This is a genomic window from Microbacterium zouquanmingi, from assembly GCF_052266695.1.
Taxonomy (GTDB): Bacteria; Actinomycetota; Actinomycetes; order Actinomycetales; family Microbacteriaceae; genus Microbacterium.
The window spans coordinates 1-115,343 of record NZ_JBQPQZ010000002.1 but is presented as its reverse complement, the minus strand read 5'-3'; the positions used below and the strand labels follow the sequence as shown (position 1 = coordinate 115,343).

At 64.9% G+C, this 115,343-nt stretch carries 106 protein-coding genes and 1 tRNA gene (1 of these 107 running past the window's edge); 54 read left to right on the top strand and 53 right to left on the bottom strand.

Features of this window, described 5'->3' with window-relative positions:
- On the top strand, positions 1-751 hold the 3' portion of the coding sequence (locus ACTU6U_RS04695; RefSeq protein WP_443468013.1) for an SGNH/GDSL hydrolase family protein. The gene continues 50 nt to the left of window position 1, outside the view; only the last 751 of its 801 coding nucleotides appear in the window; its start codon lies beyond the left edge, outside the window; the stop codon is at positions 749-751.
- Here the strand turns inward: ACTU6U_RS04695 and ACTU6U_RS04690 are convergent.
- The 4 genes from ACTU6U_RS04690 to ACTU6U_RS04675 form a co-directional block, all read right to left on the bottom strand.
- Positions 745-1,443, bottom strand: coding sequence for a Crp/Fnr family transcriptional regulator (locus tag ACTU6U_RS04690; protein ID WP_443468012.1), 699 nt, complete (start codon positions 1,441-1,443; stop codon positions 745-747). The two genes, ACTU6U_RS04695 and ACTU6U_RS04690, sit on opposite strands and share 7 nt — an antisense overlap.
- A gap of 8 nt (positions 1,444-1,451) precedes the next feature.
- Positions 1,452-3,461 carry a heavy metal translocating P-type ATPase gene (locus ACTU6U_RS04685; RefSeq protein ID WP_443468011.1) on the bottom strand — a complete coding sequence of 670 codons (2,010 nt, stop codon included), beginning with the start codon at positions 3,459-3,461 and terminating at the stop codon, positions 1,452-1,454.
- Between the two features lie 56 nt (positions 3,462-3,517).
- A complete protein-coding gene (locus tag ACTU6U_RS04680; RefSeq protein WP_443468010.1) occupies positions 3,518-3,754 on the bottom strand; it encodes a heavy-metal-associated domain-containing protein in 237 nt (78 codons plus the stop codon).
- Between the two features lie 176 nt (positions 3,755-3,930).
- Positions 3,931-4,003: transfer RNA gene (locus ACTU6U_RS04675), tRNA-Arg, on the bottom strand.
- Between the two features lie 172 nt (positions 4,004-4,175).
- On the opposite strand from ACTU6U_RS04675, the gene ACTU6U_RS04670 reads away from it, so the two are divergent.
- The 4 genes from ACTU6U_RS04670 (at position 4,176) to ACTU6U_RS04655 (ending at position 9,069) form a co-directional block, all read left to right on the top strand.
- Positions 4,176-4,649, top strand: coding sequence for a DUF1990 domain-containing protein (locus ACTU6U_RS04670; protein ID WP_443468009.1), 474 nt, complete (start codon positions 4,176-4,178; stop codon positions 4,647-4,649).
- Positions 4,650-4,676: 27 nt separating this feature from the next.
- On the top strand, positions 4,677-6,848 hold the full coding sequence (locus ACTU6U_RS04665; protein ID WP_443468008.1) for a preprotein translocase subunit SecA: 2,172 nt from the start codon (positions 4,677-4,679) through the stop codon (positions 6,846-6,848).
- 167 nt (positions 6,849-7,015) lie between these two features.
- Positions 7,016-8,437, top strand: coding sequence for a threonine synthase (gene thrC, locus ACTU6U_RS04660; RefSeq protein ID WP_443468007.1), 1,422 nt, complete (start codon positions 7,016-7,018; stop codon positions 8,435-8,437).
- Positions 8,438-8,445: 8 nt separating this feature from the next.
- Positions 8,446-9,069 (top strand): GyrI-like domain-containing protein, encoded by a 624-nt coding sequence (locus tag ACTU6U_RS04655; RefSeq protein ID WP_443468006.1) that lies wholly within the window; start codon positions 8,446-8,448, stop codon positions 9,067-9,069.
- A gap of 63 nt (positions 9,070-9,132) precedes the next feature.
- Here ACTU6U_RS04655 and ACTU6U_RS04650 read toward each other — a convergent pair whose 3' ends face one another.
- From ACTU6U_RS04650 to ACTU6U_RS04630, 5 genes are read right to left on the bottom strand one after another with little or no spacing between them, the layout of a single operon-like run.
- Positions 9,133-10,938, bottom strand: a complete 1,806-nt coding sequence (locus ACTU6U_RS04650; RefSeq protein WP_443468005.1) for a glycerophosphodiester phosphodiesterase — start codon at positions 10,936-10,938, stop codon at positions 9,133-9,135.
- A complete protein-coding gene (locus tag ACTU6U_RS04645; RefSeq protein ID WP_443468004.1) occupies positions 10,935-11,807 on the bottom strand; it encodes an oxygenase MpaB family protein in 873 nt (290 codons plus the stop codon). Before ACTU6U_RS04645 ends, ACTU6U_RS04650 begins: the two co-directional genes overlap by 4 nt.
- Before the next feature lie 53 nt (positions 11,808-11,860).
- The gene (locus ACTU6U_RS04640; RefSeq protein ID WP_443468003.1) at positions 11,861-12,688 is read right to left on the bottom strand and encodes a CPBP family glutamic-type intramembrane protease; all 828 of its coding nucleotides are present in this window, start codon (positions 12,686-12,688) and stop codon (positions 11,861-11,863) included.
- The gene (trmB, locus tag ACTU6U_RS04635; RefSeq protein ID WP_443468002.1) at positions 12,685-13,410 is read right to left on the bottom strand and encodes a tRNA (guanosine(46)-N7)-methyltransferase TrmB; all 726 of its coding nucleotides are present in this window, start codon (positions 13,408-13,410) and stop codon (positions 12,685-12,687) included. The genes ACTU6U_RS04640 and trmB overlap by 4 nt, the downstream gene beginning before the upstream one ends.
- Positions 13,411-13,458: 48 nt before the next feature.
- Positions 13,459-14,301: a DUF3097 domain-containing protein gene (locus tag ACTU6U_RS04630; RefSeq protein WP_443468001.1), complete on the bottom strand. Its 843-nt coding sequence runs from the start codon at positions 14,299-14,301 to the stop codon at positions 13,459-13,461.
- A gap of 134 nt (positions 14,302-14,435) precedes the next feature.
- Between ACTU6U_RS04630 and ACTU6U_RS04625 the strand changes: the two genes are divergently transcribed.
- The 4 genes from ACTU6U_RS04625 to ACTU6U_RS04610 all read left to right on the top strand — a co-directional run bounded on the left by ACTU6U_RS04625 (position 14,436) and on the right by ACTU6U_RS04610 (position 18,623).
- Positions 14,436-16,478 carry a TPM domain-containing protein gene (locus ACTU6U_RS04625; RefSeq protein ID WP_443468000.1) on the top strand — a complete coding sequence of 681 codons (2,043 nt, stop codon included), beginning with the start codon at positions 14,436-14,438 and terminating at the stop codon, positions 16,476-16,478.
- A 73-nt stretch (positions 16,479-16,551) separates the two neighbouring features.
- Positions 16,552-17,289 carry a PspA/IM30 family protein gene (locus ACTU6U_RS04620; protein WP_443467999.1) on the top strand — a complete coding sequence of 246 codons (738 nt, stop codon included), beginning with the start codon at positions 16,552-16,554 and terminating at the stop codon, positions 17,287-17,289.
- Positions 17,290-17,349: 60 nt separating this feature from the next.
- Positions 17,350-18,147, top strand: a complete 798-nt coding sequence (locus tag ACTU6U_RS04615) for an arginase family protein (protein WP_443467998.1) — start codon at positions 17,350-17,352, stop codon at positions 18,145-18,147.
- Positions 18,144-18,623, top strand: coding sequence for a Fe-S oxidoreductase (locus ACTU6U_RS04610; RefSeq protein ID WP_443467997.1), 480 nt, complete (start codon positions 18,144-18,146; stop codon positions 18,621-18,623). Before ACTU6U_RS04615 ends, ACTU6U_RS04610 begins: the two co-directional genes overlap by 4 nt.
- On the opposite strand, the gene ACTU6U_RS04605 is transcribed toward ACTU6U_RS04610, so the two are convergent.
- The 3 genes from ACTU6U_RS04605 to ACTU6U_RS04595 are packed head-to-tail and all read right to left on the bottom strand — an operon-like array spanning position 18,580 to position 20,281.
- On the bottom strand, positions 18,580-19,050 hold the full coding sequence (locus ACTU6U_RS04605) for an SIP domain-containing protein (RefSeq protein ID WP_443467996.1): 471 nt from the start codon (positions 19,048-19,050) through the stop codon (positions 18,580-18,582). The two genes, ACTU6U_RS04610 and ACTU6U_RS04605, sit on opposite strands and share 44 nt — an antisense overlap.
- Positions 19,051-19,100: 50 nt before the next feature.
- Complete coding sequence (locus ACTU6U_RS04600) at positions 19,101-19,808, bottom strand: tyrosine-protein phosphatase (protein ID WP_443467995.1); 708 nt, start codon at positions 19,806-19,808, stop codon at positions 19,101-19,103.
- Positions 19,805-20,281 carry a carboxymuconolactone decarboxylase family protein gene (locus ACTU6U_RS04595; RefSeq protein WP_443467994.1) on the bottom strand — a complete coding sequence of 159 codons (477 nt, stop codon included), beginning with the start codon at positions 20,279-20,281 and terminating at the stop codon, positions 19,805-19,807. Before ACTU6U_RS04595 ends, ACTU6U_RS04600 begins: the two co-directional genes overlap by 4 nt.
- 44 nt (positions 20,282-20,325) lie before the next feature.
- On the opposite strand from ACTU6U_RS04595, the gene ACTU6U_RS04590 reads away from it, so the two are divergent.
- Positions 20,326-21,435 carry an acyltransferase family protein gene (locus tag ACTU6U_RS04590; protein ID WP_443467993.1) on the top strand — a complete coding sequence of 370 codons (1,110 nt, stop codon included), beginning with the start codon at positions 20,326-20,328 and terminating at the stop codon, positions 21,433-21,435.
- Here the strand turns inward: ACTU6U_RS04590 and ACTU6U_RS04585 are convergent.
- On the bottom strand, positions 21,421-22,938 hold the full coding sequence (locus ACTU6U_RS04585; protein WP_443467992.1) for a glycosyltransferase: 1,518 nt from the start codon (positions 22,936-22,938) through the stop codon (positions 21,421-21,423). The genes ACTU6U_RS04590 and ACTU6U_RS04585 overlap by 15 nt on opposite strands.
- 162 nt (positions 22,939-23,100) lie before the next feature.
- Between ACTU6U_RS04585 and ACTU6U_RS04580 the strand changes: the two genes are divergently transcribed.
- From ACTU6U_RS04580 to ACTU6U_RS04555, 6 genes are read left to right on the top strand one after another with little or no spacing between them, the layout of a single operon-like run.
- A complete protein-coding gene (locus ACTU6U_RS04580) occupies positions 23,101-24,018 on the top strand; it encodes an alpha/beta fold hydrolase (protein WP_443467991.1) in 918 nt (305 codons plus the stop codon).
- A 52-nt stretch (positions 24,019-24,070) separates the two neighbouring features.
- Complete coding sequence (locus ACTU6U_RS04575) at positions 24,071-25,588, top strand: ABC transporter substrate-binding protein (protein WP_443467990.1); 1,518 nt, start codon at positions 24,071-24,073, stop codon at positions 25,586-25,588.
- Between the two features lie 20 nt (positions 25,589-25,608).
- Positions 25,609-26,559, top strand: coding sequence for an ABC transporter permease (locus tag ACTU6U_RS04570; protein WP_443467989.1), 951 nt, complete (start codon positions 25,609-25,611; stop codon positions 26,557-26,559).
- Positions 26,556-27,425 carry an ABC transporter permease gene (locus tag ACTU6U_RS04565; RefSeq protein ID WP_443467988.1) on the top strand — a complete coding sequence of 290 codons (870 nt, stop codon included), beginning with the start codon at positions 26,556-26,558 and terminating at the stop codon, positions 27,423-27,425. The genes ACTU6U_RS04570 and ACTU6U_RS04565 overlap by 4 nt, the downstream gene beginning before the upstream one ends.
- Complete coding sequence (locus ACTU6U_RS04560; RefSeq protein ID WP_443467987.1) at positions 27,422-28,210, top strand: ABC transporter ATP-binding protein; 789 nt, start codon at positions 27,422-27,424, stop codon at positions 28,208-28,210. Before ACTU6U_RS04565 ends, ACTU6U_RS04560 begins: the two co-directional genes overlap by 4 nt.
- A complete protein-coding gene (locus ACTU6U_RS04555; protein ID WP_443467986.1) occupies positions 28,207-29,031 on the top strand; it encodes an ABC transporter ATP-binding protein in 825 nt (274 codons plus the stop codon). Before ACTU6U_RS04560 ends, ACTU6U_RS04555 begins: the two co-directional genes overlap by 4 nt.
- On the opposite strand, the gene ACTU6U_RS04550 is transcribed toward ACTU6U_RS04555, so the two are convergent.
- Genes ACTU6U_RS04550 through ACTU6U_RS04540 form a run of 3 tightly spaced genes read right to left on the bottom strand, consistent with a single transcriptional unit; the run spans position 28,997 to position 31,106 of the window.
- Positions 28,997-29,602 carry a GNAT family N-acetyltransferase gene (locus ACTU6U_RS04550; RefSeq protein WP_443467985.1) on the bottom strand — a complete coding sequence of 202 codons (606 nt, stop codon included), beginning with the start codon at positions 29,600-29,602 and terminating at the stop codon, positions 28,997-28,999. The genes ACTU6U_RS04555 and ACTU6U_RS04550 overlap by 35 nt on opposite strands.
- Before the next feature lie 9 nt (positions 29,603-29,611).
- The gene (locus ACTU6U_RS04545; protein WP_443467984.1) at positions 29,612-30,313 is read right to left on the bottom strand and encodes a uracil-DNA glycosylase; all 702 of its coding nucleotides are present in this window, start codon (positions 30,311-30,313) and stop codon (positions 29,612-29,614) included.
- Between the two features lie 4 nt (positions 30,314-30,317).
- A complete protein-coding gene (locus tag ACTU6U_RS04540) occupies positions 30,318-31,106 on the bottom strand; it encodes an SDR family oxidoreductase (protein ID WP_443467983.1) in 789 nt (262 codons plus the stop codon).
- A gap of 148 nt (positions 31,107-31,254) precedes the next feature.
- Between ACTU6U_RS04540 and ACTU6U_RS04535 the strand changes: the two genes are divergently transcribed.
- Both ACTU6U_RS04535 and metX read left to right on the top strand, forming a co-directional pair.
- Positions 31,255-32,577, top strand: coding sequence for a bifunctional o-acetylhomoserine/o-acetylserine sulfhydrylase (locus ACTU6U_RS04535; RefSeq protein ID WP_443468426.1), 1,323 nt, complete (start codon positions 31,255-31,257; stop codon positions 32,575-32,577).
- 142 nt (positions 32,578-32,719) lie between these two features.
- Positions 32,720-33,928, top strand: a complete 1,209-nt coding sequence (metX, locus tag ACTU6U_RS04530) for a homoserine O-acetyltransferase MetX (RefSeq protein WP_443467982.1) — start codon at positions 32,720-32,722, stop codon at positions 33,926-33,928.
- Positions 33,929-33,937: 9 nt separating this feature from the next.
- On the opposite strand, the gene ACTU6U_RS04525 is transcribed toward metX, so the two are convergent.
- The 5 genes from ACTU6U_RS04525 to ACTU6U_RS04505 are packed head-to-tail and all read right to left on the bottom strand — an operon-like array spanning position 33,938 to position 38,213.
- Positions 33,938-34,564 (bottom strand): NUDIX hydrolase, encoded by a 627-nt coding sequence (locus tag ACTU6U_RS04525; protein ID WP_443467981.1) that lies wholly within the window; start codon positions 34,562-34,564, stop codon positions 33,938-33,940.
- A gap of 9 nt (positions 34,565-34,573) precedes the next feature.
- Positions 34,574-35,761 carry an MFS transporter gene (locus ACTU6U_RS04520; protein WP_443468425.1) on the bottom strand — a complete coding sequence of 396 codons (1,188 nt, stop codon included), beginning with the start codon at positions 35,759-35,761 and terminating at the stop codon, positions 34,574-34,576.
- A 59-nt stretch (positions 35,762-35,820) separates the two neighbouring features.
- Positions 35,821-36,135 carry a thiamine-binding protein gene (locus tag ACTU6U_RS04515; RefSeq protein WP_443467980.1) on the bottom strand — a complete coding sequence of 105 codons (315 nt, stop codon included), beginning with the start codon at positions 36,133-36,135 and terminating at the stop codon, positions 35,821-35,823.
- A gap of 21 nt (positions 36,136-36,156) precedes the next feature.
- Complete coding sequence (locus ACTU6U_RS04510; RefSeq protein ID WP_443467979.1) at positions 36,157-37,374, bottom strand: glycosyltransferase family protein; 1,218 nt, start codon at positions 37,372-37,374, stop codon at positions 36,157-36,159.
- Positions 37,375-37,376: 2 nt separating this feature from the next.
- Positions 37,377-38,213, bottom strand: a complete 837-nt coding sequence (locus ACTU6U_RS04505; protein ID WP_443467978.1) for an ADP-dependent NAD(P)H-hydrate dehydratase — start codon at positions 38,211-38,213, stop codon at positions 37,377-37,379.
- Positions 38,214-38,265: 52 nt separating this feature from the next.
- Between ACTU6U_RS04505 and ACTU6U_RS04500 the strand changes: the two genes are divergently transcribed.
- A complete protein-coding gene (locus tag ACTU6U_RS04500; protein WP_443467977.1) occupies positions 38,266-39,333 on the top strand; it encodes an NADH:flavin oxidoreductase/NADH oxidase in 1,068 nt (355 codons plus the stop codon).
- A gap of 10 nt (positions 39,334-39,343) precedes the next feature.
- Here the strand turns inward: ACTU6U_RS04500 and ACTU6U_RS04495 are convergent, their stop codons facing one another.
- The 4 genes from ACTU6U_RS04495 to guaB1 form a co-directional block, all read right to left on the bottom strand.
- Positions 39,344-40,405: a hemolysin family protein gene (locus ACTU6U_RS04495; RefSeq protein WP_443467976.1), complete on the bottom strand. Its 1,062-nt coding sequence runs from the start codon at positions 40,403-40,405 to the stop codon at positions 39,344-39,346.
- Positions 40,402-41,721: a hemolysin family protein gene (locus ACTU6U_RS04490; RefSeq protein WP_443467975.1), complete on the bottom strand. Its 1,320-nt coding sequence runs from the start codon at positions 41,719-41,721 to the stop codon at positions 40,402-40,404. Before ACTU6U_RS04490 ends, ACTU6U_RS04495 begins: the two co-directional genes overlap by 4 nt.
- 273 nt (positions 41,722-41,994) lie before the next feature.
- Complete coding sequence (locus ACTU6U_RS04485; RefSeq protein WP_443467974.1) at positions 41,995-42,759, bottom strand: hypothetical protein; 765 nt, start codon at positions 42,757-42,759, stop codon at positions 41,995-41,997.
- Between the two features lie 238 nt (positions 42,760-42,997).
- Positions 42,998-44,452 (bottom strand): GMP reductase, encoded by a 1,455-nt coding sequence (guaB1, locus tag ACTU6U_RS04480; RefSeq protein ID WP_443467973.1) that lies wholly within the window; start codon positions 44,450-44,452, stop codon positions 42,998-43,000.
- Between the two features lie 167 nt (positions 44,453-44,619).
- On the opposite strand from guaB1, the gene ACTU6U_RS04475 reads away from it, so the two are divergent.
- Positions 44,620-48,297, top strand: a complete 3,678-nt coding sequence (locus ACTU6U_RS04475; protein ID WP_443467972.1) for a multifunctional oxoglutarate decarboxylase/oxoglutarate dehydrogenase thiamine pyrophosphate-binding subunit/dihydrolipoyllysine-residue succinyltransferase subunit — start codon at positions 44,620-44,622, stop codon at positions 48,295-48,297.
- 15 nt (positions 48,298-48,312) lie between these two features.
- On the opposite strand, the gene ACTU6U_RS04470 is transcribed toward ACTU6U_RS04475, so the two are convergent.
- The 3 genes from ACTU6U_RS04470 to ACTU6U_RS04460 are packed head-to-tail and all read right to left on the bottom strand — an operon-like array spanning position 48,313 to position 50,547.
- Positions 48,313-49,605: a GNAT family N-acetyltransferase gene (locus tag ACTU6U_RS04470; RefSeq protein ID WP_443467971.1), complete on the bottom strand. Its 1,293-nt coding sequence runs from the start codon at positions 49,603-49,605 to the stop codon at positions 48,313-48,315.
- A 43-nt stretch (positions 49,606-49,648) separates the two neighbouring features.
- Complete coding sequence (locus ACTU6U_RS04465) at positions 49,649-49,888, bottom strand: zf-HC2 domain-containing protein (RefSeq protein WP_417508356.1); 240 nt, start codon at positions 49,886-49,888, stop codon at positions 49,649-49,651.
- Positions 49,885-50,547 carry a sigma-70 family RNA polymerase sigma factor gene (locus ACTU6U_RS04460; protein ID WP_443467970.1) on the bottom strand — a complete coding sequence of 221 codons (663 nt, stop codon included), beginning with the start codon at positions 50,545-50,547 and terminating at the stop codon, positions 49,885-49,887. Before ACTU6U_RS04460 ends, ACTU6U_RS04465 begins: the two co-directional genes overlap by 4 nt.
- 67 nt (positions 50,548-50,614) lie before the next feature.
- On the opposite strand from ACTU6U_RS04460, the gene aroA reads away from it, so the two are divergent.
- Genes aroA through bcp form a run of 3 tightly spaced genes read left to right on the top strand, consistent with a single transcriptional unit; the run spans position 50,615 to position 53,496 of the window.
- The gene (gene aroA, locus ACTU6U_RS04455) at positions 50,615-51,943 is read left to right on the top strand and encodes a 3-phosphoshikimate 1-carboxyvinyltransferase (RefSeq protein WP_443467969.1); all 1,329 of its coding nucleotides are present in this window, start codon (positions 50,615-50,617) and stop codon (positions 51,941-51,943) included.
- Positions 51,940-53,010, top strand: coding sequence for a ribosome small subunit-dependent GTPase A (rsgA, locus tag ACTU6U_RS04450; RefSeq protein WP_443467968.1), 1,071 nt, complete (start codon positions 51,940-51,942; stop codon positions 53,008-53,010). The genes aroA and rsgA overlap by 4 nt, the downstream gene beginning before the upstream one ends.
- A 9-nt stretch (positions 53,011-53,019) precedes the next feature.
- Entirely contained in the window at positions 53,020-53,496 is a 477-nt protein-coding gene (bcp, locus tag ACTU6U_RS04445) for a thioredoxin-dependent thiol peroxidase (RefSeq protein WP_443467967.1), read from the top strand.
- Here the strand turns inward: bcp and ACTU6U_RS04440 are convergent, their stop codons facing one another.
- The gene (locus ACTU6U_RS04440; protein ID WP_443467966.1) at positions 53,497-53,916 is read right to left on the bottom strand and encodes a hypothetical protein; all 420 of its coding nucleotides are present in this window, start codon (positions 53,914-53,916) and stop codon (positions 53,497-53,499) included.
- Positions 53,917-54,123: 207 nt separating this feature from the next.
- On the opposite strand from ACTU6U_RS04440, the gene ACTU6U_RS04435 reads away from it, so the two are divergent.
- The gene (locus ACTU6U_RS04435) at positions 54,124-54,372 is read left to right on the top strand and encodes a WhiB family transcriptional regulator (protein ID WP_033104713.1); all 249 of its coding nucleotides are present in this window, start codon (positions 54,124-54,126) and stop codon (positions 54,370-54,372) included.
- 44 nt (positions 54,373-54,416) lie between these two features.
- Here the strand turns inward: ACTU6U_RS04435 and ACTU6U_RS04430 are convergent, their stop codons facing one another.
- Positions 54,417-55,901 (bottom strand): sensor histidine kinase, encoded by a 1,485-nt coding sequence (locus ACTU6U_RS04430; protein WP_443467965.1) that lies wholly within the window; start codon positions 55,899-55,901, stop codon positions 54,417-54,419.
- 28 nt (positions 55,902-55,929) lie between these two features.
- Positions 55,930-56,316 carry an Rv3235 family protein gene (locus ACTU6U_RS04425; RefSeq protein ID WP_443467964.1) on the bottom strand — a complete coding sequence of 129 codons (387 nt, stop codon included), beginning with the start codon at positions 56,314-56,316 and terminating at the stop codon, positions 55,930-55,932.
- Positions 56,317-56,439: 123 nt separating this feature from the next.
- On the opposite strand from ACTU6U_RS04425, the gene ACTU6U_RS04420 reads away from it, so the two are divergent.
- Positions 56,440-57,030, top strand: a complete 591-nt coding sequence (locus ACTU6U_RS04420; protein ID WP_443467963.1) for a hypothetical protein — start codon at positions 56,440-56,442, stop codon at positions 57,028-57,030.
- On the opposite strand, the gene ACTU6U_RS04415 is transcribed toward ACTU6U_RS04420, so the two are convergent.
- Entirely contained in the window at positions 57,027-57,299 is a 273-nt protein-coding gene (locus ACTU6U_RS04415; protein ID WP_443467962.1) for a helix-turn-helix domain-containing protein, read from the bottom strand. The two genes, ACTU6U_RS04420 and ACTU6U_RS04415, sit on opposite strands and share 4 nt — an antisense overlap.
- Before the next feature lie 98 nt (positions 57,300-57,397).
- Between ACTU6U_RS04415 and ACTU6U_RS04410 the strand changes: the two genes are divergently transcribed.
- Both ACTU6U_RS04410 and ACTU6U_RS04405 read left to right on the top strand, forming a co-directional pair.
- Positions 57,398-58,018, top strand: a complete 621-nt coding sequence (locus tag ACTU6U_RS04410; RefSeq protein WP_443467961.1) for a CpaB family protein — start codon at positions 57,398-57,400, stop codon at positions 58,016-58,018.
- Positions 58,015-59,304: a CpaE/TadZ family protein gene (locus tag ACTU6U_RS04405; protein WP_443467960.1), complete on the top strand. Its 1,290-nt coding sequence runs from the start codon at positions 58,015-58,017 to the stop codon at positions 59,302-59,304. Before ACTU6U_RS04410 ends, ACTU6U_RS04405 begins: the two co-directional genes overlap by 4 nt.
- Here ACTU6U_RS04405 and ACTU6U_RS04400 read toward each other — a convergent pair.
- Positions 59,195-60,421, bottom strand: a complete 1,227-nt coding sequence (locus ACTU6U_RS04400; RefSeq protein ID WP_443467959.1) for a pyridoxal phosphate-dependent aminotransferase — start codon at positions 60,419-60,421, stop codon at positions 59,195-59,197. The two genes, ACTU6U_RS04405 and ACTU6U_RS04400, sit on opposite strands and share 110 nt — an antisense overlap.
- Positions 60,422-60,467: 46 nt before the next feature.
- A complete protein-coding gene (gene secA, locus ACTU6U_RS04395; RefSeq protein ID WP_443467958.1) occupies positions 60,468-63,281 on the bottom strand; it encodes a preprotein translocase subunit SecA in 2,814 nt (937 codons plus the stop codon).
- Between the two features lie 186 nt (positions 63,282-63,467).
- On the opposite strand from secA, the gene ACTU6U_RS04390 reads away from it, so the two are divergent.
- Both ACTU6U_RS04390 and ACTU6U_RS04385 read left to right on the top strand, forming a co-directional pair.
- A complete protein-coding gene (locus tag ACTU6U_RS04390; protein ID WP_443467957.1) occupies positions 63,468-64,070 on the top strand; it encodes a PadR family transcriptional regulator in 603 nt (200 codons plus the stop codon).
- Between the two features lie 71 nt (positions 64,071-64,141).
- Positions 64,142-65,470, top strand: coding sequence for a coiled-coil domain-containing protein (locus tag ACTU6U_RS04385; RefSeq protein WP_443467956.1), 1,329 nt, complete (start codon positions 64,142-64,144; stop codon positions 65,468-65,470).
- A 54-nt stretch (positions 65,471-65,524) separates the two neighbouring features.
- On the opposite strand, the gene hpf is transcribed toward ACTU6U_RS04385, so the two are convergent.
- The 5 genes from hpf to mtrA form a co-directional block, all read right to left on the bottom strand.
- A complete protein-coding gene (gene hpf / locus ACTU6U_RS04380; RefSeq protein WP_443467955.1) occupies positions 65,525-66,187 on the bottom strand; it encodes a ribosome hibernation-promoting factor, HPF/YfiA family in 663 nt (220 codons plus the stop codon).
- Positions 66,188-66,300: 113 nt separating this feature from the next.
- On the bottom strand, positions 66,301-66,942 hold the full coding sequence (locus tag ACTU6U_RS04375) for a ComF family protein (RefSeq protein WP_443467954.1): 642 nt from the start codon (positions 66,940-66,942) through the stop codon (positions 66,301-66,303).
- Positions 66,943-67,026: 84 nt separating this feature from the next.
- Entirely contained in the window at positions 67,027-68,739 is a 1,713-nt protein-coding gene (locus ACTU6U_RS04370; RefSeq protein WP_443467953.1) for an LpqB family beta-propeller domain-containing protein, read from the bottom strand.
- On the bottom strand, positions 68,736-70,436 hold the full coding sequence (gene mtrB / locus ACTU6U_RS04365; protein ID WP_443467952.1) for an MtrAB system histidine kinase MtrB: 1,701 nt from the start codon (positions 70,434-70,436) through the stop codon (positions 68,736-68,738). Before mtrB ends, ACTU6U_RS04370 begins: the two co-directional genes overlap by 4 nt.
- A gap of 9 nt (positions 70,437-70,445) precedes the next feature.
- Positions 70,446-71,126, bottom strand: coding sequence for an MtrAB system response regulator MtrA (gene mtrA, locus ACTU6U_RS04360; RefSeq protein WP_443467951.1), 681 nt, complete (start codon positions 71,124-71,126; stop codon positions 70,446-70,448).
- Between the two features lie 173 nt (positions 71,127-71,299).
- Here mtrA and ACTU6U_RS04355 point away from each other — a divergent pair, with 173 nt between their 5' ends.
- The 8 genes from ACTU6U_RS04355 (at position 71,300) to aqpZ (ending at position 79,612) form a co-directional block, all read left to right on the top strand.
- Entirely contained in the window at positions 71,300-72,592 is a 1,293-nt protein-coding gene (locus ACTU6U_RS04355) for a DUF7847 domain-containing protein (RefSeq protein WP_443467950.1), read from the top strand.
- A complete protein-coding gene (locus ACTU6U_RS04350) occupies positions 72,589-73,227 on the top strand; it encodes a DUF4129 domain-containing protein (protein ID WP_443467949.1) in 639 nt (212 codons plus the stop codon). The genes ACTU6U_RS04355 and ACTU6U_RS04350 overlap by 4 nt, the downstream gene beginning before the upstream one ends.
- Entirely contained in the window at positions 73,224-74,417 is a 1,194-nt protein-coding gene (locus ACTU6U_RS04345; protein ID WP_443467948.1) for a DUF4350 domain-containing protein, read from the top strand. The genes ACTU6U_RS04350 and ACTU6U_RS04345 overlap by 4 nt, the downstream gene beginning before the upstream one ends.
- A 47-nt stretch (positions 74,418-74,464) precedes the next feature.
- On the top strand, positions 74,465-75,388 hold the full coding sequence (locus ACTU6U_RS04340; protein ID WP_443468424.1) for an AAA family ATPase: 924 nt from the start codon (positions 74,465-74,467) through the stop codon (positions 75,386-75,388).
- On the top strand, positions 75,389-76,696 hold the full coding sequence (locus ACTU6U_RS04335) for a DUF58 domain-containing protein (protein ID WP_443467947.1): 1,308 nt from the start codon (positions 75,389-75,391) through the stop codon (positions 76,694-76,696). It abuts the gene before it with no gap.
- A 97-nt stretch (positions 76,697-76,793) separates the two neighbouring features.
- A complete protein-coding gene (locus ACTU6U_RS04330; protein WP_443467946.1) occupies positions 76,794-77,222 on the top strand; it encodes a Fur family transcriptional regulator in 429 nt (142 codons plus the stop codon).
- Positions 77,223-78,722, top strand: coding sequence for a catalase (locus ACTU6U_RS04325; RefSeq protein ID WP_443467945.1), 1,500 nt, complete (start codon positions 77,223-77,225; stop codon positions 78,720-78,722).
- 107 nt (positions 78,723-78,829) lie between these two features.
- Positions 78,830-79,612, top strand: a complete 783-nt coding sequence (aqpZ, locus tag ACTU6U_RS04320; protein WP_443467944.1) for an aquaporin Z — start codon at positions 78,830-78,832, stop codon at positions 79,610-79,612.
- Between the two features lie 11 nt (positions 79,613-79,623).
- Here aqpZ and ACTU6U_RS04315 read toward each other — a convergent pair whose 3' ends face one another.
- The gene (locus ACTU6U_RS04315) at positions 79,624-80,616 is read right to left on the bottom strand and encodes a stage II sporulation protein M (RefSeq protein ID WP_443468423.1); all 993 of its coding nucleotides are present in this window, start codon (positions 80,614-80,616) and stop codon (positions 79,624-79,626) included.
- Between the two features lie 16 nt (positions 80,617-80,632).
- Between ACTU6U_RS04315 and ACTU6U_RS04310 the strand changes: the two genes are divergently transcribed.
- Complete coding sequence (locus ACTU6U_RS04310) at positions 80,633-81,442, top strand: RDD family protein (protein ID WP_443467943.1); 810 nt, start codon at positions 80,633-80,635, stop codon at positions 81,440-81,442.
- 23 nt (positions 81,443-81,465) lie between these two features.
- Here the strand turns inward: ACTU6U_RS04310 and ACTU6U_RS04305 are convergent, their stop codons facing one another.
- Entirely contained in the window at positions 81,466-81,672 is a 207-nt protein-coding gene (locus ACTU6U_RS04305) for a DUF3499 family protein (RefSeq protein WP_443467942.1), read from the bottom strand.
- A 67-nt stretch (positions 81,673-81,739) separates the two neighbouring features.
- On the opposite strand from ACTU6U_RS04305, the gene ACTU6U_RS04300 reads away from it, so the two are divergent.
- A complete protein-coding gene (locus ACTU6U_RS04300; RefSeq protein ID WP_443467941.1) occupies positions 81,740-82,168 on the top strand; it encodes a hypothetical protein in 429 nt (142 codons plus the stop codon).
- 69 nt (positions 82,169-82,237) lie between these two features.
- Here ACTU6U_RS04300 and ACTU6U_RS04295 read toward each other — a convergent pair whose 3' ends face one another.
- The 4 genes from ACTU6U_RS04295 to manA form a co-directional block, all read right to left on the bottom strand.
- Positions 82,238-83,614, bottom strand: a complete 1,377-nt coding sequence (locus ACTU6U_RS04295) for a DUF5719 family protein (protein WP_443467940.1) — start codon at positions 83,612-83,614, stop codon at positions 82,238-82,240.
- Positions 83,611-86,652, bottom strand: a complete 3,042-nt coding sequence (locus ACTU6U_RS04290) for a glycosyltransferase (protein ID WP_443467939.1) — start codon at positions 86,650-86,652, stop codon at positions 83,611-83,613. Before ACTU6U_RS04290 ends, ACTU6U_RS04295 begins: the two co-directional genes overlap by 4 nt.
- A gap of 82 nt (positions 86,653-86,734) precedes the next feature.
- The gene (locus ACTU6U_RS04285; RefSeq protein WP_443467938.1) at positions 86,735-87,052 is read right to left on the bottom strand and encodes a WhiB family transcriptional regulator; all 318 of its coding nucleotides are present in this window, start codon (positions 87,050-87,052) and stop codon (positions 86,735-86,737) included.
- Positions 87,053-87,227: 175 nt separating this feature from the next.
- Complete coding sequence (gene manA / locus ACTU6U_RS04280; RefSeq protein WP_443468422.1) at positions 87,228-88,352, bottom strand: mannose-6-phosphate isomerase, class I; 1,125 nt, start codon at positions 88,350-88,352, stop codon at positions 87,228-87,230.
- A 68-nt stretch (positions 88,353-88,420) separates the two neighbouring features.
- Between manA and ACTU6U_RS04275 the strand changes: the two genes are divergently transcribed.
- From ACTU6U_RS04275 to ACTU6U_RS04260, 4 genes are read left to right on the top strand one after another with little or no spacing between them, the layout of a single operon-like run.
- A complete protein-coding gene (locus ACTU6U_RS04275) occupies positions 88,421-89,842 on the top strand; it encodes an O-antigen ligase family protein (RefSeq protein ID WP_443467937.1) in 1,422 nt (473 codons plus the stop codon).
- Positions 89,839-91,140: an O-antigen ligase family protein gene (locus ACTU6U_RS04270; protein ID WP_443467936.1), complete on the top strand. Its 1,302-nt coding sequence runs from the start codon at positions 89,839-89,841 to the stop codon at positions 91,138-91,140. The genes ACTU6U_RS04275 and ACTU6U_RS04270 overlap by 4 nt, the downstream gene beginning before the upstream one ends.
- 51 nt (positions 91,141-91,191) lie before the next feature.
- Positions 91,192-92,199: a glycosyltransferase gene (locus ACTU6U_RS04265; protein WP_443467935.1), complete on the top strand. Its 1,008-nt coding sequence runs from the start codon at positions 91,192-91,194 to the stop codon at positions 92,197-92,199.
- Positions 92,196-92,798: a flagellar basal body-associated FliL family protein gene (locus ACTU6U_RS04260; protein WP_443467934.1), complete on the top strand. Its 603-nt coding sequence runs from the start codon at positions 92,196-92,198 to the stop codon at positions 92,796-92,798. Before ACTU6U_RS04265 ends, ACTU6U_RS04260 begins: the two co-directional genes overlap by 4 nt.
- A gap of 110 nt (positions 92,799-92,908) precedes the next feature.
- Here ACTU6U_RS04260 and ACTU6U_RS04255 read toward each other — a convergent pair whose 3' ends face one another.
- Positions 92,909-93,385 carry an adenylyltransferase/cytidyltransferase family protein gene (locus tag ACTU6U_RS04255; protein ID WP_443467933.1) on the bottom strand — a complete coding sequence of 159 codons (477 nt, stop codon included), beginning with the start codon at positions 93,383-93,385 and terminating at the stop codon, positions 92,909-92,911.
- Positions 93,386-93,497: 112 nt separating this feature from the next.
- On the opposite strand from ACTU6U_RS04255, the gene ACTU6U_RS04250 reads away from it, so the two are divergent.
- Positions 93,498-93,812, top strand: a complete 315-nt coding sequence (locus ACTU6U_RS04250; RefSeq protein ID WP_443467932.1) for a hypothetical protein — start codon at positions 93,498-93,500, stop codon at positions 93,810-93,812.
- On the opposite strand, the gene ACTU6U_RS04245 is transcribed toward ACTU6U_RS04250, so the two are convergent.
- Entirely contained in the window at positions 93,803-94,288 is a 486-nt protein-coding gene (locus tag ACTU6U_RS04245) for a hypothetical protein (RefSeq protein WP_443467931.1), read from the bottom strand. The genes ACTU6U_RS04250 and ACTU6U_RS04245 overlap by 10 nt on opposite strands.
- A gap of 305 nt (positions 94,289-94,593) precedes the next feature.
- Between ACTU6U_RS04245 and pseI the strand changes: the two genes are divergently transcribed.
- Positions 94,594-95,655 carry a pseudaminic acid synthase gene (gene pseI, locus ACTU6U_RS04240; RefSeq protein WP_443467930.1) on the top strand — a complete coding sequence of 354 codons (1,062 nt, stop codon included), beginning with the start codon at positions 94,594-94,596 and terminating at the stop codon, positions 95,653-95,655.
- 10 nt (positions 95,656-95,665) lie between these two features.
- On the opposite strand, the gene ACTU6U_RS04235 is transcribed toward pseI, so the two are convergent.
- Positions 95,666-97,165, bottom strand: a complete 1,500-nt coding sequence (locus ACTU6U_RS04235) for a GNAT family N-acetyltransferase (RefSeq protein WP_443467929.1) — start codon at positions 97,163-97,165, stop codon at positions 95,666-95,668.
- A gap of 113 nt (positions 97,166-97,278) precedes the next feature.
- Between ACTU6U_RS04235 and pseB the strand changes: the two genes are divergently transcribed.
- Genes pseB through ACTU6U_RS04220 form a run of 3 tightly spaced genes read left to right on the top strand, consistent with a single transcriptional unit; the run spans position 97,279 to position 100,129 of the window.
- The gene (pseB, locus tag ACTU6U_RS04230; RefSeq protein ID WP_443467928.1) at positions 97,279-98,268 is read left to right on the top strand and encodes a UDP-N-acetylglucosamine 4,6-dehydratase (inverting); all 990 of its coding nucleotides are present in this window, start codon (positions 97,279-97,281) and stop codon (positions 98,266-98,268) included.
- Between the two features lie 2 nt (positions 98,269-98,270).
- Positions 98,271-99,401 carry a DegT/DnrJ/EryC1/StrS family aminotransferase gene (locus ACTU6U_RS04225; RefSeq protein WP_443467927.1) on the top strand — a complete coding sequence of 377 codons (1,131 nt, stop codon included), beginning with the start codon at positions 98,271-98,273 and terminating at the stop codon, positions 99,399-99,401.
- A gap of 29 nt (positions 99,402-99,430) precedes the next feature.
- Positions 99,431-100,129, top strand: a complete 699-nt coding sequence (locus ACTU6U_RS04220; RefSeq protein ID WP_443467926.1) for a cytidylyltransferase domain-containing protein — start codon at positions 99,431-99,433, stop codon at positions 100,127-100,129.
- Between the two features lie 15 nt (positions 100,130-100,144).
- Here the strand turns inward: ACTU6U_RS04220 and ACTU6U_RS04215 are convergent, their stop codons facing one another.
- The 3 genes from ACTU6U_RS04215 to glf are packed head-to-tail and all read right to left on the bottom strand — an operon-like array spanning position 100,145 to position 102,832.
- Complete coding sequence (locus tag ACTU6U_RS04215; protein ID WP_443467925.1) at positions 100,145-100,876, bottom strand: ABC transporter ATP-binding protein; 732 nt, start codon at positions 100,874-100,876, stop codon at positions 100,145-100,147.
- Positions 100,876-101,670 carry an ABC transporter permease gene (locus ACTU6U_RS04210; RefSeq protein WP_443467924.1) on the bottom strand — a complete coding sequence of 265 codons (795 nt, stop codon included), beginning with the start codon at positions 101,668-101,670 and terminating at the stop codon, positions 100,876-100,878. The genes ACTU6U_RS04215 and ACTU6U_RS04210 overlap by 1 nt, the downstream gene beginning before the upstream one ends.
- A gap of 10 nt (positions 101,671-101,680) precedes the next feature.
- Complete coding sequence (glf, locus tag ACTU6U_RS04205) at positions 101,681-102,832, bottom strand: UDP-galactopyranose mutase (protein WP_443468421.1); 1,152 nt, start codon at positions 102,830-102,832, stop codon at positions 101,681-101,683.
- 223 nt (positions 102,833-103,055) lie between these two features.
- Between glf and ACTU6U_RS04200 the strand changes: the two genes are divergently transcribed.
- The 5 genes from ACTU6U_RS04200 to ACTU6U_RS04180 all read left to right on the top strand — a co-directional run bounded on the left by ACTU6U_RS04200 (position 103,056) and on the right by ACTU6U_RS04180 (position 108,501).
- Complete coding sequence (locus ACTU6U_RS04200) at positions 103,056-105,170, top strand: acyltransferase family protein (RefSeq protein ID WP_443467923.1); 2,115 nt, start codon at positions 103,056-103,058, stop codon at positions 105,168-105,170.
- Between the two features lie 131 nt (positions 105,171-105,301).
- Positions 105,302-105,754: a GtrA family protein gene (locus ACTU6U_RS04195; RefSeq protein ID WP_443467922.1), complete on the top strand. Its 453-nt coding sequence runs from the start codon at positions 105,302-105,304 to the stop codon at positions 105,752-105,754.
- Complete coding sequence (locus ACTU6U_RS04190) at positions 105,751-106,581, top strand: glycosyltransferase family 2 protein (protein ID WP_443467921.1); 831 nt, start codon at positions 105,751-105,753, stop codon at positions 106,579-106,581. Before ACTU6U_RS04195 ends, ACTU6U_RS04190 begins: the two co-directional genes overlap by 4 nt.
- Positions 106,578-107,591, top strand: coding sequence for a glycosyltransferase (locus ACTU6U_RS04185; RefSeq protein ID WP_443467920.1), 1,014 nt, complete (start codon positions 106,578-106,580; stop codon positions 107,589-107,591). Before ACTU6U_RS04190 ends, ACTU6U_RS04185 begins: the two co-directional genes overlap by 4 nt.
- Entirely contained in the window at positions 107,578-108,501 is a 924-nt protein-coding gene (locus ACTU6U_RS04180; RefSeq protein ID WP_443467919.1) for an NAD-dependent epimerase/dehydratase family protein, read from the top strand. The genes ACTU6U_RS04185 and ACTU6U_RS04180 overlap by 14 nt, the downstream gene beginning before the upstream one ends.
- A 68-nt stretch (positions 108,502-108,569) precedes the next feature.
- On the opposite strand, the gene ACTU6U_RS04175 is transcribed toward ACTU6U_RS04180, so the two are convergent.
- Positions 108,570-110,624, bottom strand: a complete 2,055-nt coding sequence (locus ACTU6U_RS04175) for a hypothetical protein (protein ID WP_443467918.1) — start codon at positions 110,622-110,624, stop codon at positions 108,570-108,572.
- A 302-nt stretch (positions 110,625-110,926) separates the two neighbouring features.
- Here ACTU6U_RS04175 and ACTU6U_RS04170 point away from each other — a divergent pair, with 302 nt between their 5' ends.
- A complete protein-coding gene (locus ACTU6U_RS04170) occupies positions 110,927-112,681 on the top strand; it encodes a DUF2339 domain-containing protein (RefSeq protein ID WP_443467917.1) in 1,755 nt (584 codons plus the stop codon).
- Positions 112,682-112,702: 21 nt separating this feature from the next.
- Here the strand turns inward: ACTU6U_RS04170 and ACTU6U_RS04165 are convergent, their stop codons facing one another.
- A complete protein-coding gene (locus tag ACTU6U_RS04165; RefSeq protein WP_443467916.1) occupies positions 112,703-115,108 on the bottom strand; it encodes a LasA N-terminal domain-containing protein in 2,406 nt (801 codons plus the stop codon).
- Positions 115,109-115,343: the final 235 nt, after the last annotated feature.

Below are 115,343 nucleotides of genomic sequence, written 5' to 3'. Positions count from 1 at the left end.
GGTGCTGGCCGTGGCCGTCTCTGCGGCAGTTCTGGGCGTCTGGCGTCCATGGGTTCCTGCGACCGTCGACGCGCCGATTCTTGCCTCCAGCGAGGTCGTCACCGTGGCTCCGACACCGATCGTGCTGCCGGAGCACCCGCAGGTTCTTGTGTTCGGAGACTCGTGGACCTACGGCGCAGCCGCAAGCGACCCGACACTCGGGTACGCCTATGTGCTCGCCGATCTGTTGAACGGTCAGACCGTCGTCGATGGTGTTCGGGGAAGCGGGTACCTCAAGCCCGGTATCGATGGCCCTGACTTCGGCGAGCGCATCGCTGCTCTCGACCCATCTCTCGCGCCCGATCTCGTGATCATCCAAGGGTCCATCAACGACCGCCGCGAGGGCGCTGCGGGATACCGCGAGGCAGTGAATGCCGCATGGGATGCTCTGACCGCGACATACCCGGATGCATCGATTGTGGTATTCGGCCCCGCGCCCCACGAGCTTCCGGTCGGCGCAGGAACCGCGCGAATCGATGAAGATCTCGCCGCGCTCGCAGGTGCACGCGGCTGGTGGTACGTCTCGCCGATCCAGCAGAGCTGGATCACCGCGCTGAACTACCTCGACGTGATCGACGTCGACCTCGGGAACAGGCATCCGTCGACCGAGGGCCATCGCTACCTGGCGGAGAAGGTCGCCGCCGCGATTGCCGAGATGGAAGCAGCCCCTGTCACCGAAGCCGGCGGCGCGGAGCCTGAAACCGCTCACTGAGCGGAATCTGCCACCAGTACGCTCAGCGCATCTGCATCCAGGATGGTGATGCGACCCTGCTGCCCCTGCGCGATCACCGCCGCATCGCTGAGTGCCCGCAGCTGACGGCTGAGCGACTCCGGCGTGGTGTCGAGCAGCGAGGCGATGTCCTTTTTCGCCAGCGGCAGCACGACTTCGGTCCCGCGCCCCGCACTGTGGTGAGAGGGAAGGGTGAGCAGATAGTTCGCCAACCGGGAGCTCACATCTCCCGAGATCACCGCGGCCAGACGCGCCTCGGCCTCGCCCAGTCGCTTGCTCACGCCCTGCAGCATCCGCAAGCCGATGCTCGCGTGCTTCTCCACGAGTCGTCCGAGATCAGCATGGTCGAACACGCACAGCTGCGCGTCTTCCAGCGCGCTGGCGGAATGATCCGGGCGGATGCCGGTGAGGAAAGCCGCCTCGCCGATGAAGTCGCCTGGCCCGAGCACACGGATGATCTGCTCGTACCCGTCAGCGCTCGTGCGGGAGATCTTCACGCGTCCGGTGTGCACGACCATCAGCTGCGAGACGTCGCCGCCTGCGGAATAGACCTGCTGTGCACGATCGATGCGTGTCGGGCGCGCGACGCCGGCGACCTCCAGCTGCTGCCCGGAGGTCAGCCCCTGGAACAGCGGCACCCGACTCACGCACAGGTCCTCTGCGGCCTCCGACACTGACACTCCTATCGCTGCTCCACCCGATCGTCATCCAGTATGGCAATGGATCGCTCGCTCTTGGGCAGCGCCTGAGCTCCGTAAGCGTTACGGAGCAGCCGCATCGCGTTGACGATGACGACGAGCACGGAACCCTCGTGCACGAGCATCCCGAGTGCGATGGTCACACCACCGGCGAAGACGCCGATGAGCAGAAGCACGACGGTGATCAGAGCGATGGCGATGTTCTGCCGCATCACGTTCACGGTGCGCCTCGCCAGCCGAATCGCCTCGGGGAGCTTCAGCAGGTTGTCGCCCATGAGGGCGATGTCGGCCGTCTCCACCGCCACCGCAGAGCCGGCAGCACCCATGGCGACACCGATATCGGCCGTAGCGAGAGCCGGTGCGTCGTTGACGCCATCGCCGACCATCGCCACCGTGTGTCCGGCTCGCTGCAGCTTCGCGACGGCATCCAGTTTGTCTTCTGGCAGCAGTGAGGCGTGCACTTCGTCGATGCCGGTCACCTGCGCGACGGCATCCGCCACGAGTCGGGTGTCGCCGGTGAGCATGACGACCTTCTTCACCCCGCTGGCGTGCAGGCGCCTGACCATCTCGGATGCATCCGCGCGGATCGCGTCGGCAACTGCGACCACACCGATGACAGCGTCATCGAGGGCGACGATCATCGGCGTCCTGCCTGCTGCTGCCAGCTGATCGGCAGCCGTCTCGGAGCGCGCCGCGATGTCGACGATGCCGTACTCGGCGAGCAGCGCGGCGTTGCCGATCAGCACCTGTCTGCCGTCGACATCGGAGACAATTCCCTTGCCGATGACCGGGGTGACAGACCCGGTGATGCCGGTCGGGGCGACCCCCTCGGCACGCGCCGTATCGAGGATCGGGCGCGCGAGCGGATGCTCTGAGCCCGCCTCTGCGGCCGCCGCCCACCGAAGCACGTCGGCGCGTGTCAGCGCGGGATCGAGCACCACGATGTCGGTCAGCTGCGGACGGCCCTCGGTGAGAGTGCCGGTCTTGTCGAGAGCGACGGCCGAGATCTTCGCAGAGGTCTCCAGGTACTCCCCACCCTTGATGAGGATTCCATTGCGCGCTGAGCGTCCGATGCCCGCGACGATCGCGACGGGGATCGAGATCACCAGCGCACCGGGGCATCCGATGACCAGCAGCGTGAGCGCCAGCACGACGTCGCCCGTGAGGAGTCCAGCGGCGAGCGCGAGCACCATCACGGCGGGCGTGTACCAGGTCGAGAACCGGTCGATGAACGCCTGTGTCTTCGCTTTCGCGTCCTGCGCCTCTTCCACGCGGTGGATGATGCGGGCCAGGGTCGTGTCCGCGCCGATCCCGGTCGCGCGCACCTGCAGGAATCCGCCGCGCGAGACTGTGCCCGCATAGACCTGGTCGCCGGCCATCTTCTCGACGGGCATGGATTCACCGGTGATCGACGCCTCGTCGATCGCACCCGTGCCAGTGATCACCTCTCCGTCGACGGGGACCTTCGCTCCGTTCTTGACGAGCACGGTCTCCCCCATCCGCACTTGGGCTGCGGGGATCTCCACCTGATCTCCGTCGCGCAGCACCACGGCGCGGACAGGGGCGACGGCGACCAGTGCCGCAAGAGCCGCACGGGTCTTGTTCATCGTGCCGGCTTCAAGTGCGTGCCCCACCGCGAAGAGGAAGGTGACGGCCGCGGCTTCCCAGAAGTTGCCGATGATGATCGCGCCGATTGCGGCGATCGACACCAGCAGATCGATGCTGATGAACTTCACGCGCAGCGCGCGCACCGCCTTGATGAGGATTCCGTGACCGGCAGCGATCGCGGCGGCGATCATCAATGCGTTTGCGAGCGTGAACACGTCGCCTGAACCGTGCGCGTGCTCCCCTGCGTGGGCCCACCACCGCGGGGTGAGTGCGAGGTTCGCTCCGCCGCCCGCGAGCTTCTCAACACCGAACGAGAGCAGGATGAGGACTCCGGAGACCACCGGGATGAACCAGTTGCTGTGCCGCCAGGCACGAAACGCGTTCACGACCGCCGCCTTTCTTCTTTTCCGCTGTCTTGCTGTGTGAGTTTGTGAGTCGTGCGTCAGAAGGCCGACGCACTTGACTTGTAACCGGCCTTGTCGACAGCGGTGATCAGGTCTTCCACCGAGGCCTTCGCCGCGTCGTGGTCGATCTCGACGCGTCCGGAGGCAAAGTGCACCTTCACGTTCTCGACGCCGTCCACCCGCCCCACCTGCTTCTCGATCTTCGCCACGCATGAGGGGCAGGAGAAGCCTTCCGCTCGAAGAAGCGTGTGCGTGGCCTGTGGCATGGTGTTCATGACAACCTCTTTCTGATGGCGAGTTCTCTATCTGACCAGGTATTTTCCTGTCGTCCGATATCGACGGTACCGATGCGCTGAGAGGTTGTCCTTGACCCAGGTCAAGAGGGGCGGAAACGACGAATCCCCGCCCAGATCTGGGCGGGGATATGTGCGTCGGAGAGATTTCTCGCGTGTGCCCCCGACAGGAGTTGAACCTGCGACCTACGGTACCGGAAACCGGCGCTCTATCCACTGAGCTACGGAGGCGTACCGATCGACAATATCACTGACCGGATGCTGATCAGACATCCTGCTCGTGCCAGTTGACGCCAGCGGTTGCATGCTCCCTTCTAGGATCGTCGGATGGACGACGTCGACCTCGCTGAGCGCTTCATCGCCTGCAGGCCGGCTTCGTGCGCTGATCCCCGAAGATGAACACATGACCTCGCCCGAGCTGCACGACTGGCCGCCGACCGATCACAGCCATCGCCGCTCTGAAGTTTCGGCAACGCTCGGCCGCGGCGAGGAGATATGGGAGCGCGCCAGTCACGACGTACTTCGTTGGAAGGTCAAAACCGCGAGCGGCTTCACCGTCGATCCTCAAGGCCCCGTGGTTGAAGGAGATCTCGTTCAGGTCACCGCCCGCGTGTTCGGGCTGACCGTCGTGGAGCCTGTGGAGGTCATGGCGGTCGTTCGACAGCCCGATCGCGTCGGCTTTTCATATCGAACGCTCCCCGGCCACCCGGTCAGCGGCGAAGAGGCCTTCATCGTGCACAGGAACGGCGATGAGGTGCGTCTGACCGTGCGCTCGCTCACCCGCCCCGCACCGCAGCAACCGTGGCGCATGATGTATCCGCTCCTGAGGGTCGCGCAGTTGGTCGCCCGTGGCAGATATCTGCGGGCGCTGAAGTAGCGCGAGCCATCACGTACTCTGAACCACGTGGCCTATCGACGCACAGATTCGACAGATTTCGATCTGCGTCGGCGCCTCCCTGGCTGGGCATCGAGGCTGCTCGGGATCGCGGGATCCGCACAGTTCACCGCGATCTATCCCGATCACGAGCGCGTTGCGAAGATCAGGGACGCGGTCACCCACACTCTCGGGCACTCCCCTTACGAAGAACAGATTCTCGCGGCATCCGCATTGCGCGCCAGCCGTGCGGTCGAAATGGACACCGGCGAGGGCAAGACACTCGCCGGTGCGATCGCGGCTGCGATGTTCGCGCTCGAAGGGCGTCACGTGCACGTTCTGACCGTCAACGACTACCTGGCACAGCGGGACGCCGAATGGATGCGTCCAGTATTCGATGTCCTCGGGCTGAAGGTGGCATGGCTCGGGCAGTCTTCGACCACCGATGAACGCCGCCTCTCCTACCTCGCAGATGTCATTTATGCACCGTTCTCGGAGCTCGGCTACGACGTCCTCCGAGACCGGCAGGTTGAAGCTCTCGCCGACCGGGTCGCACCACGGTTCGACGTGGGAATCGTCGATGAGGCAGACGCTGTGATGATCGACGAGGGCATGACGCCGCTGGTCCTCGCAGGCGCTGACGATACCGCGGGTGAGTCCTTCGTCGAAGCCACCGCTCTCATCGCGGCGCTCCAATCCGGCGTCCACTTCGTCGCTGACGCTGATCGCACGACAGTTTCACTCACCGACGCAGGTATCGACGTCGTTGAGGAGCGCGCCGGTGGAGTGAACCTCTTCGAGGGTGAACACGCCGACCTCCTCACTCGAGTGAATCTCGCGTTGCATGCGCGCGAACTCGTCCACCGTGACGTGGACTACCTGGTCGCAGATGACCGCATCCGCCTCATCAACTCCGCCCGCGGACGAGTGGCGCAATTGCAGCGCTGGCCTGATGGTCTGCACGCCGCGGTGGAAGCGAAGGAACACCTTCAGATCACGCCGCCAGGGATCGTCCTCGATCAGATCACTGTGCAGGATCTTGTGCTGCGGTACCGCGATCTCGCGGGGATGAGTGGCACCGTCCTTCCCGTCGCAGATGAACTGCAGGAGTTCTACTCGCTCGAGTCGGGCCGCATCGAGCCGCACAGTCCGTGCATCCGCGAGGACCTTGCCGTGCGAGTTCTCGCCTCCGCTGCCGAGAAGACCACTGCCATAGTCGACGAGATTCTCCGCCGTCATGCCACCGGCCAACCGGTTCTTGTCGGCACCCAGAGCGTGTCCGAGTCAGAAGCACTGGCTGAACGCCTGCCGGAGCTACTCGATGCGCGCGTATTGAATGCACGCAATGACGCCCATGAGGCGACCATCATCGCGCGTGCTGGCGAGTATGGTGCGGTGACGATCTCCACTCAGATGTCCGGCCGAGGAACCGATATCCGACTCGGCGGTATCGACGGGCAGGACCGCGAGCGTGTCGTTCAGTCAGGTGGTCTTTGCGTCATTGCCACGGCGCTCTACCCATCGGCGCGGTTGGACTTGCAGTTGCGCGGACGCGCAGGCCGTCAAGGAGACCCAGGCGCTTCGATGACTTTCGCCGCGCTCGACGACGACCTCGTGCAGGCGAATGCGACGGACACGGCCGCACGCCGAATCGTGCGAGGAGTGTCGGATGCGAGGGCCAGGACACGAATCCTCCGGGAGTCGCAAGCCATCGCCGAGTCCGTGCGGCTGGACCGGCATCGAGGCACGTGGCAATACACGCGAGCGCTTTCACCGCAGCGCGAAAAGGTGCTGCGCGTACGGGAAGAGGCGATCGCCGACCCCGACCGCACGCGCCGACTCGTCACGCTCTACTCGCTCGACGACCACTGGCAGCGCCACCTCGCGCTGCTCAGCGAGATTCGTGACGGCATCCACCTGCGCCGACTCGCCGGACAGAACCCGGTCGACGAGTTCCACCGCATCGCTTTGAGAGAATTCGACGGATTCTTCGACAGGGTCGACAGCACGATCAGCGATCTCCTGCACATGGTCGAAGATGGCGCAGACCCGCTCGGGGAGCTCGGCCTTCGGCGCCCCTCGGCGACATGGACGTACATGCTGCGTGACGATCCGATCGGCGATGCGATCGGACGCGCCGCAAGTGAAATCCGTCGTCGAGTTCGGTCCTCCTTGTCTGGATCGCACTTTGCGTCAGAATGAGCCCGCGAGAACGACAGTTTTTGCGGCCCAGACGAGGTAGGCAGCGCGTGAGAGGTGGGGTATGTGGCCCGCGACGCGTAATGGAGATCCAAACGACGGTGCGCCACGCTCTACGATGGAAGCGAAGACCCCGGCATCCACCCCCGAGCACGAACGAGGTTCGAGACTTGCAGTACATCTCCACACGCGGCGGCACGCTCGGACAGTTCAGTGATGTCCTTCTCGAAGGTCTCGCGCCCAACGGCGGACTCGCCGTTCCCGAGACGCTCCCCCAGCTCTCATCCGATGACCTCGAGCGCATGCGCGTGCTGACGTACCCGCAGCTCGCCGCAGAAATCATCGGACTGTTCGCCACCGACATCCCTCGTGCCGACCTCGCACGCCTCACCGAGGGCGCATACGGCGACGGCAAGTTCGCGGCGGAAGAGATCGTTCCGCTGACGGATGTCGACGGCATGACCCTCGTTGGTCTCTCTGAAGGACCAACGCTCGCCTTCAAGGACATGGCGATGCAGTTCCTCGGCGGGGCACTCGAATACGTGCTCGAGAAGAGCGACCGCGTCCTCAACGTGCTCGGCGCCACCTCCGGCGACACCGGATCCGCCGCCGAGCACGCGCTCCGCGGCCTTGACCGAGTCTCAGTCTTCATGCTCTCCCCGCAGGGCCGCATGAGCGCATTCCAGCGCGCGCAGATGTACTCGCTGCAGGACGAGAACGTGCACAACATCGCGGTCGAGGGCGTCTTCGACGACTGCCAGAACCTCGTCAAGCGACTGAACACCGACCTGGACTTCAAGCGCGCCCACAGCCTCGGCGCCGTCAACTCCATCAACTTCGGCCGCATCTCCGCGCAGATCGTCTATTACGTCTGGGCCTGGTTGCGCACGACGGATGCCGTCGCCGAGAGCGACCGCGCAGCCTATGCGGTGTCGTTCGCAGTGCCCTCTGGCAACTTCGGCAACATCCTCTCCGGGCACTACGCACGCACCATGGGCGTCCCGATCCGCGAGCTCGTCCTCGCCACCAACGAGAACAACGTCCTCGACGAGTTCTTCCGCACCGGCCACTACCGTCCGCGCAGTTCGGCCGACACACTGGCGACGTCGAGCCCGTCAATGGATGTCTCCCGCGCCTCCAACCTCGAGCGCTTCGTCTTCGACCTGCTGGGGCGCGACCCCGAGCGCACTGCTTCAGCGTGGCACGAACTCGAGGAGCGCGATGAGATCGACCTCTCCGCCGAGCTCGAGCGCTTCTCTGCAGAGTTCGGAATCGTCAGCGGCAACAGCACGCATACGGACCGACTCGCCACGATCCGCGACGTCCACGCCACAACTGGTGTCACGATCGACCCGCACACTGCGGACGGCGTCAAGGTCGCGCGCGAGCACCTGAGCGACGGCATCCCGATGCTCGTGCTCGAGACCGCCAAGCCCGCCAAATTCGCAGAGCTCATCGAGGAAGCACTCGGCGAGACGGTCGAGCCCGACGCCGACACCCGAAGGCTGCTCGACGCGCCGCAGCGCGTGACGAACATGCCGGATGATGAGCCGCAGCTGCGCGCCTTCATCTCCGAGCACGCTCTGAGCTGAGTCCGTCCATGGCCGCGAAGATCGACTTTAAGAAGACGATCTTCGCCTACCGAGCGCGAAAAGGGCGCTTCGACGTCATCGACGTTCCCGCATTGAACTATCTGATGATCGACGGACACGGTGATCCGAACACGTCACCGGAGTTCACGAGTGCTATCGAGGCCCTGTACCCCCTCGCATACTCGCTGAAGTTCATGAGCAAGCGCGTCATCGACCGCGACTACGTCGTGATGCCCCTTGAGGGCCTGTGGTGGGCCGACGAGCACTCCGCTTTCACCTCGGCACGCGACAAGTCACTATGGCACTGGAGCCTGATGATCATGCAGCCGGACTGGATCGACCCCGAGATGTTCGCGGATGCTGTCATCACCGCGTCAGCGAAGAATCAGGGCTCTCGGTTCCACGATGTGCGCTTCGAATCGTTCGCGGAGGGCCGGTGTGTGCAGACGCTGCACGTCGGAGCATTCGATGACGAGGCCCCGGTGCTCGCGCGTATGCACGACGAGTTCATCCCACAGCACGCACTGGCGATGACCGGCAAGCACCACGAGATCTACTTCAGCGACCCGCGCAAAGGCGTCCCTGCGAAGCGCCGGACGATCCTGCGGCAGCCAGTCGAGCAGGTCAGCTGAGAGACACCGACAGCGCGAGCGCGATGATCGCGAGCCCCGACAGCATGGAGAGAGTCTGGCACGTCAGAAGATCACGACGTAGCGCTGAAGCGCATCGAAGAGCACGCTCGAGAGCCCCGTGGAATCCTGAATGCTCTCGCGTTCGCGCACGGCAGCCGCGGTGATGTCAGTGATGATCCCGTCGGCGTCATCGCGCATCAGCTCGCGGACGCGTTGCTCCTCATTGACCGTCCACACCATCGCGCCGAGGCCGGCCTGGTGCGCGGCATCGTTCATCTCAGGCGTGAATGACCACTCCTCGATGACGAGGAAGTCGGCCGCTGTGTCGGGAACGCCGATTCCAGCGAGAGCCATCGTGAGCCCCACCGTCAGGTCCGGGCGCAGTCGCTTGAGCTCTTCCACGCTGTCTTTGTCGAGCGAGTGGTAGATGTTGTTCTCGAGCACGCCCAGATCTTCGAGTTCGTCGACCAGGCGTGGCACGAGATCCGGGCTCTCCCCGCCGTGCAGTTTGATCTCGATGAGCAGCGGTTGTTCGATGTCGTGCGCGACCGTCACATATTCCTCGAGTGAGGGGATCCGATCGCTGTTCCCCTGCGAATCGTGCACGGTCATCGCGACCAATTCGTCGAGGGTGAGATCACCCACCTTGCCGGCCTCTCCGGTGAGACGGGTGAGCTCGGCGTCGTGCATCACGACGAACCTGCGGTCCGCCGTCTCCATGACATCCATCTCGACGAAGTCGGCGTCGGCATCACGCGCGGCCTTCAGCGACGCGATCGTGTTCTCCACCGCGTCTGCAGTATCTCCGCGGTGCGCGAGCACGAGGGTGCTGGGCTCACGGGAGAGCGCATTCATCACGGGAATGTTCACGGCGCTCAGACCGATCACAAGCACGGCGATGCAGAGCGCAGGCACCCAGGAGAGGCGATGACGCCGCTCTGCCGTGGGAGCGACCATCGTGCTGCCTGGCTGCGTCGCGAGGACGACGAGAACCGTGACGATCATGACCGCGCCGATTCCCACCGTGATCATCGCACCCACCTGCGCCACAGCGAGCATCACTGCCGCCACGATCGGCGCAGCATCCGGCAGGAACGCATCGGCGAGCGCGACGGGCCCCAACCCGATCCCGATCAGCGCGCCACCCACGATCGCACCGGCGACGAACACGGTGAAGATCACCAGCACGAGCACGATACGGTGGCCGCGGACGAGGCGCCAGCTGCTTCGCAGCGCGCCCCCTCCGCTCGCTCCGGTCGTGGCGAACAGCGGTACCGCGAGCGCGAGCTGGATGTTGAGAAATGCGAGCACGAGGAGGAACGCAAGGTAGGCGAGCAGCCCACCGGTGGTCTTCATGAGCTCGCCGGTGATGAACGAGGGGATGGTGATCGCCTGCGACAGCACGGACATGAATCCGATGCCGCCGAGGGGAAGCAGCAGGAAGAGGTACGGCAGCAGAGGCAGAGCACTCGGGCGCAGCAGCTTCTTGCCCAGGATCCCGAGCTCGCCGAGGGTCTCGCGAGCGAACAGTCGCTCCCCCGCCTGCACTCGCCTGATGGTGACGACCAGCATCAGGTACTGGAACGACAGCACGATGAACGCGATCACGACGACCGCGATCAGCAACCCGATCGACAGCGGCGTGGTGATCAGTCGCGGGAGCGTGGATGTATCAACGCCGGCGAGCCCCGCCGCACGCAGCGCCTCGGCGAAGAGCCAGCGCAAGAGCGGGGTCGCGATCAGTGCGATCATGCCCTGACCGATCAGATACACCGCTGCAAGGCGCCATCCGCCCTGCCTGATCACCCGCCAGGCTGCGCCGATCAGCGCCGCGTACTCCTGGCGGAATCCCCCGCGACCCCTGCTCATCCCGCTGCTGATCCCGCGCGCACCTTGCGGTACGGGTGGTCCTGCACCCGGGCGGATGCCTCGTCTACGAGCTGCTTGTAGGTCTTCGACTTGCGTGCGCCGGAGATGAGGTGCTTGGTCGTGCGCGCGGCCTTCCGGAGATTCATCGGGCGTCCCTCGATGCCGTAGAGCAGCCTTGCCCAGTCCGGCAGCAGGTGCAGCACGCCGTCCTGCACGATCACGACGGTCCACACCTTGAACGGGTTGCCGCGCAGAACAGGCTTGCGCAGCCCCCGCGTCACCTCGGCGGCCTCTACCCCGAGCGACAGCCAGTGGGTCTGCGCGTCGATGTACTCCTGCAGCTCGGCCGCGTTCGAGGGCAGCAGCGATTCGTCCTCGATGCCGATGAGCCTTGCGGCGACGTGCTGCTCGACGATGAATTGGTCGGCTTCTTCTGCGCTGATCTCGACGCCGAACTCCTGTGACGCGCGCAGCAGCGCGAACACGAACGTGTTGTGCGTCCACGCGAGCCACTCCGGCTTGTCGGCGCGGAGCTCCTCGCCGGTGGCAGGGTCGGTCCAGGTGGCGTGCACGTGCATCCGTCGCACCGATGCGGATGCGGCATCCGCGTGCGCACGATCGCCGAAGATTACGGTTTCGAAGTACCGACCGGTGCGCTCATCTCTGCCCGCCGCATCGCCGTGCGACTGCGTCGCGTTGTAGAACACGCGCATCATGTACGGGTTGAGCGCCTGCAGCAGAAGTGCGGCCATCCCTCCGAGCTTCGACGCCGGGTCCGCGAACACGCGCCGAGAGATGCTGTCTGGCGCGAAGTAACCGTCGTGTTCTGCCTGCGGCGCTGCCGCCGTAACGTCTTCGTGAATGCTCATGCGATGTTCCTGTCTCTATATTGAGTGCAAAGTTGGACTCAGTTTAGCCAATCTCACACAAGGAAGACCGGCAGCAGTCCGGGATTATGCGCGTGCACGAGCACGGCGAAGACAACGGCGTCGAACAGCAGGTGCACCGTGACGACGTACGCGAGCGAATGCGTCTTGAGGAATATGTAGCCCTGCAGGAGCGCGAACGGAATCGTCAGCAGGGGTCCCCACTCGCGATAGCCGAGCTCCCACAGGAACGACACGAACACGACCATCTGCAGCACGTTCGCAACCGCGTCAGGAAAATGACGACGCAGCAGTGCGAAGACCGTGCAGATGAAGAAGAGCTCATCCCAGATACCGACTGCACCGACACCGACGAACAGTCGTGCGATGAGTTCGGGGGTGTCGACGACAGGCCAGTTCAGGTAGACGCCACTGGTGATGAAGTAGAACGGCAGGATCAGCCAGCCGAGCACGAGAACGGCGATCAACCAGGTCCACTGCAGGCGCCCCCAGCGTTTCCCCGTGCGCCACGGAAAACTGATCGCCCTGTCTCGGAAGACGAAGCGCGAGATCACATAGGGCACGACGACGGCTCCGCCGAGGGCCAGCGTGAAGCGCAGCATCGCGAGGTTGTCGAGTTCGGCGGCGAGCGGGATCACACTGACGATCAGCATCCCGATCGCGATCAGCGACAGGTCGCGTGTAAGTGATGGCGCGGATGCTGTGACCGCTCGACGCTCGATGACCCAGGCGCCGCCGACGCCGAGTGCGAGAAGAATCCAGCCGAGCCAGGCCTGCTCCGCCACGAAGAACGCGGGAGCGGCGAGACACACGAGTGCCGCGGGCAGGATCCTCGGCGCCCAGGCCGCTGCGCTGTGCGTCACTCGCGAGTCTTTCGCCGGTACACGAGGTCACGGATCTCGCGCCCCTTTCCGATGCCCTTGCGTTCGAACGCTGTCATCACACGTCCACCGAAGCGCTCAGCCCACTCCCCCTCGAAGGCGCGCTCGAACAGCGGCTCCTCATCGAGGACCTCGCGCATCTGGAGGGCGTAGTCCTCCCAGTCCGTTGCGAGTCGCAGCAGTCCGCCGTCGGTCAGTACGCGGGCTGCGGCGTCTCCGAACCCGGGCCGGATCAGGCGCCGCTTCGTATGACGCTTCTTGTGCCACGGGTCGGAGAAGAAGATCCAGACCTCGGAGGCCGACCCCTCGGGCAGGTAGGTGGACAGCACCTCTGGCGCATTCGCCTCGATCAGACGCAGATTGCGCACACCCGCCTTGTCGGCGTCGAGCATGGTGCGTGCGAGACCCGCACGGAACACCTCGACGGCGAGGAAGTCAACATCAAGGCGGGCGGATGCCGCCGAAACGATGGCGTGCCCCTGCCCTGATCCGATCTCCACGATCAGCGGCGCGTCACGCCCGTATTCGGATGCCGGATCCATCCGAGCATCCGGGTGCACACTGGTCGACGCGACATCCCTCGGGATGTCCAGCAGGTAGTGCGGGGCGAGGTCGGCGAATGCGCGCTCCTGCGCCTCTGACATCCGTCCGCTCCGGCGTACGAAGGAGACCGGTTCATCGCGGAAAGTGCGGGGTTCAGGCATGCCTCCCAGCGTATCCTTGCCGGCGCGGATCCGACGGCCGCTGCGGTGCTACACGGCGGAAGGCTCGGTCACGAAGTCGATGAGTTCCTCGACGCGGCCGAGCAGCGCCGGCTCCAGGTCGCGGTAGGTGTGCACCTTGCTGAGGATGTGCTGCCAGGCGCGGCCGGTGTCGCCCTGTTCTGCGTGCGGCCAGCCGAACGCCCGGCAGATGCCCGTCTTCCAATCGATGCCGCGCGGGATCTCCGGCCAACGCTGAATCCCCAGACTCTGCGGCTTCACGCACTGCCAGACATCGATGAACGGGTGTCCGACGATCTTCAAGTGCCTGCCGTGCGGGCCGCGCAGAATCGCGTCGGCGATGCGGGTCTCCTTCGACCCGGGGACGAGGTGATCGACGAGCACGCCATAGCGGCGCTTCGCGTTGGGAGGCTCAGCCGCCAGAAGCTCGTCGAGCTTGTCGACGCCCTCGAGGAACTCGACGACGACGCCCTCCGCGCGCAGGTCGGCACCCCAGACCTTCTCCACGAGCTCGGCGTCATGCTTGCCCTCGACGAGAATCCGGCTGGGCAGCGCGACACGCGCGCGCTGATCCGCGACGACGAAGGATCCGGATGCTGTGCGCCGCGTGCCCTGCTTCGCCGCGGCCGGCGGGATCAGCCGCACCGGCTCGCCATCGATCATGAAGCCACCGCCGAGGGGGAAGACGCGCTTGCGCCCCTTGTAATCCTCGAGTTCGACATTGCTGCCCTGTACCCGGGTCACCGCGCCGCAGAAGCCATCGACTGCGACTTCGACGACGAGATCCTGAACGGCGGCGACGTCGTGCACCTTCTTCGCACCACGATCCCGCCATCCCGATGCCAGCACGTCGGAGCCATACCTGTCGTCCATGCCTTCCAGGGTATGCGTGAACACATTTCTTCCCTCACCCGACACAGACTCTTTCCCGCCAGTCGCTATCGTCTGTCAGCGGGAGTGAATAGACTCGATTCTCCAGGGGCTCACGCCCTCGCGGAAGGAGCACAATGCGGACTCGGTTCACAGTCATGCTCGGATTGATCGCGGCGGCGTTCGCGTCGACGTTGACGGCGTCCGGTGCCATGGCGACCGCCCCAGTGGCACTGGACTCGGGGTTCGTGACCGATGACGCGGGAGTGCTGTCGTCGTCTGAGAAAGATGCGGTGAATTCGCGCCTCTCCGACCTTGCCTCAGCTGAGGGCGGTGACCTCTACGTCGTGTTCGTCGATGAGTTCACCGGTCCATCCGACAGCGTCGCCTGGACCGATCAGACGGCGATCGACAACGGACTCGGCGTCGATCAGTACCTCATCGCCGTGGCCATCGACGCCGGACAGTACGCGATATCTGCCGACCAGAACGGTCCGCTCGATGACAGCGAGATCGACCGCGTCACACAGGCGATGGAGAACGGACTTCGCGCCGGAGACTGGAGCGGAGCTGCGATTGCCGCAGCCGATGCGTTCCCGGGACAGAGCGGAGGCGGCGATACCGCCAGCGGATTGACGTGGGTGCTCGTCGCCGCGGCCGTCATCGCCGTGATTGTTCTGATCGTCGTGCTCGTCTCGCGGTCGCGCAGAAAGAAGCAGACCGCGCCGGTCACCGTCCCCGATCCCAACGACCCCTATGCGTCGGTCAGCGACGAAGATCTCGAGCAGCAGGCAGGGAGCGCGCTCGTCCATGCAGATGACGCGATCACCTCGAGCCGACAGGAGGTCGGCTTCGCGGTGGCTCAGTACGGCGACGACTCGACCGATGTTTTCACGAAAGTCGTCGAGGCGGCCCAGGTCAAGGTCGCCGAAGCATTCTCGATCAAGCAGAAGATCGACGATGAGATCCCCGACACCGCACAGCAGCGGCGCGCATGGCACATCGAGATCATCCAGCTGTGCGATGAGGCCGACGATCTCCTCAACGAGAACATCGAGGCGTTCGAAGAACTGCGCAAGCTCGAAACCGAGGCTCCGCAGGCGCTGGAGCGCCTCAAAGCACGACGCGCCACGGCAGAGCAGGCATTGAATGCCGCCGCCCCAACGCTCACCACGCTCGGTCAGATCTATGACCCCGCTGCCCTGGCAACTGTCAGCGACAATCCTGCCCAGGCGCAGCACAGCCTGTCGCTCGCAGATGCCGCGCTCGAAGAGGCCGTCACAGCCATCGCCGAAGGCAAGAACGGCGAAGCCGCATTCGACATCCGCACCGCCGAAGATGCTGTCGAACGCACCGAGGAGCTCATCGACGGCGTCGAGAACCTCGGCGCGGGCCTTCTTGCCGTCGAAGAGCAGATCCGCACGACGATCACCGATCTCGAGGCCGATATCGCCGCGGCAGGAGCCATGGCAGACGCCCAGGGGCAGCTCGCTCCGATCATCGCGAGGACGCGATCGAACATCGACGCGGCGCAGGCAGATCTGCAGGGCACCGCGCGCAACCCGCAGCAGGCTCTCGACATGCTCACCACCGCCAACGTCGAGATCGACGCAGCGCTCGGACGCGTGCGAGAAGCGAGCGAGCAGGCGCAGCACGTCCGTCGCGTACTCGCACAGCGCCTCACACAGGCACAAGCGCAGATCAACACGGCGAACGACTTCATCACCACTCGGCGAGGTGCGATCGGGGCGACAGCTCGCACTCGCCTCGCCGAAGCGAACGCAGCCTATTCCGAAGCACTCGCCGCACAGGCGGGCGACCCCATCCTGGCCACAGAACGCGCGACCCGTGCATACAGCCTCGCCTCCGAGGCGACCTCGCTGGCCCGCAATGAGGTCGATGCGTTCAACACCGGCGGATGGTCGGGGGGCTGGTCAAGCAGCTATAGCAGCGGTGGCAGCAGCGACCTGGGCGGAGCCATTCTCGGCGGCATCCTCGGCGGCCTCTTCAGCGGTGGCGGAGGCGGTGGCGGAGGCGGCAGCTGGAGTTCTGGTGGCGGCTGGCGTTCCGGCGGCTCGAGCCGCAGCAGCAGCCGCAGCAGCAGGCCTTCCAGCTTCGGAGGCGGCTCCTCCCGTAGCAGCTCCCGCAGCGGTGGTCGATCCCGAGGGGGTCGGTTCTAGCATCCGCTCGTTCTTCTCACGCTCACGAAAAACACGAACTCACACGACTCCGTTCCAATCGAAAGGAAACACCATGGCCAAGCAGTCCATCTTCGGTCGAATCTCGACGCTGATGAAGGCGAACATCAACTCCCTCATCGACCAGGCGGAAGATCCGCAGAAGATGATCGATCAGCTCGTCCGCGACTACACCAACAACGTCGCTGACGCAGAGGCTGCCATCGCGGAGACCATCGGCAACCTGCGCCTGCTCGAGCGCGACCACGAGGAAGACATCCAGGCGGCCAAGGACTGGGGCAACAAGGCGATCGCCGCGAGCCGCAAGGCTGATGAGCTTCGCGCCGCCGGCAGCACCCCCGACGCGGACAAGTTCGACAACCTCGCCAAGATCGCGCTGCAGCGTCAGATCAGCGAGGAGCGCGAGGCGGGCGCCGCCGAGCCCACGATCGCCGCGCAGACGGAGGTCGTCGACAAGCTCAAGGCCGGCCTGAACGGCATGAAAGAGAAGCTGGGCGAGCTCAAGGCGAAGCGCAGCGAGCTCCTCGCCCGCGCGAAGGTCGCCGAGGCCCAGACCAAGGTCCAGGACGCCGTGTCCTCGATCAACGTCCTGGACCCGACGAGCGAGCTCGGCCGCTTCGAGGACAAGGTCCGCCGCCAGGAAGCCCTGGCGCAGGGCAAGATCGAACTCGCCGCGTCCAGCCTCGATGCACAGTTCGAGAGCCTCGATGATCTCGGTGAGCTGACTGAGGTCGAGGCGCGTCTGGCAGAACTGAAGGCCGGCGGCTCCTCGCGGGCACAGCTCGAGTCCTGAAACACCGGATGCCCCGGGCCGCTGGCCCGGGGCATCCGCCCTCACGCTTTGGAGATCCTCGTGGCTCGCTTCCTGGTTGTTCCGCAATGGCAGGGTTCGCCGTCGGCGCGTGCGATGCTGCTCGTCGACGGTGCATCAGCAATCTCAGGGGATCTCCCACGCAGTGCCACCACGATGCTCGATATCCCGCTGGAAGCCGGCGAATCGCTCGGTACCGGTGTGCATCGATTGAGCTCTCTGCAGCGCATCCGGTCGATGATCGCCGAGAGTTTCCAGGACGGCACCATCGTGATCGGTGGCGACTGCAGCGTGACAGTCGCAGCCCTCGACACCCTGGAGCGCGACGATCTCGCACTGGTGTGGTGCGATGCCCACCCCGATCTGCATACGGATCAGACTTCGACTTCTGGCGCGTTCTCCGGAATGGCATTGCGTGCTGTGCTGGGCGAAGGAGAAACTCAGCTCGCGCTCTCCCCCGGGCTCCCCGCCGATCGCGTCGTACTCGTCGGCGCGCGTGTGATCGATGACGCGGAGCAGGAGCCTCTCGGCCGAATGAATCAGCTGAGTGTCACCGACCTCGAGAATCCGGATGCTCTCGCCGCCGCCGTCGCGGCAACCGGCGCCGCACGGGTCTGGGTACACATCGATGTCGATGTGCTCGACCCCACGGAGATCGCCGGAGTCTCCTCCGCAGCACCCTTCGGTGCGAGTGCCGCGGCTCTGGCATCATCCATTCGGGCGCTGCGTGAACGCGTGCCGCTCGCGGGTGCGACGATCGCAGGTTTTGCCCCGCGCACTCCCCTCGACGCGATCGAAGATCTTGGCGCGATTCTGCGCCTGGTGGGGGCCGTGGCATGACTGCGCGTACGCAGACGCCTGACTGGCGACCGGCTGCGGAGGCCGCACTCGCGCGCGGTCGCCGACTGGATCGACGCATTCCGTCGTTCCTGCTGCGCTCCCCGATCAGCCGAATCGGTTACGCCTGGGGCACGGCTGTCGGCTGGGTCTGGGGATCCCTGTGGAGCACGGGGCCGATCGAGCGCCGTAACGGACTGTGGATCTTCCGCGGGATGCCGAAATGGACGTTCAAGCGCGGCGGCGTCTGCGTCGGCGGATGCTACCTGACGGGAAAGTCATCGCCTACAGACGCGGTGCTCCGGCATGAAGCCGTGCACAAGGCGCAGTGGCTGCGCTACGGCTTCCTGATGCCGGTGCTCTACCTGTTCGCAGGTCACGACCCGCTGCGAAATCGTTTCGAGATCGAGGCAGGGCTCGAAGACGGCAACTACGTCAATGCGCGGTCGGGAGTAAGCCGAAGCGCTCGGGTGCGCTGATCGTCGACACCGGGACCTCGAGCGTCGAGGTGAGGTGCTCGACGATGTCAGCTGTGCCGAGGTAACCACCCAGCAGAGTGATGTGCGTGGGGTGCTCTTCATCGCACAGCATCTCGTCTGCCCAGGCGCACGTCGCGCGAGTCAGCGCCGCGCCGGGTGCGCACGCGCGACCCGTACCCGGTGCTCCCGTGCGCGAAGAGCGTGCGAGCCAGGTGACAGTCATACGAGCGGGTGCCTCGATCACACCGATGTCGCATGCATCAGGGACCTCGATGAACACACGACCGGAAGCGCACAGCGGAAGCGTCGCCAAGAACGTCTCGAGTTCAAGCAGTGAGTTCTCATCTGCCGTGACCAGGTGGTGCGCACGCAGACGCGCTGCCCGACGCTGGGCTCGGCCGCTGCGGATCTCGGTGGACGTCGTCATGATGCCACTATCGTAACACCGATGAAGGGTTGCCTTACCTTGCTCGACTCTCAGTGTTCGAGCAGGGCCGACCGGAGTCCGGCGAGTTCATCATCGGCGAGCCCGTTCGCCAGCAGATAGTCAGAGGCCGATCCCCATCGCGCATCGACCTCGTCGAGGACGCCCTGCATGACCTCTGCGGGCGACAGCGTGGCGAGGGCGATGGCGTTCTCGGAATGCGGGTGGTGCTGCTGCAGATACGAGATGATGCGGCGGTTTCGCTGCTCGGGAAGTTGCGACGCAGTGAGCGCGTAGTCGGCGATCACTTCGTCTCGATGCGCCTCGACCGCCGAGAGCGCCAGGGCGACAGTCACACCGGTCCGGTCCTTTCCGACTGTGCAGTGCACCAGGGTCCGCTCACCGCGAGCGATCACACGGACGGCCTCTGCGAGGCGTTCCCCGCTTTCCTCGAGAAGGTGGCGGTACATCTCTTCGAGGCCCATGTCGTCGTCGAAGAAAGACGCGACAGACCCCAGAAAGAGAGGGAGATGAGTCGTAGCAATCGACGTCACTGCAGACGGGGCGTCGGCGAGTTCCTGGCCATCGCGCAGGTCGACGATGCGATCCACTCGTCGCTCGAGTTCGGTGACACCGGCCTCAGTCGCACCGACAAGACTTCCCGACCTCAGCAGCATCCCTTCGCGCACCCGACCGCGTGCGCCGGGCATTCCACCCACATCACGCGCGTTGAAGACCCCATCGACCGCGAATACTGTCACTTCGTCGCCTGCTCGCCGCGCGGCACGACGGGGTAGCGTCCGGCGATCACGATTCGGTTGAACGCGTTGATCGAGACGCACGCCCAACTCAACGCGGCATACTCCTTCTCGGTGAACACGCTGCCGACCCGGTTGTACACGTCATCGGACACGCCCTCGTCAGAGATGAAAGTGAAGGCCTCAGCGAGCTCCAGCGCCGCACGCTCACGCTCCGAGAACACACCACTCTCGCGCCAGGTCGCGATCTGCGTGATCGTATCGATGTCGATGCCCGCGCTGACTGCACGATCAAGGTGCACGCGAGTGCAGTACGCGCAGCCGTTCAGCTGCGAGCAGTGGATCATCACAAGCTCTTTGAGGCGGTCATCGATGCCGTTCGTCCTGCAGATCTCGCCGACGGTTCGGGAGAACTCATCCAGCGCCTTGTAGGCGGCAGGTTCCGTCTTCGACAAGTGCACTCGCGTCTCGCTCATGCACCTCAGCTTAGGCTCAGCCCCAGATATTAGCGTTGCCTGCAATGTCTGGATCTCCGCGGATAGTGAGTATCGACGGCGTGCGCGGGGTGGCCTCACTGGTCGTCGTCGTCTATCACTGCAGCCTCATCGCGATGCCGCACCTGGACGGCACACTCGCGGCATGGCTCACGCAGAGCCCCGGCAAACTCGCGTTCGCCGGCACGGAGGCCGTTCTGGTGTTCTTCGTCCTCTCGGGCTTCGTGGTCACTCTTCCGGTGCTGCGCGTCGGCTTCTCCTGGTCGCGCTACTACCCCACACGCGTACTTCGGCTCTACCTTCCCGTCTGGGCGTCACTCGTCCTTGCGACGGTGCTGATCGCTCTGGTTCCCCGCGATCAGTCGACAATGCCCGAGGGCTCATGGATGCGCGATGCGCAGGCGGCGACCGTGACGTGGAGCTCTTTCCTTGATGAAGCCTCACTGGTCCCGGCGTCTTACGACATCAACAATGTGCTGTGGTCACTGCGCTGGGAGCTGATCTTCTCACTCGCGCTTCCGCTCTTCGTCGCTCTTGCCGTCGCGGTGCGCCGGCACGCGATAGCCGCGGGCGTTGTCGCCTGTGCATTGACCGTCGCCGGTCGCATCGTCGAGATGGACGCGCTCGTCTACCTGCCGGTTTTCATGATCGGAGCACTCATGGCAGTCCGTCTGGATGATCTGCGGGTCTGGATGCGACGACCTCGCGGCGCGCTCTTCTGGCCCGGAGCGACGATCATCGCGCTGATGCTTCTCATCGCCAGCTGGCTCGCGCGGCCAATCGCTGACGCGGGAAGCATCGCGAGCCGAGCGCTCTGGGGATTCGCCGGCGTTGGAGCCGTGATCATCATCATCGCAGCCATCGGATGGCCACGATTGAGTGGTCTGCTCGAGCGTCGCACAGCGCAGTGGCTCGGTCGGGTCTCCTACAGCCTCTACCTCGTGCATGTTCCGCTGCTTTCAACCCTTGCGTACTTTTGGGGCGCAGACAGCTGGCCGTGGGCGATCGCGGTGGGCTTTCCGGCGAGCCTTGTCCTGGCGGGTCTGTTCTATCGCTTCATCGAGTCACCCGCGCACCGCATGTCGCGATTCATCGGCGCCGCGATATCGCAACGCGTGCGATCACGCCTCGCCTAAGGATGCATAGCCACCGGTCACACGCCGGACCCGCCGCTTCATGCGTCCGGCGAAATGACGTGACCGTGCGAGCACCGACTCGGCGTCGGATACCGCGTGCTTCCGCTCCCACGCCTTCTCCATCTCCCGCGCCCAGGCCCGCGTCACGGCCTTGTCGTCGAATCGCTCAGATGTGGCGATCGCCCGCTTACGCATGGCTTCGACGGCGGGTGCCGGCATCTGCTGCAAGTCGACGATTCGGCGCGTCAAAGCGTCGATATCTCCTGCAGCCACCAGAAAGCCATTCCTGCCGTCGACGATGAGATCCGATGGACCGTAGGGGATGTCGTAGGCGATCGGGATGCACCCTGCGGCCATTCCTTCGACGAGCGCGAGCGGCAGCCCTTCGGCGGTCGATGTCAGCAGCATGAAATCGGCTGCTGCGAAACGCGACCGTGCTGCGGCATCGTGTCCATGTAAGTGCACGCGTTCTGCGACGCCCAGAGATCGGATCGTCTTCTCCAGAAGCGGCCTGCGCTCCCCCTCCCCGTAGATGTCGATGCTCACCTCGACAGTCGCGGATGCACGCGCGACAGCCTTGATCGCGTGTGAGACGCGCTTGCGCTTGATCAGAGACGACAACATGAGCCCGCTGCCGCGCAGGTGCGACCGATCGCCTCCGCGCGAGGCCTGCGCACCGTCGAAGCCGTTGGGAATCACGGCGAGATTCTGCTGCGAGCCCAGGTCGGCGATCAGATCGCCGCGCTGCCGCGTGGTCAGCGCCACGACGGAGTCGAAATCCGACAGATGCTCGAGAACAGTGCGACGCGACGCGCTGAGAGATGAACCGTCAGCCGTGCGGTGCGAGCCGTGCAGAACATGCATGGTCACGACATTCGAGCGCCGGTATGTCCGCGCGAACCGCGCGGCGGTTTTCGAATCCACGATCATGAACGTCTCCTCGCGCTCCAGGATCTGATCGAGCCAATAACGGTAGACACCCCACACGCTCCCCCAGCTGCGCCGCGGTGTGCCGTCTCGGTCATACAGCACGACACGTCGAGTGCCCGCGGCCTCGTCGCGACGATCCGTGACCAAGATGCTGCCGTCCGCGCGGAATCGATCTGCGGCGATGACGCTGCCGGCCGAGAGTCGTTCACGGATCAGGACGACCCCGTCCCGTCGATGCTCGACAACGTCGCCTGCGGCAGCGAGGAGTTCATGCCCGGGCTCGGGCTGATTCTGGCCCCCTCTCGCCTCGTGCTCGCGCAGCCAGTCCCAAATGTTGACGAGTCGCATGCCATCGATGAGTTCACCTGCTGTGCGCAGCTCTCGCACGACATCTGCGTAATCGAGCCGGTCGTCCAGCGTCAGGATGTCGACAGGACGTCCTCCCAGGCGGACAATGGCTCGAGAGCGGTGCAACAACGCACCAGTCATTCCGCCGAACGAATCCGGGATGCTCCACGTCAGCGCAACCTGACGGCCCGGACGGAAGCGCGGGGTGAGGATAGAAGGCCGCATGGCGACGACGGTAACAAGTACTGCTGTGAACTCTTCACATCCACTCAAACCCATATTGCCCGCATGTGTCGCATCATACTGAGCAATATGCGGAGCGTGAGCGCGAGACGGGTGGTTGTTTTGCTCCCGGGTTTCACGCAAGCCCTCATTACGGAGCAGAATATGGGCGTGCCAACCACCGCCAGCGAGTTCCAGTATCTTCCGTTACAGGCTCAGACGCTCGGTGTACCTGTTCCACAGGTCGAACGCCTCACTCTCACGCTTCCCGACGGTCGCGTCCTCAGCGCCCTCCGGTTTGGAGAAGGACCGCCAGTCACCACGCTGCTCCACGGCGCCGGCCTGAACGCGCATACCTGGGACACGATGGTGCTCGACCTGCAGGTGCCGACCCTGGCAATCGATCTCGCGGGGCACGGTGATTCATCGTGGCGCGATGACGCGGCCTATGCCGCCCGCACGCTCGCGGGCGATGTCGCATTCGCCCTGGCCGAGTGGGCGACCGCACCGCAGGTGCTCGTCGGACAGTCGCTCGGCGGCCTCACCGCCGCGGCGGTCGCAGCATCCCGCCCGCAGCTCGTCAGCGACGTGATCATCGTGGACATCACTCCCGGCATCGACACCTCCGGCGGCCCCTCGGCACTGCGTGCGTTCTACGAGGGCCCCACGGATTTCGCTGCTCGAGACGAGCTCGTCGACCGCGCCATGTCGCTCGGGTTCGGCGGCACGCGCGCAGAGACGGAACGAGGCGTCTTCCTGAACACCAGAGTCCGAGACGATGGCCGTGTGGAGTGGAAGCATCATTTTGCACACCTCGCTGCCACCGCGCTCGCAGCCCCGACGCCGGAGGCCGCGAACGCGGTGCTCGATGTGAGCGGCTGGGACGACCTCACCGCGATCACCGTTCCCCTGACGCTGGTTCGCGCGGCCCGCGGCTTCGTCAGCGAAGCGGATGCTGAAGAATTCCAAAGCCGCCTTCCCTGTGCTGCCGTGGTCACCATCGACGCCACGCACAATGTGCAGGAGACCGCGCCGCGCGAGCTCGCCGCGCTCATCCGCACCACGATCGACACAACGCCCTGACACTGCACTTTCCTGCAGCACCCACCCCGTCCCGAGAGGACATCGTAAAGACATGTTCCGACGCACCAGACGCCTTGCCGTCATCTCCGCGCTTGCCGTCGCAGCCGTGGTCCTCAGTGCCTGCGCGGGAGCCTCGCCCGAGCCGGTCAAGACTTCTGACAGCAAACCTGACCCTGACGCCAGCCTGACCGTCGGGCTCGTCCTCGAGCCGACCAACCTCGACATCCGCCACACCAGCGGAGCTGCGCTCGAGCAGATCCTCGTCGACAACATCTACGAGGGGCTCGTCACCCGCGCGCAGGACAACACGATCGAACCGCGACTGGCCTCCGACTACGAGGTCTCCGACGACGGACTCGTCTACACGTTCACCATCGACGAGGGCGTCACCTTCCACAATGGCACTGCGATGACCTCGGCCGACGTCGTCGCCTCCCTCGAAGCGGTCCGCACGGACGAGTCCCTCCAGGGCAACGCAGAGTTCGCGAACGTCGCATCAATCGCAGCTCCAGATGCCAGCACCGTCGTGATCACGCTCAACGAGCCGAACCAGAACTTCCTGTTCGCTCTCACCGGTCCTGCCGGTCTCGTCTTCCAGGCCGGCGACACCACCGACCTGCAGACCGCGGAGAACGGCACCGGCCCCTTCACGCTGCAGAACTGGAGCAAGGGCAGCACCATCACCTTCGACCGCTACGACGAGTACTGGGGCGAGCCCGCAGGAATCGCCGAGGTGGTCTTCGAGTACATCCCCGATTTCACGGCTGGCGTCAACGCAGCGCTCGATGGCAGCCTCGACGTCCTCACCGCCGTCGACCCCAATCTCGCCCCTCAGCTCGAGGACTCCGGCGAGTTCGTGATGACGAAGGGCCGTACGACAGACAAGGCCACGCTCGCCTTCAACAACGCGAAGGCGCCGCTGAACGACGTTCGCGTGCGCGAGGCGCTGCGTCTGGGCATCGACCACGAAGCCCTGATCGAGGCCGTCGGTGCAGGCCAACCGCTGTACGGCCCCATCCCCGAGCTCGACCCCGGCTATGAAGACCTCTCGGATCTCGTTCCGTACGACCCGAAGAAGGCCAAGGAGCTGCTCGCCGAGGCAGGTCAGGAGGATCTCGAACTGACCCTCACGATCCCTGCGTTCTATGGAACGACCGTGCCGCAGGTACTGGTCTCTGAATTCGCGAAGATCGGTGTGACGCTCGAGGTCGACTCGGTGGAGTTCCCCACCTGGCTCGAGGACGTCTACACGAACAAGGACTACGAGCTCAGCTTCGTGCTTCATGTGGAGCCTCGCGACTTCGGGAACTTCGCCAACCCCGACTATTACTTCGGCTATGACAATCCCGAAGTGCAAAAGCTCTACGCCGAGGCACTCGCTGAAACCGACCCGGACGAGAGCGCCAAGATCCTCGCGAAGGCCGCGCGCCTGGTCTCTGAGGATCACGCCGCCGACTGGCTGTACACCGGCGAGACGATCACTGCGCTTCGCCCGACCGTGTCCGGTTTTCCAGAGGACTCGATCAACTCGCGCATCAACCTCGCCGGCGTCACCGTCGCCGCGGACTGACGCCGACCGAGTAACCCAGCGTGATCCGCTACACGCTCACACGAGGAGTCCTGCTCATCGCAGGGCTCCTCGTGTCGAGCGTGCTCATCTTCGTCACTCTCCGCGTCTTTCCCGGAGACGTCGCTCAGCTCATCGCCGGCACCCAGGCCTCTCCCGCAGCAGTCGAGGCGCTCCGTGAATCGCTCGGCCTCAATCGCCCTCTGATCGCCCAGTACGGCGAATGGATCGGCGGCGTACTCACCGGCGATCTCGGAACCTCGCAGCTCAGCGGTGCCTCAGTGGGCGCAGAACTCGCCCAGAAGGCGCAGATCACGGTTCCCCTCGGCATCATGTCGCTGGTGATCGCCCTGCTGATCGCGGTGCCCTTCGGGGTCGGCTCAGCGCTGCTGCGCGGCCGCGCAGGTGGAACAGCGATCAACATCACCGCGCAAGCCCTGGCCGCGGTCCCGGTGATCTGGGCTGGCATGATGCTCATCGTCGTGTTCGCCGTGTGGCTGGGCTGGCTTCCCGCACAGGGCTTCCCTCGTCACGGATGGGAACAGCCGGGGCAGGCACTGCGGGCGCTGCTTCTGCCCGCACTGACCATCGGAATCGTCGAGGGCGCGATGCTGCTGCGCTTCGTGCGCAGCGCGACCCTCCAGGCGCGGGGCCAAGATTTCGTTCGCACCGCCGCGGCGAAGGGCCTCACCCGCAACCGCGCGCTGATCCAGCACGGGATCCCCGCGGTCGGTCTGTCCATCGTGACGGTGCTCGGCCTTCAGGTCGCTGGAATCGTCGTCGGCTCTGTCGTGATCGAACAGCTCTTCACGCTTCCCGGCATCGGGCGGATGCTCGTGACCGATGTGGGAACGCGGGACCTGGTCAAGGTGCAGAGCGAACTGCTGGTTCTCACCGGCCTCGTGCTCATCATCGGCTTCATCGTCGACCTCGTGCACCACTTCGTCGACCCCAGGCAGAGAGAGGCCGCATGATGCCCCGCTGGCTGAGATCGCTCTGGAGCACCGCCACCGGGCGTTTCGCGGTCGTCGCGGTGGCGGTGATCGCACTGGTCGCGCTGATCTCCCTGTTCTGGACGCCGTTCAACCCGCTCGAGACTGTCGTGCGCAACCGGTGGGCACCGCCCGGCTGGCCGCACCTGCTCGGCACCGATGGCACCGGCCGAGACATCCTCAGCCTCATCATGGCCGGCGCGCGCACCACTGTCTTCGTCAGCGTCGGGTCCGGGATCGTGGCCACGGTCGTCGGAATCGCCCTCGCTGCCCTTGGTGCCTTGACGTTCCGCTGGATGCGCGAGACCATCGCTGTTCTCGTCGACATCCTCATCGCATTCCCCGTGCTCATCATCGCCATGATGATCTCTTCGGTTTGGGGTGGGTCGCTCTGGGTCGTCATCTGGGCGGTCGGCATCGGTTTCGGCGTGAACATCGCCCGCGTCACCCGCCCGGAGTTGCGCCGAGTGCAGAAGAGCGACTTCGTGCTCGCCGGCCGAGCATCCGGTCTCACCACCTCGCAGAATCTCGTGCGTCATCTGCTGCCCAACGTTGCTCCGGTCTTCATCGTGCAGCTGTCATGGTCGATGGCCGTCGCCGTCCTCGCGGAAGCCGGGCTGTCCTACCTCGGTTTCGGCGCATCCGTCACAGAGCCCTCGTGGGGCATTCTGCTCGCCGACCTCCAGCGGTACATCGGCGTCCATCCGCTCTCGGTGATCTGGCCCGGTCTTGCCATCACGATCACCGTGCTCTCCCTCAATCTCCTCGGCGACGCACTGCGTGAGGCGACTGATCCGACGCTGCAGCATCGATCGGCAGAAATCCATACCCCGGCGGTGGTCGCATGAGTCTCGAAGTGCAGAATCTCGTGGTCGACATCGACGGCCGCCGCGTCATTGACGGCATCTCATTCGAGGTGCCTGACGGCGCACGTCTCGGGCTGATCGGTGAGTCCGGTTCTGGCAAGTCCGTCACGGCGCTCGCGATCCTCGGACTCCTTCCCGACGGAGCCACGGCGCGCGGCAGCATCCGCTGGAATGGAACCGAGCTGATCGGGATGCCCGATCGAGAGCTCGCCCGCCTGCGCGGCGATGACATCGGAATCGTGTTCCAAGAGCCGCGCACCGCACTGAATCCGATTCGGACGGTCGGTCGCCAGATCGCAGAGTCGGTGCGCATCCACACCGGAGTCGGCAAACGCGAGGCGCGGAAGCGTGCGATCGAAGAGGCAGCCCGTGTGCGGCTGCCCGATCCGGAAACGATCATCGACAAGTATCCGCACCAGCTTTCCGGCGGGCAGCGGCAGCGCGTAGCAATCGCGATGGCGCTGGCCTGCAATCCGCTTCTGCTCATCGCCGATGAGCCGACCACCGCGCTCGACGTCACGATCCAGGCGGAGATCCTGCGGCTGCTGCTCTCGCTCGTGGAGGAGCAGGGCATGTCCCTGATGTTCATCACCCATGATCTGGCGGTGCTCGCGCAGGTAGCCACCCACGGCGTCGTTCTCGAAGAGGGACGGGTGATCGAGGCAGCTCCGATATCGACGTTGCTCACCGCTCCCTCATCACCGATCACCCAAGGTCTGCTGCGCGATGCCACCGCGACGCTCTGGCGGCCGGAGGGAACGTCATGAGCCTGGTCGAGGCGCGCGGTCTCAGCCGGGAGTTCCCGGTGCCGAAACGGAGCATGTTCGAGCGCGCCACCATGCAGACCGCGCTGCATCCCACAGACCTCGACATCGACGCGGGCGAGTCCATCGGGCTCATCGGCGAATCCGGATCTGGGAAGTCGACCCTCGTCCGCCTGCTCCTCGGACTGGACGCCCCCACTGCGGGAACAGTGACGGTCGATGGGAAGAAGGTGCATGCTGCGGCGCCCGCACGCTCGCTGCACTGGCTCCGGCGGCAGACTGGTTTGGTCTTCCAGGATCCGTACGCATCGCTCGATCCGCGGATGACCGCAGGGCAGATCATCGCCGAACCGCTGTGGGCGCTGGGGATCGAAGGCGACCGACGAGAACGCGTGCGCACCGTTCTGACCAAAGTGGGCCTGGAGCCCGAGATGGCGGAGCGCTACCCACACGAATTCTCCGGCGGACAGCGCCAGCGCGTTGCCATTGCACGCGCGATTGCACATCGCCCCCGCATTCTCGTCGGCGACGAACCGCTCTCCGCTCTGGATGTCACGGTGCGCGCTCAGGTTCTCGACGTCTTCCACACCCTGCTCGAGTCCGAAGGGCTGACTCTGATCCTCGTGTCGCACGACATCGGCGTGGTGCAGAGCTTGTGCGACAGCGTCGCCGTGATGAAAGACGGCGCGATCGTCGAGCGCGGGGCCACGAAAGACGTGCTCATGCACCCGCAGCAGGACTATACGAAGCGCCTGCTCGCAGCGATCCCCGTGATCCCCGGCAGCGGCGTCATCTCCGACGGCGACGCTTCGACGCTGGAGTGAGCGAACGCTGCAGATAGATCGTCCCGAGCGATCGCCCGAACTTGAATCCCACCCGGCCCATGCGGCCGACCTCGACGAAGCCGTGCTTCGCGTGCAGACGGAGCGAGGCATCGGCGCCGCTATCGCTGATCACCGCGACGACCTCGCGCAGACCGATCTGCTCGCACGCCTCGATCAGGGCCTGCAGAAGCGCCGAGCCGAGCCCTTTACCGCCCGCCCCAGGGCCCAGGTAGATCGAGTCCTCGACCGTGTAGCGGTACGCGGACTTGCTCGCCCACGGCTGCACGAGTGCGTAGCCGATCACCTGGTTCGACGCAGTGACGGCGACGAGAAACGGCAGCTGCAGCTTGGTCAGCAGCGCGAACTTCTCACGCCAGTAGCGATGGGTCGAAGCCTTCTCATCGAAGGTGACAGCGGAGTTGGCGACGTAGTGGTTGTAGATCTCACGGACATCGGGCAGATCACCGATACGCGTTGGCCGGATCGCATAGGCGAAAGCGGCCGGATCCGGCTCGGGAGAGCGCAGATGGCGCGGCAGCCGTCGACGCTTGTCACCAGGCTCGAACTGCACGTGCTCAGCCTATAGTTCGCCGTCGACACGCCAGTCCACCGGCGCAGCGCCCTGCTCTGCGAGCAGGGCATTCGCACGCGAGAACGGCCGCGAGCCGAAGAAACCGCGACGAGCGGAGAGCGGCGACGGATGGGCGGAGACGATCGCGGGGGTCTCCCCGAGCACGGGCCGCAGCTTCTCGGCATCCTTCCCCCAGAGGATCGCGATCAGCGGCTGACCCCGCGCCACGAGCGCTCGAATGGCGAGTTCGGTCACCTGCTCCCACCCCCACCCCCGATGGGATGCCGGAGCGCCCGGTCTCACCGTGAGCACTCGGTTCAGAAGCAGCACGCCCTGATCGCTCCACGCGGTCAGATCGCCATGCGGTGCCGGCGGGATGCCGAGGTCGCTCTCACGCTCTGCGTAGATGTTCGTGAGGCTCCTCGGCAACGGCCGCACCGAGCGATCGACGGCGAACGAGAGCCCGATCGGGTGCCCAGGAGTCGGATATGGGTCCTGCCCGGTTATGAGTACCCGCACGTGAGCCAGCGGTCGCTGGAACGCCCGCAGCACATGAGCGCCGTCGGGGAGGTAGCTGGCGCCGCTGGCCTGCTCGGCTCGCAATCGCGCGCCGAGCTGGGCGATCGTGTCCGATGCCGGTGCGAGCGCCTCTGCCCAGCCGCGGTCGATGATTCCGTCATCGGCGAGCTGTGCGAGTGAGCGTCCCGGCACCAATTCAGCCCTCGCGCTCTGGGCGCACGCGCAGCGGACCGCGTGCGAGCAGGTGCTGTGCGGACTGCGCCACAGGGCGCATCGTGATGAGGTCGAGGTTCACGTGACCGGGAGCATCCATGGCGTAGCCGATGACATCAGCGACGTCCTCGCCGGTCAGCGGATCATCGACCCCGGCGTAGACGGCTTCGGCGGCGACGCGGTCGCCACCGAGACGGTTGAGGGTGAACTCCTCGGTGTGCACGAGTCCCGGCGCCACCTCGACGACACGAATCGGTTCGCCGTTGAGCTCCTGACGCAGCACCTTGACGAGCATGGACTCTGCCGCTTTCGCCGCGTTGTAGCCGCCGCCACCCGGGTAGTCGATCCGCGCAGCAGTCGAGGTCACGAAGACCATGTCGGCGTGGCCGTCAGCCGCGGCCGCACGGCGGAGCAATGGCAGCATTCCTGCGACAAGACGCTGAGCGGCGAGGACGTTGACGTCGTACATCCACTGCCAGTCGGCGACGCTGCCGTCCTCGATCCGATCAGTACCGCGTGCACCGCCGGCGACCTGCACGAGCGCATGCACAGGGCCGGATGCTTCGAGTTCGGCAATAAGAGCCGCGACAGCATCCGCATCGGTGAGATCGCACGCGATCGCCGATGCGCCGGTCTCGGCGGCGAGAGTGCGCAGCCGATCCTCGCGGCGAGCGACGCCGACGACGTCCCAGCCCCTGGCACGCAGGTTGCGCACCGCAGCCTCACCGATCCCAGAACTTGCACCTGTCACCACTGCACGCCGTGTCACCATGTCTCCACCGTACGACCTGGCCGCGTGTTTTCGCGCATGCGGCATGTTACGTAACATTTCCAGTCTGTTGTCGGCACCGGCGTTGTTCCGTACTCTCGCAGGAATGGCATCCGCCGTACCGACCTCACTACCCGCCCTGGAGGAACTCATGTCCGCACCCGAGACCTGGCGTTTCGAGACCAAGCAGATCCACTCCGGTGCTGCTCCCGACCCGGTGACGAAGGCGCGCGCGACGCCGATCTACCAGACCACGTCCTACGTGTTCGACAACGCCGACCACGCCGCGAACCTCTTCGCGCTCGCCGAGTTCGGCAACATCTACACCCGCATCCAGAACCCCACCCAGGACGTTCTCGAGCAGCGCCTCGCAGCCCTCGAAGGCGGCACCGGTGCCCTCGTGCTCGCCAGCGGCCAGGCCGCATCGACCTTCGCGGTGCTGAACATCGCGCAGGCCGGAGACCACTTTGTCTCGTCGAGTTCGATCTATGGCGGAACGTACAACCTCTTCAAGTACACCCTCGCCAAGCTCGGCGTAGAGGTCACCTTCGTCGAGAACCAGGATGACATCGAGGAGTGGCGCGCAGCCGTCCGCCCGAACACGAAGCTGTTCTTCGCCGAGACCATCGGAAACCCGAAGATCAACGTGCTCGACATCCGCGGCATCGCCGACGTCGCTCACGACAGCGGCATCCCGCTGATCGTCGACAACACGATCGCCACCCCGTACCTCATCCGCCCGTTCGAGCACGGTGCCGACATCGTCGTGCACTCGGTCACCAAGTTCCTCGGCGGCCACGGCACGACCATCGGCGGCGCGATCATCGACGGCGGCAAGTTCGAGTGGTCGAAGAACGCCGAGAAGTTCCCCGAGCTCACCCAGCCCGATCCCTCGTACCACGGGGCTGTCTACACCGCTGCGGTCGGTGACGCGCTCGCGTACATCATCAAGGCGCGCGTGCAGTTGCTCCGCGACCTCGGCTCTGCCATCGCACCCCAGAGTGCGTGGAACCTCATCCAGGGCGTCGAGACGCTCTCGCTGCGCATCGAGCGCCACGTGCAGAACGCTCAGGAGATCGCAGAGTGGCTCGAGAGTCACGCTGACGTCGCTTCGGTGAACTACTCGGGGCTCCCCTCGTCGCCGTGGTACGCCAAGGCCAACGAGTACGCCCCAAAGGGCGTCGGTGCCGTGCTGTCGTTCGAGCTCAAGGGCGGCGTGGAAGCCGGTCGCGAGTTCGTCAACAGCCTGTCGCTGTTCAGCCACCTCGCCAACATCGGTGACGTGCGCTCGCTCGTCATCCACCCGGCATCCACCACGCACTCGCAGCTCTCGCCTGAGGCGCAGCTCACCGCCGGCGTCACGCCGGGCCTGGTGCGTCTGTCCGTCGGACTTGAGAATGTCGACGACCTCAAGGCAGACCTCGATGATGCTCTCGCTGCAGCACGTCGGGTGTCGGAGGCCGCTCGCGCCTGAGCACCCTCTCGCCATAGCGCACGGATCTCGCAGACTTCCTTCGGAACTCTGCGAGATCCGTGCTTTTCTGCGACGTGTCCGCCGGCGCATCCGACCATGTAACGTGGGCCGCTGAGGGCTACGGGCAGGCGACAATGGAGACATGGACTGGCAGAGCACCTCTGAAGACACCGTGCCCTCGGCGCGCGTGACCGAAGCGGATGCACGGCTTCTCCGCGCTCGCCCTCCCGTGACGGGAGCCTGGCGAGACGGCGATCCTGCGGGCGATCGAGAGTTCGCTTCCTTCGGCGCCTTCCGCACCGAAACCGGCGCAGAGCTGCCGAGTATCCGCATCGCGTACGAGTCGTGGGGCGAGCTCAACACCGCTAAAGACAACGCGATCCTCGTGCTGCATGCCCTCACCGGCGACAGTCACCTCCGCGGCGACGCGGGGCCGGGGCATCCGACCGCCGGCTGGTGGGAGGACATCGTCGGTCCAGGCGCTCCGCTCGACACCGACCGCTGGTGCGTGATCGCCCCCAACATGCTCGGCGGATGCCAGGGGTCCACCGGTCCCGCCAGCGTCGCTCCGGACGGCTACGAGTGGGCATCGCGTTTTCCCTACGTGACGGTGCGCGATCAGGTGGCGGCCCAGGTGCTCCTGGCCGACGCGCTCGGCATCGAGCGCTGGTCAGCGGTCGTCGGCGGATCCATGGGCGGGATGCACGCGCTGGAGTGGGCCATCATGCACCCAGAACGAGTCGAGCGCCTCGCGGTGCTGTCCTCTCCCCCGGTGAACACCGCCGATCAGATCGCACTGAATTCCGTGCAGCTGGAGGCCATCCGCATCGATCCGCGATTCCAGGGCGGCGAGTATTACGACCAGAGCATTGGAGAGGGCCCGCATCGAGGGCTCGCCCTCGCGCGACGCATGGCGCTGCTGAACTACCGGAGCCCCATCGAACTGAATCAGCGCTTTCAGCGTTCCTGGCAGTCGGATGTCTCACCGCTCGGACATGGCGGCAGATTCGCCGTCGAGTCCTACCTCGACTTCCACGGCAACAAGTTCACTCGTCGCTTCGACGCGAACAGCTACCTCACTCTCGTCGAGGCGATGAACTCCCATGACGTCGGTCGCGGCCGTGGGGGCGTTGAGACGGCACTGCAGTCGATCACAGCGAAGACGCTCGTGCTCGGCATCGACACCGATCGCCTGTTCCCGGTGGACGGACAGCAGCGCATCGCACGTAGCGTGCCGCATACGATCGACGACGGACACGCCGTCGTTCTCACGAGCGATTTCGGTCACGACGGATTCCTCATCGAGACGGATGCCGTCGGCATGCACCTGCAGCGTCTGCTGGAGGCCTGAACCCCCGGTTCAGTCGCGCGTGTACTGCCAGGGCATCATGTCGGTCTCAAGCCGGTGTCGCCCGGTGCCGCCGCTCGGGTGCTGCGCGTCACCTGCCCAGACAAACACCCCGCCGCCCAGAATGTGCGTCGCATAGGTCTCGGGAGCCGTCACGGATGCAAGTGCTTCCGCGACGCTCGTGTGCGCGGCCAATGCACTCAACGTGATCCAGGTCGGCGGAAACAGCATCAGCGCGCCCTCGGCGTGCCGCTGCAGAGCGTCGACAGGTGAGAGCCATGCCGCTTCCATCACCTCTTGCGGAGCGGGACGGATCTCGCCTTCTGGCGCGTGCGCCAGGAAGAACCAGGTGCGCACGCGCTTCGGCGCCTCGACGGGCGGCACCCAACACGAGAAGACATGCGGATCGATCGGCCGCAGACCAACCTCCTCTTCGCACTCGCGCACGGCCGCACGCGCAGCGATCTGGATCTCGTCTTCGCCAGCCGTGACATCGTCAGCTTCGACGATACCGCCGGGGAACACCCACGCACCGCCGAACGAGCTTCGGTCAGGGCGTCGGATCAGCAGCGTCTCGATGCTCGCTTCGCGCTCACGCAGAAGCACCGCAGTCCCACCGTTGAGCATTGACTGAGCCATGGCATCACCCTATGCCGACCACTGCTCCGCTGTGCTTCGTCGTTCGATTCGAAAGGCGATCGCGGTGATCGCCAGTCCGATGATCGCAAGCACTGCGCCGACCCATGCCGGAGCGGTGAAACCCCATCCTGCCGCGATCACGACTCCCCCGAGGAATGCTCCGAGGCTGTTGCCGATGTTCAATGCGGAGTGGTTCATGGCTGCCGCGATCGACTGGTTGTCGCCGGCGACATCCATCAGACGCGTCTGAATCGCCGGACTCAGAATGGACGAGGTCAGTCCGACCGCGAAGGCGAGCACCGCAAGCAAAATGATCTGGAACGACAGCAGTGCCAGCAGCGCGAGCACGAGCACGAGTCCGGCCATGCCCATCAGCAGTGTGCGACGCAGGTCGCGGTCTGCCATGTGGCCGCCCAGCAGGTTGCCGACCGTCATCCCGAGGCCCACGACGACGAGTACGATCGGCACCGCCCATTCGGGAGCATCCGCGACATCGGTAACAAGAGGTGCGATGTAGCTGTAGACCGCGAAGAAGCCGCCGAAGCCGATCGCGCCGATACCGAGCGTGAGCCAGACCTGCCCGACCCTGAAGACGCCGAGTTCTGAGCGCAGTGTGCGTCCGGGGTCACCGGGATGCTTCGGCACGAACAGCGCGATCGACACCGTGGCCAGGGCGAAGACGAGCGTCACCACGAAGAAGGCTGTCCGCCACCCCCACTGCTGTCCGAGGAAGGTGCCGACGGGCACTCCGACGACGTTCGCGATGGTGAGCCCGGTGAGGATGAACGCGACGCCCTTCGCTCGATTGCCCGGGCCCAGCACGTCGGCTGCGACCAGTGCGCCGATCCCGAAGTACGCGCCGTGCGGGAGTGCTGCGAGCAGCCGTGAGGCGCCGACGAGACCGAACGTCGGCGCGATCACTGTGAGGGCGTTGCCCACTGTCAGAGCGATCGCGAGGCAGATCATGACGCGATTGCGAGGGAAGCGCGCGACCAGGCCCGCGATCGTCGGAGCGCCGATGACGACGCCGAGTGCATACAGAGAGATGAGGATGCCGGTCTGCCCGATCGCCTCGTCGGGTGAAGTCGCCCACACCGATGGGAGCAGATCTTGGGCGATGTCCGGCAGCAGGCCCATGATGACGAACTCGGTCATGCCGATTCCGAAAGAGCCGATGGCGAGAGAGAGGAGCGCCATCTTCGCCGCACCCCTCGAGAGAGTCGAGGAGTGATTCACCCGCTAATGCTACTGGGCTATCAGGAGTCGGATTCCTCGATCGCCGCTTCCAGTCGCTCGATCTTCGCGTCGAGCTCTCCGGAGTACCCAGGGCGGATATCCGCTTTCAGCACGAGCGACACCCGGGATCCGAACGGCTGCACTGCGTCGACGGCGCGCTTGACGACAGCCATGACGGTGTCCCAGTCCGGGCCTTCGATCTCGGTGAACATGCTGGTCGTGCGGTGTGGCAGCCCTGATTCACGCACAACCTTGACAGCAGCGGCAACGGCATCGTGGACGGAGCCATCGGTGTTTCCGGTTCCGCCGGGAGCAACGGAGAATGCAATGAGCATGGTGTTCCTTTCAGTGTGTGGTCAGTTGCGCCTGCCCGCGCGCCCCACGGGCACCCGGGTCAATGCGCGAATCGCGATGACCAGGAGCACGATGACGAGTACGTTGCGCGCGGTGAGCAGCAGCACAGGCAGCCATTGCGCATGCAGCAGCCCGTCGTACGTCAGCGGATAGACCAGGCAAGTCAGCCCGCTGAGCACCAGCACGATCCCCGCCGGCAGTCCTGAACGAGTGCGATCGAACACGATCCAGAGAATCACGGGTGCAATCAGCCAGGTCTGGAACTGAGGAGAACCGACCTTATTGGTCACGATCAGCGATGCGACCAGTGCGAGCGCGAGCGGGGGGAACAGTCGGGGGAAAGATGCCCCGCGGCTCGCCTTGACCGCTCCCAGGACGAGGATCCCTACCGCGACGACTGCCATGAGCGGAGTGAGCACCGCAGCGAGCACGTCGACGCCGGGCGCGCCGATCTGGAAGGTAAGAATCTCGAAACTGTAGTCAATGGATGCCGTACCCGCTGCTGCCATCCACATGAATGGTGTCGCGAACACTGCTTCGATCTGCAGTCCGCGCCCGGTCTGTTCGGTGAGGAAGCCGAAGAGGTGCTGATCCGCGCCGAGCAGGAACAGCAGCACGATGACTGCAGCGCTCGTGGCGAGGAACACCAGCAGGATCCGCATCCGGGTGCGCGCAGCGGCGATCGCACCGACAACGAGTGCGCCTGGCCAGATCTTGATCCAGGCGGCCACGGTCAGAAGGAGCGTGGCGATGGCCGGTCGCTTCACGAGCCAGCATCCGGCGATCACTGCCATCGGCACGGTCACCGCGTCGATGCGGTACATGGCGATCGGCCCCATCAGCGCGAGCGCCGCCGTCCAGAACCAGCCAGCGGAGCGCCGAGCTGCCGTCCCGGTGCGTCCCACCAGCACGGCGAAGGCGATGGCGTCCAGCGCGGTGATGAGCACCGCCCATCCGATCAGGTACGCTCCCATGGCGCCGACGAGCCCGTTCAAGGGCCATGCGATCAGCTGTGTCGCCAACATCGGCAGCAACGCCGGCTGCGGGTACACCCACGACTCGGTGATGCCGACGATCGCACCACCGGTGAGAGCGGAATGCGACCACGGCTGGTACACGAGAGTCACATCCCCCATCGGCTGGGATGGGTACAGCCACCCGAGAGCTGCGATCAGCACATGGACGGCGAGGAACACGGCCCAGAGGCCGGCGGTGCGCATCCTCACGACAGTAGCTCTCCGATGGCCGCCGGCAGTGCGTCCGACACATCGAGCGCAACGATCGGGTGCCCGCGGCGCCCGTCCCGTGCACCGGATGCCAACGCCGCCGCGTATCCGTGCAGCCATGCCCCCGCTGCTGCGATATCTGCAAGCGGTGCACCAGCGTTCGCCGCGGTCAAGGCGCCGAGCACTCCTGCGAGCACATCGCCGGTACCTGCCGTGGCAAGCCAGCTCGGTCCAGCCGCGACAGCGGTCAAGGCTCCGTGTGACGATGCGATGAGCGTGGTCGCGCCCTTGAGCAGCACGGTGATCGACAGCGCGCGCGCAACCTCGGCGACGTCGGCCTCCCTGTCGCCGCTGCCGCTCTCCTCGAGCCCGAGCATCTCGCTCAGACGTGCGAACTCCCCTGCATGCGGCGTCACGATCAACGGTGCCGCCGCTCCGACGATGAGGTCGAGCGCGCCGGCATCGACGATCACGGGAGCGGGGCCTGCGAGGATCTCCTGCAGCGCACGCGTTTCGTCAGCGCTGCGGCCCGCGGCGTCCGTACCCGATCCGATCACCCACGCATCCACCCGCGTGCTGCCGATGTCCGCAGCAGCGACGGTCTCTGGGCGTCGGGCGATCACCGCATCCGCTGCACGCCCCTCGCCGACGAATCGGACGTAACCCGCACCTGCACGCCACGCCGCGTCGACGCCCAGCACAGCGGCGCCAGGATAGGCGTTCGATCCGGTGCGAAGTGCGACGACCCCACGGGAATACTTGTCATCCGTCGACGTCGGCACGCGCAGCAGGCGCACCGTATCCGTACGGGACCATCTGCCCACATCGACCATGGGTTCAACGCTAGCGCGCTGATCCGCGTCCTGCGCACGATACGTTCGAGATGTGACTCTCCTGTTCTCCCCGCTCAGCATCCGTTCCGCCACGTTCTCGAACCGCCTGTGGGTGTCGCCGATGTGCATGTACAGCGCAATCGACGGCGTCGTGCAGGAATGGCACCACGCCCATCTCGCGCAGTTCGCCTCGGGTGGTGCTGGGCTCATCGTCGCCGAGGCCACCAGCGTCACCCCGGAAGGCCGTATCTCGCCACGCGACGCCGGGATCTGGAATGACGAACAGCGAGACGCGTGGGCGCCGATCGTGCAGGCGATCCATGACCGCGGCAGTCGCGCCGGCATCCAGCTCGCACACGCAGGGCGCAAGGCGTCAACGTGGTGGCCGTGGGCCGATCAGCGCGGATCCGTTGCCGAAGCTGAAGGCGGATGGCTGACGGTCGCGCCCTCTGCCATCGCCTTCGAGGGTTTCGCCGAGCCGCTCGAGCTGGATGCGGCGGGTCTCGAGCGTATTGTGGCGGGGTTCCGCACGGCCGCGCGGCGGGCCCTGGATGCCGGGTTCGACGTTCTCGAGCTGCACGGTGCCCACGGGTACCTTCTGCATCAGTTCCTCTCCCCGCTGTCGAACCGGCGCGAGGACGAGTACGGCGGTTCGCTCGAGAACCGCGCCAGGCTCCTGCTCCGCATCATCGAGAGCGTGCGCGATGTCGCAGGCGCTGATGTGCCGATCTTCGTGCGGATATCCGCCACTGACCATGCGGAGGGCGGGTTCACCGTGGCAGAGGCCACTTCCGTCGCGGAGTGGGCGATGGAGAAGGGCGCTGACCTCATCGACGTCTCCAGCGGCGGACTCGTGGCGCACCAGACGATCGACGTACACCCCGGGTATCAGGTGCCGCTGGCCGCTGCCGTGCGCCAGGACGGGCGCATCCCGGTCGCAGCCGTCGGCCTGATCACCACGGCAGAGCAGGCCGAGCAGATCCTGGTCGAAGGATCAGCAGATGCAATCTTCGCCGCACGCGAGTGGCTGCGCGACCCGCATTTCGCATTGCGGGCCGCGCATGAGCTGGCAGCAGAGGTCGAGTGGCCGTCACAGTACCTGCGCGCACGCTGGCGCTGAGCGGCCTCCTCTACCTGCCGCGCACCTTTCGCGTAGCATCCTGAACCTCACCGACGAGCTCTTCGATGATGTCCTCGAGGAACAGCACCGCGGTCGTCTCGCCCTGATCGTTGCGTACCCTGGCGAGATGGCGACCTGCGCGACGCATGATCGCCAGGGCATCTTCGAGATCGGTGTTCTCCTGCACCGGCACCATGTGGTGAATGCGCTTGGAGGGAATCGGCGCAGCAGTCAGGGTTTCCGCGTCCTCCCCCTCTGAGGCCTGAAGGATATCCTTCAGGTGCACATATCCGACCGGCATGCTCTCGTCGTCCACGATCACGTAGCGCGAGAAGCCGTAGCGAGCCACAGCGCGCTCGATGTCGTCAGGTGTCGTCGCCTGCGGCAGCGTGACGAGGTCGCTGAGCGCGACAGCGACATCGCGGGCCTTCTTGTCCGTGAACTCCACGGCCTTGGCGACAGCCCCCGAGGCATCCGAGAGCACGCCCTCGCGGCGCGACTGGTTGACGATCGTGGCGACCTCGTCGATCGTGAAGGTAGAGGCGGCCTCGTTCTTCGGCTCGACGCGGAACAGACGTAGTACGCCATTCGCAGCCGAATTGAGCACCCAGATCACCGGGTGGAAGATCTTCGATACCCACACCAGCGGCGGAGCGAGGATGAGCACCGCCCGATCAGGGATGGAGAACGCGAGGTTCTTCGGCACCATCTCGCCGAAGACGACGTGCAGGTACGAGACCAGCACGAGCGCGATGACGAAGGCGACGACGTCCACGACAGCATCCGCCCACCCGAAGGCGTGCATCGGGATGCCGAGCAGGTGGTGGATCGCGGGTTCGGACACATTGAGGATCAGCAGCGAGCAGATCGTGATGCCGAGCTGCGAGGTGGCGAGCATCAGAGTTGCGTGCTCCATCGCGTACAGCGCGGTCTTCGCTGCGCGCGAGCCCTCCTCCGCCCGCGGTTCGATCTGCGAGCGGCGGGCAGAGATCACGGCGAACTCGGCGCCGACGAAGAAAGCGTTCGCGATCAGCAGGACCACGAGCCAGACGATTCCCGACCAGTCGTTCATCGGGCCGCCTCCTCAGCATCGGCATCAACAGGGGACGGCGTGTACCGAATGCGGTCGACACGCCGGCCTTCCATGCGGACGACCTGCAGGATGCCGGAGTCGAGGGTTACCTCGTCACCGGTGGAGGGCACGCGTTCGAGCACGCTCATCATGTAACCGCCCACGGTGTCGTACACGTCTCCTTCTGGCACGCGCACGCCGGTGCGACTTCGCAGTTCATCGGGGCGCAGTTCGCCGGGGAATGTGATCGAGTCGCGCCCTTGAACCACACCGGCACGGCTGCGATCATGCTCGTCAGCGACTTCGCCGACGATCTCTTCGACGAGGTCCTCGAGAGTGACGATGCCCGCAGTTCCGCCGTACTCATCGACGACGACAGCGAGCTGATACCCCTTGGCCCGCAGCTCGGAGATGAGCACGTCGAGGTGCTGGGTCTCTGGAACACGCAGCGGTTCGGTCGACAGGGCGCCGACTGGCACCTCGGAGCGTCGATCACGCGGCACGGAGACGGCGGCCTTGAGATGGACGACACCTGTGATGTCATCCAGATCGTCGTCGTAGACGGGGAAGCGGCTGTGGCCTGTGCGTCGTGCGAGCTGGATGACGTCTTCGGCGGTGTCTCCCGCGGCGATCGCATGCATGCTCGGACGAGGGGTCATCACATCATCTGCCGAGAGTCGCGAGAAAGTCAGTGTGCGGTCGAGCAGGGAGGCGGTATCGGCTTCGAGCACGCCGGCGCTGGCTGAGCGTCGCACGAGCGATGACAGCTCCTCTGCGGTGCGTGCGCCGGAGAGCTCTTCCTTCGGCTCGATGCCGAAGGACCGTATGATGCCGTTCGCGCTGCCGTTGAGCAGGAGAATCGCCGGCTTGAAGACCGTCGTGAATGCGACCTGGAACGGCACGACGAGCTTCGCGGTGGCACGCGGCAGCGCGAGGGCGAAGTTCTTCGGCACGAGCTCGCCGAGAATCATCGACAGCACGGTCGCGCCGGTCATCGCAACGACCGTCGAAATCGGCTGGACAGCGCCTTCGGCCACGCCCCACGCGCTGAGCACGGGTCGAAGGAGGTTCGACAGCGCCGGTTCCATCGTGTAACCGGTCAGCAGCGTGGTCAGTGTGATGCCGAGCTGCGCGGACGACAGATGTGTGGAGGTGTGTTTGAGCGCGCCGATCGTGATCGCGAGGCGGGACTCGCCACGAGCCTGGCGCGCTTCGAGTTCTGCGCGGTCGAGATTGACCAGTGCGAACTCACTCGCGACGAAAAGACCTGTTCCGACTGTGAGGAGGAGCCCCACGCCCAACATGACGTAATCCATCAGACGCTTCCCTCCGTGGAGTGGCAGCGCGGGCAGTGGGGCGAAGTACTACAACTGGGAGGGTCGTCCATGGTACCTATGATTCTACCGATCCCTCAGGCGCGCCTTTCTGCTTTTGCTGTGAGTTTCAGAGAGGCGCTCGCGCTACCAGCCGTTTCCTGGCTCGCGCTGTCATTCTCTGCTCGCGCGGCAGAAGTTTCAGCAGCGCGAACAGCGACGAGCCGCGCGACGCGCCAGGGATGCCGTAGCGACAGCGACAGCGACAGCGACAGCTCAAGAACGCCTGCGCGGAGGCGGAAAGCGAGACGGCAGCCCATCAGCGGTGAGGATGCTGTAGAGCCGAGCCGGATCCCGATGATCCGGAGTCCGCCACCGTGACAGAGCCGACACCTGTCGACGGAGCGCATCCGCCCGGTCCTTCTCTTCCAGCAGCGCCTGCTCGGGAGTGCGTCCGTTGAGAATGTCAGCCAGGCTCGTGCTGAAGTCGATCGCGATCGGCACTCGCGCATACCCGCGTCGCTGATTCACATCGATCGCACGCAGCACAACTTCACGCCCAGTGAGCGGACCGCCTTTCCTTCGTGCCCACAGCACCTGGTCGAACGCGATGACACCGGCGGTGAAACTGCCTTCTGCCGCAAGATCGACGGATGTCTGCGCCGGCGACGTGACCAGGTGCCCGCGCCACTCGACCAGATCCACGCCATCGAATCCCAGCGCGCGTCGGCGGACAGCGCCGGATGAGCGGCCGCCGGTACTCTGCGCGATGCGCACGTCCACCAGCTTCGGCCACGTCCCGATCCGATCGATTGCGTGAACGGCTGCGGCGGCGCTGTGCGTGAACACAAGCGGGCCCCGCGCACGGTCTGCGACTTCAAGGACTCGCACGAGATGCTGTTGCATCCATGTCAGTCGTCTCCATTCCGCATCGCGCACGTAACTGCCTGCGATGACGCGCCGAAACACCCCGTCGCGCACCCGCTGCTTGAGCTTCCGATCGTTCAGGAGTCCGCCGTCGCGCTCTCGTCTCCGATGCACGATGCACGATGCTCGGATGCTCGGTCTGCATCACCATCTCTGGATGCTGGCACAGTGACGACAGCATCCGGATCGCCAAGTCGCCTTCTCGAACAACTCGAGCGATATCGCGTTCTGTGGAGAACGAGTCACTGCGACGGCCCCCGCACGCTCGCGCGGCCGTTTCCTGTTCGCGCTCCTGAAACTTCTGCCGCGTGAACAGGAAACAGCAGCGCCGAACAGGAAACAGCAGCGCGCGCTACCAGCTGACGGGCAGCGCCTTGCCCTCTTCGTACCCGGCAGCCGACTGGCGCCCGACCAGCGCACGCTCGTGGAACTCGGGCACAGACGACGCCCCCGCATAGGTGAACGACGACCGCACCCCCGAAGTGATCATGTCCAGCAGATCCTCGACGCCAGGACGCAGCGGGTCGAGGTAGATCTTCGACGAGGAGATCCCTTCGGCGAACAGCTCCTTGCGCGCACGCTCATAGGCGTCGAGTCGTCCGAACCGTGCCTGCACGGCCTTCGTCGATGCCATCCCCCACGACTCTTTGTAGATGCGGCCTTCGGCATCGGCCTGCAATCGCCCTGGAGCTTCGAGCGTGCCAGCGAACCAGGAGCCGATCATTACGGATGCCGCGCCTGCGGCGAGCGCGAGAGCGACATCGCGCGGGTAACGCACTCCCCCGTCGGCCCACACGTGTGCACCGGCTGCCCGAGCCGCTTCCGCTGTCTCGAGCACAGCAGAGAACTGCGGGCGCCCGACCGCGGTCATCATGCGGGTGGTGCACATCGCACCCGGCCCGACGCCGACCTTGAGGATCGTCGCTCCCGCCTCGACGAGATCGTTCACGCCGTCGGCGGTGACGATGTTTCCCGCAACCAGAGGGATGCCGAGGTCCAGCTCCGCGACTGTGGCGAGAGCACGCAGCATGCTCTCCTGATGACCGTGCGCTGTGTCGACGACGAGCACGTCCACCCCAGCAGCGGCCAGGGCGCGGGCCTTCGCGGCGACGTCGCCGTTGATGCCGATAGCCGCTCCGACCGCGAGACGCCCGCGCGAGTCGATCGCGGGTGCATAGAGAGTGGACCGCAGTGCGCTGCGAGCGCTCAGAGTGCCGACGAGGTGGCCGCGGTCGGTCACGGTGACGAGCTCCGCACCGGTTTCAATGATGACGTCGAATGCCCCGCGGGCATCGGCGGCGTCTTCTGCATCGAGCGAAGGAGTCCCTGCGTGCACGAGGTCGCCGAGGCGGGCATCAGATAGTGCGGTGGCAAGGCGCGAAGCCGAGAGGATGCCGACGATCGCGGATGCTTCGATCCGCCCCGCCCCTTTCGCGACGACCACGCCGTGCCCATTCACCGGGGGCAGCAGCTCCCGTGCATCGGCGACGGTGGCCGCTGGCGACAGCACGAGAGGCGTGTCCCACGCCACCGGCTGCGCCTTGACATCGCGGATCGCAGCATCCAGCTCCTGCAGCGGCATGTCCTGCGGAAGGATGCCGATCCCGCCGCGTCGCGCGAGCACAGCAGCGAGCCGGGGGCCGGTGACGGAGTTCATGTTCGAGGCCACCAGTGGAATGGTCGCGGGGGTCCCGTCGTGAGGTGCGAGATCGACGTCGAGTCGACTCGTGATGTCCGATCGCCGAGGCACCAGAAAGACATCGGAATAGGTGAGATCTACAGCGGGCTGCTCACTGACGAACTTCATAACTACAAGGTAGCTTTCTCCTCGCTTTTTTGTGCCTGCGTCGGTGCGACGTCGCACGTGCCTGCCCAGCAGAACACGTTAGGCTAGAAGGTAGAACGCGCATCCCTGGGAAATCCGGGGATATCGCGCGTTGACAGATCTTCAGCGATGAAAGAGGGCGATAGCGCGTGGCAGGCCAAACAGCCGGCGTCGGGGGTTCGGACGACGGAGATTTCGGAGCCAATTCCTGGCTCGTCGACGAGCTGTATGTGCAGTTCAAAGCTGACCGCAACTCCGTGGACAAGGAGTGGTGGCCGATCCTGGAGAATTACGCACCGGATGCCGCAGTCGTCGTTCCCGCTTCCCCCACGGTGAACGCTTCGGGTGACCAGCATCCAGTGACTGCTCCTATTCCGGTCATCGGATCGCAGCCCGTCGCGAAGACGACGGCCAAGCCTGCGAAGCAGGCGCCGATCCCTGCGCAGGCTCCGAAGCCTGCGCCGAAGGAAGATCCGAACGAAGAGAACGCCGACCAGGTCACGCCGCTTCGAGGTCTGACCAAGACGCTCGCGGTGAACATGGACAAGTCGCTGACTATCCCCACGGCAACGAGCGTGCGCACGATCCCGGCGAAGCTGATGATCGACAACCGCATCGTCATGAACAACCACATGGCGCGCTCGCGCGGCGGCAAGGTCAGCTTCACCCACCTCATCGGCTGGGCGCTGATCAAGACGCTCAAGGAGTTCCCGAGCCAGAACGTCGCGTACGCCGAGATCGACGGAAAGCCGTCTGTCGTGGCGCCGGCCCATGTCAACCTCGGAATCGCGATCGACCTCCCCAAGCCCGATGGCACTCGCGCGCTCATGGTGCCCAGCATCAAGCGTGCAGACACCCTCACCTTCACCGAGTACCTCGCGGCATACGAAGACCTCGTCACCCGTGCACGGGGCAACAAGCTCACCGCCGCAGATCACGCCGGAGCGACCGTCTCTCTGACGAACCCCGGTGGCATCGGCACCGTGCACTCCGTGCCTCGTCTGATGAACGGCCAGGGCTGCATCATCGGCGCCGGCGCTCTCGAGTACCCGGCCGAGTTCCAGGGCTCCAGCCAGAAGACGCTCACCGAGCTCGGCATCGGCAAGACCATCACGCTCACCAGCACCTACGACCACCGTGTCATCCAGGGTGCGGGTTCGGGCGAGTTCCTCAAGAAGGTGCACGAGCTGCTCATCGGACAGCGTGACTTCTACGAGGAGATCTTCTCCGCCCTGCGCATCCCGTACGCGCCGATCCGCTGGAACGCTGACATCGCCGTCGACCTCGCTGAGCGCGTCGACAAGCAGTCCCGCGTACAGGAGCTCATCAACTCGTACCGTGTCCGCGGCCACCTCATGGCCGACATCGACCCGCTCGAGTACGTGCAGCGTTCGCACCCCGATCTTGAGATCGAAAGCCACGGTCTGACGTTCTGGGACCTCGACCGCGAATTCGTCACCGGTGGCTTCGGCGGCAAGCGCGTGATGAAGCTGCGCGACATCCTCGGCGTGCTGCGCGACTCGTACTGCCGCACGCTCGGCATCGAGTACATGCACATCCAGAACCCCGAGCAGCGTCGTTGGTTCCAGGAGAAGGTCGAAGTCAAGTACCAGAAGCCTGGTCACGACGAGCAGCTGCGCGTTCTCCGCAAGCTCAACGAGGCTGAGGCCTTCGAGACGTTCCTGCAGACGAAGTTCGTCGGCCAGAAGCGCTTCTCGCTCGAGGGCGGCGAGTCGCTGATCCCCCTGCTCGATGAGATCCTGCAGGGCGCTGCCACCGCAGGGCTCGACGGTGCCGCGATCGGCATGGCCCACCGCGGCCGCCTGAACGTGCTCACCAACATCGCCGGCAAGACTTACGGACAGGTCTTCCGCGAGTTCGAGGGCACCCAGACCCCCGGCAACCAGCGCGGCTCGGGAGACGTGAAGTACCACCTCGGCACCGAGGGCACCTTCATCGCAGATGACCGCTCCGAACTGCCGGTGTACCTCGCAGCCAACCCCTCCCACCTTGAAACGGTCGATGGTGTGCTCGAGGGAATCGTCCGTGCCAAGCAGGACCGCAAGCCCATCGGCACGTTCTCGTGGCTGCCGATCCTCGTGCACGGCGACGCGGCGTTCGCCGGACAGGGAGTGGTCGTCGAGACTCTGCAGATGTCGCAGCTGCGCGGCTACCGCACCGGCGGCACCATTCACGTGGTCGTCAACAACCAGGTCGGCTTCACCACGACGCCGACGGATGCCCGCACATCGGTCTACGCGACCGACGTTGCAAAGACGATCCAGGCGCCGATCTTCCACGTTAACGGCGATGACCCCGAGTCTGTCATCCACGTCGCTCGGCTCGCCTTCGAATACCGCGAGCGGTTCCATTCCGACGTCGTCCTCGACCTTGTCTGCTACCGCCGACGCGGCCACAACGAGGGCGATGACCCCTCGATGACGCAGCCGCTGATGACCGATCTCATCCAGGCGAAGCGCTCGGTGCGCAAGCTCTACACCGAGGCCCTCGTCGGACGCGGTGACATCACCGAGGAAGAGTACGAGCAGGCCAAGGACGACTTCCAGAGTCGCCTCGAGGTCGCCTTCGCCGAGACGCACGCGGCCGAGACCGGGGCAACACCGATCGCACCTGACCTCTCCCCCGTGGACGAGGTCGTGGGCGAACCTGAGGTGACCGGCATCTCCCGCGAGGTCGTGGGTCTCATCGGTGAAGCGTTCGCCAACAAGCCGGAAGGCTTCACCGTGCACCCGAAGATCCAGCAGCTGCTGGACAAGCGGGTCGCGATGACCAAGTCGGGAGGCATCGACTGGGGCTTCGGTGAGCTTCTCGCCTTCGGCTCGCTGCTCGCCGAGGGCACCACGGTGCGTCTGGCCGGTCAGGACTCGCGCCGCGGCACCTTCGTGCAGCGCCACGCCGTCATGCACGACCGTGCGAACGGCCAGGAATGGCTGCCGCTGGCCAACCTCTCTGAGAGCCAGGGTCGTTTCTTCGTGTACGACTCGCTGCTCAGCGAGTACGCCACAATGGCATACGAGTACGGCTACTCCGTCGAGGCTCCCGAAGCACTCGTGCTGTGGGAGGCCCAGTTCGGCGACTTCGCGAACACCGCTCAGGCCGTGGTCGACGAGTACGTCTCTGCTGCTGAGCAGAAGTGGGGCCAGCAGTCCGGCGTCACGCTCCTGCTCCCGCACGGCTACGAGGGTCAGGGCCCTGACCACTCCTCTGCGCGCATCGAGCGCTTCCTGCAGCTGTGCGCGCAGGAGAACATGATCGTCGCTCGTCCATCGACCCCCGCGTCGTACTTCCATCTGCTGCGCCGTCAGGCCTACGCCCGCCCCCGCAAGCCGCTGATCGTCTTCACCCCGAAGGCGATGCTGCGACTGCGCGGTGCGACCAGCAGCGTCGAAGACTTCACCCAGGGTCGTTTCGAACCGGTCCTTGACGACAGTCGCGAGCTGACCCGTGATTCGGTGAAGCGCGTGCTGCTGCACTCCGGCAAGATCCACTGGGATCTGCGCAGCGAGCTCGACAAGAACCCGAACGCGGAGATCGCCCTCGTGCGTCTCGAGCAGCTCTACCCCACGCCGCTCGATGCGCTGAAGAAGATCACCGACTCGTACCCCGATGCTGAGCTCGTGTGGGTGCAGGATGAGCCCGAAAACCAGGGCGCATGGCCGTTCCTGGCCCTCGAGTTCGCGAAGGTCCGCGAGCGAGGTTTCCGCGTCATCTCCCGGACTGCTTCGGCGTCACCTGCGACGGGTTCGTCCAAGGTGCACGCGATCGAGCAGGCCGACCTGATCAAGCAGGCTCTGACCCTCGGCTGATCCGGCCGCCCGTCCTTAGTACCAGATGCTGAGGGCGGGCGCCCGGATAGCGCGGAAGGCGTCGTCGAGCGACGCGGCGATCTCTGCCGTCGTCGACAGCCGCCCCGCGGCAAGCAGCTCCCTCGCGCTCACTCCCCCGGCGTACATCGCTGAGAGCGTGCCGATGTCGAGGGTCGCGTCCGCGGTCGCGGCATCCGATGCCTCGACCTTCGCGCGGCCGTCTGCGACAGACAGCCGCCAGCTTCCGGTCGTGAACCCGAGCGGGTCCTCGACGCGCAGCACGAGGTCGAGCGGTGCGCGGTACGTGCGCGCTTCCAGCGCCTCGCGCACATCGAGAATCCGCAGCCAGCCGTGGTCGTGCACTCGCACCTCGACGCCGCGCGGATCCTTCACGAGCCACGGCAGCGGGTCGTCGGTGGGCCGCAGATCAGCGGTCACCTTGTCGACAAGGTCATGTTGCAAGGCGAAACCCCAGAGCGCGACGAGCGCTTCATCAGTCACTGCCGTCAGCAGCGAGATCTTCAACTCGAACCGGAAAGCTCCGGGGATCTCCGTGAGTGTGTAAGCGAGCACTCCCCGTGCCGCGCCGTGCTTGTCGAGATAGCGCACACCGCGAACGGCAGCAGCAGAGGGATTCCCCGGCGCGAGCCCCGCGATTCGATCCCAGCGGCGTTCCCATCCGGCAACCTGGCCGGATCGCTGAGTGCGCTCCACTTCGTGGAAGGCTGCGAGGTTATCGCGCAGCCCCGCCTTGTCCAGGTACTCCAGGCGTCCGACGGGGGCGCCGGCCGCCCAGCCGGCACGGCGGGTATCGATGGCCATTGCGGCCATCGGAACGGCAGGAGCGAACCCATAACGGCCGTAGATCGTCGCTTCCGAGACGGTCAGGCCCGCGATCGCGGTGCCGGATGCTGCCGCAGAGCGCAGTTCGCCCTCGAGCAGTGCCCGTGCAATGCCACGGCGCCGGTGAGTACCGGAGACGGTGACGGAGCTGATGGCCCACATGTCGATCTCGCCGCCGGGGATCGTCAGTGGTGTGAGCCAGGAGTTCACCGTCGCGACGGGCCAGGAGCCCTCGGCGGCGCCTGCTTCGAACACGCCGACATTGCGACGATCGGCGATCGCCGCAGCATCCGCCTCGACGACGTCGGCCGCGGGGTCCGCGTCCAGGAATCCGCGCGCATCCGCGCGGACGAACGCTTCGGTATCAGCCGGAGATGAGGCGTCGATCGTGCGGTAGGTCAGCTGCTGACCTGCCAGGCGTTCGAAGGATTCGGGGTCGACGGGGATCTGGCGTGCGTCGGTCATCGTCCCAGCCTATGGGACTCCGCAGTCCGCACGCCCGAAAAGATCAGTGCGCGGCAGCCACGCGGAGTCGAGCGAGAACCTGATCGCGCAGCTCTTCCGGGGCGCTCTCCTTGCAGGCGCGAGCGACGACCTCGGTCAGAGTCTTTGCCACCAGCGCCTCATCCCGGCACTCCGGGCAGTTCTCGATGTGCTCCTTGAGCACAGAGTGCTGGGTTTTGCATACCTCGTTGCGGAGGTACTCCTCCAGATCCTGACGCGCTTTGTCGCAGCCGCAATCGCTCATTTCGTGCTCCTCGTACTCGCCGTGGCGATTCCTCGCTCAGCGGCATAATCTGCCAGCAACTCGCGAAGCATCCGCCTGCCACGATGCAGACGGCTCATCACGGTGCCGATAGGGGTCTTCATGATGTCGGCGATCTCCTGGTACGCGAAGCCCTCGACATCTGCCAGGTACACGGCCAGCCGGAAGTCCTCAGGGACCTCCTGCAGCGCGTCCTTGACGACCGATGCCGGCATCCGATCGATCGCCTCTGCCTCGGCGGAGCGGCTGTGCGACGCAGTCGTCGATTCCGCACCGCCCATCTGCCAGTCTTCGAGCTCGTCGATCGTGCCCTGATAGGGCTCGCGCTGCTTCTTGCGGTAGATGTTGATGTACGTGTTCGTCAGGATCCGGTAGAGCCACGCCTTGAGGTTCGTGCCCTGGGTGAATGACGACCACGACGCGAACGCCTTGACGAAGGTCTCTTGGACGAGGTCTGCGGCGTCGGCAGGGTTGCGCGTCATGCGCATGGCTGCGGCGTACAGCTGATCCATGAAGGGGATCGCCTGTTCCTCGAACTCGCGCTGAGCGGTGCTCGTGGCGTCTGCGGGGGTCATGTCATCCATCACGGGCCAGTCTAGGCCGACGATGTCTTCGACACGACGTTCCAGCGTAGCTGTCATCACCACTCCCTTCTCAGCGTTTCGACGGCCGCAGCGTTCACAGGGCCATTCACTATGGTTGGAACCGATGAGCGACACAACGTATTCCCCTTCCCCTACCGCTGGCGCGTACGACGCACCAGCGGTCACCGGCGCTGTGCACTCGACCGTCACCATTCCCGGGTCGAAGTCACTCACCAATCGAGAGCTGGTGATCGCCGCGATCGCCGATGGGCCTGGCCGGTTGACGGCCCCTCTCCACTCCGATGATTCGCGCCGGATGATCGAGGCGCTTCGTGCACTCGGCATCACGATCGAAGAGGTGGAGGGCCACGGGGAGTTCGGCCCTGATCTGCTGGTCACCCCCGCACCTCTGCGCGGCGACAGCACGATCGACTGCGGTCAGGCCGGCACCGTCATGCGCTTCATCGCACCCTTGGCCGGCCTTGCCCGTGAGGATGTGCACGTCACCGCACACGCGAACGCACTGCATCGTCCGATGGGAGCGATGATCACGGCGCTCCGCGACCTCGGCGTCGATATCGATGACGAAGGAACCTGGTCGCTTCCGTTCACCGTCCGCGGTCACGGACGCATCCGCGGCGGTCGTGTCGAGATCGATGCCTCCGCATCCAGCCAGTTCGTCTCCGGACTCCTGCTGGCCGCACCTCGTTTCGACGTCGGGCTGCATCTCGTGCACACCGGTGAGCATCTGCCGAGCCTCCCCCACATCGACATGACGATCGAGGCGCTGAGCCGTCGCGGGATCCGCATCGAGCGGCCGGCAGCGGGTGAGTGGCTCGTGGAGAGCGGTGTTCCGCGCGCGAAGGAGATCGCGATCGAGCCGGATCTCTCCAACGCTGCGCCATTCCTCGCCGCGGCGATGGTGACCGGCGGCGAAGTATCGATCACCGGGTGGCCACTGCACTCCACACAGCCTGGCGCGCTGCTCCCTGAGATCCTCCAGGCCATGGGGGCACACGTGAGCCGTCACAGCGGCACCATGACGGTGCGCGCGGGCGACCGCATCCGCGGACTGGACCTGGACCTGTCGGCGGCGAGCGAGCTCTCCCCCACGATCGTCGGTCTTGCGGCATTCGCCGACGGCCCCACCACGATCCGCGGCATCGGCCACATCCGCATGCACGAGACAGATCGCATCGCAGCACTCATCAGCAACTTCGCCGCTCTCGGCGGCGAGATCGAAGAGCTGCCCGATGGCATGCGCATCGTCCCACGCCCGCTGCATGGCGGCGAATGGGGTGCGTACCACGATCACCGACTCGCCACCACCGGTGCGCTCGTCGGCCTGCGCGTGCCCGGAGTCGTGATCGACGACATCGGGACCACCGCGAAGACGCTTCCCGAATTCACACAACTGTGGGAGCGGATGCTGGAAGAAGGCACCAGCGCGTGAGCTGGCTCTCTCCCGATGATGACCTCGACGATGGATTCGAGGACTTCGACGAGAGCAGCATCCGCACGCGTCCGAACCCCAAAGCGAACCGGCCCCGCACCAAGCGCCGCCCGGCGCATGAAGACGCGGAGATCGGCCGTGTCCTCGGCGTGGACCGAGGCCGCTACAGCGTGATGGTCGACGAAGACACCCCCGACGAGCGCGTCATCACCGCCACTCGCGCCAGAGAGCTGCGCCGCAACCCGATCGTCACCGGCGACAAGGCCCGCGTCGTCGGCGACAAGTCCGGCGCGGCAGGAACGCTGGCACGAATCGTGGGGATCGTGGATCGCTCTTCGTTGCTGCGCCGAAGCGCAGACGACACCGATCAGGTCGAACGCGTGATCGTTGCCAATGCCGACCAGATGCTCATCGTGGTCGCCGCGGCAGACCCGGAACCCCGTCCGCGTCTCGTCGATCGTTATCTCGTCGCGGCTCTGGATGCTGGCATCCGCCCTCTTCTGGTCGTCACGAAGACCGACCTGGCAGACCCGACACAGTTCCTCACCCACTTCGCGGGTCTCGACCTGCAGGTGTTCACGAGCGCGCAGGCCACGATGCCCGTCGATGAGATCGGCGCTTCGCTCGTCGGCCACTCGACCGTCTTCGTCGGGCACTCGGGCGTCGGAAAATCGACGCTCGTGAACGCGCTCGTCCCGACAGCCGGACGCGCGACGGGACACGTGAACCAGGTGACCGGTCGCGGTCGCCACACATCGTCGTCCACCGTGTCGCTGCGGTACGAGAGCGAAGAGGGCACCGGCTGGGTGATCGATACGCCTGGCGTTCGGTCGTTCGGTCTCGGTCATGTCAACACGTCCAATATTCTCGCGTCATTCACCGAGCTGGCCGAGATCGCCGAGAGCTGCCCGCGCGGATGCACCCATCTGGCGGACGCTCCAGATTGTGCGCTGATCGAGGCAGCTGAGAACGGCGAGCTGAACCCTGCGGAACTCTCCCGACTCGATTCGCTGCAGCGCCTGCTGCAGACCTTCGCGGACAAGCACGACGGACGAGACGCCAAGTAGGCTGGGGGCGTGACTGATCTGCGCCTTGCCCCCGGAACCCCTGCCCCTGCTTTCACGCTCCTCGACCAGGACGGCAATTCTGTCAGCCTGTCCGACCTGCGCGGGGAGAAGACCATTCTGTACTTCTACCCCGCTGCGATGACTCCCGGGTGCACCACGCAGGCCTGCGACTTCCGCGACAGCATCTCGTCGCTGCAAGGTGCCGGCTACCGTGTCGTCGGGGTGTCCCGTGATGAGCCGGCGAAGCTCGCGAAGTTCCGTGAGCGCGATGGCCTCACCTTCACGTTGCTGAGCGACCCTGATCACGCCGTTCACACCGCATACGGTGTCTGGGGCGAGAAGATGAACTATGGCAAGGTGATCGAAGGCGTCATCCGCTCGACCTTCGTCCTCGACGAGCAGGGCGTGATCACCCTCGCTCAGTACAACGTCAAGGCCACCGGTCACGTGGCTCGGCTGCGCAAGGCCCTCGGTCTCGACAGCTGATCAGGTTTCGCTCTCCGCGTCTGGTTCTCCCACCACGCGCGCTTCTTTGCGAGTGGACGCGATCAGCAGAATGAAGCCGAGGAGCCCGGGGATTCCGACACCGAGCACGAACGGCCATACGACGGGTTGCACTGTGAGCGATGCCAAGGCCAGCGCGATCGCGATCACCTGAAGCACCACTCCTCCTGAACGCGCCCACATCAGCCCTCGTCGGGCACCCACTGCGAACGTGAGAAGCGCCGCGGCGCCGATCAGGATCAGCACGATCAGCGCGATCGCCGTCGGCAGGGACGCGGCCTCACCTGCGCCGAGCTCAAAGAGGTCGATGAGCGCGAACACGACCAGCGCGGCTCCCTCGATCGCAAGGACCGCCGCGGCTGCTATGGCAAGCGAAGGCGACCGCAAGCTCTGATCTGTCACACTGCCTCCTGTGAATTCCTGGATACCGGCAGAAAAGCCTTGATTTTGTATCCGCACTGTCACACAATGTTAACAGTCATGTGCTCCCACAGCGGCGTGGGGCGAGCAACCGCTCGCACTACAGATGAGCGACGATTCCCGATTCGTTGCACGAAAAGAGTCGTCGCAACGCGATCGCTCACCCATCACCCATACCGAGGAGCCACTATGGATTGGCGCGACAAAGCCGCCTGCCTGACCGTCGACCCCGAGCTGTTTTTCCCTGTGGGAAACACCGGCCCGGCCGTAGACCAGATCGAAAAGGCGAAGACTGTCTGCGCCACCTGCACGGTGACCGAGGTCTGCCTGCAGTACGCCCTTGAGACCAGCCAGGACTCGGGCGTCTGGGGCGGCCTGTCCGAGGACGAGCGCCGCGCACTCAAGCGCCGCGCTGCCCGCGCACGCCGCGCTTCCTGAGCCACCGCCGCCTAATACCGGTCGCCCGAGGCGCTGGCTCCGCTCTATTTATTGAGCCAGCGCGTCGGGATATCGATCGACACTTCAGTGCCTTCGCCTTCGCTGCCGTGCCAGTCGATCGTGCCGCCGAGTTCGCCCTGGATCAGGGTGCGGATGATCTGCGTACCCAGCCCCTGACCGACCCGGCCCTCCGGCAGTCCGTGACCGGAGTCACGCACCGAGACATGCAGGTTGTCATCGGTCCGCACGGCATCAATGGTCACGGTGCCTTCCTTGCCCGCGAGGCCATGCTCCACGGCGTTCGTGACGACCTCTGTGAGCGCCAGTGCAAGCGGGGTGGCGTACTCGCTCGGCAGCACGCCGAAGCGCCCAGTCGAATGCGTGCGTGCACGTGTGTTGGGGGCAGCGGCGACTTCAGCGACGAGCTTGAGCACTCGATGGAAGACCTCATCGAACTCGACCTTCTGAGTGAGGCCCTGGGCGAGAGTATCGTGCACGACTGCGATGGCGTCGACTCGGCGCATGGCCTGGGTGAGAGCATCCCGAGCCTCATCGGAGTGCGTGCGGCGCGCCTGGATGCGCAGCAGGGATGCCACCGTCTGCAGGTTGTTCTTGACCCTGTGGTGGATCTCACGGATCGTCGCATCCTTGGTGATGAGCTCCTGCTCCTGATGGCGCAGCTCACTGACATCGCGGCAGAGGATGATCGCGCCGATGCGCGTGCCGTGGTCCTTGAGCGGAATAGCACGGAGCGACACCGTCACGCCCCGCGCCTCGATGTCAGTGCGCCAGGGAGCACGGCCTGTGACGACGACGGGCAATGACTCATCGACCTGCCTGGTGGCAGGGAGGATGCGGGTTGTCACTTCGGCGAGCGACTCCCCCTCGAGCTCGTCGTCGAAGCCCATGCGGTTGAAAGCGGAAAGCGCGTTCGGGCTCGCGAAAGTGGTCATGCCATCGACGTCGATGCGGATGAGCCCGTCAGAGGCGCGCGGTGCGCCGCGTCGTGGCGAGGTCGGGGCGGTGAGATCGGGGAATTCACCGGAGGAGATCATCCGGAACAGATCGTCGGCGCACTCATCGAAAGTGATCTGCTGGCGCGACGGCATGCGCACCTCTCCGAGGTTCGTGTGCCTGGTGAGAACACCGATCACTGCCGGCTCGTCACCGGTCCGACGGCGCACCCGGATGATCGGGACAGCACGCACGCGCGTCGGCGTCTCTTCGAACCAGTCCGGAGACGAGGAATCGACGATATCGGCCGAGTCGAAAGCGCCCTGGACCTGGGTGCGCCATTGCGGGCGCACACGATCGCCGACGATGTCGCGGTAGAACAGGGTGGCGGCTCCGCTAGGACGTGTGTGAGCGACCGCAACGAAAGAGCCATCGTTCGTCGCTGCCCAGATAACGATGTCAGCGGAAGCCAGATCAGCGAGAAGCTGACCGTCACCGGTCAGACGATGGAGCCATTCGACGTCATCGTCGGTCAAGCATCCCTGGGCATGGACGAGATCACTGAGGGTTGACACCCTTCAAGACTAGTCAGCGCAGCACCGCTCACAGCACAGCGAACGACGTGGCGCGCCAACGGCGATCCAGCCCTTCCAAGCGAACGGCCACTGCACGAGTTCGACCGGGACCGGCAACGACGACGACAGCCTCGACGATTCCGTCGGCGGGCACGGTCTCGCGGATCGAGAGGATCTCGAACACGGGCCGCACGGGTGCCGTGCCACGCGCACTGCGCGCCCGAGCAGACAGGTTGGCGCGAGCGCCGAGCTTGCGGAATGCCTCCTCGCTGAACCAGCGTGCCAACTGATCGATCTCACGGACGCCGGCGAATACTTCGAGAACGCCCTGCGTAAGGCTCCGGATCAACGGAGTGGGGCTCGGCAAGGCAGATGTCGATGTCGGCTGCGGGGCAAAATACTCTTGAAGCATCATCGTGATCACTCTCGGTATGGAACGCATGTCAGTAGAGCACGCGTCAGGTCCTCCGCGTGGGGGTGATCACGAAAAATGTGGATAACCCGTAGAGGCCCCAGTGCCGTCCCTTACGCTCGTCATGTGCATTGGGATCGATTGTTCGAAGACCTCGAAGGCCAGCTCGCCGGCGAGTGGGAGGCCGAGCGTGCCGCGTTGAACGCAGAAGCCGAACGACTGCGCATCGCGAAGCTGACGCTCCGCGCTCGTCTGCGGATGCTGCACCAGACCGACGCTCCCCTCACCCTGTGCATCGCAGGGGGCGAGCGCTGCTGCGGGGTCCTTCGAGCGATGGGTGCGGACTGGCTGGCGGTACAGACTGTCGACGCTCCCAGCGCACTCATCGTTCCTCTGCAGGTCGTCTCGAGCGTCGAGACCCATCACGGCGCGATTCTCGACACGCTCGATGATCGCGCGGTCGCACCCGACGGAATCCGTGATCGCATGACGCTCGGATTCCTCCTCCGAGATTTCGCTCGGCGCCGGCTGGCCCTGCGGATCGCCCTGACCGACGGAGCGACGGTGCACGGCACGATTGATCGCGCTGGCGAAGACCATCTCGATCTCGCCGTGCACGATGCAGGCGAGGCCAGGCACGCTCACGCCGTGCGGGCGTTCCGGCTGGTGCCGTTCACCGCGGTGGCATGGCTACGCACCTCGAACGCGACGTTCTAAGAACGTGGCTGGTGGCCCCACACCTCGGGGAAGCTCGCGTCATCGGCCTGGTGCCACAGAGCGGTCCGCCTGGCATCTTCGGTCTGCTCGGCGAGGTAGTCGGCGATACTCGCCTCTTCTACCCGCCAGCGTGCAGGAGAACCGAGTCGAGCGCCACGCAGTCGACCCTCGACGACAAGCGAAATAACCTCGTCCAGCTCAATGCTGAGCAGCTCGGCAACCTGCGCGGGCGCGAGGAATCGAGAAGCAGATGCGGGCGAATCGGCCATGTACCCATTGTGGCCTCCGTTCTTCGTGCGTCCATACCGCCTCGCACCCCTGTGGATAACTTCTGAGCCGATTCCACTGATTCTGTGACGATGTGTTCATGACGACGCATCCGCGTGCCCGGCACGCTTTCTGGGGTGATATCCGGTTCCTCATCGGTATCGCGCTGGTCATCCTTTCCATCGTCGGAGTCTGGCTGGTCGTATCAACGGCACGCGACACGACCCCCGTGCTGCAGGCGAACCGTACGATCGTCGAGGGCGCACCGCTCACCTCAGCTGATTTCCGCGTCGTCGAAGTCAGCCTCGGCGCAGCGGCCGACGAGTACATGGCCCCGCAGGACCTCGAGGCCGGGCTGATCGCATCGCGCACAGTGGGCTCCGGAGAGCTGTTGCCAGCGGTGGCGACGGCTGATGCGCAGCGCGGTCGCACGACCAACATCGTCATCGAGAGCAGTATCGGCCTTCCCGAGCACATCGGCGTCGGCACGCCCGTCGAGCTCTGGTACTCGCCGGTGATCGGCGATTCCGATGAGTTCGACGCACCGCGCATTCTCGCGGCCGACGTCGTCGTCGCGTCGGTGCCCGAAAGCGACGGCATGCTGGCACAGCGAAGCGCCGCTGTCGAGGTCGTCATCGATCGCGCCGATATCGCCGAGGTCCTGGCGGCCGTCACCGATGGCGCGGCCCTGTCCGTCGTACCGCGAGGGTCTGGGTCGTGACCTCCGCGCTGATCGCGCTCCCCGAGCCGCGCGCGTCCGAGCTCGCTGCAGATCTGGAGCGCACAGGAATCGAGATCGCCGGTATCGCGACTCCCGGAGAGGTGCCCAGCGCGCTGCTCGCTCGCGCTGATGCCATCATCCTTCCCGCGACTCGTGCGGCTCTCAGCGGCGACCTCATCGCTGCCTGCGACATGGCCGGCGTACGCATCGTCACGCTCGGCGCAGCCGAGACTCGACTGCTCAGCCGACTCGGACTGCCCGAAGCTCTACCCGAAGACTCCGATGCATGGCAGATCGCGGATGCGCTCTGCGAAGACGCTCCGGCCCCCACAGCGTCGGCACCTGCATCGCAGCGCCGCATCATCGCCGTGTGGGGCTCGCACGGCTCCCCCGGACGCTCCACAGTGGCGATACAGCTTGCGGCCGAGCTCTCGCGCACTGCACGTCAGTGCGCACTCATCGACGCCGACACCGTGGCGCCCTCTCTCGCCCTACTGCTCGGGCTGGGCGACGACGCACCAGGTCTTGCTGCCGCATGCCGCCGTGCGGAATTCGGCGGCCTCGATGCCGCGGAGCTCGGTCGCATCGCCGCAGTCGTTGAGACGGCTTCCGGTGGCCTCAACGTCTTCGCCGGCATCAATCGTCCTTCTCGCTGGCCAGAGATCTCCGCCGATCGAATGAAGACCACGCTGGGGGTGTGTCGCGACTGGGCCGATGTGACAGTGGTCGATGTCGCTGCATCATTCGACTCCTTCGAGGAGGTCTCCGATGATCTCCTCGGACCGCGTCGGCACGCAGCGACCACCGCCGTACTGCGAGAAGCCGACCTCATCGTCGCAGTCACTGCGGCCGACCCGCTGTCGATCTCGCGGTTCTTGCGGGATCACGCAGAACTGCGCAACCTGGTCGGCCCGCTCCCGCGCATCGCAGTCGTTGCGAATAAGGTGCGCCCTGGGCCGCTGGGCATCGATGCGCGAGGTCAGATCCGCCGCTCGCTGGAACGATTCGCCGGCATCACCGATGTCACGTTCCTGCCGTTCGACCAGCGAGCAGCCGACGCCGCGCTGCTTCACGGTCGGACAATGGCCGATGTCACGCCGCGCTCCGCACTAGTCACCGCGGTGCGGAGACTCGCAGAGCGCCTCGAGCCCGCTGCCACGCCGGCGCTGACGCGAGCTACTGCTGATAGCTCGCGAGGAAGTTCCCGAGTCTCTCGATGGCTTCACCGAGGACGCGGGGCTCCGGCAGCGTCACGACACGGAAGTGATCCGGAGTGGGCCAGTTGAACCCGGTCCCCTGCACGAGCAGAATCCGTTCCGCGACCAGCAGGTCGTAGACGAACTTCTCATCGTCATGGATCTGGTGCACCTCGGGATCTAGCCGTGGGAATGCGTACAGCGCGCCCTGCGGCTTCACGCACGAGACTCCGGGGATCGACTCGAGGCCCTTCCATGCGATGTCCCGCTGCTCATGCAGGCGTCCTGTCGGCGCGATGAGGGAGCCGATGGACTGGACTCCGCCGAGGGCGGCCTGCACAGCGTGCTGGGCGGGAACGTTCGGGCACAAGCGTGTCGAGGCGAGAAGAGTGATCCCCTCCAAGAACCCCTTTGCGTGTCGCTGCGGGCCGGTGATGACGACCCAGCCCGACCGGTAGCCCGCAACACGATACGTCTTGGACAGACCGTTGAAGGTCAGGCAGAGCAGATCCGGTGCGAGCGTTGCGGTCGGGATGTGCACGGCATCATCGAAGAGGATGCGGTCGTAGATCTCGTCAGACAAGAGGAGCAGCTGATGCTCCCTGGCGATCTGCACGATCCCCTCCAGCACCTCCCGTGAGTACACCGCACCGGTGGGGTTGTTGGGGTTGATGATGACGATCGCTTTGGTCTTCGGCGTGACCTTCGAGCGGATGTCTTCGAGGTCCGGGCTCCAACCGTTCTCCTCGTCGCACACGTAGTGCACCGGGTTGCCGCCTGCGAGGCTGGCCATCGCCGTCCACAGCGGGTAGTCGGGAGCGGGGATGAGCACCTCGTCGCCCTCATCGAGCAGTGCCTGCATCGTCATGGTGATGAGCTCGGACACACCGTTGCCGAGATAGACGTCTTCTGGCCCGAACTGCGGGAAGCCGGGCACCTGCTCGTATCGGCTCACGACAGCGCGACGCGCAGAGATGATCCCCTTGCTGTCGCTGTACCCATGCGCGGTCGGCAACGCGGCGAGCATGTCGTGCACGATCTGGTGCGGAGCCTCAAAACCGAAGATCGCGGGGTTGCCGGTGTGCAGTTTGAGGACGTTGTGGCCCTCCGCCTCCAGGCGCGCCGCCTCGACGAGCGCTTTGCCGCGAATCTCGTACAGGACGTTCTTGAGCTTCGACGACTGGTCGAAGGTGCGCATGGGAGTCATTGAAAAAGCCTACCGGCTCTCGCCGGTAGGCCTTCTCACGTCAGATCTACTTCTTCTTCTTGCCCGCAGCCCGCCGCTGTTCGCGGTTCTGCGGAGCTGCAGCCGGCGCATCCGTCCGCTGGCCGAAGGCGCCTCGGGGAGCCTCCTGCTGCGGTGCGGGCGCTGCGCCGCCGGCGGCCGCGGCGGCCTCAGCAGCCTTGCGAACCCGCTCGGTGGCGGACTGCTGCACCTGACCGCGCTCGTTGCGCACCTCGACGTCACCGGCGTCATTGGGAGCGGAGTACTCCAGGCGCTGGTCGCCGCCATCGGTGACGAGCCCCTTGGCCTCGACCTCGGTGGTCTGCGAATCCTCGGCACGCCGCACCTCGACCTCGAGGTTGTAGAGGTAGCCGACCGATTCTTCCTTGATCTGCCCCATCATCGACTGGAACATCGCGTAGCCCTCGCGCTGATACTCAATCAGCGGATCGCGCTGCGCCATGGCCCGAAGTCCGATGCCGTCCTTGAGGTAGTCCATCTCGTAGAGGTGATCGCGCCAGCGGCGGTCGAGCACCTGCAGCACGACGCGTCGCTCGAGTTCACGGGTCGCTGCCTCGCCGAGGGTCTCCTCGCGCTTCTCGTACGCGATCTTCGCATCGGAGAGCAGTTCACGGCTGAGGCCATCGGTCGTGACGCCGCCCTTGCGGCCACCGGCCTCTGCCACGACCTCGTCGATCGTGACGCTGACCGGGAAGAGGGTCTTCAGCTCTGTCCAGAGCGCGTCGAAGTCCCAGCTCTCGGTATGGCCCTCGCCGGTGTGGTCCGCGACGACGCCGGTGATGGCGTCCTCGATGAAGTGCTGCACGCGGTCCGCGATGTCATCGCCCTGCAGGATGTGACGGCGGTCGGTGTAGATCGCTTCACGCTGACGGTTGAGAACGTCGTCGTACTTCAGGACGTTCTTGCGCATCTCGGCGTTGCGCGACTCGACCTGCGACTGCGCACTGCGGATGGCACGTGAGACCAGCCCGGACTCGATCGGAACATCGTCGGGGAAGTTGGTCCGCGCGAGGATCGCCTCTGCCGCGCCCGACTGGAAGAGGCGCATGAGGTCATCGGTCAGGCTGAGGTAGAAGCGGCTCTCACCGGGGTCTCCCTGACGACCCGATCGACCGCGCAGCTGGTTGTCGATGCGACGCGATTCGTGGCGCTCGGTGCCGAGCACGTACAGGCCGCCGGCTTCGATGACGTTCGAGCTCTCTTCGGCGACGACTGCCTTCATCTGCTCGTACGTCTCGTCCCAGGCGGATTCGTACTCGTCGGGCGTCTGTGCGGGGTCGAGGCCCTTCGCTCTGAGTTCCTGCACAGCGAGGAATTCCGCGTTGCCGCCGAGCATGATGTCGGTACCGCGACCAGCCATGTTCGTGGCGACGGTGACCGCGCCAAGGCGACCGGCGCGAGCAACGATCTCGGCCTCGCGCGCGTGGTTCTTCGCGTTGAGGACCTCGTGCTTGATGCCCTTCTTCGCCAGGAGGCGTGAGAGGTACTCGCTCTTCTCGACGCTGGTCGTTCCGACGAGAATCGGCTGTCCCGACTCGTGGCGCTCGGCGATGTCCTCTACGACCTGCTCGAACTTCACCGTCTCGTTCTTGTACACGAGATCGGCCTTGTCCTTGCGGATCATCGGCCTGTTCGTCGGGATCGGCACGACGCCGAGCTTGTACGTCGACATGAACTCGGCGGCTTCGGTCTCAGCCGTACCCGTCATTCCGCCGATCTTCTCGTAAAGACGGAAGTAGTTCTGCAGTGTGACCGTGGCGAGAGTCTGGTTCTCGGCCTTGACCGGCACACCTTCCTTCGCCTCGATCGCCTGGTGAATGCCCTCGTTGTAGCGGCGGCCGACGAGGATGCGGCCGGTGTGCTCGTCGACGATCATGACCTCGTCGTTCATGACGACGTAGTCAGTGTTCTTCTTGAACAGCGCGAGGGCCTTGATCGAGTTGTTCAGGAACGAGATGAGCGGGGTGTTGGCCGACTCGTAGAGGTTGTCGATGCCGAGGTAATCCTCGACCTTCTCGATACCCGGCTCGAGCACACCGATCGTGCGCTTCTTCTCGTCGACCTCGTAGTCCTCGCCAGCCTCGAGAGTGCGAGCGATCTTCGCGAACTCGGTGAACCAGCGGTTGGCCTCGCCAGATGACGGGCCAGAGATGATCAGCGGGGTGCGCGCCTCGTCGATGAGGATCGAGTCGACCTCATCGACGATGACGAAGAAGTGCTCGCGCTGAACGAGGTCTTCCTTGCGCCACGCCATGTTGTCGCGCAGGTAGTCGAAGCCGAACTCGTTGTTGGTGCCGTAGGTGATGTCGCACAGGTACTGTTCGCGGCGGACCGCCGGTGTCTGCCCAGAGACGATCGTTCCGGTGGTCATGCCGAGTGCGCGGTAGACGCGCCCCATGAGCTCGGCCTGGTAGCTCGCGAGGAAGTCGTTGACCGTGACCAGGTGCGCGCCCTTGCCGGCGATGGCGTTGAGGTACATGGCAAGGACAGCGGTGAACGTCTTGCCCTCACCGGTCTTCATCTCGGCGATGTTGCCGAAGTGGAGAGCTGCCCCACCCATGATCTGCACGTCATACGCGCGCATGCCGAGAATTCGCTTGCCGGCTTCACGCACGGCTGCGAAGGCCTCCGGCATCAGCTTGTCCAGCGACTCGCCGCTCTCGTATCGCGCACGCAATACGGTTGTCTCGTTCTGAAGCTCGTCATCGGTGAGTTTCTCGAAGTCCTCTTCGAGTGCATTCACGGCCTTGGCGACCTGATTCAACCTGCGGAGGATTCGTCCTTCGCCTGCGCGCAGCAGCTTCTCAAGAGGATTCGCCACTTTTAGTCTCCCTGTGGGGTCAAGGTCCCAGCCACCCAGATCGGGCTTCAGCGCCGGGCATACTTCGCTATGTTACCGGCCCGTGACCTGCACGTCGCCTGCACAGGACACGCCACTGCGTCAGATCGGATGCTGGCATACCCTTTCGCATATATATTTACTGAGAAATCACTTCAGGAGGCCTTCTTGTCCGTTCGCCAGAGCCTGCTCGCAATCCTCGACCAGGGACCCTGCTACGGCTATCAGCTTCGGGTGGAATTCGATCGCCGTACGGGCTCGACGTGGCCACTGAACGTCGGCCAGATCTACAACACCCTCGAGCGCCTTGAGCGCGACGGCCTCGTCGACCGCGGCGCCCACGATGAGCAGGGTCATGTGTACTGGCAGATCACGGATGCTGGGTCCGCAGAGGTCGCACAGTGGCTCGCCTCCCCCGTCGTGCGGGCCCAGGCGACACGCGACGAGCTCGCGATCAAGCTCGCTGTCGCTGCAACCCTCCCTGGCGTGGATGTCGCCGCGGTCATCCAGGCACAGCGGGGTGCGTCACTCGCGCACCTGCACAACGTGCAGCAGGCGACTTACTCCGGCAGCGACGCCGAAGACGCAGCGGGACTCGCCTGGTCGCTTGTCATGGACTCGATGATCTTCGCTGCCGAGGCCGAGCTCCGATGGCTCGATCACATCGAGGTGCGCCTCGCGCTGCGCCCGGGCTCCGCCGTAGGACTGGAACTCGCGACCGAGCGTCCCAAACGCGGACGTCCATCGGGCCAGATGGCTGCTGCGCGATGACCCTGACAATGCTTCAGCCACGTGCGATCACCCACAGCCCGCACATGGCATACGGAAAGTAGGATCGATCCATGGCCGGTTTCTGGGGTAAGCGCAAACGTGAGCAAGAGGCTGTGCAGGCGGCGCAGGATGCCGATCTCGCCCGCCGCGCCGAGCAGGCGCTCGTCGCAACCGACGAGCGCATTCGTACGGCGGGTGACGAGCTCGCCTTCGCCGAGGCAGAACTCGGCATCTCGATGACCAAGGACCTGAAGGCCGCTCTCGAGTCGGTGCGGACGCACCTGCGCGAAGCGTTCCAGCTGCACCAGCTCAACCACGACGAGATCCCGGACACCGACGAAGAGCTGCGCACCCGCAACGCTCGCATCGTCCAGCTGTGCGAATGGGCAGAGGATCTGCTCGACGAGAAGACCGCAGTACTCGCAGCGTCGATCTCTCGCGTGCGCCAGGCGCCGCAGATCATCGCGAAGGTGCGGGCGGATGCCGAAGCTCTGGCCGCACGAATCCCGCAGACCCGCTCCACGATCGAACGTCTGTCGACTCGCTATTCCGATTCCGCGATGCAGCAGATCTTGGCATCTGCCGGCGAGGCCGAACAGCTCATCTCCTTCGCCACCCACGGCGCCGAGGTTTCCGAGCGCCGCCGCGCCGCACGCCAGAACGAAGAGGCGAACCTCGCACTCGAAACAGCTACCGAGGCGACCAGGCGCGCAGGCGCGTTGATGGATGCCGTGGAGGACTTCGAGATCGAAGCACTGCGCGCAGAGTCCACCCTCGCCGAGGTCGTCGCCGACTCACGCGGAGACATCGTCGCAGCACGCAATGCTCCCAACGTCACGGCGGTCACGACGGCCGTGACCAACCTGGAACGTGCGCTGGAAGCCCTATCCCCCTCGGGCGCACGGAATGACCCGTTCGCCGAGCTGACCCAGCTGCGCAACGCGAACACTGCCCTCGACGATGCCATTGCGAAGGCGCAGTATCGCGCGCAGAACCCTCTGCCCAGCGTCGCCCACGTGCAGCATTCCCTGGATGACGCCGACCGTCAGCTCGGCGTCGCCCGCGGCCTGATCTCCGGCCACCGCGGCTGGATCGGCGCTGATGCCCGCACCCGCTTCGCTGAAGCAGAGCGTCTTCGGATCGATGTTCCGGAGATGATCCAGCCCGAGGAGACCCGCGAGCAGGCGCTTGCGGCATCTCGGCGCGTCGCCCAGCTCGCCGCGGAGGCACTGCAGCTCGCGCAGCGCGACATCGACTCTGCCCGCCCGCAGCAGCAGCAACAACAGGGCTGGGGCGGCGACGGATGGGGCGGCGGACGTCGTGGAGGCGGCGGCGACATCATGGGCGGCATCATGGGCGGCCTTGTCATCGGCAGCATCCTGGATGGCATCTTCGACTGAACCTGAACAAAGAAGCGGCCCGCTCCATCACTGGAGCGGGCCGCTTCTTCGAGATCAGGATGCGAGGGCTTCGGCCTCCTCAGGCGAGGCCTGAGTGGTCAGCGAGATCACACCGTAGTCCCATCCCTTGCGCCGGTACACGACGCTCGGGTGATCGGTGCGGGCATCGACGAACAGGAAGAAGTCGTGACCGACGAGCTCCATTCGGTCGACCGCCTCTTCCACTGTCATCCACTCGGCATCGAAGTTCTTAGTCCGGATGACGACGGGCGAGTAGATCTCTTCCTCGTCGTTCTGGATCGGAACGGCGCCGGTAGCGACGGCACGCAGCACGTCGACGGATGCGGGTTGCACGTCGATCCCTTCGATCGACCCGCTTCCCTTTTCAAAGTGTGCCCCACGCGGGTGGTGACGACCATCGACGCGCTTCTCCTTCGCGCGCCGCAACTGCTCGGACATCTTGTCGACAGCTTGGTCGAGGGCGACGAACTTGTCGCCGTCAACGGCCTCCGCGCGAACGACCGGCCCCTTGCCCACAAGGGTGAGTTCCACCGTCTCGTCGGGAACACGACCGCCACGATAAGCACGGTGCGTGACCTTGACGTCCAGCCGCTGCGCTTTCGCCGCGAGCTGCTGGATACGGGCGATCTTCTCTTCGACAACGGTTCGGAAGCGATCGGTGATACCCACCCCGACGCCAACGATGCTTGTTTCCATTGCTGCCTCCTTGTCCCGGTCCTCCCGGCCAAGGGCGGACCGTGGTCGCCTTGTGACCCCCAACCGTAGTCCCCGTTCCTCTGCTTGTCACGAACCATTCACCATGTATTTGCTCAAAGCTCACGCCGTCTGGGGGTCGCCGCCAGAGTGAGAGCTCCGCACACCCGGAATCCCGCGTCTCGCAGGGCTCGTGCCCCCTCGTCGAGCGTTGCTCCCGTGGTCACGACATCATCGAAAAGCAGGACCTCCCGCGTACCCCGGGCGTGTCGCGCACGCATGCTGCCCGCCACGTTCTGGCGTCGCTGTTCGAGGTCGAGTTCGCGCTGATCCTGAGTTCGTCGGATCTGCGTGAGCAGGCGCGAAGAGGTGAGACCTGCGCGACGCATCAGCAGCTCCGGCACCCGGTATCCCCGCCGTCGGAAAGCGGCCCCGCTGGTCGGCACGGGCACCAGCACCGCTTTCGGATGCCTGCGCAGAAGTTCTTCGCCTGCCACCGCCACGGCGCCGCCGAGAGGGCGGGCGAGGACGGTTTCGCCGTCCTCCTTGATACGGCGGATGCAGCGAGCTGCGACCCCTTCGAACGGGAAGGCTGCCGTGATTTCCAGCCCATCGGGCGTCGATGCAGCCGTCACATGCGCGCTGAGCTCGCCACGGCACTCTTCGCACAGCAGGGTTCCCGGCGCGTCACAGCCCGCACAGCTCCCGGACAGCATGAAGGCCGCAAGCTCATCCACCAGCGTCTTCCACTCGCCCATGCGTCGATCATGAGCCACCAGGCTGCACAGAATCACCCGTGCGACGTGATCTGTGGACGCGTCCCGCCTGTGCAGGAGGAGTGGCTACTGCCCTGCGTGCGAGCCGAGCACGAGCACTTCGGACAGACTCATCTGCCAGGTCGTGCCTCGCTGAGCGAAGAGAACGCCTGACTCGTTGAGGATGCGCACGGCCACCGACGTGCGCCCACCCGAGATCGCCATGGCTCCAGCGGGTGCGGCGGCTTCCGTTCCCGGTCCGCCGACCTTCTGAGTCAGCATCACGCGTGCAGCATCCGAGTCCACGAGTATCCCGAGCGTGTCATCGCCAATCCACGACATCCCCATGACTTCGCCTTCGATCTGCGCCACCGGATGCGCGGGTCCGATCTCAACCGGCACCTGGTTCTGATCACGCACGATCACGGCGAGCGCAAGCCAGCGCTGCCCGCCGACAGTGATCACAGCAGCGAGGCGCACACCATCCGCCGCAACACGGACTGCCGAGATCGCCGAGGCATCGGGGAATGCACCGGCTGGTGTGATCGGTGTCACATCCGACTGCCACGCGGTGAGCGCCTGGGGTGCCGATGCAGGTACCGACCACGTGAATCCATAGGGATCGATGGACGGCTTTATCAGGCCCGGTCTCGCATCGAGCTGGTCCACCCGCCCATCGGACACCGTGAACACTTCGCCGTTGACCAGCTGCACGGCGGCCCGCGATTCATCCACTGCGACATCGATGGCCTGCACCGACGGGGCGATCTCCACGATCTCGTTGGCGATGCCCTCGTAAGGAATGATCTCCTCACCGATGTACGTGCCAAACTGCGTCTCGGTGAGAACCACCGGAGCCGATTCCGTGCGGCCGGTCTCGACGGTGGCCCGCCCTGCATCGAGATCACGGCCGTTGACGGTGAGCCGCACCTCCGTGACACCCGCGGGTCGCAGCGTCGCTTCCAGTTGCGTCCGCATCCGTGCGGTCTGCGTCGGATCGAGTCCAGATGCGTTCGGGGTGAGGTCCACAGTCGCGACCTTCTCCGGGCTGATGGGCACGGCGTCGCGAGCGAGCGTGACGTCTCCGGGAATCGCGCTGCGTACTGCCGGAGCCAGCCACTCGCTGGGTTCGCCATTGAGAAGAGCCTGCGTGAGCGTCGTTGCGATCGTCTGTCGTCGTGGGTACCAGCGCACGTCCGGCACGAGGTGCGTCCAACTGTGATCGAAATACTGGAGCGAGTAGCGCCGATACACCTGCGAGAAAGCCTCAGCGTCCAGGAAGATTCCGTCGTCGGCAACCGTGATCCGCCACTCGCCATCGTCGTTGCGCTCGACCTCGAACGAGGCCACCGCGTCATCACCGGTCAGTTCGGTGTACGCGCCGGCTTCATCTATGCGAGCGACCTGGTCCAACACGACGCGCACGTCAGCGTTCGCCGCGGCCTCCTCCTCGCCGTCGATGTCAGCGGTGAACTCTCGCGCGGGTGCTCCGGAATCGATCGAGACTCCGGCGCTCGGACGCCACGTAGCCGCCAGTTGAGGAGTCAGGAACTCACGAGCGATCGCCCACCCGTTATCCGGCGTGAGCGCGGCGTCCAGGAATCCTTCGACGATCTGCTCAGGGCTTGCGCCCTCCAAGGGGCGGGCGGCGATCTGACTGATGTCTGGATCGAAATCGACATCGTCCACGGAGAGGCCGGCATTGGCCTCGCCCGACATGGGAAGGCTCGTGCAGGCGGTGAGGGCCGCGACGAGGGCTGCGAGCGCCATCAGGCCGAGAGAGCGACGTCTCCGAGTCATGATCGCCCCTCCTCGGCATCGTGGGTCGGCGGAGTGAAGTACATCTCCCGCAGCTCAGTGAGCTGAATGGGCTGCGTCGTCCCTCCGACGTCGCCCAGCGACTCCTGCGGCTCGACGGAAACTGGCGATGGCCCCTCCAGCACTCGGCCGTCACGCGGCACTGTGAGGACGAAGTTCGTGCCGATGGCGAGCTCTGACCATACCGCGAGCGTCCCGCCGTGCAGTTTCGCATCTCCCAGCGCGATCGAGAGGCCGAGCCCGGTGCCCCCGATCGTGCGCTGCCGCGAGGGATCGGCGCGCCAGAACCTGTCGAAGACGCGTTCCGCGTCTTCGGGCTTCATCCCGAGCCCGAAGTCGCGCACCCCTACGGCGACCGCATACTGATTGCTGTCGACGGTGACGACCACCGGATGCCCCTCTCCATGCTCGATCGCATTGCCGACGAGATTGCGCAGCACTCGCCGCACGCGGCGCGGATCCATGTCGACCGGCGAGTATCCGCCGGGCACGACCAGCCGAATCTCCGACCCGCGCTCCTCGGCGAGCGGCTTCATCTGATCGATGATGTCTTCCGCGAGCTCAGCGAGGCTCGTCGGCTCGAGTTCGAGTTGCACGGAGCCCGCGTCGTAGCGGCTGATCTCGAGGAGGTCGCTGAGCAGCGTCTCGAAGCGCTGCACCTGCGTATGCAGCAGCTCGGCCGTGCGGTTCATCGTCGGGTCGAACTGCTCACGCTGATCGTTGAGCATGTCCGCGGCGAGGCGGATGGTCGTCAAGGGAGTGCGAAGCTCGTGGGACACGTCGGAGACGAATCGCTGCTGCACGAGCGAGAGCTCACCGAGTTCCTTGATCTGCGCCTCGATGCTGTCCGCCATCGCGTTGAACGACTGCGCAAGGGTGGCCAGTTCGTCTTCACCGTGAACAGGAAGCCGCACCTCCAAGTCGCCCGCTGCCAGCCTGGCACTGGTCTCAGCCGCCTCGATGATCGGTTTCGACACGAGCCGCAGCACTACCCAGGAGATTCCCGCGATGATCGCGATGAGGACGATGCCCGCGGCCCAGAGCGTGCTCTGCACGAACTGAAGCGTGTTCTGCGAATCTGCCAGGTCGTAGGCGATGTACACCTCGAACGCGCCCACCTCTGGCACGAACAGCTGCTGTCCGACCACGATGCCAGGTGCGTCAGAGCCATCCGGCATCCGCATCGCCACCGACTGCCATGACTGCCGATCGGGGAACGACACCACGCGCTCGCGCAGTCCTTCGCTGAGCAGATCGGTCCTGAGGTCAGTGGTGAATCCGCGCACACCGGTGCCCACCGGGATGTCACCGATCGGGTAGACCGCGACGTGCGTGGACGAGGAAGCGCGAGGAATGGTGTCCTGCACGTCAGCCCACAGTGCGCGAAGCCCCTGCGGGTCGTCGGTGACCTCTGCCGAGTCCAGAGTGTTCTGCGCCTCAGCGACCGCGCGCAGGGCGTCGGAGAGCACCTCGTCACGGCGTGACTCGAACAGGTTGTTCTGGATGACCAGCGCCATAATCAGGCTCGTGATGAAGATCGCCAGCGAGGTCAGCAGCAGTGTGATCGTGATCGTGCGAAACCGCAGCGAGCGTCGCCACAGCTTGGCGATCGCTTCGGGCCAGCCACGCGGGTCGCGCCACAGTACGACGGTCGTGGAAGTCGCACTGGTCGCGATCACCCCGATCTCCTAGCTGATGCTTCCAGCCCGGTACCCCACGCCGCGAACCGTCATGACGATCTTCGGCGCGTCAGGGTCGAGCTCGACCTTCGCGCGCAGTCGCTGAACATGCACGTTGACCAGGCGCGTATCGGCCTTGTAGTGGTAGCCCCAGACCTGCTCGAGGAGCATCTCGCGCGAGAAGACCTGCTGAGGTTTGGACGCCAGTGCGACGAGCAGCTGGAACTCGAGCGGTGTCAGGGGGATCGGCGTGGAACCGCGCCGCACCTCGTGGGCGTCGACGTCGACGACGAGGTCGCCGATGCGGAGAATCTCGCTGGTCGCCTGTGTGACCGGACGCAGACGCGTGCGGATGCGCGCGACGAGCTCCTTCGGATTGAACGGCTTGACCATGTAATCGTCGGCGCCGACCTCGAGTCCGCGCACGACATCTGCGGTGTCGCCCCGCGCAGTGAGCATGATGATCGGTATGCCGGATTCGGCGCGGATGCGCGTGCAGATCTCGATGCCGTCCATCCCAGGAAGCATGAGGTCCAGGAGAACGAGGTCGGGATGCTGGGTGCGCCATTCCTCGACTGCCTTGGCGCCGTCGGCGCAGAACACCGGCTCGAAGCCCTCTGTACGCAGCACGATGCCGATCATCTCCGCAAGCGCGGTGTCATCGTCGACCACGAGGATCCGTGAGGTCATCTGATCCCAGCCCCATCTTTCTACGCAGCGCGCCGCCTTTCGGACGAAGACTGGACGCGGTCTTTCCCAGCGTACTTCATGACAACGTTCTGATCACGGTAGCGCCATCGCGTTCTCGATCGGTGGAATCGAGGGATATGACACGATGGTTCTGCACCTTCGGAGGGAACTTGATGAGCGCACAGAATTGGACGCCCGCGGTGAAGCAGGGGCTCGTCCCCCTGCATCCGCTTCAGTTTGGCGCGCTGCTGGGCAAGCCGTTCGCCGCGCTGCGGCATAACCCCAAGGTCCTGTTCGGCTTCGCGATCGTCATTCAGCTCGTCATCGCGGTGGTGACGCTTGTGGTGGTGGGCGGCGTCGCGGTGGCCACTTTCTTCCGTCTCGAATCACTCTCCCCGAGCAACCCGGATTTCTTCCCCGTGATGTGGGGCACAATCGCCATCAACGCGATCACTGTGCTGGCGATGGGCTTCGTCAGCCTCGCGTTCACAGCCGTCATGCAGGGCGTCGTCGCCGCCGACATCGGTTACGCGGCGCTCGGCGAGAAGGCGAAGCTCAGACGCCTGTGGCAGCTCATGCGGCCGGCGTTCTGGCGCCTGGTCAGCTGGAGCGTCCTGCAGATGCTGGCTGCCACCGTGGTCATCATCGTCGTCGGCGGCATCATCGCCCTCGGCGTGATGGCCGGTGTCGGTGGCTCTGGCGAGGGCGTCGCCGTCACAGTCGTCATCGGCATCCTGGTCGTGCTCGCAGCGATTCCGCTCTGGGTGTGGCTGAGCACAAAGCTGCTGCTGGTGCCGTCTGTGCTCGTTCTCGAACATGCGTCTCTTCGCGAAGCGCTCGTGCGCTCGTGGCGCCTCACCCGCGGTCGGTTCTGGAATACGTTCGCCGTGATCCTGCTCATCAGCGTCATAATGAACGCTGCTGTCACCGTCGTGAGCGTTCCGCTTTCACTGCTGTCGTCGCTCTTCGTGCCGGTCGTCTCCCCCACCGGCGTGAACGACACATCTGCGATCGTGATGATGCTCATCGGCACCGTCGCCCCGCAGCTGCTGGTGTACGTGCTCCAGGCAGTCGCCGTCGTCGTGCAGTGCGCCGCCGCTGCGTTCATCTATCTCGACTGCCGCATGCGATACGAAGGCCTCGATCACAGTCTCATCAGCTATCTCGAACGCCGTGACCTCGGCACCCCGACAGAGCAGCTCGGTGATCCGTTCGCCGTCGATCCGGCTCGCGCCGTCAGCAGCGGACCGCCCCCGCGGCCGCAGCCGACGTACGCGGCGCCGCCGGTCGGCTGGGCGCCCCAGTACCAGGCAACACAGGGATACCCGGCTGCACCCCAGTACCCGGCACCGCAGACGCCAGCAGCCGCGCCGCCACCGCCGCCACCGCCCTCGCCCGCCGCGCCCTCGCCCGCCGCGCCCACCCCGCAGCGCTCGTGGACTGCGCCAGGATCCGGCGAGGCATGATCCGTTTCGATCTCGATCCCTACGCACCGGATGGCGACGAAGCCCGCCGTTGGGCGGAGCAGGAACTTCAGAACCCGCGCTACGCCGATGCCAAGCCGACGTGGTTCGACTACCTCGCTGAGGACGTCGCAGAGTTCATCTCCGACCTGTTCTCACCGGAAGCCGGCGCGCAGGTCGGCAGCACCGCTCTTGTGATCGTGATCATCGTTGTTGCCGCAGCTCTCATCACCGTGCTGATCCTGTGGGGACGACCACGCGCGTCGCGCCGCGTCAAGAGCCGCGGCGCTGAGCTCCTCGGCGAGCGCGATGATCGCTCTGCCGCACAGCTGCGAGCGGATGCCGACCGGAGTGCGCGCGAGGGAGATTGGGATGCCGCCATCATCCGCCGTTTCCGCGCGCTGGCGCGCGGTCTGCTCGAGCGCGACATCGTCGATCCCACCCCAGGTGCGACAGCGCAGTCGATCGCCCGTGAGGCCTCTGCCGCTCTCGGCGCGCATGGAGAGGAACTCGCGTCAGCAGCCAGGATGTTCGACGAGGTGCGGTATCTGCGGCATCCGGCATCTGAACAGACGTACCGCGAGCTTGTGGCGACCGATGAGCTCATCGCCCGCGCACGACAGGCGGTTCCCGCATGACCGGCGCGGCGACCGTCGCCGAGCCCGCAAGCGGCACCGCGGTACGCGAGACGGGCAGGCTCCGGTCGCTGTTGGGCTGGTTGGCACTCGCGGTGACCGTGATCATCTTCGCGCTTCTGATCGCCGCGTTGAGCTTCAGCGCTCCGGACTCCCGCGGCGGGCTGGATCCCGAGAGCGCCAAGGGCTCGGGCACCCTCGCTCTCGCCGAGATCCTGCGCGACCAGGGCGTCGAGATCACAGTCTCCCGCACCCGTGCCGACGCGATCGCAGCCGTCGATGGCAACACCACTCTCGTGATGTCCGATCCGTACACTCTCTCGGACGAAGCGGTGCACGAGCTGATCGAGCCGTCGACCCGCACGGTCTTCCTCTCGAGCTCCTCGCGCTTGCTGCGTCTGCTCGACCTCGGTGAGAACACCTCCCCGCCAGCATCCGGAGCACTGCCTGCCGGATGCGATGCTCCAGAATTTGCCGATGTCGGCTCCGTGCAGCCGGATCGATTCTTCTCGCCCGCAGACGGCGTCACCGGATGCTTCGACGATGACGGGGCCGCGGGGCTCCTCATCTCGGACCGCGACGGCACGCGCACGGCGCTGCTCGAGGGAGCCTCGCTGCTGGGCAATGAGCACCTCGCCGAAAACGGAAACGCGGCCCTCGGTCTCGCGCTGCTCGGGCAGACCGAGCGCGTGGTCTGGTACGTGCCCTCATTCGCCGACACCGATATCGAAGCCCAGCCCTCTGACACTCTGGCGACTCTCACACCGGAATGGGTGACTCCTGCGATCCTGCTTCTTCTGCTCGCGGGAATCGTCGCCGGGATCGCCCGTGGACAGCGATTCGGCCCACTCGTCACCGAAACCCTGCCTGTCACAGTCCGGGCATCCGAGACCATGCACGGCCGCGCGCGGCTCACCGCGAAGGCAGGCGATTCCTCGCACGCGGCCGCGGCTCTCCGCGAAGGCTCGCTGCGCCGTCTCGCCGCACGGCTCGGTCTGACGGCTCGTTCGACCCCCGAAGAAGTCGCGGACGCGGCATCCGATCGGCTGCGCATACCGCGCGGTTCTCTCTACCAACTGCTCGCAGGCCCCCTGCCGCAGAATGACTCCGAGCTCACAGGCGATGCCCGCCGGCTCGCTGAACTCGAGACGGCGGTCGATACCGCCGTGCATGTGGAAAGGAACACACCGTGACCGACACCACCCCGAATACCTTCGATGAGGATGCTCTGCGCCAGGCCATGCATCGCGTGCGCACTGAGGTCGATAAGGCGGTCATCGGCCAGTCAGGCACGATCACCGGACTCCTGGTGTGTCTGCTCTCTCGCGGGCACGTGCTCCTGGAGGGCGTGCCCGGCGTCGCCAAGACGCTGGTCGTGCGGTCGTTCGCGCGTGCTCTGGGTCTTGACACCAAGCGCGTGCAGTTCACCCCCGACCTGATGCCGGGAGATGTCACGGGGTCCCTCGTGTACGACGCGCGCACGGGTGAGTTCGAGTTCCGTCAGGGACCGGTGTTCACGAACATCCTGCTGGCGGATGAGATCAACCGCACCCCGCCGAAGACGCAGGCGGCTCTCCTCGAGGCCATGGAGGAGCGCCAGATCTCAGCCGATGGCGTCAGCCGCGATCTTCCGAATCCTTTCCTCGTCGCAGCCACCCAGAACCCGATCGAGCACGAGGGCACGTACTCGCTGCCAGAGGCGCAACTGGACCGATTCCTTATGAAGCTCGTCGTCGGCATGCCGGATCGCGACGCCGAGGTCAGTGTGCTGCGATTGCACGCCGGCGGTTTCTCGCCCCGCGAGCTCACCGGCATCGAGGCTGCGGTGACCGCTGAGGAGATCCGTGCGGCCCAGGATGCGGCATCCCGCGTCGAGGTCACCGATGAAGTGCTCGGCTACGTCGTCGACCTCGCCCGCGCCACCCGCCAGTCGCCTTCTGTCCTGCTCGGTGCGAGCCCTCGCGCATCGACCGCGCTGCTGGCCGCGGCGAAGGCCTGGGCATGGCTGAACGGTTCGACCGCAGTGACTCCCGATCACGTGCAGACCATGCTGGTGCCCGTGTGGCGTCACCGCCTGCAGCTTCGCCCGGATGCCGAAATGGAAGGCGTATCGGCAGACGCCGTGCTCGCCAGCGTGATCCAGCAGACGCGGGTGCCGATCTAAGTGTTCATCACCTCGCGTTTCGCCCTCGCCATCGGGATCGGGGTCATACCCGTCGTCGCACTCGCGATGGCGGGGATACCGGTGTGGGCCGGCGTGGGCGGGTGGCTCGTGCTGGCCTGTGCCCTGCTCGGCATCGATGTGTGGCGTGCGGCGAGCGCGCGGACGGTTTCGGTCACGAGGCGCGTTCCGCCCCGGGCACGAATCGATGAGCCTGTCGAAGCGAGCGTCGCGCTGCATAATCACGGGCCGCGCACACTCCACGCGCTCGTACGGGATGCTTGGCAGCCGACAGCGGGCGCGCGCTCTGACCGGCTGAGCATCGTGGTGCCTGCCGGTGAGCGTCGGCGGGTGATGATTCCGCTGCTCCCCCGCCGCCGCGGTGAGCTGACGAGTGAGTTCGTCTTCATCCGCTCGCGCGGACCGCTCGGTCTCGGCGGGCGGCAGGCACGGCACGATGTGCGCGGTGCGCTGCGTGTGCTGCCGGCTTTCACGTCGCGCAAGCATCTCCCATCCAGGCTCGCCAGGCTGCGGGAGCTGGATGGGAACACCAGCATCCAGGTGCGCGGCCAGGGCACGGAGTTCGACTCGCTGCGCGAGTACGTGCGCGGCGACGACGTGCGCTCGATCGACTGGCGCGCGACCGCGCGGGCCGGCACGACGATGCTGCGGACGTGGCGACCTGAGCGCGACCGGCATGTGGTGATCCTCATCGATACTGGCCGCACCGCAGCGGCCCGAGTGGGTGATGGCACGCGTCTGGATGCTGCGCTTGAGGCGTCGCTCCTGCTCGCAGCGCTCGCGGCACGAGCGGGAGACCACGTGCACCTGCTCATGTATGACCGCGTGGTGCGCGGCCGGGTCACGGGTATCGATGGTCCTGGGCTGCTCCAGGCGATCACGGATGCGATGGCCCCCGTTCACGCACGGCTCGTCGACACCGACTGGGGTGGGGCGTTCGCCGAGATCCGCACGCTGACGACGCGTCCTTCGCTGATCGTCGTGCTCACCGCGCAGGACGCGGCCGAGTCCGCCCGCAGCTTCCTCGGCGCCTTCCCCAACGCATCGCGTGCGACCACGATCCTGGTGGGCTCGGTGACCGATGACGCGGTGGGTTCACTTGCGACCAAGCGGGACTCCCGCGAGGACATCTATCTGGCAGCAGCTGCCGAGCGCACGCTGCGCGACGCCGAGAATGTCGCCGATGCCATTCGCCGCGCGGGCGGAGAGGCGATCACTGCCGATCCGGAGGCTCTTCCGCCGAAGATCGCAGACCGGTACCTCGAGCTCAAGGCCGCAGGGCGCCTCTGACTGCCGCGCCGCGCATCCGCTCTGAGCGACCTGAACGGGCGGTTAACCTGAGCGATTCGTTATTGCTAACGATTCAGAAGAACGGTACCCTGAAAGCATGGACATTCTCGAAGCCCCCGAGCGCTTGCGCGCCGCTGGTCTTCGAGTCACCGTGCAACGAGTCGCTGTCCTCGACGCACTCACCACCCGCCCGCACGCGTCGGCAGATACCGTCTACTCCGGTCTCCGCGAGAAGCTCAGCGGCGTTGCGCTCCCCACGGTTCACGGCATCCTGGGCGATCTCACCAATGCCGGCATCGTGCGCCGGGTGAGCCTCCCCGATGCGGCGAGCGCGCTCTACGAAGTGCAGCACGAGTTCGACAACCACCACCATCTGCAGTGTGTGGAGTGCGGCCGCGTCGAAGACGTCGCCTGCGCCGTCGGCGAAGCCCCCTGCCTGCATCCGTCCCACGACCATGGGATGCGGATCATCGAAGCCTCTGTGACCTACCGAGCCATCTGCTCCGATTGCGAAAGGAACAAGTGAATGACTGACAAGACTTTCACGACCACCCAGACCGGCACGCCCGTTGCCAGCGACGCACACTCGCTGACCGGCGGACCTGACGGCACCACGGCCCTTCATGACCGCTACCTGGTCGAGAAGCTCGCCTCGTTCAACCGCGAGCGCGTGCCGGAGCGCAACCCGCATGCCAAGGGCGGCGGCGCATTCGGCGAGTTCGTCGTCACCGAAGACGTCTCTCAGTACACCCGCGCGGCAGCCTTCCAGCCCGGCGCCAAGAGCGAGACGCTGATCCGCTTCTCGTCGGTCGCCGGCGAGCAGGGCTCCCCCGATACCTGGCGTGATGTCCGCGGCTTCTCGCTGCGCTTCTACACGACCGAGGGTAACCTCGACATCGTCGGCAACAACACCCCGACCTTCTTCCTGCGCGATGGCATCAAGTTCCCGGACTTCATCCACTCGCAGAAGCGCCTCACGGGCTCGGCCCTGCGCGACGCCGACATGCAGTGGGACTTCTGGACCCTCTCGCCTGAGTCGGCCCACCAGGTCACCTACGTCATGGGCGACCGCGGTCTCCCTCGCTCGTGGCGCCACATGAACGGCTACGGCTCGCACACCTACCAGTGGGTCAACGCCGCGGGCGAGCGCTTCTGGGTGCAGTACCACTTCCTCACCAAGCAGGGCGTCGAGCCCATGTTCGCCGATGAGGCAGAGCGCATCGCCGGTCAGGATGCCGACTACTACCGTCGCGACCTGTACGAGGCCATCGAGCGCGGCGAGAACCCGTCGTGGGACGTCTACGTGCAGGTCATGCCGTACGACGAGGCCAAGGACTACCGCTTCAACCCCTTCGACCTGACCAAGACCTGGTCGAAGAAGGACTACCCGCGCATCAAGGTGGGCACGTTCACGCTGAACCGCAACCCGCAGAACTTCTTCGCCGAGATCGAGCAGGCCGCCTTCTCGCCCGGCAACCAGGTTCCCGGCACCGGCATCTCGCCCGACAAGATGCTCATGGCCCGCGTGTTCTCCTACCCCGACGCGCAGCGCTACCGCATCGGCACGAACTACAACCAGCTGCCGGTCAACCAGCCGCACGCCGCCCACACGAGCAACTACATGCACGAGGGCAACATGCAGTACCACTACAACACCGCCGAGCACCGGGTCTACACCCCGAACTCGTACGGCGCTGCCGGTGGCCCGCAGGCTGACCCGGCGCGCGGCGTCGAGGCGAGCTGGGAATCGGACGGCGCGCTGATCCGCTCCGCTGCGACCCTCCACTCCGAGGACGACGACTTCGGTCAGGCGCGCACACTGATCAATGATGTCTTCAACGCCGAGGAGCGCCAGCGCTTCATCGAGACCCTCGCCGGTCAGTACGACGCATTGACGGTTCCCTCAATTCAGGAGCGCTTCTTCTGGTACTGGGGCCAGGTCGACCCGAAGGTCGCGGAAGACGTCCGCGCCCTGGTCGCCGCTGGTGGCGGAAACGACGAAGAGCCGGTCGGAGTCGGCGAATAATCAGCTGATTCACAGATTCCTGCGCGGGGTCGGATGCTTCGGCATCCGACCCCGCTAGCATGTGCGGTGAATTCGATCTTTCGATCGAACCGACGAGAGGGAATCCCATGAGCGAATCGCTCGCCGAAGCAGAGCTTCCTACGCCTTCCACCGGTGCAAAACTCACTGCAGAGGGCATCGGCACTTTTCTGTTGGTGCTCGGCGGTGTCGGCACCGCATTGTTCGCATCCAACCACTTCACCGACCCCGGTTCAGGTTCAGCGGTCTACGTCGCCGTCGCACTCGCGTTCGGCCTCACCGTCGTCGTCGGCGTCTACGCCTTCGGACCGATCTCCGGCGGCCACTTCAACCCCGCCGTCAGCATCGGTCTCGCGGCAGCAGGCCGCCTCCCTTGGCGTGATGTCCCCGGCTACATCATCGCTCAGATCTTCGGTGGCGTGGTCGCGTCGACGATCCTGGTGCTGATCGGGCTGTTCGGCCCGGACGGCTGGCTCACGCGCGCTCAGGATGCCGGATTCGCCAGCAACGGATGGGGCGAGCACTCCCCCAGCGGCTTCGGCATGTGGGCTGCGATCATCATCGAGGTCGTCCTGACCGCGGTGTTCCTGTTCGTGATTCTGGGGACGACGCACAAGCTGCGCCCGACCCCGTTCGCCGGACTCGCGATCGGTCTCACGCTGACGCTGATCCACCTGATCTCCATCCCGGTGGACAACACCTCTGTGAACCCGGCACGCTCGATCGCTGCAGCGATCTACGGCGGCCTCGGGCCGCTTTCGCAGCTGTGGGTCTTCCTCGTGTTCCCGATCGTGGGCGCGCTGATCGCGGGCTTCGCGTACAAGGCACTGCTCGACGGCACGACGCACGCCCCGAGCCGCCGGTCAGCCTGACCCTCTGAGAATCAACCCGCGGTGAGTTGCGGGGTGCCTGCTTCATACTCGAGCAGGTCCCCGCGCTCACCGCGTTCGTATGCCCGGCGTCCGACAAGAAGCATGTAGACGAGGAACACCGCGAGGGCCGCGGCTCCGATCCCGATCTTGATCGGCCACGGCAGCGACCATCCGGTCACGAATCCTTCGACAAGGCCCGACAGGAACAGTGCGAACACGAGCCCGATCGCGACCGTCGCCAGTGCCCTGCCCTCCTGCGCCAGCGCCGCGCCGCGTGTGCGGTGGCCGGGCGCAACCCACGCCCAGAAGAGGTGGAGTCCGGCAGCGGCGGCGACGAAGATGCTCGTCATCTCGAGCAGACCGTGCGGGAGGATGTACAGCACCATGACGTCGAGCCGGTCGTGCACGGCCATGACTGCAGCGGACACGCCGAGCCCGAAGGCGTTCTGCACGATGACGTAGACCGGCCAGATCCCGGTGACGCCGAACAACACGCACTGCGCGGCGATCCACGCGTTATTCGTCCAGACCATCCCCGCAAAGACCGCGGCAGGGTTCTCGGTGTAGTACTCGGTGAAGCTCTCTTCGGCATACTGCTCGAGGAAGTCGGCGGGTCCGAGAGCTGCGACCAGCGCCGGGTCGCTGGAGAGCCATGCGCCCACTCCTACGACGATGGCGATGAACACCACGGCCACGACGAGAGTCGTCCAGCGCAGGCGGTAGAGAGCCGCGGGAAGCTGGTCAGCGAAGAATCGCGCGACCTGAGTGAGGATGCTGTCGGACGTGCCGGTCAGCCGCAGACGCGCCTTCGACAGCACCGAGGAGACGTACGCTCCCTGCGGCGAGTCACCAACCGAGGTTTTCAGTTCCGCAAGATCAGCGGATGCCGCGCGATACCGCAGAATCAGCTCATCGACGCCTTCACCGTCGAGTCGCGCACGACTGAGTTCGTCCAGTCGTTCCCACTCCGTGCGGCGCGCATCGGCCAGAGCATCAGCATCCACCTGATTTACTGTACTCATGTCCACGCCGATCGACACCGCCGACGAGGTTCTCTCGGGAGAAGCGGTCGCCATCGATGTGCAGCCGCTCGGCTTCTTCATGCGCGCGCTGGGAGCCCTGATCGACATGGTCGTCGGCTGGGTACTCTTCGCGCTGTTCCTCTGGCTGCGGATCTGGCTGCTCGGGGTGGGCGTTATCGCTTCATCGATCGACGGCATCCTCAACATCACGGCGATGGTCGTCTGCTTCGTGATCGTGCCGATCGTCATGGAGGTCGCCCTGCGCGGCCGCAGTCTCGGCAAGCTCGCTGTCGGCGGGCGAATCGTCCGCCTCGACGGAGGTGCGGCCGGGTTCAGACACGCGTTCATCCGTGCGCTCATCGGGGTGCTCGAGATCTACATGACCTTCGGAGCCATTGCGATCCTCTCCGGGGCCTTCACCGCCCGCTCGCAGCGCCTGGGAGACCTCGTGGCGGGCACGTACAGCCAGCGGGTGCGCACGCCGAAGCTTCTGCCGCTGGTCCCCGTGCTCCCGCCCGCGCTCGCGGGCTGGGCGCAGATCGCCGATGTCGCTCGGATGCCGGATCGTCTGGCCCGGCGCATCTCGCAGTTCCTTCAGCACGCCGAGAAGATGTCACCGTCGGCGCGCGCCCGCGTCGCGCAGGACCTGGTCGCAGAGTCTTCCGCGTATGTTTCACCCCAGCCGGCGGCCCACCCGGAGCAGCTGCTGATCGCGATCACGGTGCTCCGTCGCGATCGCGAGCGTCGGGCACTCGCGATCGCGGATGCCAGGACAGAGAAGCTGACCGGGCGACGCGTCGGCGTCTAGCCCTTCGACCGGCCCGGGGATCGTTAGGCGCGCAGCGCCTCGTGCCTGAAGACGACCCATCCGCTGGGCACGGAGAGCCTTTCTGCGTGCTGAGCGCACAGATCATGCGCGTGCGGGTCTCCGGCGGCGCCGAGAGGACCGAGAGCCGCCATCTGATCGCCGTAGTCGAACGTGAGCGTGGCGACCGCCTCACGCGCACAGGCGACCTTCGAGCAGAGTCTTGCGTTCATCTCGTTCACCCTACGGCCGTGGTGCGCACAGACCCGGATGCCGCGCGCAACAGCCTAGACTTTGGACATGCCTCGTCGCCGTACAGAAAGTGCCGCCGCGCCTCGCCGCGGAGCGCGTCACGGACGGCATGGGCGGTTGGGTCGCAGTGAGGTCGTTCGCCCTCCGCTGCCGCCGTTGGAAGGCCGCGTAGACCGATTCGACGTCACAATCGGCACCGCGGTGGACTTTCTGCGCGGCACCTGGCCCGAGCTGCAGGAAGTTCGATTCGAGATCGGCGCACTGCCGCTGCGCGCCGACGACGGCGGCATCCCGCGCTGGCACATCGACCGCGATGCCAGACGGATCGTGCTGTTCCGCATACCCATCGAGCGTCTGCTGCCTCCGGGGCACGACGATGACATCCATCGGCGGATCGCCATCGAGAGCGCCGTCTTCCGCGCCGCGGCAGAATACGTCGGTCGGGATCCGTGGGAGTTCGGACCCAACGGCTCCTGAGCAGCTCGGTCTGTCGATCCCTGAGCCCGCCGATCCCTGAGCCGGTCGATCCCTGAGCCGGTCGAAGGGTCAGGGGTAGACCGTGATCGGCTCCTGCGCGGCAGCGCCCGCCCACACCGGCCACCCGGCCAGCGCGTTATCGCTCGTCGCGAGGATGACCGCGGCGTGAATCGTCTTGTCGGCTGCAAGCGAGTAGACAGAGTCCGCATCGACCTCGACGAGGACGTCACCACCCGCGGGAATGCTGATCTCTTCCCCGGCGTCTGTGTCGGATGCTGGCGCCAGAACGACGGTCGCATCCGCAGTTCCTGAGTTGACCAGGTGGACGCGCGAGCCCGGGACATTCGGAATCGCCACGTACGTCTCGCCGTGGAGGTCCGGTGCGGGTGTCATCCACGCGAAATCGCTGCCTGCACCTGCTCGCGCCGCCTGACGAATGGCTCCGACCATCGGCGCATCGCCTTCGACCTCGACGCTGTACACGCCGGGTTCGAGTCCGTCCAGGTTCACTTCGGTAGGAGTTCCCGCTTCCAGCGGAACCGTCAGGTTCACAGCGGCAGCCCCCTGAGCGCGCACAGTGACGCGGGCGTTGGTGGTCTGGTCTGTTGCCAGCAGCCGCAGCACGGTGAGCGGGGTATCGGCGCTTATGGCGAGCACCTGGACGCCGGCGAAGACTACGGTGCTGCTCGGCGGACCCGCGCTGTCCTGCAGGTCGACGCCAGACGGGTCGAGGGTGCGGATGAGTGAAGACTGCAGCGTCGCGCGCAGCGGGGCGCCGGACGCGGTGATGCGCACGACAGGATCCTGAGTGCCCGCAGCGATCGATGAGAGCGGCACCGAGAGCTGGGTGCCAGCGGGAACGAGCTGTGTGGTCGACGTCTGCGCGAGACCGAACACGGTCATCGTCGCGGTCGCGGTCACATCGCCCGGATTGCTGAGGACGATGAGATCGTTGGTTCCGGTCTCGACGGAGCCACCGACCAACCATGATTCGGTGCGCGCCTCGCGGCACGCGGCTCCGGCAAGACCGGTGAGGTCGTCCGAGGCGAGTGTGATCGCTTCAGCCGCTGCGAGAAGCGGTGCGCCGCCCTGTTCAGCGCTGGCGATGAACCGCTGGGGACCTGGGGTGTCGCCCAGTTCCGGAACCTCGAGCGTCGATTCTGCACGTTCTCCGCTGCTGTCGACGGTCAGCTCCGGAGTGCCGGCCGGCATCTGCTGCGCAGCATCCAAGGCATTGCGACCGACGGCACGGAATGATCCTGTGCAGACCAGGGTCGCGTCCCCTGCGGTGGGCGTGACAGCCACCTGCGCGGGTTCCGCAGCCACACCGGGCCACGGCAGCGCGACCGCTGCGACGACGGCGACAACGCAGCCGACGGCGATCGCCGCGCCGATGAGGAGGCGGGCACCGGTAGCGGCGACTCTGATCGCTCGGTTGCGAATCATCTCTCCTCCTCGGTTCCGTCGACTGTTTCGGGATTCTCGGGATCTTCAAGCACTTCGGGCTCTTCCGGCTCTTCCGGTGCTTCAACGACGTCGGCAGCTTCAGGCTCTTCGGGCTCCGCAGCCTCTTCAGGCGTCTCGTCCGCTTCTGGCTCCACCGGAGCAGGCTCTTCGAACTGCACCTCGTCCTCACCGTGCAGGAAGTCGTCCTCACGGCGGTGGGGCAGCACGAGAGGTTCTTCGGGCGAACGCCCCACGATGCGGGACTGGGCCCTGGCCGCCCGACGCGACGCGCGGGTCGGAACCGCCAGCAGCAGTGCGGCGAACAACACGATGAGCTGGATCGCCGTGATCGTGCTTGCCGTTCCCGCCTCGGCGAGTGTGAGGCCCTTGCGCTCTGCCGGTTCGGCGTCCAGGCGCCACAGCACGCCCTTGTCGGTCTCGCCCACCTTCACGAAGCCCGCACGCTGGTCGAGCGCGGTGACCGCTTCGACGCGGAACGCTCTGGCGGCATCCGACTCGTCGCCGTCGACCTGGTCGAGGAGCACGTAGGCGATGCCGTACTGCGCGAGCTCGGCGGGCGCATCGAAAGTGCGCGCCGAAAGGAGGTCGACGGAAAGAGCGCTGAGGTCGACGCCCTGGGGCTCAGTGGCGGTGCTGAGCATCGTGGTCTGCGCGCCGAGCGTCGCGCTCGGGCCCCAGACCACGTCCACGGCGAGAGCCCCGTCGTTCAACGGTGTGAGAACGAGGGTGGAAACGGGCTGGTCGCCTCTGGCTTCTGCCGCGACGTACGCGGGAAGTGTGCTCTGCGGCCCGTTGGTCAGCGCGGATCGGTCGGTGTGCAGCGCGGTCAGCGCCGGTACTGCGCAGATCGCAAGGCACAGGCCGGCGATGGTGACGGCGATGACTCGAAGCCGCGGCATCGTGATGGCGGTATCGAGCGTGACCAGCGCGCCGCCGACGAGGCCGGCCCAGGCAAGGCTCAACCCCGTTCCGGGCCAGATCTCGACGGGCGTTCCGTGCGCGAAGCTGACAGACACTCCGACGGCGACGAACGCTGTCGCGAGCCCTGTCATCGTCACCGCGAGAAGAGTGACCCCCGCGCCCCAGCGTGGCGCGACCGCGGCCGCGAGCGCGAGAAGAGCCACCGGTGCAATCAGCACCGGTGCCCACATGGCCACCGTCGGGTCCAGCACCTCAGTCCAGCCGGCAAGATCCCCGGTCGGGAATCCGCTCGCGAGTAGCAGACGCCCCACGCCGTCAGGGGTCACCTGCGGGCCGGCCCAGACGAGACCCGGGTCGGCGAAGACAGCCCAGATGCTTCCGTTCTGCACTTGCCAGATGACGAGCGGTACGAACAGTGCGGCCGTGGGCGCGAGCATCCAGAGCAGACGAACCGCCCCATGGAACCACACACGCGTGAGCACGATGATGATCGCCAGCACCCAGAGCACGGCGAATGCGGGCGCGAGTGAGGGCGCGCACGCGAGCGTCGCCGCGAGAATGACGGATGCCGCGCCCGCTGCCCCCCAGGAGCGGTGGGCGACGACGGCGGAGTGGAACAGCCACGGCAGCAGCAGGTGCACGAGCACCGCAGAGGGGCGACCCTCGTTCAGCGCGGTGAGGAACGTGGGAGCGAGTGCCCACGCGACACCGCCGAAGATGCGCAGCCCCCCGCGGTCCGTGATCCTCGTCGCCGCGAACCAACCTCCGAGCACGGCGAGCGGCAGGGCGAGAAGCCAGAGCAGCACCATCGCGAGAGAGGGTGCGCCCGCCCACAGCGTGCCGATGACCGCGATGACGCCGGCGAAGGGATCAGCGGGGCCCGTGACATCGATGCCGATGCCTCGCTGCCCCCAGGCGGCGTCCTGCCACAGCGCGCTGACGGTGTCGCGGAGCGGGAGGAGCGCCCCGCCTCCGAGGGTGGGCCACGCGAGCAGCGACGTGAAAGCTGCGATGCTGACGATCAGTGCGCCGAGCACGGCCCAGGCGCCACCGCCGGAGAAGAAGTTGAGCTCGCTGACCGCGCCGCCTTCGCTGCCGTGGCCGTCGTCGAGACGGCGGTGAAGCTCGCCGCGAGTGATGCGCAGCGGTGCGATGCTCGACCACCTCGTGCTGCGGAACGCACGGATGCTCCGCCGAGAACGTGCGACTGCCCCGAACCGGAACATCGCGGTGAGCGCGGCTCCCCACTCCGGGAAGACCGCGGCGGGACGCTTGCCGATCAGGTGGATGATCGTTCGCCACAGCGCGAGCGGCAGGAAGGTGAGCCAGTGCAGCGGGACGGCCGCTGCGGGGGCGTAGGAGAGGCGCCGGTGCAGCTGCGCGACGCGCGTAACGAACGCGCGCTGCGCGGCACGCTGAGGAAGCGCGGCGGGCCCATCAGGGCTGACGGAGACTCGTGCGCCGGGAGCGAGGACGACGCGTCCTCCCCCGAGGCGCGCACGAACGCCGAGGTCGAGGCCCTCGTCGGCCCCATCCAGAGCGGGGTCTGGAACAAGACGATCGCGAACTTCGCTGCGGATGAGCACACCGCGGATGTCGGCACCCAGCGCATCGTCACGTCCATCATGCTGGCCCTGGTCGAGTTCGCCTGCGGCAAGTTCGACCGAGCGGCCCAGGGCCGTCATGGTGACGCCGAGGCTGACCAACTCGCGATCGTTGTCGACGTCGACGAGTTTGGGCGCAGCGATCGCTGCCGAGGGAGAGCGCTCCAGCGCTCCCGCAAGCTGTGCAAGCGCCTGAGGATGCGGGGCGGTGTCGTGCGCGAGCACCCATACTGCTGAGCCTTGGGGGACTCGGGCGAGTCCGATCTGCACGCCTTCGGCGAAAGAAGTGCTCCCGCGCGCCTCAATGATGCTCTCGACGACGCGACCGACTTCTTCGCTCTTCCGCGCGGCGGTGCCGTCGCCGCAGACGACCAGCGTCACCGCTTCGGGTGGTCGTGTCTGGAGGGTCAGTGCATCCAGTGTGCGCAGCAACTGTGCGCGGGACGAGGGGCCAGGACGCGCAACGATGATGGCATGGACTCGGGTTGGCATAGCCAGGTCAGCCTATGCGCAGAAACCGGCGATCCATTGATCGCACGCGGCGTGGCCGCGAAGCGACCACGAAGGTGCGGTTTCAGCCTGCTTGGCGCTTGAGCTTGCGACGCTCGCGCTCGCTCAGGCCGCCCCAGATTCCGAAGCGCTCATCGTTGCCCAGCGCGTACTGGAGGCATTCGCCTCGAACATCGCACGATGAGCAGATGCGCTTCGCATCGCGGGTCGATCCGCCCTTTTCAGGAAAGAACGCCTCTGGATCGGTCTGCGAACACAGTGCGTCGGTCTGCCACGCCAGTGCGGTGTCATCGTCCTGCTCTGGACGACGAACCCCGGGAACCCCGAGATTGACCGGATCGACAAACCAATTCTCGGGAACGTCGGAACGGTAACCCGTCATATCGTTCTCCTTGCCCTAAATACTGCCCCCCGCTGGGCCTTGCACCACTAATTACACCCGTGTCATTCGATCGGGTCAAGTCGTGGAGGATAAACCCTCAAGCGTGTATTGAAGGTTCACGGCGTGTCTGCGGCGTGTCGCGCCAGATCCCTGCGGCAGGCACCCGCGAAGCGGCTCAGGAAACAGCGCCCGGCTCTGCGATGAACGCCTCACCCGACCCGCGCAGCACGAGCGTGCGCTCGTCGGCAGTAGCGAAGATCGCCTGGCCGATCGGAACCGCGCGCGCGGCGGCATCCGCACCCTCGACGACCACTTCTCCCCCGGTGGCGAGCACCATTGCGGGACCGGTGACGTCGACAGAAACCGGTGCGCCTGTCAGCTCGACGCGACGCAGTGCGAAGTCCGGCACGTCGACAGGGTATGACGTCACTGAATCGGATGCCGCGGGCCTCAGCACCGGCACGATTCCCGGCGTCGTGTCGAGGATCGACAGCAGCTCGGGCACGTCGATGTGCTTGGACGTGAGCCCTCCGCGCAGCACGTTGTCACTCGCGGCCATGATCTCGACGCCCAGTCCAGACATGTAGGCGTGCAGGAGCCCTGCCCGCAGAAAGATACCTTCGCCTCGGCCGAGCACGATGAAGTTCATCAGCAGCGCCACGACGACACCAGGGTCTCTCTGGTTGCGCGCGGCGATCGAACGGATGCCGTCCAGCTCCGCGGAGAACTCGGCGGATGCCGCATCCACGGCTGCGGCGATGATCTCGTCGACCTCGGTCTGGGCCGTGCCAGAGAGCAACCAGGCGATCGTGTCGCGCAGCGCATCGCCTTCGGCGCTCAGCCTCTCGCGCAGCGCGATAACGCCCTTCGACGAACCCAGAGCATCCAGAAGGCGCAGAGTGTCGGCGACCGGACGCAGCCCGCTGAGCGCTTCGAAGCGCTCGCTGAGGGCGACGATCAGTTCGGGCTTGTGGTTGTCATCGCGGTAGTTGCGGTGGGGGTCATCCGCTGTGAGTTCCGCCTCTCGCGCCCAGCCGTCACGCGCCTGCGCGATAGTCGGGTGCACCTGGATCGACAGCGGATCGCCTGCCGCGAGGAGCTTCAGCAGATACGGCAGCGCGCCGCCGGTAATGGCATCCAGCGTCGTGCCGCCTGCGACGTCTGCCGGGTCGCCGGGGTGATCCCCGAACCAGACCTCCGCCTCGGGAGCGCCCGTGGCCTGGCGGCCTTCGAGCTCCGCGAGAAGAGTGGGCGAACCCCAGGCGTAGTCGCGGGGGGCATTCGACAGGCTCAGCAGCATGGCATCAAGCGTATCGATCATGCCGTGGCACAGCAGAAGGCGGAGCGGTGCGCGGTAGCCTGATGACGATGGCGCAGCACATGAAGCATCCCGTGACAGCCCCGCCCACCGCGCCAGAGCGCGAGTCGACGGGGCATCTGCTGTTGCGCGCGTACGCGACTCTCGTGCTGATCGTCGCGTTCGCGCACACCGCTGTCTACAACCTCGTGGGCATCTACGGCGCGGGAATCGTCATGGTCGTCATGCTTCTGGCTGCGTGCGCCATCGGCATCCCGATGATCGCGAAGAAGCAGCCGCACGCGTTCGCGTGGCGTCGCCTTCCCTGGTCTGCCGTCGGGTACACCTGCCTCGCTCTGCTCTCCGTCGCCTGGTCGCAGTGGCGAGGACCCACCATCATCACGTGGGTGCTGCTGGCCGCGGTGACCGTCAATGGCCTGCTCATCGCGCACGCGCTGAGCTGGGAGGAGATCGTCAGGTCTCTGTCGTCCGCATTCAAGTGGATTCTCGGCCTGTCGCTCGCTCTCGAGCTCTGGGTGTCGGTCGTCATCCAGCATCCGCTGCTGCCGAATTTCCTCACTGTGCCCGACGGCGATATCGATCCGCATCTGTACTGGGTGCGCAACAACCTCGTCGACGGCGGACGCATTCAGGGCATCGTCGGAAACTCCAACGTCTTAGCGATCGTCGCGCTCTTCGCGGTCATCACCTTCAGCGTGCGGATCGCGCAGCACGCCCGCTGGCGCGCCACCCACATCCTGTGGCTCATCCTGGCGGCCTACCTGATGCTGCGGGCGTCGTCGGCCACGGCGTACCTGTGCGCCCTCGCCGCCGCGGTCGTGCTCCTGGTCGCGCTGCTGATCCGTCGTGCCCGGCGACCACGGGAACACGCACGTATCTACGCCACCTGCGGCGCGATCGTCGTGGCCTCGGCCGCGGCGCTCATCATCTTCCGTCAGCCGCTGTTCACGGCCCTCGGGCGCGGAGCAGACCTGACCGGTCGCACCGATCTCATCTGGACCACGGTGCTCGAGCGCGCCGGTCACCACCCGATCTTCGGCAACGGGTTCTCGAGCCCATGGATCCCCACCGACCCGGCATTCGACGGATGGATCGTCGACCACGGCATCACGGTCTTCCATGCACACAACATGTGGCTCGATGTGCTGATGCAATTGGGAGTGGTGGGACTCGCGCTCATGGCGGTGGCGTACCTCAGCCTGCTGTGGCGCTCCTGGTTCTTCGCCGCGGACCGGCCTCGCTGGGATCTGCGCGCTGACCGACCATACTCGCCGTTGACCCTGCTGCCGGTGCTGTTCACAGTGGTCCTGCTCGTGCAGGGTCTGGCGGAGTCCACCCCGATCATGCTGTGGGGCTGGCTGCTTCTGGTGCTGTTCTCCTTCAAGATCAAATCCGTGCCCCTCGCAGGCGTCGGGCTGAGCGAACAGTCCCGCGTGACCGAGCGCGGTCGTGCGGCTCGGCGCATCCCGTGACGACAGCACAAGCGCGTGTGAGCCGACTCCTCGGGTCGACCTCGATGGCGCGGGCCTACACGCTGTCGGTACTGGGGGCGACGTTCGGGTCGTTCGCGATCGAGCAGATGACATCGCGTGTCACGTTCGCAACGATCATCCTGATCCTGGCGGTTCTGGGGGCCGCGATTCTGTTCGTGCGGCGCGAAGAGCTGTCGCTGCTGAGAGTCGCTCCGACATCACTGCTGATGTTCCTCGTACTGGCTCTGCTGAGCCTGCTGTGGTCCACGGATCGGGGTGACACGCTGACTGCCTGGGTGTGGCTCTTCGGCTTCGCCTTCCTCGCGATCACGATCGGGCATATTCGCGACACGCTGCAGACAGTGCGCGCGATCGGCGACACGCTGCGAGTGCTGCTCGGTCTGTCTCTGGGAGTGGAGATCCTCTCCGGGATCCTGCTCGACGTGCCGATCAAGTTTCTCGCCATTGAGGGCAATCTCGCAGCGGGAGGCCCGATCCAGGGACTGTTCGGCACCCGCAACATGCTGGGGTTCATCGCCGTCATCGCGCTGATCACCTTCGTGATCGAGTGGCGGACGCAGTCGGTGGCCGCCCCCATCGCCGTCCCCTCGATCGCGCTGGCAGGATTCCTCGCCCTGCTGTCGGCCTCCCCCACGGTTCTCGTGCTCGCGGTCGTCGTCGGCACGGCAACAGGTGCGCTGACGATCGTGCGTCATACACCGATCACGCGTCGCACGATCGTGCAGTGGATGCTGGGAGCACTGGTCGTTCTCACGCTCGGGGTGGCTTTCCTCTTCCGGCATCCGATCATCGCGTGGATGGGTGCGGGCTCGGATTTCTCGACCCGCGCGGATCTCTGGAACGAGATTCTGAACTTCGTCGCTCTCAAACCCTTCCAGGGCTGGGGCTGGTTCGGCACGTGGGAACGCGGCGAGTACCCGTTCAGCTTCATCAACTACCAGCTCGACAACCACCACGAGAGTGCGCTGAACGCATTCTTCGATGTGCTGCTGCAGCTCGGCATCGCCGGCTTCCTGCTCTTCGTTCTCCTCGGCGGGGTCGCGCTGGTGAGATCCTGGCTGGTCGCGAGTGCGCGACGTTCGGTCGTGTACGCATGGACCCCGCTCGTGCTGGTGACGCTCGCTGTCGACTCGATGTTCGAGAGCTTCACCCTCACGGGTGCGGGCTGGTTCATGCTCGTTCTGTGTGCCCTGCGCGCAGGACAATCGCGATCGTGGCGCGAGAGCATCGACGCCGCGAACACGGGCGTGATACCTACGCTGGGGCGACTCGAGTAAGACGGGATTCACGGGTACGGCGGGTAGGCTAGACCCCGGCCAAGACTTCTCATGCCTACCACGCGCCCGCGAGCGCACACCGGAGATATCCACGTGACACCCAGCCAGCATTCGTTCGATCCGGCACAGGCGACGATCGTGATCGTCACGTATAACCGCTCGCATCTGCTCACTCGCCTCCTCACGAGCATCACCGTGATGGATCCGAAACCCGGGCACGTCGTGATCGTCGATAATGCTTCGGTCGATGACACCACCGAGGTCGTCGAGTCGTTCCGGGGCACCATCGGCACCGAGATCGTCTACCGCAAGCTCGACACGAACACCGGCGGCTCCGGCGGATTCAGCGAGGGTATGCGCACCGCGTACGAACTCGGCAGCGAGTGGATCTGGATGATGGATGACGACGTCGAGGTCATTCCCGACGGACTCGCCAAGATGGGCAACTGGGCGCCGCGCTTCAAGAGCATCCAGGGCCGCCGCTACGACTACGACGGCAGCGAGTTCTACTGGCAGTACCGCATCGCCGACCGAATGGGCATCCCGATTCCTTTCGCTCCGGCAGGTTTCGACGCCTCCGGATTCAAAGAGATGAACAGCGGATGCTTCGAGGGAATGTTCATCCACCGCTCGATCGTCGCGCAGATCGGCCTGCCTGACCCCCGGTTCTTCATCTACTGGGATGACCAGATGTACGGCTGGCTGGCGTCGCGTCTGACCACCGCCGTGATCGTCGATGAGTTCGTGCTGCGCCGCACGCGCGAGATCAAGCAGTGGGACATGGGCGTCCGGCACATGAACGCTTCGAGCAACGCATACCGGTACTACATCATGCGCAACCGCGGCTTCATCAAGCAGTACTACCGCACGCACGGCGTGTACAACCCTGTGCTGTTCGGACTGGGATCGACCGCGACGTTCTTCAAGGAACTGATTCGTCTCGTTTTCGTCGAACGCACCGTGCGCGGTACGAGCAACCTCTTCCGCGGCATCCGTGATGGCGGGAAGATCGGACGCGACCGCACGTGGAAGCCGATGCCTGCATTGGAGCAGCAGTGAGCGACGATCAGAAACCGCAGGCGGAATGGATTTTCCCTGAGGAAGAGAAGAAGAGCGGCAAAGGTCGCGTCTGGCTGATCGTCGGACTCATCGTCGCGGCGCTGGTGATCATCGGGGCTGTGCTGTTCTTCTTGATTCCGCGCGATGAGACTCCCGGTCCCGATGCGAGTGCCACGCCGTCGGCATCGGCCACCACGACGCCCTCTGGTACGCCGTCTGCTGCGCCTTCTGATGGACCGTCGACCGAGCCCTCTGAGCCGATCACGACCCCTCCCCCTGTACCGGACCCCGATATGGGTACTTTCGTCGGTCAGGTTCAGCCCTGGCTCGATGACGCCGTTACCGGCTTGGACATGGTTGCGAACATGAGCGGCCAGGAGGCAGCACAGGTCGTGGACAGCCTGCAGGGCGACGCCGATCGCCTGTCAGGCGTGGTCGCACCGAGTTCCATCTCGTCAGAGTGGTATGACGGCGTGAGCACGTATGCAAGCGATCTGCGCGCGCTTCGTTCTGCGATCGATACTGCCGCCGATGTTCAGGCGCCTCTCAGCACCGCGTCGGCCTCGCTTCAAGAGCTACGTGCCATGATCGGTCTCTAAACCAACTGCGAAAAGTTGCCGACGAAACCCGCTCCCTCATCACCCCAGACGCAGCGGCTGAACCAAAATCCCTTCGCAAGATGGTCGGGATGCAGCTCAGCGCAGTCGCGCTATGAGCGCGCGACCCGCTCGGCTTCTTTCGCCGCGACGATCTTGCGAAGACCTGAACTCGAAAAGCGGTGATCGCGTCCATTGAAGTAGAGCTCGATTCCGCTCTCCTCACAGTAGCTACGACCGGTGAAGTCGCGGTCCCGGTACTCGTCACCGACGATACGAACGTCGAGCTTGAAGGAACGGAGGATGTCCTCCAGGTCTTGTTCGGTGGAGTAAGGCACGACCTCGTCCACGTACTCGCAGCCACGCAACTGAATGTAACGCTCGACGACCGTCTGCGTCGGCGCATTCTTCTCCGGACGATCCAGCGTTGGGTCCATCTGGAGCCCGCAGACGAGGTAATCGCACTGTCGCTTCGCCTCAGCGAGCATCATGATGTGCCCGGCGTGCAGCAGATCGAAAGTCGAGAACGTGATGCCCACTCGCGGCCCCGGGTTGTAATCCTGCCGTTTTTTCAGGTTGTCGGATGTCAACGCTCTCCCTGTTGGAATCTATCGGTTCGGCTCAGGCGCCGGATTCCGCTTCCAGCCGCCGCAGACGCTCTTCATAGTGCGCCGCTAGTTCCACTCTCAGCCGCGCACGCTCATGCTCGACGCGCGCGAGATCCACGGCGCCATCGGCAGTCCCTTGCGCTCCTGCCTCGAGCTGATGGCGAAGCCATTCAAATCGCTGCTCCAGAGCGGAGACCTGCGGCGCAATTCTATCGAACTCGGAGCGAACATAGGAGAAGTCAGCCTGGGTTCCGCTCAGACGCGCGTCGTAGTCAGCTTGAACACGGCCGATCTCTGTTCGGATCTCCTCGAATCTGTCATCCATTCGGCGACGGATTGCCGCGTCAAATCGGCGGCGAAGTCGATTCAGCATTTATTCCTCATTTATTTGTGTCGTCATCACCGGTGATAGTCGATACGACCGAATTCGATCCACGGGCGCACAAGACGAGCCTCCAGCCCGATCGCATGTTCATTACCCACCGGAGATGGGTCACCGTACGCATGGTGCCAAGAAGTCTGGCCAGGATCATCGAGAAATGAAAACCCCGCGACATCCACATGAGCGTCCGGAAACAACCGCGTGACAATCCAGAGCATCACTGTGCCTGTCGTTGCCCACTGGCCCCCCGCTCGCGGGTCGAGCCCCATCGCTTCGCCGAGAGGAAGAATGACGTCTTTGTTCGGAACAGTGATCGCTCCGAGATCTGCGGGCCAAAACGCTGGCAGCTTCGGATTCTCCCAGAGCAGGCGTCCGGGCTCGATCATCAGGTAAAGCCGCTCCGAGTATGAGTCGAAGAACCAGGGCGTTGGACGGACTCCGCGGTTGAATACAACAACGTCGGCCCGCACGCCCACCTTGGGTTCGGTGGTGTCATCATCCACGCGAAAGCCGTTCACACGGAACACGAGGTCTGCGGAATCAATCGTGGCCGCACGCTCAGACGATGGCTCGAGTGGTTGGTTACCGACCACAGCGACCCGTCGCACGACTCCCCCGACAGCGAAGGTACGAACGAGTGGTCTGATTCGGTCGTAGAAGGACATACCCATCTGCGAGATCTCGTCCTCGTCGACGAAACGCTTGTCTAAACTGCCCATAGGACATCAGCTTAGGACACGTCGGCGGTTCCAACCGTCCGCTCGGCTGTCACGCGCACCGCACGAGATCAGCGCATAGAGTAAGGGACGTGAACCCCGCGCGACCAATCAAACTCTCCCGCTCGTCCATCGGAATTGGGCACCCTGTGTTCACCATCGCTGAGATGTCAGGGAACCACAATGGAGACATCGATCGTGCACTGAGCATCGTGGACGCCGTAGCCACCACAGGAGCGAGCGCACTGAAGATCCAAACGTATACGGCCGACACTCTGACGATCGACTCAGATGCACCGGCCTTCCGCATCGGAAAGGGCCATGAGCTGTGGGGCGGGCGGAATCTGTACTCGCTGTATGAAGAGGCACATACCCCGTGGGAATGGCACGAGCCCATCTTCATGCGAGCTCGTGAGCATGGCTTAGTCCCATTCTCGACACCTTTTGATCCCAGCTCCATCGAGTTCCTCGAAGCACTGGGCGTCGAAATCTACAAAACCGCATCAGCCGAGATCGTCGATATTCCACTGCTGCGCGAGATCGCGGGTACTGGCAAGCCGATGATCGTATCGACAGGCATGGCCACGCTCTCTGAGATCGATGCCGCCGTCACCGCAATCAGCAATGCAGGATGCTCGGACTTGGTCCTTCTCGCGTGTACCGCGGCATACCCAGCGTCCCCTGACGAGGCTCGGCTCGGCAATATTCAGGCACTTCGCGATGCTTTCGGTGTGCCAATCGGACTATCCGACCACAGTCTCGGAATCGGGGTCGCGGTCGCTGCTGCCGCCCTCGGCGCGGTCGCCATCGAAAAGCACGTGACCTTGGACCGGATGGACGGTGGCGTAGATGCCGACTTCTCGCTGACCCCCACGGAATTCAGCACGCTCGTCACAGCGTCCGAGCAAGCGCGAGCGGCGGTCGAGAGCGGTGTGAGCTTCGGGCCGACTGCTGAAGAGCAGGCAGTACTCGCGTTACGCCGCTCCCTTTTCGTTGTGGAAGATGTTCGATCAGGCGATGCTGTGACCGCGAAAAACGTGCGATCCATCCGACCGGCAGGAGGGCTCGCACCAGACGACTTCGACCTCGTCGCTGGACGCCCGTTCACACAGGATGTCCGTCGCGGAACGCCGCTGACATGGGACCTCATCTGACGAGATCCGTTCAATCGCGTGGCAGGACCCATTTCGCACGCCTCTCGAAGCCTTCCGAATCAGCAGGCATGTGCGGCAAATATCCCGCGCTCGAGAACAATCTGCGTGACGCATCATTGTTAATGTGGATGTCGGCCAGCACTCGATACGGTGCACCGACCTCCGATGCGAGCGCGCGCTCTCCTGAAGCCAAGACGCCGCGCGAGATTCCGGCTCCTCTACGATTGGGCGCCACCGTGATCGAAACGTCCCAATCAAGACCGGCCGTTCTATCCCATCGAACCGTACCGACCGGATCAGTTTCGGGTCCCACGATGAAGAGGCGGCGGTTAGGGTCCGTGAGGCTACGTTCCAGCCATTCACGGTGCGAGTCCCAGTCGATCGCGCCGCGGAATCGTGAGCGGGCTCTTGTCTCATCGTCGTTACGCCAGTCGAATAGTAGCCACGCATCATCGGAAGTTGCGGGCCGAGCGCTTAGCGTCGGTGCTGAAAGGCGCCTGTCAGGATTTCTCTCCGCCAGTTGCTCCCAGGCGGCAACAACGCGCCAGGCCCCTCTCCCGTCGACAGTCGCTTTCAACGTTGCCGCTTGTCGCCGCAGCCAGCCGTGATCGCTCACCAGCATACCGAGGCCCGCCACCGCCTCTTCAAGATCCTCGTAAGGGGGGAAACCTAAACCAACGGCGAGCATGGCAGTGGTGATCTCCTGATATCCCACCCGCTGATTTTCCACCGCACAGATCAGTGCCATCGGCAGCCCCATACAGGCAAAGTCCCAGACGGAAGTGCCGGATGCGCTGATCACCATGTCATGCTGGCGGGCGAGCGCTGGCAGGTCTCTGACGAACTTCACAACTTCCACCGAATGAGCGGACGAAGCCGCCGATTTCTGCACATCATCATCGCTCCCGACTGACACAACCGTGACGTCGAGATGTATCGTGACCCGGTCGAGTGCGTCGATAACCCGGGCGGTGAGGCCATTGGGGTCAGTCCCGCCGATGACTACGAGCAAGCGCGGTCTCGACGATGACTCAAGCACCCTTTCGCGTTGGACAAGAACTTGGGAGCGAACTACGGCGGCATCAATGCCGACGATTTGGTTCACGCTGAGATCAGCTCGTTGAAAATGCCTCTCTGCTCCCAGATTCGCGTCAATCGCCAGAGTCGCCGGGCGCACACCGTATGAGCCATCTTGCATGTTGCTCACCACGATTTCTGTTGTGTTGAGCTCGGGGATCTCTCCATAGGTGTCGAAATGGATGACGGCGATACCTGCGTTGATCACTTCGCGTAGATGCTTCTCGAGCTCTGCACCGGAGGCACTCACGAGTCGTGACGCCGGGCTCAGCTGCGCAGCAAGGATCGCACCTGCTTCATTGATGTCGCCGATGATCTCCGTCGCCCAGCTTCGCGAGTGCGCCAGCGCCGCGAGCCCGAGACAGCGCACGAGGTGGCCCATGCCGATCGATCCACCCGCATTGCAATGAAGCACCACCATCCGGCCTGTCATCTGTCACCTTCCCGCGGCGCGGCCGCAGCCCAACACGTTCCCCGGCCCAACGATAGGATAGTCGGAGCGCACGGGCATCATCGCCCTTACGCGCAACGGCTGAGGGAGACACAGTGTCGATTCTTGAGGGCTCGAGCATCCTCATCACAGGCGGCACTGGATCGTTCGGCAAGGCGTTCATCGCCTACGCCCTCGAACATCTGAATCCGCGCCGCCTTGTCGTCTTCTCACGCGACGAGCTGAAGCAGTATGAGGTGCGTCAGCTGTTCCACGATGACCCACGACTGCGCTGGTTCATCGGAGACATCCGTGATGAGCGTCGTCTGGCCCGCGCATTGCACGGCATCGAATATGTCGTGCATGCTGCCGCACTGAAACAGGTCGACACTGCTGAGTACAATCCGTATGAGTTCGTAAAGACGAACATTCTGGGCAGCCAGAACGTCATTGAGGCCTCCATCGATGCCGGTGTCAAAAAGGTGGTCGCTCTTTCCACGGACAAGGCCTCAAGCCCGATCAACTTGTACGGCGCGACGAAGCTCACCGCCGACAAGCTGTTCATCACTGGCAATCACTATGCAGCTGCGTACAACACTCGTTTCGCCGTCGTTCGGTACGGCAACGTGATGGGATCACGGGGATCGGTGATCCCATTCTTCGCGAAGCTCGGTGCTTCTGGTGAGCCGTTACCGATCACCGATTTGCGTTGCACCCGCTTCTTCATTACATTGCCAGACGCCGTGCGCATGGTCGTCGATACATTCGAGTTGATGCAGGGTGGCGAGCTGATAGTACCTCGCATCCCGTCGATGAAGGTCACCGACCTCGCTCACGCAGTAGTACCGGATGCGGAACTCATCGACGTCGGGTTGCGACCGGGCGAGAAGCTCCACGAAGAAATGATCAGCCCGGAGGAGGGCCGTCGCGCAGTTACTGTCGCGGGTGGGAAGTACTTCATCATTCAGCCGGACATCGCGTCGTGGGGATACAAGGCCCCCGCGGGTGCAACACCCGTCCCTGACGGATTTGCGTACCGCTCGGACAGCAACGACACGTGGTATACGCAAGAGGAGATTGTCGAAATCATCAAGGGCGGTATCTGACGATGACGATGCTGCCCTACGGGCGACAGTCCATCACCGAGGACGACATTAAAGCAGTCACAGAAATTCTTCGCGGCGATTGGCTGACCACCGGCCCGGCTGTAGCCGCGTTCGAAGCAGCAATCAGTAAAGTTTCCGGCGGCCATCGTGCGGTTACCGCCACTTCGGGGTCCGCTGCTCTGCACATGGCGTATGCAGCGGCCGGAGTCTCTACCGGCGACCGAGTGATCACAACGCCGATGACATTCATCGCGACCGCAGCCATGGCATCTGTACTCGGGGCGACAATCGACTTCGCCGATGTCGAGGAGGATACCGCGCTCATCGACCCGAATGCCGTTGACGCTCTGATCGACGACCGTACGAAGATCATTGCCGCGGTCGACTACGCTGGTCATCCTGCCGACTATGATCGGCTGAACAGCTCTGCAGCGAGGGCCGGCGCCCTTGTCCTGGATGACGCAGCACATTCGATAGGCAGCACGTACAAGGGACGGCCAGTGGGCGACCTCGCGGACCTCACCACGTTCTCGTTCTTCCCCACAAAGAACATGACGACGGGCGAGGGCGGCGCGGTCGTGGCCAAGGAGAACGCCCTCGCGCAGCGTGCGCACGAATTCCACTTCATTGGTTTGATCCGAGACGCGGAACGCTTCCGACTCACCACTGAGGGGCCCTGGCATCAGGAAGTCCACGAGTTCGGCATGAACTACCGTCTGACCGACATCGCATGTGCTCTCGGCTTGTCTCAGCTGAGCCGCCTGAACGCCTTCAAAGACCGCCGCTCAAAGATCACAGCTCGGTACACCCGTGCGCTCGCTGACGTCGACGGCATCAGACTGCCCGTCCAGCGTGACCATGTCGACGTCATCCGCCACCTGTACCCGATTCGGATTCTTGATGATCGTCGACGACAGATCTTCGAGCGAATGCGCGCCGACGGCATCGGCGTGCAGGTGAACTATATGCCGGTCTACTGGCACCCGGTGTACGCGGATGCCGGATACCAGCGCGGTATGTGCCCGAATGCGGAGTCTTTCTACGCTGAAGAATTGTCGCTGCCGATCTACCCTGACCTCACCGATTCGGAAGTGGATCGGGTGGTCGACGCCCTGATCCGAGCACTACATTGACTCGAATCGGATTCGTCACGCAGGCACGGATGACGAGCACGCGACTCCCAGGCAAGGTGCTCCTCCCCGCTGGAGGCCGGTCGATGCTCGCCCATCATCTGACACGTCTCGCATCAGTCGACGCGCCCATTATTGTCGCGACGACCACGAATTCGACAGATAATGCAGTCGCCAGCGAGGCACTCGATCTGGGTGCTGCGGTGTTTCGAGGAAGCGAAACCGACGTGCTCGGCAGGTTCGCCGGCGCGGCACGGGAGTTCGAGCTGGACGTGATTGTGCGCGTCACTGCTGATTGCCCACTGATAGACGCAACCGTGATCGAGCAAGGCATCCGTCGCTATCGCGAGATCCATGACGAGTATGCCCACGTATCGAATGTTCTCGAACGCACATACCCTCGAGGTTTCGACTTTGAGATTTTCTCCGCCCGCGCTCTTCACGAAGCGAACGCGCTCTCTCGTGACCCCGTCGAGCGAGAGCACGTGACGCCATACCTTTATCTCAATCGCTCCCGCCACGCTTCACTGCACACGATACGTCGTATTGAGGATTCGTCGCACCATCGGCTGACGCTCGATACGCCCGAGGATCTCGTTCTGCTGCGACGCCTGATCGAACAACACGACGCCGAGAAGCTCGATGCCGAAGCGATCATCAGCCTGCTTGACGCGCATCCCGAGCTCTCGGCTATTAACGCGGATATTGAGCAGAAGAAGCTCGGTCAGTAGTCTCAGAGACCCAGCTCACGTGGATTCGGCGTTGTACCGATCGAGCACGTCGTTGATACCAGCGTCCAGCACGAGCTCGCCCTTGTTCAGGTACAGTCCGCGCGTGCAGAAGCGACGCAGATCGCGTTCGTTATGGCTGACGAAGAAAAGCGTCCGTCCCTCGGCGAGCAATTCATCGATGCGCCGATAGCACTTCTCACGGAACGCCTTGTCGCCCACCGCGAGAACCTCGTCGACGAGCAGGATCGGTTCATTGAGCTGGGAGACGACAGAGAAGGCCAGACGCACCTTCATGCCGTTCGACAGGTGCTTGTACGGCGTTTCCTGGAACTCCTCGAGTTCTGCGAACGCGATCATGTCGTCATAACGACGGGTGATCTCCGCCTTCGGCATACCGTGCAGGCCTGCTGTCAAACGCACGTTCTCGCGAACGGTGAGATCTCCGACGAAGCCGCCGGTGAGCTCGATGAGCGGCGCAACCCCCCCGTGTACCTTGACTGTGCCCTCATCGGGAAGCAGGACACCGGCCACGAGGCGGAGCAGGGTCGACTTGCCCTGACCGTTGCGCCCAACGACGCCGATGGATTCGCCCGGCTGCACTGTGAATGACACGTTGCGGAGTGCCCAGAATTCACCGGGACGGCTGCGCCGCGAAGTATCGGCGAAAAGGTCTTTGAAACTGCGACGTCCACGTCGGTTACGCCGGAACTGCACCCCGAGATCCTTGACTTCGATCGCTGCAGACATCACAGTTCCTTCAGCACGGCACGCTCGAGAGTGCGGAAGACCCACACACCGAGCGCAAAGATGATGAGACACATCGCCGCCCCGATCAGCACCGTGTCCAGATGCCACTGGTCAGGGAAGAATGCCATGCGGTAGAGCGTGAAGATGCCGGCGAGTGGGTTGAAGGACATGAGCGTTTCGAACGGTTCCGGAATATTGGACACGCTGTAGATGATGGGTGTCGCGTAGAAGAGCGCGCGCAGGATGAGGCCCGTGGTGCGTTCGAGGTCGGCATATAGCGCGCAGAGAGGCGCGACCAGCAATCCGAGACCTACGAGCAGGATCACCTGCAGCAGCATCGCGACGGGGAACCACAGTATTCCCCAGCCGAACTCGGTCCCGGGCGAGAAGACGGCGAACAGCACCAGGACGGGTAACGAGAAGAGGAACTCCATGCCCTTGCTGAGCACGGTCCGATTCACCCAGATGGAGCGAGGGATGTTCGTCGAGCGAACGAGTCGCGAATCCTTCTTGAAAGCCTTGGTGAAGTCCGAGACCGACGAGTTGAACCACACCCATGGCAGGAGGGCGCTGATGAGGAAGACGATGTACGGGTCTTCGCCCACGCTGCGCTGGAAGATCTGCGTGAACACGAACCAGTAGATCGCGCTCATCACCAAGGGATCGAGGACCGACCAGAGGTAGCCGAGGAAGCTCGTCGAGTACCGGACCTTCAGGTCTCGGGCAGAGAGCAGCCACAGCGAATGAAGATACCGCCGGGGCGTTCCCGGCGCCCCGACAGCAGCGTGACTCACAGGGTCGAGTCTACGAGAGAGTGTTGTTCCACATCGACAGCGCCGAGCCGATCGCCATGTGCATGTCGAGGTACTGGTAGGTGCCGAGGCGTCCGCCGAAGTGGACGTCCTGCTCCCCCTTCTGCAGCTCGCGGTAGGCGAGCAACCCCTCACGGTCAGTGGGAGTATTCACCGGGTAGTACGGCTCGTCGGTCTTCTCTGCAAAGCGCGAGAACTCGCGCATGATGACAGTCTTGTCCGTCGGGTAGACGTCCTTGCGCTCCGGATGGAAGTGCTTGAACTCGTGGATGCGCGTGAACGGAACGTCCATGTCGGGGTAGTTCATCACCGGTGTGCCCTGGAAGTCACCGATGTTCAGGACTTGCTGCTCGAAGTCGAGCGTGCGCCAGCTGAGCTCACCCGCGGCGTAGTCGAAGTAGCGGTCGACGGGGCCTGTGTAGACGATCGGCACCTGGCCGACGAGCGCCTTGCGATTGAGTGGCTGCGACTCGTCGAAGAAGTCGACATTCAGCTTCACCTCGATGTTGGGGTGGTCGGCCATGCGCTCGAGCCACGCCGTGTAGCCGTCGGTCGGGAGTCCCTCCCACGTGTCACTGAAGTAGCGGTTGTCGTAGTTGTAGCGCACAGGAAGACGGCTCACGATGTCACCCGAGAGCTTGTGCGGGTCGGTCTGCCACTGCTTCGCGGTGTAGTCGCGGAAGAACGCCTCGAACAGAGGACGGCCGACGAGGGCGATGCCCTTCTCCTCGAAGTTCTGCGCTGACTTGACGTCGTACTCGCCCGCCTGCTCCTTGATGAGCGCACGCGCTTCATCGGGCGAGTAGGCAGCCTGGAAGAACTGGTTGATTGTGCCGAGGTTCACCGGCATCGGATACACGACACTCTTGTGGTTCGTGTAGACGCGGTGCACATAGTTCGTGAACGTCGTGAAGCGGTTCACGTACTCCCACACCGTCGCGTTCGAGGTGTGGAACAGGTGCGCCCCGTACTTGTGGATCTCGATGCCCGTCTCGGGCTCCGCCTCGCTGTAGGCATTGCCGCCGATGTGGGGGCGGCGTTCGATGACGGTGACCTTGCGGCCAGCTTCTGCGGCACGCTCAGCAATGGTGAGGCCGAAGAAACCCGACCCGACGACGAGGAGATCCATTTGTCTGCTTTCCAGTTGACTATTCCGCTGGCACTGCTATCTCGGCCGAGCGGATTCGCCTGTTGATTCTATTGGTCATTCACCTGACAGAAAGGTGCACACGCATTACACAGGTGCACACACATGACATAGAGTCTTCCTGACCGGTCCGCCCACGATCCGATCGGTCCGTCGCGCATCGGCGGCCAGTCCCCCTCTCTCTTGTCGCGCAGACGGCATCATCGTTGCGAAGGACCTCATGGCACATCACACCGCGGCCTCTGACTGGTCTACGACGCTCCCGGGGCCTTCAGCTTCCGAGCGCATGGGATCGGGCGTCCGACCCGAGATCCAGGCTCTGCGGGCGCTGGCTGTTGTCTCGGTGCTGGTCTTTCACCTGTGGCCAACCCGGCTCCCCGGCGGCTTCGTGGGCGTCGACGTGTTTTTTGTCGTCTCCGGGTTCCTAATCACGGCGCACCTGTTGCGCGAGCAACAGCGCACTGGGAAGATCGCTCTCGGCCGATTCTGGGCCCGGCGCGCACGACGTCTCCTGCCCGCTTCCATGCTCGTTCTGATGGCAACGGCTGCCGCCGTCTACCTCGTCGTCCCGACAGCCCGCTGGTCGCAGTTCGGAAGCGAGATCATCGCATCCACGCTCTACGCCGAGAATTGGACACTCGCATGGCAGTCAGTCGACTACATGGCCCTGTCAAATGTGAAGTCCCCGACTCAACATTTCTGGACACTCGGGGTCGAGGAGCAGTTCTACATCGTCTGGCCTCTCCTGCTAGTGCTGATCTCGGCTCTTGCGCCCAAGCTCGGGCGGCTCCGCGGCAAGGCCATGATGCTAGGTATCGGTGCAATTGTCATAGCATCACTCCTGCACTCCATCCTGTTCACGTCGACTCACCAGAGCATGGCGTACTTTTTCACGACCACACGAGCGTGGGAGTTCGGGTTCGGAGCCCTTCTCTCCATCCTCCTGGCGCGCCGGACGACAGTGATTTCCGGCCCGTGGGTCGCCGCAATTGTCTCTTGGCTCGGGTTCGCTATGATTCTCGCCTCCGTTCTTCTCTTCGGTCCCGCCACGCCATTCCCGTCGTTCACGGCCCTGCTGCCGGTCGTCGGCACGTGCCTCGTGATTCTGGCCGGTGCTCCGTCGTCGCGATTCTCCGCCAGCGCCGCCATGAGAAGCCGTCCGGTGCAGTTTGTGGGAGACATCTCGTACGGCGTCTATCTCTGGCACTGGCCGTTGATCGTCTTACTTCCGTTCGTCCTGCTGCGAGAGCTGTCCACCGCGGAGAAAATTGGCGTACTCGTGGCGTCGATCGCCCTCGGCTGGTTGTCGAAGATCGTCGTGGAGGATCCGATTCGCACCGGGCACCTGTCATCAGTGCTGGGGAACCGTTGGGTGTTCGCGACGGTCGCAGCCGCAATGGCGCTCATGGTGGTGTGCACGCTGCCGATGGCGCTTTGGCGACCGACGCCCGTGCCCGCTCCAGGCGCCGTTCCTGTTAGCTGCGTCGGTGCAGAGGCGATGCTGGACGAGGACTGTGGCGATGCGGCGTCTATCCCCCTCATCGCCGACCTATCGTCGTTCAGCGCCGACAACCCGCCCGAAGAAGTCCTTGCGTGTGAGGTGTCGGCGCAGGCGGACAATGTGCGCCGCTGCGACTTCGGCGACGACTCAGCACCGCGTATCGCGATCGTCGGTGACTCCCACGCGACCCGCTGGGTCGAAGCGATCAGCAGCATCTCGTCAGACGCGGGGTGGTCCACGTCCACGTTCCTTATTTCGGGCTGTCCGGCATTCGTGGACGCTCTTGTCAGCACCGCGTGGGGCTACCCGGAGACGGCGGACAACTGCCGTCGCCTGTCCGATGACGCTGTTGCTCAAGTGGAGGCGGACCCCACGATCGACATCGTCCTTCTCACGAACCGCACGCGGCTGTACATTACCTCGGAGGACAATCCCGCCGGGCTGACCCAGGATGCCGTCGCTGCCACGATCACCCGGCTCGAGAATGCAGGGAAGACCGTGATCGTTTTTAAGGACCCCCCGGAGATGAATGGTGTACCGCCGCAAGGCGGGGGGAGCGCCTCCGACTGCCTCAGCCGCGCCTCTGGCCCGAATGACTGTACCTTGGTACGGTCGGACGCTGCTTTCGACGATCCTCTCGCCGCTGCTGCCACACGTACGGGCGCGCCACTCATCTCCCTCGATGACGCGTTCTGCGACGCCGAACGGTGCTATGCCCGCGCCGGAGGACTGGTTATCTACTCCGATGACAATCACGTTACCCGCAGTTTCGCGGCCAGCGCCAGGACCGCACTCGCGGAGCAGCTGGACCCGGTTCTCTCGACGGCGGGATGACGGTCTCAGAGAGCGTCGTGTCTCTCCGCCAGGTCATCGGGCATCCAGAATCCTTCGGTAGGCTGATCAGGATCCGATGCCCGGATCGGCGCTCCGCGAACTTGAGCGCACAGGCCACGACGAAAGCACCCATGGCACTTCCCGAGAATGGTGAATCCGATCAGAGCGCGCCAGATGGTCCGCTCCTGAGGCTCATCAAGGACCGACGCATCGCCTTCCTTATCGTCGGGACCGTCAACACCGGTGTCGGGTTCCTCTGGTTCATCTTGTTCGAACTCACCATCGGCAGACACTGGGGCTACATGGCTACGCTTCTTTGCGCCCACGTGGCGAGCGTGCTGTGCGCGTTCGTCCTCCACCGGCGGTTCGTATTCCGCGTCCGCGGGCATGTCTGGCTTGACCTCGCCCGCTTCGAGTCGGTCTACCTCGTCGCGCTCGGCGTTAACGCGGTGCTGCTTCCGGTGCTGGTCGAGCTCGCCAACATTCCCCCGATCCCCGCGCAGGCGCTAATCGTCTTCGTCACCACGATGGTCAGCTATGTCGGCCACTCGCGGTTCTCCTTCCGCAGAAAGGCCGATTCTTGACAGTCCCTCGCGTCTCCGTCGTCATCCCCGCTTACAACAATGCGAAGGTTATCGGAGAGACGATCGAGTCAGTCCTCGCCCAGACCGGCGTGGACCTCGAGCTCATCGTCGCAGACCATTCCTCGATCGACGGCACCCGCGACGTCGTCGCGCAGTACGAGTCCGATCCTCGTCTCACGCTCCTTAGCACGCCAGCGGGTGGCGGGGCCCCTCGCAACTGGAATCGTGTCACCGCCGAGGCGACCGGCGAGTTCGTCAAGCTCGTGTGCGGTGACGACGTGCTTCGGCCAGGAGTTCTCGCCCGACAGGCCAAACTCCTCGCCGAGTCCAGCGCGGTCTTCACCGCGTGCCGACGCGACATTGTGGACGCCGACAGCAGGATCCTGTTCCGGGGGTGGGGCCTCCGCGGACTGGGCAAGCGCATGCCGGGCAGCGCCGCCGTGCGGCGGGCGGTCCGTGCGGGCTCGAACCAGTTCGGCGAACCCGCGTCCGTGATGATGCGGACGTCCGCGTTGAAGGACGCCGGCGAGTGGTACGACCGCTTCCCTTACCTCATCGACCAGGCCTCGTACTCTCGGGTCCTGATGACTGGCGACTTCGTGCCCGATCTCGAGACCGGCGCGACATTCCGCATGAGCACCACGCAGTGGAGCGTGGCGCTCGTCAAAGAGCAGGCGACCCAGGCGCACCAGTTCCATGAGTGGCTGCATGACGCCTACCCGGATGCCGTGAAGCGGATTGACGTCGTGATCGGCAATGCCCGTGCGAGCATCATGGCCCGCGTGAGAAGGCTGAGCTACCGAGTACTGGAACGGAGAATGCGATGAGTGCAGGCGAGACGGCGGAGACCTCGTACGTGCATCGGATCTCGGTCGTGATTCCCGTCTACCAGGGTGAGCGCACACTCGAGACGATCATGGACGAGATCGCCCCGATGACCGAGCCGTTCACGACTCGCGGCGGAAACCGTGCTGTGGTGCACGAAGTGGTGCTCACCTTCGACCACGGTCCCGATGACTCTGCCCGTGTCATCCGCCGACTCGCCGCAGAGCGCAGCTATGTGAAGGCCGTCTGGCTGAGTCGGAATTTCGGCCAGCATGCAGCCTCGCTCGCCGGAATCGCGTCGTCCGGCGGCGATTGGGTCGTCACACTCGACGAGGACGGCCAGCACGATCCGTCCGCGATGGGATCGCTGCTCGACACGGCGATGTCCCGCCAGGCAGACGTCGTCTACGCGGAGCCCACGAACGCGCCGCCACATGGCTACGTCCGCAACACGGCGTCCCGCACATCCAAGCGAATCCTGGAGACCGTGTTCGGGGGCGGACGCGCATCGAACTTCAACAGCTTCCGCCTGATCCTCGGCGAGGTCGGTCGCTCGGTCGCCGCGTATTCGGGAACCGGCGTCTACCTGGACGTCGCGTTGTCCTGGGTCGCCGCGAACATTGTGACGTCCCCCGTGGCACTCCGCGAAGAGGGCGATCGCCGCTCCGGGTACTCGTACCGACGGCTGATGGCCCACTTCTGGCGCATGATTCTGACATCGGGAACCCGTGGCCTCCGACTGGTGACCGCACTCGGAGCGCTCTTCGCTCTCGGGGGCATCGTCTTCGCCCTCTGGCTGACGATCATGAGGTTCGCCGGTGGGAACGTCCCTGAGGGCTGGACCTCGCAGATGGTGCTCACCGCCCTCGGCACCGGCGCGATCCTGGTGGCGCTCGGCATCATCGCCGAGTACATCGGTGTCGCCGTCAACATGGCGCTCGGCAAACCGGCGTACCTCATCGTGCGCGACCCCAAGGCAGGGCCGCTCGGGCGTCAGCGTGCAGACGGCTGATTGGGTCATCGGCCGAGGCCTCCTCGGCTCTGTGATCTCCGCACAGCTCGACAGCCCAGCCTTCGCCGTCGCGGTGAACTGGACGGATCGAAGCGCATCCGTCCAAGGTCTGCGCGACGGTCTCACCACGTTCGTCACAGGCGTCGACGGCGAATGGAGCATCTACTGGTGCGCGGGTCGTGGTGTGACCTCGACGCCCCGCGACGACATGCTCGCCGAGGGAGCGGTGTTCCGCGAGTTCCTTGCCGCGGTCTCCGAGCTCCCGGAGTCAGTGCGCGCGCGCGGTCGGATCTTCCTCGCTTCGAGTGTCGGAGGTGCGTACGCCGGGAGCTCGTCGCCGCCGTTCACCGAGGCGACCCCCGCCGTGCCCATTACCGCCTACGGCGAGACGAAGATTGGCATGGAGCAGGCGCTCCGTGACACGGCGACGGCCTCCGGCTTACGCGGGTTCATCGCGCGGATCACGAACCTCTACGGACCCGGCCAGGATCTCGGCAAGGGACAGGGGCTCATCTCCGTCATCGTCGAGAGCTATGTCACGGGTCGCCCCGTGTCGATCTACGTCCCGCTCGACACGCTGCGCGACTACATCTATGTGGATGATTGTGCGCGAGTGATCCTTGCGGCGATGTCGCGAGTGGGTTCAGAACCGGCCGGCAGCGTCGTCACGAAGATCGTCGGCGCGATGGATGCTCTCTCTATCGGCGCCATCATGGGCGAGATGTCACGACTGCGGCGCAAGCCGGTGCCGATCGTCATAGGGCAAGGAGACGCCACCGGTCAGGCCGCTGACCTCCGCGTCCGCTCGATCGTCTGGCCGGAGCTCGATGCGTTCGTCTCGACGACCGTCCCCGAGGGGCTCGGGAACATCTACCGAGCGCAGCTCAGCCAACACATCTTGCCTTCCTGACCGAGCGCTCGCGCGCGGTCGGCGCGCCCGCCGAGCGCGACGATGTCACTCGTACGCGACCACGCCACTCACACCCGACGGCGCCGAATCCAGAGGGCACCAGCTGCGACGGCCACGACAAGTGCGCCGCCCGCGGAGGCCAGCTCGAGGTTCCAGCCCGGGGGACGGAAGGTCACGGTGATGTCCTTCCCTGCATCCTCCTGCGAGATGTCCAACGTCAGCAGGAAGCCGCGATCCGGATCGGCGATGATCCCGCCATCCGTCGTGTATCCGGGCCACGCCAATCGGCTGAAGACGACGGATCCGCCGTCCGCTCCCACTGAATCAACGTGGAACGTCACCGACATGTCATCGCGTGAGACGACGCTGACGTTCGCGTCGCCGCTCGTGCGCGCGATCCCACCAGCAGAATCCACGGGCTCGTCGCGCGTCATCAGCCAGGTGAACTCGCGCTCCTCGACCGACCAGCCCGCCGGCGGTGTACCAATACGCTCCAGTCCGTCACCCTTGACGACGACCACGGTGTTCAACGACATGTCGTCGGCGAGCGTCTGGTCGTTGGCGTCATCGAAGAGCACGTCGAGTGCCTCCGGGCAGGTCGCTCCTCGCAGGTCGGCGCAGAGCGCTTCCGAGAATGCCTTGAACGGGAGCACCGTATAGACGCTCGCCGCCTCCTTTCCCGTCACGTACCAGAGGTTCGCGAGCAACGACTCCTCATAGGTGGCCGGCGCGCCGAGCTGCAGCGAGTATACGTCTCCGACCGTAAGAATTCCAGGATCCCAGTCCGCGGCGACGTCTCGCATCGCCGACACCGACGACGGCACGTTGAAGTTCCCCAATGGGCTGGTCGGATACTTAACGATCTGCGGCACCAGAACGATCAGCGTGGCCACGAGGAGGACGCCCGCGGCACGCCGACCGGACGCCACCAGCGGACGGAGTCGGCGTTTCGCCGTGAGCAGCAGGAAGAACGAGCCCTGCAGCACGATCGCAAGCAGCACCCACTTCCAGGACGCAGGCTGCGCTGCCCACGCGAGCCAGCCTGACGCGGCTGTTACTGCGACGGCGCTCCACGCGCGAACGGGCTCGACGCGCCGGGGCAGACCGTTGGTCGCAACGACGGCGATGATCACGGCGATCGCGAGCACCGCGTACGGCATCATCCGCGCGGGGTAGCGCAGCGGGCCGACGACGCTGGGTCCGATCACCAGGGCGATGCTGAAGACGAGCACGAGCACCGGCATGATGAGCGACTTGAGAGAGCGTCGCCAGGAGCCGCACAGCACCAGCAACGGAAGGAGCCACGTCACGTACTGCAACGGCACCGGCACGAGATCACCCCAGTAGCCGCGCACCGAGCTCGTCGCCGTCGAGATGGCAGAAGTGGCGAGGTCGCCGAGGTCCATGTTCAGGAACTGATCGTTCAGGATGTCCGCGCTGTCGCGATTCGTCACGGGAGACGTCAGCATCCCCGGAAGGTAGATCACAACAGTCACCAAAGCGGTGTAGACGCCGACGAGCAACACTCGGGTGACGTTCGTCCAGTCGCGTGCGACGGCGCGCTCAACCGCCATCGCGATGAGGAGGAAGGCGAGCTCAATCACGCCGAAGACGTATCCAGCTGTGACAAGCAAATAGCCGAACACGAGGTACAGCCACGGCCCCATCTTGCCGTCCAGGTGTCGCTTCAGCGCCCACCAGCTCAGCGCGAACATTGAGACGTTCTGCAGACCGGTCACCCACGAAGGAGCATCCATGAACATCGTCTGACCGCCGGTCGCAGCGGTCAGACCCGCGATCGCTGCCCACCACGGGGCCGCGCCATACGCTCGAGCGACCAAGAACGCCCCGGTTGCGAGCACCAACAGCAGCAACACCTTCACGAGCGTCGTGTAGATCACCGCATCGTCGATCGCGTGCGTCCCGATCGCGATCAGCCATGTCAGCGGATTGAAAATCCCCCACTGTCCTTCGGCGAGATAGTTCCCCCCCTGCCAAGCGCCGGGCGATAACAGCGTCGGGTCGCCGCTCAGGAGCCGATCACCGAGGCCATACCACTGACCGTACGCACCGAGTTGGGAGTCATCCCAGAAGAAGAAGCGAGGTGCCCTCAGTATCCGCATCGAGCTGACGCCGATGACCGCGACGGCCGTTGCCGCCCACCAGAATATAGGGTTTGAGGCAAGCGAAGAGAGAACCGGCCGTGTTCTTGTCGCGGTCTGGGAGGGCTCGGCAGTGTTCAGCACATATCGAGGCTAGCCGATGGATCGGCGGCGCCTCCCATGTTCGCCGCCGATCGTCTTGATGGCGTGTCGTATCACGCTGGTAGGCTCAACCGGTGCCAGTTCCTGACCGCCGACGTTCCCTCATCCTAACTACCACTGCCGCGATCTCCAGCGGGATCGCTATGGTGCTGATGCAACAGGTGGGTCAAATCGGCCGCGGGCACAACCCGCTCACCCAGCTGCGAACCAACTTCTGGTACGACCAGCTTGGCTATCTTGCGATCTCGGCAGACGTCGCCAACGGACACTTTGACTCCACAGAGCCTGTGACGATGACCGGGGTCAGCCACTATCCCCGTTTCTACTACTCGATCGTCGGCGTCGTGGCTCGCACGCTAGGGCTTCCCACGGTGACAGCCTGGAACCTAACGTCGTTCGTACTTCAGGTGATCGCCGTCGCAGCGATCGGTCTCGTCGCCGCGTCGCTATCCCGTCGCTGGTGGGTGTCTCTCCTTGCACCGCTCCCATTCTTCACAGGGACGTTCGCTTACCTCCAGAATCCGGATAGCTGGTACACCAGCCTGCAGGCTCACGCGGTGCTGTGGGGACCCTATGGCGTGCTCTTCTCCAATAACGCTGAAACTGCTGGTCTGTGCGTCGGGCTCATAGCAGCGTCGGGCTTGGTCTGGGCTTGGTCAGGCCAGCGTCATTCACGCACTCGGGTCATCGTGACGATCGTCGCCGCCGCGATGGTCGGCGTACTCTCCAGCTTTCAAACATACTCATTCCTCATGTTCACCTACCTCCTCGTATACGGGGCAGCGGTCGCAGCCATCGTGTTCGTCCGTGCGCGACGGACACCGATCCTGATCATGAGCGGCTTCCTACTCGTTCTCGTCTTCGCGCTCGGTCCCCTCCTCGCAGATCGAATCGGGCAGCTACCGACGCTCATGTTCGGACTGGTGCCCGCGTTCCCAGGGCTGGTGTATGCCATCGTGCGTACGCGAGGCCTCGTCGCAGGCGCCGGTATGGCTGCGGCTCTCGCTGCCGCCCCACAGATCGTGTTCACACTCGGCGGCGTCGTTTCAGGAGACCCATTCCTTTCCTATCGCGTGGCCTCCAACCACCAGCTGGGGATCGTTTCCTGGCAGGCTTTGACAAGTGCAGTTCCGGTGCTGCTGCCCCTCATCCTCGTCCTCGTTCTCGCCGTCAGAGCGCGCGACCAAATGACGGTCGCTCTTGCGTCGACAACGCTCTTCGTGCTTCCGTTCCTTGCTATCAATGACATCTGGGGGGCGAACGCCGAGCCCTATCGGTTCTGGATTGAAGGACTGCTGATCGGCGGAGTGACGGTGCTCTTTGGCCTCGCTCGACTGTCAACGTTCTTCGTCCGTGACGCGGCCGACACGAGTCGACGTACGAAGATGGTGTCGAGAAGGCCCGCCTTCCTAGCCGTCTCCGTGGTCGCAATAATCGCGTGGGGTGCATCCGTACCCGATTGGGTCAATTCCGTTCGAGACGGCACGATGCAGGCGTCATGGAATCCTTCCACGGAGCGTGAGACGGCGATCGCTACAATGGCCAACGAAGCGTCGCTGGATCCAGTCGCCGGTCTGATCGTCACGGAACGGTGCGTTGACAACCGCACCGCCAAGGTCACGTCCGGCTCACCGTTCGCGTACTACCACCTGGGCATGGCGTGGCCCGCGGAGAAGAATGCCATCGACGACATTATCGCGGCACGAGACCAAGGAGATCTTGATCTGGACGCGATGGAGAAGTCGAACACACGCTTCGTCCTAACGGACTCGAACTGTGCGACCGACTGGAAGAACAGGTACGACGATCGTCTGGTTCGCGTCGCATCGACAGAGTACGAACTCGCGCCGGACGAGGCTATCCTCGACGGTGAGCAGCGCGACGGCCGGATAACCCTGTGGGAGATTTCGGACTGACTGTCGGCTGCTCGCCGAGAATCAGACCGGGTTCCCCTTCGGCAGCACGGCAAGCGAGCTCGACGAAAGCGTCAAGATCTGCGGCGATGACGTCCCGGCGAGCGTGACGAGCGTCGCCCACGAGGTCACATGCTGTGCTGTTCCCCCCTCGACCACGTAGACGTCGCCGGACGTCGACGACTTGACGAAGATCCGATCACGCGCGCTGTTGCTCTGAAGGTCGATGCGCGCGCAGGCCGGGGCGCTCATCTCTACGGTCGACGCGACCGCCATGACCTGAGAACTAATCTGCCAGAGGTCACCAGACGCCGCGACGTAACTCTGTCCGGCGCACGTTACGAACGGTCCGATATCGATGCCCTTCGTCAGTCCGCTGAAAGCCTCATCGGACAACATCGTGAATGCGAGTCCGATGCCGAGGTCGTCGGCCACACCGGCAGAGGGAATTCGATAGGCCGTTTGTCCACTCACGAACATGATGTCCGGCGAGTTACTGACCTTCACGACCTGCCCGTCTGCCATCGCGGGTCCCGTCGGGAACGTCGCGAGTGTCGCGGGCTGCACGGTCGCGATGCTCGGAGCGGCGCCGGCGTTAGCTTGGACGAGGAGATCCCACGAGAGGACGGAGCGCTGCTTTCCCGCCTCGATGATCGAGACCGATGGAGACGTCGCCGTCTTCACCGCGAGCACCGTGCCTGCTACGCCGGTCGATGGCAGTTGCGCGCAGGTCTGCGCTCCGGCATCCATGACCGGGAGTCCGGCGGTCGCCGACGAGCCCACCGGCGCCAGCGCGCCACCCGCGACGAGGTAGGTCGCACTCCCGCAGCGGAGGCCCGTCTTGATCACCAGACCGGTATCACGGTATCGCGACAGGCCGCTGGCAGGGACTGTCACCATAGAACCCGGTCCAACACCGTACTCGACGACTTCGGTCCAGTTGCGAATCCACACCAGCTTGTCGAAATCGACGGTGAGGTACACCTTGCTGTCGTTGTCAGCCTTAACCACCGAGATCGGGGCGTAATACGGTGCTGCCTTCGTCAACGCGGCGAACTGGCCCGCAGTGATATATGGCGCGTACGGCGGCGAACCAGGCGTGTTGTTTAGCGCTGCCGCCGCCCTCGAGTCGAAGAACGGAGTGGCGGTCGTCGAGGAATCGAACCGACCCCACGTGCTAGTTCCACGAACCTGGAAGTAAGTGCTCACTTCCGCGCCCATCGGCAGGCGGTTGAACAGGGCCGTGCTCACATTCGTTGGTGTGGCGCAGGCGGATCCCCAATATGTGACGATTTCGCAACTCGGGATTCGATGCATCTGGCCGCCCTGGACCATGGCAATCGTTCCGGTCGCTTGGTCACGGAGAATGGACTTCGTCGTGCCCTTCAGCGAGTAGGCGCCCACCGTGGCGTCGCTGACCAGTCGCATCGGCCCGTATGCAGCGTTCAACTCACCGAAGGACTCGAGATCTTCGATGCGCCATCGAGAGTTTTCCGAGATCAGGTAGACATCGGCGCTAGATACGCTCTTCACGATGGTCATATTCGAGATCTGAGTGCTCCCGAACCAATCCACGAAGTACTGATAAAAGTTACGATTGCCGTACGCCGAGCAGCCGTCGCCTTCGCCGTACCCTGCATTTAGCGCAGCGGCATTTGGCTGATAGGGCGTGTAATAGTACAGGCCAGCTGTCGCTTTGTTTGCGATGTAGACCGGCGAAGAGCCACAAGCTCGGTTCGGGTTGTAAAGCACGCTCCAGGTCTTTCCCGGAGCGTAATAGGTGAAGTAGCGGCCTTCCGCGTAAATCTGGAACTGCCGCGCTGCGCCGAAGACCTGGTTTTGGAAGCCATAATATTGAGCATCGCACGCCGCAGTATCGGGACAGCCCTGTCCCATCGCGCTGCGATACCTAAATTCGCTCGGCCAGGAGTGCGTGACTAGGCCTTGCTCTTTCTGAAGAATTACGAGAAGGACTCGCGGATTGATGCCACACGAGACTGCGACCTTGTATATTATTCGTGCCGCCGACTCGCCAGCAGCCCCATTGTAACCTCGGCAGTAAGAATCCGCGCCCTTGCTCGCAGTAGTCTGCCGGAAGTCTTTCAAACAGACGTATCCTGACTGACACGAAGACACTTTGGCGCGAAGAAACGCGTCAATTTCTGCCTCGGTCATCGTCGCACCGTTGAAGAACACTTCGTCCGACATGATGTCGCCCGGGTTGAAGTGCCTGAGATCCGCAGCTGGCTTGATCGACGCCGTAGATACATTGCGGGAAGACGCTGCCACCGATACACCAGAGGGGCTCGCGATCGCGGCGTTCGCACTCGTCGGAGTCATGTTGGAGAAGATCCCCAGAAGCACCACAACGGTCGCAACAAGGGTGCGCGCTCTCGGTGCGCGCGCGGTATGGGCTACTCGCAGTGTCATGGGACCATTGTTGCGCATGTTAACGGATGTGACTACTAAATCTATTTCCGCGGAGGTTCTGAAAGCACTCGGTGGGTTGACCTGCGAGCCCACTGTGGGCTCTGTGGTGATTGGAATGATGTAGCCCGTCGTTTTAGATCACCGCGCGAGCGGGCACCGAGGGCATGCCTCGGTGGAGCCTCACTCGCGTGGGACTGCTGACGGTTTAGTTGACTCCAACGCTGTGAGGATTTCG

Bases quoted from the DNA above. Each gene is read 5' to 3' on its own strand.
- ACTU6U_RS04680 (WP_443468010.1), bottom strand. From the start codon at position 3,754: ATGAACACCATGCCACAGGCCACGCACACGCTTCTTCGAGCGGAAGGC.
- ACTU6U_RS04670 (WP_443468009.1), top strand. From the start codon at position 4,176: ATGACCTCGCCCGAGCTGCACGACTGGCCGCCGACCGATCACAGCCAT.
- ACTU6U_RS04655 (WP_443468006.1), top strand. From the start codon at position 8,446: ATGGCCGCGAAGATCGACTTTAAGAAGACGATCTTCGCCTACCGAGCG.
- ACTU6U_RS04650 (WP_443468005.1), bottom strand. From the start codon at position 10,938: ATGAGCAGGGGTCGCGGGGGATTCCGCCAGGAGTACGCGGCGCTGATC.
- ACTU6U_RS04645 (WP_443468004.1), bottom strand. From the start codon at position 11,807: ATGAGCATTCACGAAGACGTTACGGCGGCAGCGCCGCAGGCAGAACAC.
- trmB (WP_443468002.1), bottom strand. From the start codon at position 13,410: ATGCCTGAACCCCGCACTTTCCGCGATGAACCGGTCTCCTTCGTACGC.
- ACTU6U_RS04630 (WP_443468001.1), bottom strand. From the start codon at position 14,301: ATGGACGACAGGTATGGCTCCGACGTGCTGGCATCGGGATGGCGGGAT.
- ACTU6U_RS04625 (WP_443468000.1), top strand. From the start codon at position 14,436: ATGCGGACTCGGTTCACAGTCATGCTCGGATTGATCGCGGCGGCGTTC.
- ACTU6U_RS04620 (WP_443467999.1), top strand. From the start codon at position 16,552: ATGGCCAAGCAGTCCATCTTCGGTCGAATCTCGACGCTGATGAAGGCG.
- ACTU6U_RS04610 (WP_443467997.1), top strand. From the start codon at position 18,144: ATGACTGCGCGTACGCAGACGCCTGACTGGCGACCGGCTGCGGAGGCC.
- ACTU6U_RS04605 (WP_443467996.1), bottom strand. From the start codon at position 19,050: ATGACGACGTCCACCGAGATCCGCAGCGGCCGAGCCCAGCGTCGGGCA.
- ACTU6U_RS04595 (WP_443467994.1), bottom strand. From the start codon at position 20,281: ATGAGCGAGACGCGAGTGCACTTGTCGAAGACGGAACCTGCCGCCTAC.
- ACTU6U_RS04590 (WP_443467993.1), top strand. From the start codon at position 20,326: ATGTCTGGATCTCCGCGGATAGTGAGTATCGACGGCGTGCGCGGGGTG.
- ACTU6U_RS04585 (WP_443467992.1), bottom strand. From the start codon at position 22,938: ATGCGGCCTTCTATCCTCACCCCGCGCTTCCGTCCGGGCCGTCAGGTT.
- ACTU6U_RS04580 (WP_443467991.1), top strand. From the start codon at position 23,101: ATGGGCGTGCCAACCACCGCCAGCGAGTTCCAGTATCTTCCGTTACAG.
- ACTU6U_RS04575 (WP_443467990.1), top strand. From the start codon at position 24,071: ATGTTCCGACGCACCAGACGCCTTGCCGTCATCTCCGCGCTTGCCGTC.
- ACTU6U_RS04565 (WP_443467988.1), top strand. From the start codon at position 26,556: ATGATGCCCCGCTGGCTGAGATCGCTCTGGAGCACCGCCACCGGGCGT.
- ACTU6U_RS04560 (WP_443467987.1), top strand. From the start codon at position 27,422: ATGAGTCTCGAAGTGCAGAATCTCGTGGTCGACATCGACGGCCGCCGC.
- ACTU6U_RS04555 (WP_443467986.1), top strand. From the start codon at position 28,207: ATGAGCCTGGTCGAGGCGCGCGGTCTCAGCCGGGAGTTCCCGGTGCCG.
- ACTU6U_RS04540 (WP_443467983.1), bottom strand. From the start codon at position 31,106: ATGGTGACACGGCGTGCAGTGGTGACAGGTGCAAGTTCTGGGATCGGT.
- ACTU6U_RS04535 (WP_443468426.1), top strand. From the start codon at position 31,255: ATGTCCGCACCCGAGACCTGGCGTTTCGAGACCAAGCAGATCCACTCC.
- metX (WP_443467982.1), top strand. From the start codon at position 32,720: ATGGACTGGCAGAGCACCTCTGAAGACACCGTGCCCTCGGCGCGCGTG.
- ACTU6U_RS04525 (WP_443467981.1), bottom strand. From the start codon at position 34,564: ATGGCTCAGTCAATGCTCAACGGTGGGACTGCGGTGCTTCTGCGTGAG.
- ACTU6U_RS04520 (WP_443468425.1), bottom strand. From the start codon at position 35,761: ATGGCGCTCCTCTCTCTCGCCATCGGCTCTTTCGGAATCGGCATGACC.
- ACTU6U_RS04515 (WP_443467980.1), bottom strand. From the start codon at position 36,135: ATGCTCATTGCATTCTCCGTTGCTCCCGGCGGAACCGGAAACACCGAT.
- ACTU6U_RS04510 (WP_443467979.1), bottom strand. From the start codon at position 37,374: ATGCGCACCGCCGGCCTCTGGGCCGTGTTCCTCGCCGTCCATGTGCTG.
- ACTU6U_RS04505 (WP_443467978.1), bottom strand. From the start codon at position 38,213: ATGGTCGATGTGGGCAGATGGTCCCGTACGGATACGGTGCGCCTGCTG.
- ACTU6U_RS04495 (WP_443467976.1), bottom strand. From the start codon at position 40,405: ATGAACGACTGGTCGGGAATCGTCTGGCTCGTGGTCCTGCTGATCGCG.
- ACTU6U_RS04490 (WP_443467975.1), bottom strand. From the start codon at position 41,721: ATGGATTACGTCATGTTGGGCGTGGGGCTCCTCCTCACAGTCGGAACA.
- guaB1 (WP_443467973.1), bottom strand. From the start codon at position 44,452: ATGAAGTTCGTCAGTGAGCAGCCCGCTGTAGATCTCACCTATTCCGAT.
- ACTU6U_RS04470 (WP_443467971.1), bottom strand. From the start codon at position 49,605: ATGACCGACGCACGCCAGATCCCCGTCGACCCCGAATCCTTCGAACGC.
- ACTU6U_RS04465 (WP_417508356.1), bottom strand. From the start codon at position 49,888: ATGAGCGATTGCGGCTGCGACAAAGCGCGTCAGGATCTGGAGGAGTAC.
- ACTU6U_RS04460 (WP_443467970.1), bottom strand. From the start codon at position 50,547: ATGACAGCTACGCTGGAACGTCGTGTCGAAGACATCGTCGGCCTAGAC.
- aroA (WP_443467969.1), top strand. From the start codon at position 50,615: ATGAGCGACACAACGTATTCCCCTTCCCCTACCGCTGGCGCGTACGAC.
- ACTU6U_RS04435 (WP_033104713.1), top strand. From the start codon at position 54,124: ATGGATTGGCGCGACAAAGCCGCCTGCCTGACCGTCGACCCCGAGCTG.
- ACTU6U_RS04425 (WP_443467964.1), bottom strand. From the start codon at position 56,316: ATGATGCTTCAAGAGTATTTTGCCCCGCAGCCGACATCGACATCTGCC.
- ACTU6U_RS04415 (WP_443467962.1), bottom strand. From the start codon at position 57,299: ATGGCCGATTCGCCCGCATCTGCTTCTCGATTCCTCGCGCCCGCGCAG.
- ACTU6U_RS04410 (WP_443467961.1), top strand. From the start codon at position 57,398: ATGACGACGCATCCGCGTGCCCGGCACGCTTTCTGGGGTGATATCCGG.
- ACTU6U_RS04400 (WP_443467959.1), bottom strand. From the start codon at position 60,421: ATGACTCCCATGCGCACCTTCGACCAGTCGTCGAAGCTCAAGAACGTC.
- ACTU6U_RS04385 (WP_443467956.1), top strand. From the start codon at position 64,142: ATGGCCGGTTTCTGGGGTAAGCGCAAACGTGAGCAAGAGGCTGTGCAG.
- hpf (WP_443467955.1), bottom strand. From the start codon at position 66,187: ATGGAAACAAGCATCGTTGGCGTCGGGGTGGGTATCACCGATCGCTTC.
- ACTU6U_RS04375 (WP_443467954.1), bottom strand. From the start codon at position 66,942: ATGGGCGAGTGGAAGACGCTGGTGGATGAGCTTGCGGCCTTCATGCTG.
- ACTU6U_RS04370 (WP_443467953.1), bottom strand. From the start codon at position 68,739: ATGACTCGGAGACGTCGCTCTCTCGGCCTGATGGCGCTCGCAGCCCTC.
- mtrA (WP_443467951.1), bottom strand. From the start codon at position 71,126: ATGACCTCACGGATCCTCGTGGTCGACGATGACACCGCGCTTGCGGAG.
- ACTU6U_RS04355 (WP_443467950.1), top strand. From the start codon at position 71,300: ATGAGCGCACAGAATTGGACGCCCGCGGTGAAGCAGGGGCTCGTCCCC.
- ACTU6U_RS04350 (WP_443467949.1), top strand. From the start codon at position 72,589: ATGATCCGTTTCGATCTCGATCCCTACGCACCGGATGGCGACGAAGCC.
- ACTU6U_RS04345 (WP_443467948.1), top strand. From the start codon at position 73,224: ATGACCGGCGCGGCGACCGTCGCCGAGCCCGCAAGCGGCACCGCGGTA.
- ACTU6U_RS04340 (WP_443468424.1), top strand. From the start codon at position 74,465: ATGCATCGCGTGCGCACTGAGGTCGATAAGGCGGTCATCGGCCAGTCA.
- ACTU6U_RS04330 (WP_443467946.1), top strand. From the start codon at position 76,794: ATGGACATTCTCGAAGCCCCCGAGCGCTTGCGCGCCGCTGGTCTTCGA.
- ACTU6U_RS04325 (WP_443467945.1), top strand. From the start codon at position 77,223: ATGACTGACAAGACTTTCACGACCACCCAGACCGGCACGCCCGTTGCC.
- aqpZ (WP_443467944.1), top strand. From the start codon at position 78,830: ATGAGCGAATCGCTCGCCGAAGCAGAGCTTCCTACGCCTTCCACCGGT.
- ACTU6U_RS04310 (WP_443467943.1), top strand. From the start codon at position 80,633: ATGTCCACGCCGATCGACACCGCCGACGAGGTTCTCTCGGGAGAAGCG.
- ACTU6U_RS04305 (WP_443467942.1), bottom strand. From the start codon at position 81,672: ATGAACGCAAGACTCTGCTCGAAGGTCGCCTGTGCGCGTGAGGCGGTC.
- ACTU6U_RS04300 (WP_443467941.1), top strand. From the start codon at position 81,740: ATGCCTCGTCGCCGTACAGAAAGTGCCGCCGCGCCTCGCCGCGGAGCG.
- ACTU6U_RS04295 (WP_443467940.1), bottom strand. From the start codon at position 83,614: ATGATTCGCAACCGAGCGATCAGAGTCGCCGCTACCGGTGCCCGCCTC.
- ACTU6U_RS04290 (WP_443467939.1), bottom strand. From the start codon at position 86,652: ATGCCAACCCGAGTCCATGCCATCATCGTTGCGCGTCCTGGCCCCTCG.
- ACTU6U_RS04285 (WP_443467938.1), bottom strand. From the start codon at position 87,052: ATGACGGGTTACCGTTCCGACGTTCCCGAGAATTGGTTTGTCGATCCG.
- manA (WP_443468422.1), bottom strand. From the start codon at position 88,352: ATGCTGCTGAGCCTGTCGAATGCCCCCCGCGACTACGCCTGGGGTTCG.
- ACTU6U_RS04275 (WP_443467937.1), top strand. From the start codon at position 88,421: ATGGCGCAGCACATGAAGCATCCCGTGACAGCCCCGCCCACCGCGCCA.
- ACTU6U_RS04265 (WP_443467935.1), top strand. From the start codon at position 91,192: ATGCCTACCACGCGCCCGCGAGCGCACACCGGAGATATCCACGTGACA.
- ACTU6U_RS04250 (WP_443467932.1), top strand. From the start codon at position 93,498: ATGCTCGACGCGCGCGAGATCCACGGCGCCATCGGCAGTCCCTTGCGC.
- ACTU6U_RS04235 (WP_443467929.1), bottom strand. From the start codon at position 97,165: ATGACAGGCCGGATGGTGGTGCTTCATTGCAATGCGGGTGGATCGATC.
- ACTU6U_RS04225 (WP_443467927.1), top strand. From the start codon at position 98,271: ATGACGATGCTGCCCTACGGGCGACAGTCCATCACCGAGGACGACATT.
- ACTU6U_RS04220 (WP_443467926.1), top strand. From the start codon at position 99,431: ATGACGAGCACGCGACTCCCAGGCAAGGTGCTCCTCCCCGCTGGAGGC.
- ACTU6U_RS04215 (WP_443467925.1), bottom strand. From the start codon at position 100,876: ATGTCTGCAGCGATCGAAGTCAAGGATCTCGGGGTGCAGTTCCGGCGT.
- ACTU6U_RS04200 (WP_443467923.1), top strand. From the start codon at position 103,056: ATGGCACATCACACCGCGGCCTCTGACTGGTCTACGACGCTCCCGGGG.
- ACTU6U_RS04195 (WP_443467922.1), top strand. From the start codon at position 105,302: ATGGCACTTCCCGAGAATGGTGAATCCGATCAGAGCGCGCCAGATGGT.
- ACTU6U_RS04185 (WP_443467920.1), top strand. From the start codon at position 106,578: ATGAGTGCAGGCGAGACGGCGGAGACCTCGTACGTGCATCGGATCTCG.
- ACTU6U_RS04175 (WP_443467918.1), bottom strand. From the start codon at position 110,624: ATGCGGATACTGAGGGCACCTCGCTTCTTCTTCTGGGATGACTCCCAA.
- ACTU6U_RS04165 (WP_443467916.1), bottom strand. From the start codon at position 115,108: ATGACACTGCGAGTAGCCCATACCGCGCGCGCACCGAGAGCGCGCACC.